The organism is Azospira restricta (genome assembly GCF_016858125.1).
GTDB lineage: Bacteria > Pseudomonadota > Gammaproteobacteria > Burkholderiales > Rhodocyclaceae > Proximibacter > Proximibacter restrictus.
Map to the genome: position 1 here is coordinate 57,672 of NZ_CP064781.1, position 112,657 is coordinate 170,328.

100 protein-coding genes and 1 tRNA gene (2 of these 101 only partly in view) are annotated in these 112,657 nt (G+C 70.2%); 54 read left to right on the forward strand and 47 right to left on the reverse strand.

Annotation, left to right across the window (positions count from 1 at the left end; genetic code table 11):
- Together IWH25_RS00245 and IWH25_RS00250 are read left to right on the forward strand one after the other, a co-directional pair.
- Positions 1–288, forward strand: the 3' portion of a protein-coding gene (locus IWH25_RS00245) for a type I glyceraldehyde-3-phosphate dehydrogenase (protein ID WP_203387359.1). The gene continues 744 nt to the left of window position 1, outside the view; 288 of the gene's 1,032 nt are visible here — the last part of the coding sequence; its start codon lies beyond the left edge, outside the window; its stop codon occupies positions 286–288.
- Positions 289–322: 34 nt separating this feature from the next.
- A complete protein-coding gene (locus IWH25_RS00250; protein ID WP_203387360.1) occupies positions 323–1,507 on the forward strand; it encodes a phosphoglycerate kinase in 1,185 nt (394 codons plus the stop codon).
- A 146-nt stretch (positions 1,508–1,653) separates the two neighbouring features.
- Here the strand turns inward: IWH25_RS00250 and IWH25_RS00255 are convergent, their stop codons facing one another.
- On the reverse strand, positions 1,654–1,968 hold the full coding sequence (locus tag IWH25_RS00255; RefSeq protein ID WP_203387361.1) for a DUF2917 domain-containing protein: 315 nt from the start codon (positions 1,966–1,968) through the stop codon (positions 1,654–1,656).
- A 92-nt stretch (positions 1,969–2,060) separates the two neighbouring features.
- Between IWH25_RS00255 and IWH25_RS00260 the strand changes: the two genes are divergently transcribed.
- Positions 2,061–3,140 carry a GlxA family transcriptional regulator gene (locus IWH25_RS00260; RefSeq protein WP_203387362.1) on the forward strand — a complete coding sequence of 360 codons (1,080 nt, stop codon included), beginning with the start codon at positions 2,061–2,063 and terminating at the stop codon, positions 3,138–3,140.
- Positions 3,141–3,375: 235 nt separating this feature from the next.
- Here IWH25_RS00260 and IWH25_RS00265 read toward each other — a convergent pair whose 3' ends face one another.
- Entirely contained in the window at positions 3,376–3,990 is a 615-nt protein-coding gene (locus IWH25_RS00265; RefSeq protein ID WP_203387363.1) for a methyltransferase domain-containing protein, read from the reverse strand.
- Positions 3,991–4,284: 294 nt separating this feature from the next.
- Here IWH25_RS00265 and IWH25_RS00270 point away from each other — a divergent pair, with 294 nt between their 5' ends.
- The 15 genes from IWH25_RS00270 to IWH25_RS00340 all read left to right on the forward strand — a co-directional run bounded on the left by IWH25_RS00270 (position 4,285) and on the right by IWH25_RS00340 (position 20,374).
- Positions 4,285–4,881 carry a TetR/AcrR family transcriptional regulator gene (locus IWH25_RS00270; RefSeq protein ID WP_203387364.1) on the forward strand — a complete coding sequence of 199 codons (597 nt, stop codon included), beginning with the start codon at positions 4,285–4,287 and terminating at the stop codon, positions 4,879–4,881.
- A 17-nt stretch (positions 4,882–4,898) separates the two neighbouring features.
- Entirely contained in the window at positions 4,899–5,834 is a 936-nt protein-coding gene (locus IWH25_RS00275; RefSeq protein ID WP_203387365.1) for an alpha/beta fold hydrolase, read from the forward strand.
- A 146-nt stretch (positions 5,835–5,980) separates the two neighbouring features.
- On the forward strand, positions 5,981–7,135 hold the full coding sequence (locus IWH25_RS00280) for a GGDEF domain-containing response regulator (RefSeq protein WP_203387366.1): 1,155 nt from the start codon (positions 5,981–5,983) through the stop codon (positions 7,133–7,135).
- 59 nt (positions 7,136–7,194) lie between these two features.
- Positions 7,195–8,637 (forward strand): pyruvate kinase, encoded by a 1,443-nt coding sequence (gene pyk / locus IWH25_RS00285; protein ID WP_203387367.1) that lies wholly within the window; start codon positions 7,195–7,197, stop codon positions 8,635–8,637.
- A gap of 4 nt (positions 8,638–8,641) precedes the next feature.
- Entirely contained in the window at positions 8,642–10,855 is a 2,214-nt protein-coding gene (locus tag IWH25_RS00290) for a bifunctional diguanylate cyclase/phosphodiesterase (protein ID WP_203387368.1), read from the forward strand.
- Entirely contained in the window at positions 10,852–11,643 is a 792-nt protein-coding gene (gene bluB, locus IWH25_RS00295; RefSeq protein WP_203387369.1) for a 5,6-dimethylbenzimidazole synthase, read from the forward strand. The genes IWH25_RS00290 and bluB overlap by 4 nt, the downstream gene beginning before the upstream one ends.
- Positions 11,644–11,715: 72 nt before the next feature.
- Positions 11,716–12,780: a class II fructose-bisphosphate aldolase gene (fba, locus tag IWH25_RS00300; RefSeq protein ID WP_203387370.1), complete on the forward strand. Its 1,065-nt coding sequence runs from the start codon at positions 11,716–11,718 to the stop codon at positions 12,778–12,780.
- A gap of 63 nt (positions 12,781–12,843) precedes the next feature.
- Complete coding sequence (locus IWH25_RS00305; protein ID WP_203387371.1) at positions 12,844–14,142, forward strand: DUF3422 family protein; 1,299 nt, start codon at positions 12,844–12,846, stop codon at positions 14,140–14,142.
- A 45-nt stretch (positions 14,143–14,187) separates the two neighbouring features.
- Complete coding sequence (locus IWH25_RS00310) at positions 14,188–15,123, forward strand: phosphoribosylaminoimidazolesuccinocarboxamide synthase (RefSeq protein ID WP_203387372.1); 936 nt, start codon at positions 14,188–14,190, stop codon at positions 15,121–15,123.
- A gap of 122 nt (positions 15,124–15,245) precedes the next feature.
- Positions 15,246–16,022 carry a DUF2189 domain-containing protein gene (locus tag IWH25_RS00315; RefSeq protein WP_203387373.1) on the forward strand — a complete coding sequence of 259 codons (777 nt, stop codon included), beginning with the start codon at positions 15,246–15,248 and terminating at the stop codon, positions 16,020–16,022.
- Between the two features lie 57 nt (positions 16,023–16,079).
- On the forward strand, positions 16,080–18,119 hold the full coding sequence (locus IWH25_RS00320; protein WP_203387374.1) for a M3 family metallopeptidase: 2,040 nt from the start codon (positions 16,080–16,082) through the stop codon (positions 18,117–18,119).
- 23 nt (positions 18,120–18,142) lie between these two features.
- The gene (locus IWH25_RS00325; protein ID WP_203387375.1) at positions 18,143–18,652 is read left to right on the forward strand and encodes a glutaredoxin family protein; all 510 of its coding nucleotides are present in this window, start codon (positions 18,143–18,145) and stop codon (positions 18,650–18,652) included.
- On the forward strand, positions 18,649–19,410 hold the full coding sequence (gene xth / locus IWH25_RS00330; protein WP_203387376.1) for an exodeoxyribonuclease III: 762 nt from the start codon (positions 18,649–18,651) through the stop codon (positions 19,408–19,410). Before IWH25_RS00325 ends, xth begins: the two co-directional genes overlap by 4 nt.
- A gap of 10 nt (positions 19,411–19,420) precedes the next feature.
- Entirely contained in the window at positions 19,421–20,092 is a 672-nt protein-coding gene (locus IWH25_RS00335) for a Crp/Fnr family transcriptional regulator (RefSeq protein ID WP_203387377.1), read from the forward strand.
- Between the two features lie 90 nt (positions 20,093–20,182).
- Positions 20,183–20,374: a YgaP family membrane protein gene (locus tag IWH25_RS00340; RefSeq protein ID WP_203387378.1), complete on the forward strand. Its 192-nt coding sequence runs from the start codon at positions 20,183–20,185 to the stop codon at positions 20,372–20,374.
- Between the two features lie 70 nt (positions 20,375–20,444).
- Here the strand turns inward: IWH25_RS00340 and rsmA are convergent, their stop codons facing one another.
- The 4 genes from rsmA to IWH25_RS00360 form a co-directional block, all read right to left on the reverse strand.
- On the reverse strand, positions 20,445–21,215 hold the full coding sequence (gene rsmA / locus IWH25_RS00345; protein ID WP_203387379.1) for a 16S rRNA (adenine(1518)-N(6)/adenine(1519)-N(6))-dimethyltransferase RsmA: 771 nt from the start codon (positions 21,213–21,215) through the stop codon (positions 20,445–20,447).
- Positions 21,216–21,333: 118 nt separating this feature from the next.
- Positions 21,334–22,344 (reverse strand): 4-hydroxythreonine-4-phosphate dehydrogenase PdxA, encoded by a 1,011-nt coding sequence (gene pdxA / locus IWH25_RS00350; protein ID WP_203387380.1) that lies wholly within the window; start codon positions 22,342–22,344, stop codon positions 21,334–21,336.
- A 1-nt stretch (position 22,345) separates the two neighbouring features.
- Positions 22,346–23,650, reverse strand: a complete 1,305-nt coding sequence (locus IWH25_RS00355) for a peptidylprolyl isomerase (RefSeq protein ID WP_203387381.1) — start codon at positions 23,648–23,650, stop codon at positions 22,346–22,348.
- Between the two features lie 12 nt (positions 23,651–23,662).
- Positions 23,663–26,959, reverse strand: coding sequence for an LPS-assembly protein LptD (locus tag IWH25_RS00360; protein ID WP_238998965.1), 3,297 nt, complete (start codon positions 26,957–26,959; stop codon positions 23,663–23,665).
- A 92-nt stretch (positions 26,960–27,051) separates the two neighbouring features.
- Between IWH25_RS00360 and IWH25_RS00365 the strand changes: the two genes are divergently transcribed.
- Genes IWH25_RS00365 through IWH25_RS00380 form a run of 4 tightly spaced genes read left to right on the forward strand, consistent with a single transcriptional unit; the run spans position 27,052 to position 31,219 of the window.
- A complete protein-coding gene (locus IWH25_RS00365; RefSeq protein WP_203387382.1) occupies positions 27,052–28,053 on the forward strand; it encodes an aminoglycoside phosphotransferase family protein in 1,002 nt (333 codons plus the stop codon).
- Positions 28,054–28,078: 25 nt separating this feature from the next.
- On the forward strand, positions 28,079–28,756 hold the full coding sequence (gene murU / locus IWH25_RS00370; protein WP_203389112.1) for an N-acetylmuramate alpha-1-phosphate uridylyltransferase MurU: 678 nt from the start codon (positions 28,079–28,081) through the stop codon (positions 28,754–28,756).
- Entirely contained in the window at positions 28,753–30,078 is a 1,326-nt protein-coding gene (locus IWH25_RS00375) for an aminopeptidase P N-terminal domain-containing protein (protein ID WP_203387383.1), read from the forward strand. The genes murU and IWH25_RS00375 overlap by 4 nt, the downstream gene beginning before the upstream one ends.
- A complete protein-coding gene (locus tag IWH25_RS00380) occupies positions 30,071–31,219 on the forward strand; it encodes an FAD-dependent monooxygenase (protein WP_203387384.1) in 1,149 nt (382 codons plus the stop codon). Before IWH25_RS00375 ends, IWH25_RS00380 begins: the two co-directional genes overlap by 8 nt.
- A 7-nt stretch (positions 31,220–31,226) precedes the next feature.
- On the opposite strand, the gene IWH25_RS00385 is transcribed toward IWH25_RS00380, so the two are convergent.
- The 7 genes from IWH25_RS00385 to apbC form a co-directional block, all read right to left on the reverse strand.
- Positions 31,227–33,389, reverse strand: coding sequence for an O-linked N-acetylglucosamine transferase, SPINDLY family protein (locus IWH25_RS00385; RefSeq protein WP_203387385.1), 2,163 nt, complete (start codon positions 33,387–33,389; stop codon positions 31,227–31,229).
- Positions 33,390–33,397: 8 nt separating this feature from the next.
- A complete protein-coding gene (locus IWH25_RS00390) occupies positions 33,398–34,444 on the reverse strand; it encodes a FecR family protein (RefSeq protein ID WP_203387386.1) in 1,047 nt (348 codons plus the stop codon).
- 23 nt (positions 34,445–34,467) lie between these two features.
- Positions 34,468–35,790 (reverse strand): tetratricopeptide repeat protein, encoded by a 1,323-nt coding sequence (locus IWH25_RS00395; protein ID WP_203387387.1) that lies wholly within the window; start codon positions 35,788–35,790, stop codon positions 34,468–34,470.
- A gap of 17 nt (positions 35,791–35,807) precedes the next feature.
- The gene (locus IWH25_RS00400) at positions 35,808–36,560 is read right to left on the reverse strand and encodes a FecR family protein (RefSeq protein WP_203387388.1); all 753 of its coding nucleotides are present in this window, start codon (positions 36,558–36,560) and stop codon (positions 35,808–35,810) included.
- 42 nt (positions 36,561–36,602) lie between these two features.
- Complete coding sequence (locus IWH25_RS00405; protein ID WP_203387389.1) at positions 36,603–38,828, reverse strand: arginine/lysine/ornithine decarboxylase; 2,226 nt, start codon at positions 38,826–38,828, stop codon at positions 36,603–36,605.
- Positions 38,829–38,917: 89 nt separating this feature from the next.
- Positions 38,918–39,487 carry a dCTP deaminase gene (gene dcd / locus IWH25_RS00410; protein WP_203387390.1) on the reverse strand — a complete coding sequence of 190 codons (570 nt, stop codon included), beginning with the start codon at positions 39,485–39,487 and terminating at the stop codon, positions 38,918–38,920.
- Between the two features lie 157 nt (positions 39,488–39,644).
- The gene (apbC, locus tag IWH25_RS00415) at positions 39,645–40,736 is read right to left on the reverse strand and encodes an iron-sulfur cluster carrier protein ApbC (RefSeq protein WP_203387391.1); all 1,092 of its coding nucleotides are present in this window, start codon (positions 40,734–40,736) and stop codon (positions 39,645–39,647) included.
- A 136-nt stretch (positions 40,737–40,872) separates the two neighbouring features.
- On the opposite strand from apbC, the gene metG reads away from it, so the two are divergent.
- From metG to IWH25_RS00430, 3 genes are read left to right on the forward strand one after another with little or no spacing between them, the layout of a single operon-like run.
- Positions 40,873–42,972, forward strand: a complete 2,100-nt coding sequence (gene metG / locus IWH25_RS00420; RefSeq protein WP_203387392.1) for a methionine--tRNA ligase — start codon at positions 40,873–40,875, stop codon at positions 42,970–42,972.
- Entirely contained in the window at positions 42,969–43,250 is a 282-nt protein-coding gene (locus tag IWH25_RS00425; RefSeq protein ID WP_203387393.1) for a hypothetical protein, read from the forward strand. The genes metG and IWH25_RS00425 overlap by 4 nt, the downstream gene beginning before the upstream one ends.
- A 35-nt stretch (positions 43,251–43,285) precedes the next feature.
- Positions 43,286–44,347, forward strand: coding sequence for a carboxysome shell carbonic anhydrase domain-containg protein (locus IWH25_RS00430; RefSeq protein ID WP_203387394.1), 1,062 nt, complete (start codon positions 43,286–43,288; stop codon positions 44,345–44,347).
- 6 nt (positions 44,348–44,353) lie between these two features.
- On the opposite strand, the gene IWH25_RS19170 is transcribed toward IWH25_RS00430, so the two are convergent.
- Positions 44,354–44,476 carry a hypothetical protein gene (locus tag IWH25_RS19170; RefSeq protein WP_275403828.1) on the reverse strand — a complete coding sequence of 41 codons (123 nt, stop codon included), beginning with the start codon at positions 44,474–44,476 and terminating at the stop codon, positions 44,354–44,356.
- A 260-nt stretch (positions 44,477–44,736) separates the two neighbouring features.
- Here IWH25_RS19170 and IWH25_RS00435 point away from each other — a divergent pair, with 260 nt between their 5' ends.
- Positions 44,737–44,946: a CopG family transcriptional regulator gene (locus tag IWH25_RS00435; RefSeq protein ID WP_203387395.1), complete on the forward strand. Its 210-nt coding sequence runs from the start codon at positions 44,737–44,739 to the stop codon at positions 44,944–44,946.
- 12 nt (positions 44,947–44,958) lie between these two features.
- Here IWH25_RS00435 and IWH25_RS00440 read toward each other — a convergent pair whose 3' ends face one another.
- The 5 genes from IWH25_RS00440 to IWH25_RS00460 are packed head-to-tail and all read right to left on the reverse strand — an operon-like array spanning position 44,959 to position 54,080.
- Positions 44,959–46,431, reverse strand: a complete 1,473-nt coding sequence (locus tag IWH25_RS00440) for a complex I subunit 4 family protein (RefSeq protein ID WP_203387396.1) — start codon at positions 46,429–46,431, stop codon at positions 44,959–44,961.
- 1 nt (position 46,432) lies between these two features.
- Positions 46,433–47,947 carry a complex I subunit 4 family protein gene (locus IWH25_RS00445; protein WP_203387397.1) on the reverse strand — a complete coding sequence of 505 codons (1,515 nt, stop codon included), beginning with the start codon at positions 47,945–47,947 and terminating at the stop codon, positions 46,433–46,435.
- Positions 47,944–49,446 (reverse strand): proton-conducting transporter transmembrane domain-containing protein, encoded by a 1,503-nt coding sequence (locus IWH25_RS00450; RefSeq protein WP_203387398.1) that lies wholly within the window; start codon positions 49,444–49,446, stop codon positions 47,944–47,946. The genes IWH25_RS00445 and IWH25_RS00450 overlap by 4 nt, the downstream gene beginning before the upstream one ends.
- Complete coding sequence (locus IWH25_RS00455; protein WP_203387399.1) at positions 49,443–52,577, reverse strand: DUF2309 domain-containing protein; 3,135 nt, start codon at positions 52,575–52,577, stop codon at positions 49,443–49,445. Before IWH25_RS00455 ends, IWH25_RS00450 begins: the two co-directional genes overlap by 4 nt.
- Before the next feature lie 51 nt (positions 52,578–52,628).
- Complete coding sequence (locus IWH25_RS00460; protein WP_203387400.1) at positions 52,629–54,080, reverse strand: complex I subunit 4 family protein; 1,452 nt, start codon at positions 54,078–54,080, stop codon at positions 52,629–52,631.
- A gap of 105 nt (positions 54,081–54,185) precedes the next feature.
- Between IWH25_RS00460 and IWH25_RS00465 the strand changes: the two genes are divergently transcribed.
- From IWH25_RS00465 to IWH25_RS00485, 5 genes are all read left to right on the forward strand, one after another.
- Entirely contained in the window at positions 54,186–54,494 is a 309-nt protein-coding gene (locus tag IWH25_RS00465; RefSeq protein ID WP_203387401.1) for an acylphosphatase, read from the forward strand.
- Positions 54,495–54,567: 73 nt separating this feature from the next.
- Entirely contained in the window at positions 54,568–55,167 is a 600-nt protein-coding gene (locus tag IWH25_RS00470) for a peroxiredoxin (protein WP_203387402.1), read from the forward strand.
- Between the two features lie 144 nt (positions 55,168–55,311).
- Entirely contained in the window at positions 55,312–56,148 is an 837-nt protein-coding gene (locus tag IWH25_RS00475; RefSeq protein WP_203387403.1) for a substrate-binding domain-containing protein, read from the forward strand.
- Positions 56,145–59,465: an EAL domain-containing protein gene (locus IWH25_RS00480; RefSeq protein ID WP_203387404.1), complete on the forward strand. Its 3,321-nt coding sequence runs from the start codon at positions 56,145–56,147 to the stop codon at positions 59,463–59,465. Before IWH25_RS00475 ends, IWH25_RS00480 begins: the two co-directional genes overlap by 4 nt.
- A gap of 251 nt (positions 59,466–59,716) precedes the next feature.
- Positions 59,717–60,367, forward strand: coding sequence for an OmpW/AlkL family protein (locus tag IWH25_RS00485; protein WP_203387405.1), 651 nt, complete (start codon positions 59,717–59,719; stop codon positions 60,365–60,367).
- A gap of 193 nt (positions 60,368–60,560) precedes the next feature.
- Here the strand turns inward: IWH25_RS00485 and IWH25_RS00490 are convergent, their stop codons facing one another.
- The 5 genes from IWH25_RS00490 to IWH25_RS00510 form a co-directional block, all read right to left on the reverse strand.
- The gene (locus tag IWH25_RS00490; RefSeq protein WP_238998967.1) at positions 60,561–61,058 is read right to left on the reverse strand and encodes a WbuC family cupin fold metalloprotein; all 498 of its coding nucleotides are present in this window, start codon (positions 61,056–61,058) and stop codon (positions 60,561–60,563) included.
- Positions 61,055–61,306, reverse strand: coding sequence for a hypothetical protein (locus IWH25_RS00495; RefSeq protein ID WP_203387406.1), 252 nt, complete (start codon positions 61,304–61,306; stop codon positions 61,055–61,057). Before IWH25_RS00495 ends, IWH25_RS00490 begins: the two co-directional genes overlap by 4 nt.
- 19 nt (positions 61,307–61,325) lie before the next feature.
- Positions 61,326–64,799 carry a DNA polymerase III subunit alpha gene (gene dnaE, locus IWH25_RS00500; RefSeq protein ID WP_203387407.1) on the reverse strand — a complete coding sequence of 1,158 codons (3,474 nt, stop codon included), beginning with the start codon at positions 64,797–64,799 and terminating at the stop codon, positions 61,326–61,328.
- 125 nt (positions 64,800–64,924) lie between these two features.
- Complete coding sequence (locus IWH25_RS00505; RefSeq protein ID WP_203387408.1) at positions 64,925–65,728, reverse strand: response regulator; 804 nt, start codon at positions 65,726–65,728, stop codon at positions 64,925–64,927.
- A gap of 125 nt (positions 65,729–65,853) precedes the next feature.
- On the reverse strand, positions 65,854–66,429 hold the full coding sequence (locus IWH25_RS00510) for a flavodoxin family protein (RefSeq protein ID WP_203387409.1): 576 nt from the start codon (positions 66,427–66,429) through the stop codon (positions 65,854–65,856).
- 150 nt (positions 66,430–66,579) lie between these two features.
- Here IWH25_RS00510 and IWH25_RS00515 point away from each other — a divergent pair, with 150 nt between their 5' ends.
- Both IWH25_RS00515 and IWH25_RS00520 read left to right on the forward strand, forming a co-directional pair.
- Complete coding sequence (locus tag IWH25_RS00515) at positions 66,580–67,497, forward strand: LysR family transcriptional regulator (protein ID WP_203387410.1); 918 nt, start codon at positions 66,580–66,582, stop codon at positions 67,495–67,497.
- 108 nt (positions 67,498–67,605) lie between these two features.
- A complete protein-coding gene (locus IWH25_RS00520; protein ID WP_203387411.1) occupies positions 67,606–68,640 on the forward strand; it encodes an amidohydrolase family protein in 1,035 nt (344 codons plus the stop codon).
- A 108-nt stretch (positions 68,641–68,748) separates the two neighbouring features.
- Here the strand turns inward: IWH25_RS00520 and IWH25_RS00525 are convergent, their stop codons facing one another.
- The 5 genes from IWH25_RS00525 to IWH25_RS00545 form a co-directional block, all read right to left on the reverse strand.
- Positions 68,749–69,579, reverse strand: a complete 831-nt coding sequence (locus IWH25_RS00525; RefSeq protein WP_203387412.1) for a hypothetical protein — start codon at positions 69,577–69,579, stop codon at positions 68,749–68,751.
- Positions 69,580–69,917: 338 nt separating this feature from the next.
- Positions 69,918–70,544, reverse strand: a complete 627-nt coding sequence (locus tag IWH25_RS00530; RefSeq protein ID WP_203387413.1) for a ParA family protein — start codon at positions 70,542–70,544, stop codon at positions 69,918–69,920.
- Positions 70,541–71,887: a TAXI family TRAP transporter solute-binding subunit gene (locus IWH25_RS00535; protein ID WP_203387414.1), complete on the reverse strand. Its 1,347-nt coding sequence runs from the start codon at positions 71,885–71,887 to the stop codon at positions 70,541–70,543. The genes IWH25_RS00530 and IWH25_RS00535 overlap by 4 nt, the downstream gene beginning before the upstream one ends.
- A gap of 5 nt (positions 71,888–71,892) precedes the next feature.
- Entirely contained in the window at positions 71,893–72,867 is a 975-nt protein-coding gene (locus IWH25_RS00540) for a quinone oxidoreductase family protein (RefSeq protein WP_203387415.1), read from the reverse strand.
- A gap of 200 nt (positions 72,868–73,067) precedes the next feature.
- Positions 73,068–75,266, reverse strand: coding sequence for a UvrD-helicase domain-containing protein (locus IWH25_RS00545; protein ID WP_203387416.1), 2,199 nt, complete (start codon positions 75,264–75,266; stop codon positions 73,068–73,070).
- A 230-nt stretch (positions 75,267–75,496) separates the two neighbouring features.
- Between IWH25_RS00545 and IWH25_RS00550 the strand changes: the two genes are divergently transcribed.
- A complete protein-coding gene (locus tag IWH25_RS00550; RefSeq protein ID WP_203387417.1) occupies positions 75,497–75,829 on the forward strand; it encodes a hypothetical protein in 333 nt (110 codons plus the stop codon).
- Between the two features lie 68 nt (positions 75,830–75,897).
- On the opposite strand, the gene IWH25_RS00555 is transcribed toward IWH25_RS00550, so the two are convergent.
- Positions 75,898–76,785 (reverse strand): FecR domain-containing protein, encoded by an 888-nt coding sequence (locus IWH25_RS00555; protein WP_203387418.1) that lies wholly within the window; start codon positions 76,783–76,785, stop codon positions 75,898–75,900.
- 157 nt (positions 76,786–76,942) lie between these two features.
- On the opposite strand from IWH25_RS00555, the gene leuS reads away from it, so the two are divergent.
- From leuS to holA, 3 genes are read left to right on the forward strand one after another with little or no spacing between them, the layout of a single operon-like run.
- On the forward strand, positions 76,943–79,633 hold the full coding sequence (leuS, locus tag IWH25_RS00560; RefSeq protein WP_203387419.1) for a leucine--tRNA ligase: 2,691 nt from the start codon (positions 76,943–76,945) through the stop codon (positions 79,631–79,633).
- Positions 79,634–79,643: 10 nt separating this feature from the next.
- Positions 79,644–80,153 carry an LPS-assembly lipoprotein LptE gene (locus IWH25_RS00565; protein WP_203387420.1) on the forward strand — a complete coding sequence of 170 codons (510 nt, stop codon included), beginning with the start codon at positions 79,644–79,646 and terminating at the stop codon, positions 80,151–80,153.
- A gap of 1 nt (position 80,154) precedes the next feature.
- Positions 80,155–81,165: a DNA polymerase III subunit delta gene (gene holA, locus IWH25_RS00570; RefSeq protein ID WP_203387421.1), complete on the forward strand. Its 1,011-nt coding sequence runs from the start codon at positions 80,155–80,157 to the stop codon at positions 81,163–81,165.
- A 21-nt stretch (positions 81,166–81,186) separates the two neighbouring features.
- On the opposite strand, the gene IWH25_RS00575 is transcribed toward holA, so the two are convergent.
- Positions 81,187–81,438 (reverse strand): hypothetical protein, encoded by a 252-nt coding sequence (locus tag IWH25_RS00575; RefSeq protein WP_203387422.1) that lies wholly within the window; start codon positions 81,436–81,438, stop codon positions 81,187–81,189.
- A 115-nt stretch (positions 81,439–81,553) separates the two neighbouring features.
- On the opposite strand from IWH25_RS00575, the gene IWH25_RS00580 reads away from it, so the two are divergent.
- Positions 81,554–82,810 carry a glutamate-5-semialdehyde dehydrogenase gene (locus IWH25_RS00580; RefSeq protein ID WP_203387423.1) on the forward strand — a complete coding sequence of 419 codons (1,257 nt, stop codon included), beginning with the start codon at positions 81,554–81,556 and terminating at the stop codon, positions 82,808–82,810.
- A 64-nt stretch (positions 82,811–82,874) separates the two neighbouring features.
- Here IWH25_RS00580 and IWH25_RS00585 read toward each other — a convergent pair whose 3' ends face one another.
- Positions 82,875–84,566 carry a hypothetical protein gene (locus IWH25_RS00585; protein WP_203387424.1) on the reverse strand — a complete coding sequence of 564 codons (1,692 nt, stop codon included), beginning with the start codon at positions 84,564–84,566 and terminating at the stop codon, positions 82,875–82,877.
- A gap of 159 nt (positions 84,567–84,725) precedes the next feature.
- Here IWH25_RS00585 and IWH25_RS00590 point away from each other — a divergent pair, with 159 nt between their 5' ends.
- The 8 genes from IWH25_RS00590 to ybaK all read left to right on the forward strand — a co-directional run bounded on the left by IWH25_RS00590 (position 84,726) and on the right by ybaK (position 92,883).
- The gene (locus IWH25_RS00590; RefSeq protein ID WP_203387425.1) at positions 84,726–85,304 is read left to right on the forward strand and encodes a chalcone isomerase family protein; all 579 of its coding nucleotides are present in this window, start codon (positions 84,726–84,728) and stop codon (positions 85,302–85,304) included.
- 99 nt (positions 85,305–85,403) lie between these two features.
- Positions 85,404–86,354, forward strand: coding sequence for a TAXI family TRAP transporter solute-binding subunit (locus IWH25_RS00595; protein ID WP_203387426.1), 951 nt, complete (start codon positions 85,404–85,406; stop codon positions 86,352–86,354).
- Positions 86,355–86,366: 12 nt separating this feature from the next.
- A complete protein-coding gene (locus IWH25_RS00600) occupies positions 86,367–88,424 on the forward strand; it encodes a TRAP transporter permease (protein WP_203387427.1) in 2,058 nt (685 codons plus the stop codon).
- The gene (locus tag IWH25_RS00605; protein ID WP_203387428.1) at positions 88,421–88,801 is read left to right on the forward strand and encodes a DUF1850 domain-containing protein; all 381 of its coding nucleotides are present in this window, start codon (positions 88,421–88,423) and stop codon (positions 88,799–88,801) included. The genes IWH25_RS00600 and IWH25_RS00605 overlap by 4 nt, the downstream gene beginning before the upstream one ends.
- 12 nt (positions 88,802–88,813) lie before the next feature.
- Positions 88,814–89,287, forward strand: coding sequence for a methylated-DNA--[protein]-cysteine S-methyltransferase (locus IWH25_RS00610; RefSeq protein ID WP_203387429.1), 474 nt, complete (start codon positions 88,814–88,816; stop codon positions 89,285–89,287).
- Positions 89,284–90,237, forward strand: a complete 954-nt coding sequence (xerD, locus tag IWH25_RS00615) for a site-specific tyrosine recombinase XerD (RefSeq protein ID WP_203387430.1) — start codon at positions 89,284–89,286, stop codon at positions 90,235–90,237. The genes IWH25_RS00610 and xerD overlap by 4 nt, the downstream gene beginning before the upstream one ends.
- 71 nt (positions 90,238–90,308) lie before the next feature.
- Positions 90,309–92,378 (forward strand): sensor histidine kinase, encoded by a 2,070-nt coding sequence (locus IWH25_RS00620; RefSeq protein ID WP_203387431.1) that lies wholly within the window; start codon positions 90,309–90,311, stop codon positions 92,376–92,378.
- Positions 92,379–92,394: 16 nt separating this feature from the next.
- Positions 92,395–92,883 carry a Cys-tRNA(Pro) deacylase gene (ybaK, locus tag IWH25_RS00625; protein ID WP_203387432.1) on the forward strand — a complete coding sequence of 163 codons (489 nt, stop codon included), beginning with the start codon at positions 92,395–92,397 and terminating at the stop codon, positions 92,881–92,883.
- Between the two features lie 11 nt (positions 92,884–92,894).
- Here ybaK and IWH25_RS00630 read toward each other — a convergent pair whose 3' ends face one another.
- Positions 92,895–93,248, reverse strand: a complete 354-nt coding sequence (locus IWH25_RS00630) for a dihydroneopterin aldolase (protein ID WP_203387433.1) — start codon at positions 93,246–93,248, stop codon at positions 92,895–92,897.
- A gap of 41 nt (positions 93,249–93,289) precedes the next feature.
- Here IWH25_RS00630 and plsY point away from each other — a divergent pair, with 41 nt between their 5' ends.
- Complete coding sequence (gene plsY, locus IWH25_RS00635) at positions 93,290–93,901, forward strand: glycerol-3-phosphate 1-O-acyltransferase PlsY (protein WP_203387434.1); 612 nt, start codon at positions 93,290–93,292, stop codon at positions 93,899–93,901.
- Here the strand turns inward: plsY and tsaD are convergent.
- Positions 93,898–94,914, reverse strand: a complete 1,017-nt coding sequence (gene tsaD, locus IWH25_RS00640) for a tRNA (adenosine(37)-N6)-threonylcarbamoyltransferase complex transferase subunit TsaD (protein WP_203387435.1) — start codon at positions 94,912–94,914, stop codon at positions 93,898–93,900. The two genes, plsY and tsaD, sit on opposite strands and share 4 nt — an antisense overlap.
- Positions 94,915–95,035: 121 nt before the next feature.
- Between tsaD and rpsU the strand changes: the two genes are divergently transcribed.
- The 5 genes from rpsU (at position 95,036) to IWH25_RS00665 (ending at position 99,737) form a co-directional block, all read left to right on the forward strand.
- Positions 95,036–95,248 carry a 30S ribosomal protein S21 gene (gene rpsU, locus IWH25_RS00645; RefSeq protein ID WP_203387436.1) on the forward strand — a complete coding sequence of 71 codons (213 nt, stop codon included), beginning with the start codon at positions 95,036–95,038 and terminating at the stop codon, positions 95,246–95,248.
- 150 nt (positions 95,249–95,398) lie between these two features.
- A complete protein-coding gene (locus IWH25_RS00650; protein WP_203387437.1) occupies positions 95,399–95,845 on the forward strand; it encodes a GatB/YqeY domain-containing protein in 447 nt (148 codons plus the stop codon).
- An 18-nt stretch (positions 95,846–95,863) separates the two neighbouring features.
- Positions 95,864–97,621, forward strand: a complete 1,758-nt coding sequence (gene dnaG / locus IWH25_RS00655; protein WP_203387438.1) for a DNA primase — start codon at positions 95,864–95,866, stop codon at positions 97,619–97,621.
- Positions 97,622–97,670: 49 nt separating this feature from the next.
- Entirely contained in the window at positions 97,671–99,644 is a 1,974-nt protein-coding gene (gene rpoD / locus IWH25_RS00660; protein WP_203387439.1) for an RNA polymerase sigma factor RpoD, read from the forward strand.
- A 16-nt stretch (positions 99,645–99,660) separates the two neighbouring features.
- Positions 99,661–99,737, forward strand: a tRNA-Ile gene (locus IWH25_RS00665).
- A 46-nt stretch (positions 99,738–99,783) separates the two neighbouring features.
- Here IWH25_RS00665 and IWH25_RS00670 read toward each other — a convergent pair.
- Positions 99,784–100,386 (reverse strand): cysteine hydrolase family protein, encoded by a 603-nt coding sequence (locus IWH25_RS00670; protein ID WP_203387440.1) that lies wholly within the window; start codon positions 100,384–100,386, stop codon positions 99,784–99,786.
- An 83-nt stretch (positions 100,387–100,469) separates the two neighbouring features.
- On the opposite strand from IWH25_RS00670, the gene IWH25_RS00675 reads away from it, so the two are divergent.
- The gene (locus IWH25_RS00675; RefSeq protein ID WP_203387441.1) at positions 100,470–101,372 is read left to right on the forward strand and encodes a LysR family transcriptional regulator; all 903 of its coding nucleotides are present in this window, start codon (positions 100,470–100,472) and stop codon (positions 101,370–101,372) included.
- A 117-nt stretch (positions 101,373–101,489) separates the two neighbouring features.
- On the opposite strand, the gene IWH25_RS00680 is transcribed toward IWH25_RS00675, so the two are convergent.
- From IWH25_RS00680 to glyQ, 7 genes are all read right to left on the reverse strand, one after another.
- Positions 101,490–102,092 (reverse strand): hypothetical protein, encoded by a 603-nt coding sequence (locus tag IWH25_RS00680; RefSeq protein WP_203387442.1) that lies wholly within the window; start codon positions 102,090–102,092, stop codon positions 101,490–101,492.
- A 1-nt stretch (position 102,093) separates the two neighbouring features.
- Positions 102,094–102,480 (reverse strand): lactoylglutathione lyase, encoded by a 387-nt coding sequence (gene gloA / locus IWH25_RS00685; RefSeq protein ID WP_203387443.1) that lies wholly within the window; start codon positions 102,478–102,480, stop codon positions 102,094–102,096.
- Between the two features lie 13 nt (positions 102,481–102,493).
- A complete protein-coding gene (locus tag IWH25_RS00690) occupies positions 102,494–103,234 on the reverse strand; it encodes a M48 family metallopeptidase (RefSeq protein ID WP_238998968.1) in 741 nt (246 codons plus the stop codon).
- Positions 103,224–103,961, reverse strand: a complete 738-nt coding sequence (locus IWH25_RS00695) for a lysophospholipid acyltransferase family protein (RefSeq protein ID WP_203387444.1) — start codon at positions 103,959–103,961, stop codon at positions 103,224–103,226. The genes IWH25_RS00690 and IWH25_RS00695 overlap by 11 nt, the downstream gene beginning before the upstream one ends.
- Complete coding sequence (gene gmhB / locus IWH25_RS00700) at positions 103,958–104,497, reverse strand: D-glycero-beta-D-manno-heptose 1,7-bisphosphate 7-phosphatase (RefSeq protein ID WP_203387445.1); 540 nt, start codon at positions 104,495–104,497, stop codon at positions 103,958–103,960. The genes IWH25_RS00695 and gmhB overlap by 4 nt, the downstream gene beginning before the upstream one ends.
- 81 nt (positions 104,498–104,578) lie before the next feature.
- Complete coding sequence (gene glyS, locus IWH25_RS00705) at positions 104,579–106,663, reverse strand: glycine--tRNA ligase subunit beta (protein WP_376990128.1); 2,085 nt, start codon at positions 106,661–106,663, stop codon at positions 104,579–104,581.
- 16 nt (positions 106,664–106,679) lie between these two features.
- The gene (gene glyQ, locus IWH25_RS00710; RefSeq protein WP_203387446.1) at positions 106,680–107,561 is read right to left on the reverse strand and encodes a glycine--tRNA ligase subunit alpha; all 882 of its coding nucleotides are present in this window, start codon (positions 107,559–107,561) and stop codon (positions 106,680–106,682) included.
- 324 nt (positions 107,562–107,885) lie between these two features.
- Between glyQ and IWH25_RS00715 the strand changes: the two genes are divergently transcribed.
- Positions 107,886–108,113, forward strand: coding sequence for a glycine zipper 2TM domain-containing protein (locus IWH25_RS00715; RefSeq protein WP_203387447.1), 228 nt, complete (start codon positions 107,886–107,888; stop codon positions 108,111–108,113).
- 8 nt (positions 108,114–108,121) lie between these two features.
- On the opposite strand, the gene lnt is transcribed toward IWH25_RS00715, so the two are convergent.
- The 5 genes in view from lnt to miaB are tightly spaced (at most 40 nt apart) and all read right to left on the reverse strand, a layout consistent with a single transcriptional unit that may run on beyond the window.
- Positions 108,122–109,633 (reverse strand): apolipoprotein N-acyltransferase, encoded by a 1,512-nt coding sequence (gene lnt, locus IWH25_RS00720; RefSeq protein WP_203387448.1) that lies wholly within the window; start codon positions 109,631–109,633, stop codon positions 108,122–108,124.
- The gene (locus IWH25_RS00725; protein WP_203387449.1) at positions 109,630–110,478 is read right to left on the reverse strand and encodes an HlyC/CorC family transporter; all 849 of its coding nucleotides are present in this window, start codon (positions 110,476–110,478) and stop codon (positions 109,630–109,632) included. The genes lnt and IWH25_RS00725 overlap by 4 nt, the downstream gene beginning before the upstream one ends.
- A 40-nt stretch (positions 110,479–110,518) precedes the next feature.
- Positions 110,519–110,974: an rRNA maturation RNase YbeY gene (gene ybeY / locus IWH25_RS00730; protein ID WP_203387450.1), complete on the reverse strand. Its 456-nt coding sequence runs from the start codon at positions 110,972–110,974 to the stop codon at positions 110,519–110,521.
- Positions 110,971–111,963, reverse strand: a complete 993-nt coding sequence (locus IWH25_RS00735; protein ID WP_203387451.1) for a PhoH family protein — start codon at positions 111,961–111,963, stop codon at positions 110,971–110,973. Before IWH25_RS00735 ends, ybeY begins: the two co-directional genes overlap by 4 nt.
- Positions 111,953–112,657, reverse strand: the 3' portion of a protein-coding gene (gene miaB, locus IWH25_RS00740) for a tRNA (N6-isopentenyl adenosine(37)-C2)-methylthiotransferase MiaB (RefSeq protein WP_203387452.1). Its footprint extends 633 nt past the window's final position; 705 of the gene's 1,338 nt are visible here — the last part of the coding sequence; the start codon falls outside the window, past its right edge — the gene reads right to left on this strand; its stop codon occupies positions 111,953–111,955. The genes IWH25_RS00735 and miaB overlap by 11 nt, the downstream gene beginning before the upstream one ends.

Consider the following 112,657-nt stretch of genomic DNA (forward strand, 5'->3'; position numbering starts at 1 on the left):
GCGATCGACATGGTCATCGACGCCGGCCGGCCGGTCACCGCCGACGCGGTCAACGCGCTGCTGGCGGCGGCCACCGCCGGCCCGTGGCGCAAGCTGCTGGCCTACACCGCCGCGCCGCACGCCTCGGTCGACTTCAACCACGACCCGCACTCGGCGATCATCGACGGCAGCCAGACGCGGCTCGCCGGCCAGCACATGCTCAACCTGCTCTTGTGGTTCGACAACGAATGGGGCTTCGCCAACCGCATGCTCGACGTCGCCTGCCACTGGCGGCAGAAGATTTCCTGAACCCTACCTTCCGACCTTCACCAGGAGTTTTCCAATGAACGTTCTCAAGCTCGCCGACCTCGACGTCAAGGGCAAGCGCGTCTTCATCCGCGCCGACTTCAACGTGCCGCAGGACGACGCCGGCAACATCACCGAAGACACGCGCATCCGCGCCGCGCTGCCGACGCTGAAGTACTGCCTGGAGAACGGCGCCGCGGTGATGGTCACCTCGCACCTCGGCCGCCCGAGCGAAGGCGAGCTGAAGCCCGAGGACACGCTGATGCCGGTCGCCGTGCGCCTCGGCCAGCTGCTGAACAAGCCGGTGCGTCTCGTCGCCGACTGGGTCGACGGCGGCTTCAAGGTTGAACCGGGCGAGATCGTGCTGCTCGAGAACTGCCGCTGCAACAAGGGCGAGAAGAAGAACAGCGACGAGCTGGCGCAGAAGATGGCCAAGCTGTGCGACATCTACGTGAACGACGCCTTCGGCACCGCCCACCGCGCCGAGGCGACGACGCACGGCATCGCCAAGTTCGCGCCGGTGGCCTGCGCCGGCTTCCTGATGGGCGCCGAGATCGACGCGCTGTCGCGCGCGCTGGAGAACCCGAAGCGGCCGCTGGTCGCCATCGTCGCCGGCGCCAAGGTGTCGACCAAGCTGACCATCCTCAAGTCGCTGGCCGAGAAGGTCGACCAGCTGATCGTCGGCGGCGGCATCGCCAACACCTTCCTGCTCGCCAACGGCAAGCGCATCGGCGACTCGCTGGCCGAGCCGAACCTGGTCAGCGAGGCGCACGCGATCATGGACATCATGAAGGAGCGCGGCGCCGACGTGCCGCTGCCGGTCGACGTCGTCGTCGCCGACGAGGTGTCGGCGATGGCGCGCGGCGCCAAGGTGTCGGTCGACGAGGTCGGCGCGCACGACCGCATCCTCGACGTCGGCCCGAAGACGGCGGCCAAGCTCGCCGACATCATCGCCCACGCCGGCACCATCGTCTGGAACGGCCCGGTCGGCGTCTTCGAGCTCGACCAGTTCGCCGGCGGCACCAAGATGCTGGCCTCGGCGATCGCCCACTCCGACGGCTTCTCGCTCGCCGGCGGCGGCGACACGCTGGCGGCGATCGCCAAGTTCCACATCGCCGACGACGTCGACTACATCTCGACCGGCGGCGGCGCCTTCCTCGAATTCCTCGAAGGCAAGAAGCTGCCGGCGATCGAGGTGCTGGAAAGCCGCGCCCGGGGCTGAACCGACGGGCTCACCGACGAGGCCGCCTGCGGGCGGCCTTTTCATTGCCCTCCGGCAACCCGTTTCCCCCGGATCGTCGCGGCACGACGCAGCGCGGCGGCCCATTGTCGGCGCGGGCGGGGCTGGCGGGTCGCCGCGTCCCCCGCTCAGGCGGCGAACTCGCCGTCGCGAGCGCGCGCGAACCACTGGTGCGCGAGGTTCGCGACGAACCCGGCGCTCCGCGTTTTCGCGCAACGGATCAGGCGCAGGCTGGAAATCCCCAGCCCCTGCACGACAAGACACCCCGGCCGCTCCGCGGAAAACGATTGCCCGGGCATCAATACGATGTCTTCGTTGCTGTCGGTAAAGGTTCCCCACAGGCAGCCGCTGACGCATAGAATCGAGTCGCCGCCGGCGATCTCGAACTCGATGACCTGACGACGCTGGAGCGTGACGGGGCAGGATTCGGACGAGGCATTCATGATTTCCTCCTCTCGGGGTTGTGCATCGACTGCACGGATCCGCTACGGTGAAATCATTCTGCGTTTCCCGCCCCCGCTGCGAAAGGTCGCAAATGACGATTACGAAGCCGAATGCGACAACCGGACCCCGAACGCTGGCGCTGCTGGCGTACGACGACTGTCAGGGCTCGGCGATCAGCTCGATGGTCGAGGTGCTCGATATCGCCAACCTCTATGCAACCCGCGGCGACGAGCAGGTGCCGGCGCCCTTCCGGTGGCAGGTAGTCTCTCCCGACGGCCGGGCGCCAAGGAGCATGGGCGGCCTCGACATCGCCGTCACCGGCTCCCCGGCAAGCAGTCCGGCCCCCGACCTGATCTACATTCCCGGACTCCACTTCACCGGCGACACGACGAGGTTTTCGCGGCAGATCGGCGCGCTCGCCGCCCGGTGCGGCGACTGGCTGCGGGCTCAGCACGAACAGGGCCGGCTGCTCGCAGCCAGTTGCGCAGGAACCTTCGTACTCGCGGAGGCCGGCTTGCTCGACGGCAAGCGGGTGACGACCAGCTGGTGGCTGGGCAAGCTGTTCCGGGCGAACTACCCGCGCGCATCGCTCTGCGAGGGCGAGCTGGTGACCCGTGACGACCGCATTTTCACGTCGGGAGCCTTCACCGCCGGCCTCGACCTTTGCCTGCGCATCGTCGAGCACTTCGCCGGTCCGCCCCTCGCCCTCTCCTGCGCCAAGGTCATGCTGGTAAATGCGAAGCGCGAATCGCAGTTTCCCTACATGACGCTCCAGGCGCGCATGCAGCATCGGGACGAACTCGTGATGCGGGCACAGAGCCACATCCGCTCGCACATCCGCCAGCCGCTGTCGGTGGCGGGCCTCGCCGACGCACTGAATACCACGTCGCGCACGCTCATCCGGAGGTTTCACGAAGCGCTGGGATGTTCGCCGCGGCAGTACATCCAGGAGCTTCGCGTCGAGGGCGCGAAGCGGCTGCTGGAATCCACCGACCTCAACTTCGAGGAAATCGTCGACCGCGTCGGTTACGGGGATCCCAGTTCCTTCCGCCGTCTGTTCGAGCGCACGACCACGGTCTCCCCGAGCCGGTACCGGCAGATGTTTTCGATGCAGCACGGCGAGCCGCGGTCAGCCGGCGGCGGCGACGCGGAAGCGGACGCCGGCGGCTGACGGGAGGCGCGGGCGACGGCCCCGCCCCTGCATCGCCGGTGCGTGCCGCCGCCAGCGGCAAACCGTCTCAGTCCTTGAAGGCGACGAAATTCGCGCCTCTCACCCCGTACTTGCGCGCGATCCCCTCCTTGCTCGTCCCGGCGAAGGAATCGAAATACTCGACCACCGCCACACGTTCGAATCCGGCGTTTGCAAACGCCGCAAGATAGCCTGCAGACTGCAGAGCTCCCGCGATTCAACCAACCCACAGTTCGATGTCGTTGCGCGCGGCGGCGGACAGTTCGGCATCGATCACGATATCGGCCAGCTGCAGGCGCCCGCCGGGGCGCAGCACACGGTAGAGCTCGGCGATCACCCGGGCCTTGTCGGGACTCAGATTCAGGACGCCGTTGGAAATCGCCACGTCGACGGAAGCGTCATCGAGCGGTAGGCGGTTGATTTCCGCCTTCTCGAATCGCACCTGCGGCAGGGCGGCGCCTTCCGCGCCGCGGGCAGCCATGTCGAGCATCGCATCGGTCATGTCGAACCCGATGACCCGGCCGTCGGGGCCGACGCGACGCCCGGCAAGGAGACAGTCCATCCCGCTGCCGGAACCGAGATCGATCACGGTCGCCCCCGGCGCCGGGTCCGCCACCTTCAAGGGATTGCCGACCCCGGCGAACGACGCGGTCACGAATGGCGGCAGTTCGTCCAGTTCGCCGCGGTCATAGCGCAGCAGCGATACCGCGTAGGCCGGGCCGCGATGAAAATGGAAATCGCCATCGGGCTCGGTGGCGACCCTGCCGTAGGTCGACCGGATGGCTTCCTTCAATCGTTCGCGATCGAAGGTAATGTCGCAGAATTCCGCCATATCGCCTCCTCCATAGCAAAAGGGATAGTGACCGCGTGCCGCAGCCCGCGGCGCGGCACGCCGCAGTCGGGCCTGCCGGAGAACCAAGCTGCGCGCACACGGCCACGGGAATTGGGCTGGCGGCAGGCAGTGCAGGTTCCCCGGCCGGCCGCCCCATCGCCCCGACACACGCCGTCGCACGGAATCTGCCCCAGTCGCCGCCGGTCCGGAGCATTTTCCGGCCGGGAAGCACGCCGGATCGGGCAGCCCGACGAGGTACTTGACAAAAAGAACGATCGTTCGTAAAGTAACTCCATGGGAAAAGGCGAAAACACCCGTTCGATGATCCTCGACGCCGCACTGGCGCAAGCCAGTGAAGGCGGCTTCGAGTCGCTGACGATCGGCACGCTGGCGGCACGCACCGGGCTTTCGAAGAGCGGGCTGTTCGCGCATTTCGGCTCGCGCGAGGAGTTGCAGATCGCCGCCATCGACCGCGCCGCCGAGCGCTTCGCGGAGACCGTGTTTGCGCCGGCGCTGCAGGCGCCGCGCGGGCTGCCGCGGGTACGCGCGATCTTCGAGCACTGGCTGCAATGGACCGACGACAGCGGCCTCGCCTACGGCTGCCCGCTGCATGCGGCGGCGATCGAGTTCGACGACCGGCCGGGGCCGGTGCGCGAGCGCCTCGTCGCCCACTTCGACCGCCTGCAGCGCAACCTCGAGCGCGCGCTCGACCTCGCCGTCGCCGAAGGCCAGCTGCCGGCCGGCAGCGACGTCGCGCAGCTCGCTTTCGAGGCGCTCGGCATCGTCTTCGCCTACTACCATGGCGCGCGCCTGCTGCGCCGCCCGGAGGCCGCGGTACGCGCCCGCGCCGCCTTCGACCGCCTGCTTTCGGCCGCCACCGCGGCCGCCTGACCCCCGAGGAGATCTCCATGACGACCTACGCCCCGACGCTTTCGCAGCTCAATAGCACGATCGTTCGATCCTTTTCAATGGCCGCCCAGACGGCGACGCGCGGCTACTTCGGCCTGCTCTCGCGCCTGCGTCCGGAACTCGCCCGCCGCCAGGCCGAACGCCTGTTCACGACGCCGCCGCGCCATCCCGCGGCCTACCCGGCGCCGGCCGCGGCGCGCCGCGAGACGGTGCTCGCCGACGCCGGCCACGTCGTCCTCTGGCAGGCCGGCCCGGCCGCGGCGCCGGCGGTGCTGCTGGTACACGGCTGGGGCGGCGTCGGCGCGCAGCTCGGCGGCTTCGTCGCGCCGCTGCTGGCGCGCGGCTTCCGCGTCGTCTGGTTCGACCACCCCGGCCACGGCGAAAGCGAGGGGCGGCGCACCGCGCTGCCCAACCTGGCGCGCGCGATCACCGCCATCGACCAGGCCTGCGGCCCGTTCCACGCGGCGATCGGCCACTCGCTCGGCGCCGCGGCGATCGGCCTCGCGCTGCGCGACGGCCTCGTCCTCGAACGCGCCGTCCTGCTCGGCACGCCGGCGTCGATCGCCGGCTACATGCACCGCTTCGCACGCCAGCTGGGCCTCAGCGCCGCCGTCCGCGAGCGCCTGCGCCAACGCATCGAGCACCGCTACGGCAAGCGCTTCGACGACATCGACCGCATCGAGGACCTCGGCCGGCTGTCGCTGCCGGCGCTGCTGGTGCACGACAGCGGCGACCGCCACGTGCCGTTCGCGCATTCGCAGCGGATCGCCGCCTGCCTGCCCGGCGCGCAGCTGATCCGCACGCACGGTCTCGGCCATTTCCGGCTGCTGCGCGACCCGGCGGTGCTGCGCGCGGCGACCGCCTTCGTCGCCGGCGAAGCCGGCACGCTGCCCGCCGAACTGCCCGAGCTACCGCTGCCGGCCGCGCTCTACTGAGCCTGCCCGCACGCGCCGGGGCGACCGTCCCCGGCGCACCTTCCCCGCCCCGCCCATTGCCTCGCGCCATGACATAGGCGAAAATCTGCCGCTTGCCATCGAAGCAAGCCCTTGAAACTCTTCGACAACGAGCGGAGGGAGGAGACATGGAGGAGGTATTGCGCCGGGTGCTGGTCGTCGACCACTCCCGCGTCGTGCGGTCGGCGCTCGCCAAGCATCTGCGCGAGCATTTCGAGGTGCGCGAGGAGGCGGACGGCGAGTCCGCGTGGCAAACCCTCGTCCTCGACTCGACGATCATCGCCGTCGTCTCCGGCGCCCAGCTGCCCCGCCTCAACGGCTACGACCTCCTGGCCCGGCTGCGCGTAAACAAGCTGCGCCGCCTGTGCGACATCCCGTTCCTGCTGGTGATCTCCGGCCACGAGAGCGACAGCGACCGGCAGCGCGCGCGCGAGCACGGCGTCACCGACTTCATCACGCGCGGCATGCCGCGCCAGGAGATCGTGGCGCGCATCGGCCGCCTCGTGAACTGGGAGCTGGCGACCCACTTCCCCGGGCTGACGGAAATGCCGCCGCGCGACAAGGCGGGCGAGGCGCCGGCGCGGCGCGCGCCCGACGTGCTCGCCGCCGACGCCGTCGCCGGACGGCTGGCGCAGGCCATCGCACAAACGCCCGCCGCCGCGGACATGATCGGCGTGCTCGCCTTCGGCCTCGACCTGCACGGCGGTCTCGTCGCCCGCTTCGGCAACGAGACCGCCGACGCCGTCGCCACCCACGTCGCGCGCGTGCTGCAGACGAAGATCGGCCACGGGGACTGCATCGGCCACGGCGACGCCGGCGACTGCCTGATCGTTTCGCCCGGCACCAGCCTCGCCGGCTGCACGGCGTTCGCCCAGCGCGTCTGCCGCGGCCTCGCCAACAGCCAGGTGAACATCGCCGGCGAAGCCTTCCCGCTGCAGGTGAGCGCCGGCATCGCCAGCCTTTCGGCCGACGCCGGGCTGGATGCGCCGGCGCTGATCGCGCGCGCGACGCTGCGGCTGCGGATGGCGCAATCGGCCGGCGGCAACCGCGTGCATGCCAACGATCCGGCGGCGGCGCCCGGCGGCTTCGGGCCGGAATACTTCGAGGAACTGTTCAATCTCTACGACCCACAGGCGGCAGCGCGCCAGTTCGGCTCGCTCGGCCTGCACCTGATGCCGCTGCTGCGCACGCTCGACCGCGAATTCCGCTTCGGGCTGCCGCTCTCGGAAATCGAGCGCAGCTTCGCCGTGCGCGCGAGCGAGGAGCGCGACCGCCGGCCGTGACGCCGGTTTTGCGAAAGCCCGGCGGCGGCTAGAATGGGCGAATTCGCAAAGGACCCGCCATGACCCGCCATACCAAGATCGTCGCCACCCTCGGCCCCGCCTCGAACAACCCCGAAGTCCTCGAAAAACTGATCCGCGCCGGCGTCGACGTCGTCCGCCTGAACTTCTCGCACGGCAGCGCCGAGGACCACGTCGCCCGCGCGACGATGGTGCGCGACGCGGCGAAGCGCGTCGGCCGCCCGGTCGGCATCCTCGCCGACCTGCAGGGACCGAAGATCCGCGTCGGCAAGTTCGCCGACGGCAAGGTCACGCTGGAGGCCGGCGCCCGCTTCATCCTCGACGCCGCCTGCGCGATGGGCACCCTCGAGCGCGTCGGCCTCGACTACAAGGACCTGCCCCGCGACGTCCGCGGCGGCGACGTGCTGCTGCTCGACGACGGCCGCATCGTGCTCGACGTCGAGCTGGTGCGCGGCAGCGAGATCCACACCGTGGTCCGCCACGGCGGCGAGCTGTCGAACAACAAGGGCATCAACCGCCAGGGCGGCGGCCTCTCCGCGCCGGCACTGACGGCGAAGGACATGGACGACATCAAGACCGCCGCCGACATCGGCGTCGATTACGTCGCCATCTCGTTCCCGAAGAGCGCCGCCGACATGTACATGGCGCGCCAGCTGATGCGCGCCGCCGGCGGCAAGGCGCTGACCATCGCCAAGATCGAGCGGGTCGAGGCGGTGGCGGCGCTCGACGAGATCCTCGACGCCTCCGACGGCGTCATGGTCGCCCGCGGTGACCTCGCGGTCGAGGTCGGCGACGCGGCGGTGCCGGCGCTGCAGAAGAAGATGATCCGCATGGCGCGCGAGCGCAACAAGCTCGCCATCACCGCGACGCAGATGATGGAGTCGATGATCCTGTCGCCGGTGCCGACCCGCGCCGAAGTGTCGGACGTCGCCAACGCCGTGCTCGACGGCACCGACGCGGTGATGCTGTCGGCCGAGACGGCAAGCGGCAAGTACCCGGTGCAGACGGTCGAGGCGATGGCCCGCGTCTGCCTCGAAGCCGAGAAGTCGGCCGAGGTCACGCTCGATCGCGAATTCCTCGACCGCGTGTTCACGCGCATCGACCAGTCGATCGCGATGGCCGCGATCTGGACCGCGCACCACCTGAAGGTGAAGGCGATCGCCGCACTCACCGAATCGGGCTCGACCGCGCTGTGGATGAGCCGGCTGAACTGCGGCGTGCCGGTCTATGCGCTGACCCCGTCGGCGGCGGCACAGACCAAGATGTGCCTGTACCGCGAGGTCTATCCGCTCTTGATGAAGCAGACGCACACCGAGCGCGAGGAGCTGCTCTACGACGCCGAGCAGCTGCTGATCGAGGCCGGCGTCGTCGACAAGGGCGACCTGATCGTGCTCACCATCGGCGAGCCGATCGGCACGCCGGGCGGCACCAACACACTGAAAATCGTCCGCGTCGGCGAGCACACGCAACCCGCCGGCCGCTGAGCCGATGCAGCTCGAGTCGCCGCGGAATGCGTGGAAGCTTTTCCTGCTGCTCGCGGCGGCGGTGCTGGCGCTCGCCTGGTCGGTCGCCGTCATCCATGTCCGCAACGTCAACGAGAACACTCTCGAGGCGGCGCAGCTGCGGGTCCAGACGCTCGCGCGCGTGCACGCCGAACATGCCGAGCTGACGCTGACCGTCGCCGACGAGGCGCTGCGGCACCTGCGCGACATCGCCCAGCAGGACAAGCTCGCCGCCTTCCGCGACGAGGCGCGGCGCATCTCCGGCGCGCACGGCGGCGGCCCGATCAACCGGGCGACGCTGATCGGCCCCGACGGCTGGGCGCACGTTAACTTCATCGACGGCCAGGAGCGCCCCCCGGTCTTCCTCGGCGACCGCGAGCACTTCCTCGCCGCGCAGCGCAGCAGCGAGGACCGCATCGTCGTCAGCGAGCCGATCGTCGGCAAGACCACCGGCGAGTGGATCCTCCTCTTCGCGCGCCCGATCCTGCAGCGCGGGAAGTTCGCCGGGGCCGTCGTCGTCGGCTTTCCGGTCGCGCGCCTGGGCGAATTCTTCGACACGCTGGACCACGATCGGGAGCTGCTGACGCTGCTCTCGCCGACCGGCCGCGTAATCCTCCGTTCGCACGACCAGGGCCGCCATGTCGGCAAGCCGGTCACTGTCCCGGCGCCGGCGGAGACCTTCCCGCTGACCAGCCCGCTCGACGGCGTCACCCGCCTCAGCGCGGTACGCGAGCTCGCGAGCTGGGGACTGCGCGTCGTCGCCGGCATCGACCAGCGGTGGCTGGACCGGGAAAACGCCGAGCACGCCCGCGTCGCCTACCTGCCGGCGATCCTGCTCAGCCTGCTGCTGCTGCCGGCGAGCTGGCTCGTCTATCGCGCCGGGCGCAAGCTGCAGGCGGCCCACGACGCGCTGCAGTACGAGACGACCCGCTCGCGCACGGTCTTCGAGACGATGAGCGAGGGGCTTCTCCTCCTCGACCCCCGCGGCGTCGTCACTTTCACCAATCCGCGCGCGGCGCAGTGGTTCCCGCAGGCCGCCGGCCGGCGCCTCGCCGACCTGCTCCGCGATGCCGGCTTCGCGCTGGTGACACAGGACGGCGCGCCGTTCGCCAGCGACGACCCGATCGCGCACCTCTGCCTGGACGCCGGCGAAAACGTCGACGACGCCTGGCTGAAGCGCGGCGGCGACGACGCACTGTGGCTCTCGCTCAGCGCGCGCGCCTGCCGCGACGCCGACGGCGCCGTCAGCGGCGCGACGCTGACCCTCGTCGACCGCAGCGACGAACATGCACGACTGACCGAGTCGGCGCTCGCCGCGGGCATCATCGACGGCATGCACGATGCGGTGATGATCACCGACGCCAAGGGGCAGATTCTGCGCACCAACCCGGCCTTCGTCTGGCTGACCGGGTATCACGACGACGAGGTGATCGGCAAGACGCCGACGGTGCTCAGCTCCGGGCGTCACGACGACGCCTACTTCCGCGAAATGTGGGAGACGCTCAACCGGCAGGGCTACTGGTCGGGCCGGGTCTGGAACCGCCGTCCGTCGGGTGAGGAGTACTGCGTCTGGCACAACATCACCTCGGTGCGCGACGTGCACGGCCGGATCGCGCGCTTCATCACCGTCAGCCGCGACATCACCGAGCAGGAAACGCGCGAGGGCGAACTGTGGCAGCGCGCCAACTTCGACCCGCTGACCGGTCTGGCGAACCGCACCCGCTTCGACGACCGCCTCGCGCAGACCGTCGCCGGCGCGCAGCGCGACGGCCACGCGTTCGCGGTCCTCTACCTCGACCTCGACCGCTTCAAGCCGGTCAACGACACGCTCGGGCACGCCGCCGGAGACGCCCTGCTGCGCCAGGCGTCGCAGCGGATGCGCTCGATACTGCGCAGCGAGGACACGCTGGCGCGCATCGGCGGCGACGAGTTCGCGCTGATCCTGCCGCGCATCAGCGGCGCCGGCGACACCGCGCGCGTCGCCGCCAAGATCATCGACCTGATCGATGCCCCCTTCGACCTCGCCGAAGGCACCGTCAGCATCGGCATCAGCATCGGCATCGCCGTTTATCCGGACGACGGCCGCGACGCGACCGCGCTCGGCCACAGCGCGGACCTCGCGCTCTATGCGGCGAAGGCCGGCGGCCGCAACTGCTGGCGCTTCGCCGAACACGCAACCCAGGAACAGGAATCCGAATGAGCCACTCCACCGACAGCGGCGACGGCCGCCAGCCCGAACATTTCTTCGCCGACGCCGCCCGCGATGCGGTGTACCGGGCGATCTTCTCGCGCCGCGACGTGCGCGGCCAGTTCCTGCCCGACCCGATCCCGGACGACATGCTGGCGCGCATCCTCACTGCCGCACACTTCGCCCCCTCGGTCGGCTACATGCAGCCGTGGAGCTTCGTGCTGATCCGCGAGCAGGCGGTGAAGCAGCGCATCCACGCCGCCTTCGCCGAGGCCAACGCCGAGGCGGCGGCGATGTTCGAGGGACAGAAGCAGGAGATCTACCGCGAGCTGAAGCTCGAAGGCATCCTCGAGTCGCCGGTGAACATCCTGATCACCTGCGACCGCGACCGCGCCGGCCCGGTAGTCATCGGCCGCACGCACATCAAGGCGATGGACATCTACAGCTCGGTCTGCGCGGTGCAGAACCTGTGGCTCGCCGCGCGCGCCGAAGGCCTCGGCGTCGGCTGGGTGAGCATCTTCCACCAGTCGGCGCTGAAGGAGATCCTCGGCCTGCCGGAACGGATCATCCCGATCGCCTACCTGTGCCTCGGCCAGGTCAGCTACTTCCACGACAAGCCGGAGCTGGAGAAGGCCGGCTGGCGGCCGCGCCTGGCGCTCGACGAGCTGGTCTATTTCGAGCAGTGGGGGCAGACCGACGCGGCCGGCGCCGCGGCGTTGAAGACCGCGCTGCGCGAGGCGCAGGAAACCGCCGCCGGGCAGCGCCGCTTTTCGGCCGATATCGCCGCCGAATCGCGATAAAATAACGTTTTTCCCCGCAACGTCGGCGCCGCCGCCCTGCCGCGGCGCCGCGCCCTGATTTCCGGAGTCATCATGCCGCTCGTATCCATGCGCCAGCTTCTCGACCACGCCGCCGAAAACGGCTACGGCCTGCCCGCCTTCAACGTGAACAACATGGAGCAGGTGTGGGCCATCATGGAGGCCGCCAACCAGCTCGACGCGCCGGTGATCATGCAGGCCTCGGCCGGCGCCCGCAAGTACGCCGGCGAGCCCTTCCTGCGCCACCAGATCCTGGCCGCGCTGGAAGCCTACCCGCACATCCCGATCGTCATGCACCAGGACCACGGCCAGTCGCCGGCGGTGTGCATGGCGGCGATCCGTTCCGGCTTCTCGTCGGTGATGATGGACGGCTCGCTCGAAGCCGACGGCAAGACCACCGCCTCGTACGAGTACAACGTCGCGGTGTCGAAGGAAGTGGTCAAGTTCGCGCACGCAATCGGCGTCTCGGTCGAGGCCGAGCTGGGCGTGCTCGGCTCGCTGGAGACGATGCGCGGCGACAAGGAGGACGGCCACGGCGCCGAGGGCCACATGACCCGCGAGCAACTGCTGACCGACCCGGACCAGGCCGCCGACTTCGTCAGAGAGACCAACTGCGACGCGCTGGCGATCGCCATCGGCACCAGCCACGGCGCCTACAAGTTCACCAAGAAGCCGACCGGCGACATCCTGGCGATCGACCGCATCAAGGAAATCCACGCCCGCATCCCGAACACGCACCTGGTGATGCACGGCTCCTCGTCGGTGCCGCAGGAGCTGCTGGCCGAGATCCGCGAGTTCGGCGGCGACATGAAGGAAACCTACGGCGTGCCGGTCGAGGAGATCGTCAACGGCATCAGGCACGGCGTGCGCAAGGTCAACATCGATACCGACATCCGCCTGGCGATGACCGGCGCGGTGCGCCGCTACCTGGCCGAGAACCCGTCGAAGTTCGACCCGCGCGACTACCTGAAGCCGGCGCGCGAAGCGGCGAAGAAGATCTGCCTCGCCCGCTACGAGGCCTTCGGCTGCGCCGGCCAGGCGAGCAGGATCAAGCCGATCCCGCTGGACAAGATGGCGGAGCGCTACGCCAAGGGCGAGTTGAACCAAATCGTAAACTAATCAACACGCTGCAAACGGCACCGGGTGCTACACTCGGTGCCGTTTTCTTTTCATGCCGCGCCCATGCTGCCGATCGCCGAACACCCGCTGCGCCGTCGCCTGAACGCCGAGATCCACTCGCGGCCGCCGGTCGCCATTCCCGGCCCGGAATGGATCAGCTACCTCGCGGTGACGCACGCCGGCGGCAGCGCCGACGACGAACGCAAGCACCTCGCGGCGCTGTGCACGACGCTCGGCACCGAGGTCTGCCCGCTGGTCGACGGCGACCACTGGGTGCTCGACGCCGGCCCGCTGCGCCTGAAGTGGGAACGGCACACCGAGTTCTCCGGCTATACCTTCTTCCGCCGCCGCATCGCCGGCGACGGCGCCGAAACCACCGCGCTCGCCGCCTTCCCGGCGGAATGGGTGCGGGGCATCCCCGGCACGGTGATCGCGGCCAGCCACATCGAGCTATGTGCCGCCGCGCAGAACCCGCCCGAGGAGGTCCTCGACGGCATTGCCCGCGCCGGCGCCGCGGTCGTCGCGACGCGCGTCGCCGAAGGGGCGGCCTGGGTCGTCTCCGACTTCGAGCTGCACGCCGGCTTCTCGCACTTCACGATCATCGACGAGCACCTGCGCCACCGCCAGGCCGGCCGCACCGTGCAACGCCTGCTCGAGATCGAGACCTACTGCATGATGGCGCTGCTCGCCTTTCCGGTGGCCAAGGAGACCGGACGCTTCCTCGGCGAGCGCGAACGCGAGCTGGCCGAGCTGATGGACGAGATGCGCGTCGCCGGCACGCCCGAGGACGAACGCCGCCTGCTCGCGCGCCTGACCAAGCTCGCCGCCGAGGTCGAGCAGTCGGTGACGCGCACCGCCTACCGCTTCGGCGCCGCCGCCGCCTACTACCGGCTGGTGCAGCAGCGCGTCGAGGACCTGCGCGAGCAGCGGCTGGCCGGCTTCCCGCCGATCCGCGAATTCATGGAGCGCCGCCTGGCGCCGGCGATGGCCACCTGCCAGTCGGTCGCCGCGCGCCAGACCGACCTGTCGACGCGCATCGCCAGGAAGAGCGCGCTGCTGCGCACGCGCGTCGACATCGAACTGGAACGCCAGAACCAGGAGCTGCTGGCGCAGATGAACCGCCGCGCGCGGCTGCAGCTGCGGCTGCAGGAGACGGTCGAGGGCCTCTCCGTGGTGGCGATCACCTACTACGGCTCGCAGCTCGTGCAGTACGTCGCCAAGGGGCTGCAGAAGTCGTTCGCGCCGGCGCTCTCCGCGGAAATCGCCGCCGCCGTGTCGATCCCGGTCATCGCCGGGGTCGTCGCCCTCGGCATCCGCCGCATGCGGCGGGTGCTGGCGGCCGAAGAGAACGGCGCCCACTAGCCTATAATCACGCTTTTCCGAATCCCCGCCTCCAGGAAGCCCGCCGTGACCGCTCCCCTTTTCGAATCGACCATCAAGAGCCTGCCGCTGATCTCGCGCGGCAAGGTGCGCGACATCTACGCCGTGAACGACGAACAGCTGCTGATCGTCACCAGCGACCGCCTGTCGGCCTTCGACGTCATCCTGCCGAACCCGATCCCGGACAAGGGCAAGGTGCTGACGCAGATCGCCAACTTCTGGTTCGCCAAGCTCGCGCACATCGTCCCCGGCCAGCTCACCGGCGTCGATCCGGAAGCGGTCGTCGCGCCGGACGAACGCGAGCAGGTGCGCGGCCGCGCGGTGGTGGTCAAGCGCCTGCGTCCGCTGCCGATCGAGGCGGTGGTGCGCGGCTACCTGATCGGCTCCGGCTGGAAGGACTACCAGGCCACCGGCGCCGTCTGCGGCATCGCGCTGCCGCCGGGCCTGAAGATGGCGCAGAAGCTGCCGCAACCGATCTTCACGCCGGCGACCAAGGCCGACATCGGCGAGCACGACGAGAACATCAGCTTCGAACAGGCGCAGGCGCACTGCGCCAAGGTGCTGGCCGACGCGCTCTACGGCACCGGCAAGAACGGCGCCGAGCTCGCCGCGCAGGCCAAGTCGGTGGCGCTGCAGATCTACGAGGAAGCCTCGCGCTACGCGGCGACCAAGGGCATCATCATCGCCGACACCAAGTTCGAGTTCGGCATCGACAAGGCCGGCACGCTGCACCTGATCGACGAGGCACTGACCCCCGATTCCTCGCGCTTCTGGCCGGCCGACCAGTACGCCGAGGGCAGCAACCCGCCGTCCTTCGACAAGCAGTTCGTGCGCGACTACCTGGAAACGCTCGACTGGAACAAGACCGCCCCCGGGCCGAACCTGCCGGCGGAGATTGTCGACAAGACCGCCGCCAAGTACCGCGAGGCCTACGAGCGGCTGACCGGCCAGCCGCTGGCCTGACCCGGCCCGGAAGCGGCAGCGCTGCCGCCTTCCCCCGGCGCCCTGCCCCGCGCCGCCAGAACTTTCGCCGGCCGCGCGCTGTCCATCCCGGAACGGAGAACCGTCTCGCCCGGGAGGACAGCATGGCGCACCCCTTCGATTCCCTCGACCGGAACTTCCCGCTGCCGCGCGTGCGGCAGGTGTCCGTCGCCCGCATCGCCGACTGGCTCGCCGCCGGGTGGGCCGACCTGCGCGCGACGCCGATCGCCAGCCTCGCCTACGGCCTGCTCTTCGCGATCGCCGGCGACCTGCTGCTGGTCTCGTTGTGGCGCAGCCCGTTGCACTTCCTGGTCGCCGTCTCCGGCTTCTTCATCGTCGCCCCGCTGCTCTGCGCCGGCCTCTACGAACTGAGCCGGCGCAGCGAGCGCGGCCTGGCCTCGGTCTTCGCCGATTCGCTCGCCGGCATCAAGCGCGGCCGCGACGGGCTGACGCGCTTCGGCCTGCTGCTGGTGCTGCTGTGGCTGGCCTGGGAGGTCTTCTCGGCGGTGCTCTTCGCCGGCATCGCGGCCGGCCGGCCCGGCGCCAACGTCGTCGAGTTCGCCGCCTTCGTCATCGCCGCCGGCGGCCACGCCGGACTGGCGCTCGCCTGGCTGCTCGCCGGCGCCGTCGTCGCGCTGCTCGTGTTCATGCTCAGCGTCGTCTCGGCGCCGCTGCTGCTCGACCGCGGCGGCGACTTCGTCAGCGCGGCGATGACCAGCCTGCGCGCCTTCGCCGCCAACCCCGGCCCGCTGCTGGCGTGGGCGGCGACGATCGTCGCGCTGACGCTGCTCGGTTTCGCGACGCTGCTGTTCGGGCTCGTCGTGCTGATGCCGCTGCTCGGCCACGCGTCGTGGCACGCCTACCGCGACCTTGTAGAATAGGGCGCACGATCCCTTCGCGGGCGGCCCGACCGCCCGCTTCCTTTTTCGACGACTGACATGACCGACAACCCACTGCTCGACTTCTCCGGCCTGCCCCGCTTCGACCTGATCCGCCCCGAGCACGTACGCCCGGCGCTCACCCGCCTGCTCGACGACGGCCGGGCGCTGGTCGAGCGCCTCACCGGCGCCGACGTGCCGGCGACCTGGCACGACTTCGCCGAGCCGCTCGCCGACGGCATCGAACAGCTGTCGCGCGCCTGGGGCGTGGTCGGCCACCTGCACTCGGTGAACGACGTGCCGCCGTGGCGCGAGGCCTACAACGACCTGCTGCCCGAGGTCACGCGCTTCTACTCCGAGCTCGGCCAGAACCTCGCGCTGTTCTCGAAGTACAAGGCACTCGCCGCCAGCACCGAGTACGCGACGCTGTCGCCGGCCAGAAAGCGCATCGTCGACAACGAGATCCGCGACTTCCGCCTGTCCGGCGCCGAGCTGCCGGACGAACAGAAGCCGCGCTTCCAGGCACTGCAGGAGGAGGCGGCCGCGCTCGCCGCGAAGTTCTCGGAGAACCTGCTCGACGCGACCAACGCGCACGCCGAAGTAATCGCCGACGAAAAGCACCTCGCCGGGCTGCCGGACGACGTGATCGAGGTCGCCCGCGCCAGCGCCGAGAAGGCCAGCGTCGCCGGCTGGCGCTTCACGCTGCACGCCCCCTCGTACGGCCCGGTGATGCAGTACGCCGACCAGCGCGGCCTGCGCGCGCGGATGTACCGCGCCTACGCGACGCGCGCCTCCGAGTTCGGCAAGCCCGAGCTCGACAACGCACCGCTGATCCACCAGCTGCTGAAGCTGCGCGCCGAGGAGGCGAAGCTGCTCGGCTACCGCAACTTCGCCGAGGTCTCGCTGGTGCCGAAGATGGCCGAGTCGCCGCAACAGGTGCTCGACTTCCTGCGCGAGCTGGCCAGGAAGGCGAAGCCCTTCGCCGAGAAGGACGTCGCCGAGCTGCGCGCCTTCGCCCGCGACACGTACAAGCTCGATCCGCTCGAACCCTGGGACATGGCCTGGGTCTCGGAGAAGCTGCTGCAGCAGCGCTATGCCTTCTCCGAGCAGGAGGTGAAGCAGTACTTCACCGAACCGACGGTGCTCGCCGGGCTGTTCCGCGTCGTCGAGACGCTGTTCTCGGTGAAGGTGAAGCCGGACACCGCGCCGGTGTGGCACGAGGACGTGCGCTTCTTCCGCATCGAGAACCGCAACGGCGAACTGGTCGGCCAGTTCTACCTCGACCTCTACGCGCGCGAGGAGAAGAAGGGCGGCGCCTGGATGAACGACGCGCGCAGCCGCCGCGCGATGGCGACGGGGGTGCAGACGCCGGTCGCCTACCTCGTCTGCAACTTCTCGCGGCCGGTCGGCGGCAAGCCGGCCACCTTCACCCACGACGAGGTGACGACGCTGTTCCACGAAACCGGCCACGGCCTGCACCACATGCTGACGCGCGTCGGCGAGCCGGGCGTCTCCGGCATCGAAGGCGTCGAGTGGGATGCGGTCGAGCTGCCCTCGCAGTTCATGGAGAACTACTGCTGGGAATGGGCCGTGCTGAAGGACATGACGGCGCACGTCGACACCGGCGAGGCGCTGCCGCGCGAACTGTTTGACAAGATGCTGGCCGCGCGCAACTTCCTGTCCGGGATGCAGACCGTGCGCCAGATCGAGTTCTCGCTGTTCGACCTCTTGCTGCACAACGACTTCGACCCCGACGGCGACCGCGACGCGCTGCAGCTGCTCGAGGAGGTGCGCAACGAGGTGGCGGTGGTCTTCCCGCCGGACTGGCACCGCTTCCCGAACAGCTTCTCGCACATCTTCGCCGGCGGCTATGCGGCCGGCTACTACAGCTACAAGTGGGCCGAGGTGCTTTCCGCCGACTGCTACGCCGCCTTCGAGGAAGCCGGCAATCCGTTCGACCCGGAGACCGGCCGCCGCTTCCTCGACGAGATCCTGTCGGTCGGCGGCGTGCGCTCGGCACTCGACTCGTTCCGCGCCTTCCGCGGCCGCGACCCGAGCCCGGACGCCCTGCTCCGCCACAGTGGTATGATCGCCGCATGACAGCCCCGCGGGGAGCCGCCGACATGAAGACCATGCTGACCGTTGCCGTCGCCGCACTGCTGCTACCGCTGGCGGTGCAGGCGCAGACCACCTACCGCTGGGTCGACCCGGCGACCGGCCGCACGGTGTTCTCCGACCAGCCGCCGCCGGCCGGCGCGAGAAAGGCGACCCGGCAGAATGCGGCGGAGGCCGGCGACGAGCGCCAGCCGTCATACGCCGCCCGCGCCGCCGCCGAGAAGTTCCCGGTCGTGCTGTACACCTCGCCCGATTGCACCGACCACTGCGCCAAGGCGCGCGACCTGCTCAACGGCCGCGGCGTCCCCTTCGCGGAAAAGATGGTGCAGAGCGGCATGCCGGAACTGGAAGACCTGAAGAAGCTGACCGGCGGCGAGCCCTTCGTGCCGGTCGTCGTCGTCGGCAAGCAGCACGTCAAGGGCTTCGAGGCCGCCGGCTGGAACAACCTGCTCGACCTCGCCGGCTACCCGAAGGCGGCACCGTTCGGCAGCAAGCCGGCCAACCCGCTCGCGCAGTGAAGCTCGCCACCTGGAACGTCAATTCGCTGAAGGTGCGCCTGCCGCAGGTGCTCGACTGGCTCGCCGCCGAGCAGCCGGACGTGCTCTGCCTGCAGGAGCTGAAGCTCGAGGACAAGGCCTTCCCGCTCGCCGAGATCGAGGCCGCGGGCTATCGGGCCGCGTTCAGCGGACAGAAGACCTACAACGGCGTCGCCATCCTCGCGCGCGCGCCGCTCGCCGACGTCGGCTGCGGCATCCCCGGCTTCGCCGACGAGCAGAAGCGGGTGATCGCCGCCACCGTCGGCGACCTCCGCGTCGTCTGCGCCTACTTTCCGAACGGGCAGGCGGTCGGCTCGGAGAAGTTCGCCTACAAGCTCGACTGGCTGCGCGCGCTGACCGCCTGGCTCGGCGACGAGCTCACCCGCCATCCGCGGCTGGCCCTGCTCGGCGACTACAACATCGCCCCCGACGAGCGCGACGCGCATCCGGACTGGCAGGAGGAAATCCACGTCTCGCCGCCGGAACGCGACGCCTTCCGCGCGCTGACCGCGCTCGGCCTGGCCGACGCCTTCCGGCTGTTCGAGCAGCCGGAGAAGAGCTTCTCGTGGTGGGACTACCGGATGATGGCCTTCCGCCGCAACTTCGGCCTGCGCATCGACCACATCCTGCTGTCGCCGCCGCTCGCCGCGGCCTGCACCGGCTGCCACGTCGACAAGGCGCCGCGCAAGCTGGAACGCCCCTCCGACCACGCGCCGGTGGTCGCCGAGATCGGGCACTGAACGCCGCGGCATGGGCACCGTCACGCGCGAACGGCTGCTGACGCTCTACCCGGCGCTCGCCGACCTGCCCGCCGCCGACCTCGACCGCCTGCTGCAACCCGCAGCGCTGCTGCACCTCCCCGCGGGCACCCGCATCTTCGCCGAGCGGGAGCCCTGCCGCGGCTTTCCGCTGGTCGTCGACGGCTCGATCAAGGTCGTCAAGACGGCGCCGTCCGGGCGCGAGATGCTGCTCTACCGCGTCGCGCCCGGCGACTCGTGCATCATCAGTTCGAGCTGCCTGCTCGGCCGCACGCCCTATACCGCGCGCGGCGAAAGCGAGAGCGCGGTGACGCTGGCAGTACTGCCGGAGGCGCTGTTCGAGCGGCTGCTCGCGGAGCACCGGGCTTTCCGCGACTTCGTTTTCCACCTGCTCGCCGAGCGCATCGCCGACCTGATGCAGCGGGTCGAGGAAGTCGCCTTCCACCGTCTCGACCAGCGGCTGGCACGCCTGCTGCTGGCGCGCGGCGACGACATCCACGCCACCCACCAGGCGCTCGCCGACGAGCTCGGCAGCGTGCGCGAGATCGTCAGCCGGCTGCTCAAGGGATTCGCCGCCGAAGGGCTGGTCGAACTGGGCCGCGAGCGCATCCTGCTGCGCGACCGCGACGGGCTGCGCCGCGTCGCCGACAGCGCGGCGGGCTGATCGACGCCGGCTGTGTGACCCAGGTTACAGACACCGCATCGGCAGACGCTTATTCTCCGTTCCGTCATCCCAACCGCAACGGAGAAAACCATGAATGCAAACGTCGGCGGCATCGACAAGATCGCCCGCATTCTCGCCGGCGCCGCGCTCGTCGGCCTGGCCGCGACCGGCACGGTCGGCGCCTGGGGCTGGATCGGCGTCGTCCCGCTGGCCACCGGCCTGCTCGGCTGGTGCCCGGCCTATACGCTGTTCGGCCTGAATACCTGCCCGCTGAAGAAATAGGCGTCCCGGGCGGCGGTTCCCCTCCTCGCCCCGCCCGTTTCCGGTACGGCGGCACCCGGCACAGGTGCCGCTATTTTTTTGCCAGGAAGTTGGCGATGCGCACGTAGTCGTCGACCGTGAGGTCTTCGGCGCGGCGCGTCGGATCGATCGCCAGCGCCGCATAATCGGCGTCGCCGAGCAGCCCCTTGAGGTTGTTGCGCAGCATCTTGCGCCGCTGCGCGAAGGCGGCGGCGACGACCCGGCCGAGCAGCGCCTCGTCGACCGCGGCGAGCTCCGCCGGATCGCGCGGGATCATGCGCACCACCGCCGAATCGACTTTCGGCGGCGGGTCGAAGGCGGTCGGCGGCACGTCGATCAGCCATTCCAGCCAGAAGCGGTACTGGAGCATCACCGACAACCGGCCGCGCTCGCTGTCGCCGGGTTCGGCGACCATGCGCTCGACCACTTCCTTCTGCAGCATGAAGTGCATGTCGCGGACGCGATCTGCATAAGTCGCGAGATGGAACAGCAGCGGCGTCGAGATGTTGTACGGCAGGTTGCCGACGATGCGCAGGTCGCCGCCGAGGCTGCCGAAATCGAAGGCCAGCGCGTCACCCTCGTGGATCGTCAGCCGCGCCGGCGGGTGGCGCTTCTTCAGCCGGGCGACGATGTCGCGGTCGATCTCGACGACGTGCAGCCGGTCGACGCGTTCGAGCAGCGGCTCGGTCAGCGCGCCGAGGCCAGGGCCGATCTCGACGACGCAATCGCCGCGGGCCGGCGCCACGGCGCCGACGATGTCGGCGACGATCTGCGCGTCGACGAGGAAATTCTGGCCGAAACGCTTGCGCGGGATGTGTTTCATGTCGTCTCCGCCGGGCCGCCCCAAGGAGGCGACGCGTCTAGACCCGGCGGCGGCTTCCGCGGCCGAACCGTCGTCCCCCCCTTCCGCAGGAAGGGGGATGGGGGGAAGGCAGTCACGTTCATCCTCGGCAGGCGGCCATGCGCGCCGCCTCGCGTACCGCCTCGAACAGGCTGCCGGGGTCGGCCTGGCCGCTGCCGGCGAGCGCCAGCGCGGTGCCGTGGTCGACCGAGGTGCGGATCACCGGCAGGCCGAGGGTGACGTTGATGCCGCGGCCGAAGGTCGCGTACTTGAGCGCGGTCAGTCCCTGGTCGTGGTACATCGCCAGCACGCAGTCGCCCTGCGCCAGCAGCGGCGGCGTAAACATCGTGTCGGCCGGCAGCGGGCCGGTCAGCTGCATGCCCTCGCCGCGCAGGCGGTCGAGCAGCGGCGCGATGACCTCGATCTCCTCGCGGCCGAGATGGCCGTCCTCGCCGGCGTGCGGATTGAGACCGGCGACCAGGATGCGCGGCACATGGATACCGTACTTGGCGCGCAGGTCGGCGTGCACGATGCGCAAGGTCGCTTCGAGCAACGCCGGCGTGATCGCGTCGGGCACCGCGCGCAGCGGCAGGTGGGTGGTGGCCAGGGCCACGCGCAGCGGGCCGTGCGCCGTGTCGCCGGCGAGCATCATCACCACGCGCGGCGTACCGGTGCGCTCGGCGAGGTATTCGGTGTGACCGGAAAAAAATGTCCCCGGCGTGCCGGCGTCGTTGATGACGCCCTTGTGCACCGGTGCGGTGACCATCGCCGCGAACTCGCCGGAACGGCAGCCGGCCAGCGCGCGGTCGAGCATGCCGAGCACCGCCGGGGCGTTGGCCGGGTCGAGGCGGCCGGCGGCCGACGGCACCGCGAGCGGGCAGTGCAGCACGTCGAGGCACGGGCCGTCGGCGGTGGCCGGCACGGCGTCGGCAACGTAGTCGCGCAGCGTGCCGCGCCAGCCGGTGGCGGCGGCACGCGCCGCGAGCAGGTCGCGGTCGGCGAGGACGACGAGGCGCGCCGGGAAGCTTTCGCCGGCCAGCCGCAGGCAGAGCTCGGGACCGATGCCGGCCGGCTCGCCGGAGGTGACGGCGATCACCGGACGGTCGGTCACCTCAGCGCTCCTCCAGGCGGTACTCGACGTAGGCGCGGTCGCGCAGCTGGCGCAGCCAGTCCTGGTAGGCCTCGTCGAGCTTGCGCTCGCGCAGCACCTGGCGGGCCGACTGACGCTGGCGCTCCTCGGAGACGTCCTGGACGCGGCGCTCGAGCACCTGAATCAGGTGGAAGCCGAACGGCGACTTGGTCGGCTGGCTGATTTCCTTCGGCTGCAGCGCATCCATCGCCCGCTCGAACTCGGGCACGGTGTCGCCCGGGTACAGCCAGCCGAGGTCGCCGCCCTTGGCGGCGGAGCCGTCCTGCGAATAGAGGCGCGCCAGTTCGGCGAAGTCGCCGCCGTGCGCCAGGCGGTCGCGCAGGCCGGTCAGCTTGTGCAGCGCCTCCGACTCGGACACCAGCTCGTTCACACGGATCAGGATGTGCCGCGCATGCGTCTGCTGCACCGGCGGCAGCGCAATGCCGCCCTTCTTGGCGACCAGCTTGACGATGTGGAAACCGTTCGGGCTGCGCAGGATCGGCGACACCTCGCCCGGCTTCAGCTTGCCCACCGCCTCGGCGAACAGGCCGGGCAGGCGGTCGAGCGGGCGCGGGCTCATGTTGCCGCCCTGCAGCGCGTCGGGCGCATCGGAGAAGGAGGCGGCGAGCTGCGAGAAGTCGTCGCCGCGGGCAATCCGCTGCAGGATGTCGTCGGCCTTCGCCTTCAGCTTCTGCAGCTGCTCCGGCGACGCCGACTCCGGCGCGCGCAGCAGGATATGGGCGATCTGCACCTCCTCGCCGCCGCCGCCCTTCGCCGTCTCGGCGGCGATGAAGTTGTCGACCTCGGCGTCGCCGATCACCAGGCGGTTGTCGACCTCGCGCTCGCGCAGGCGGGCGACCGTCATCTCCTCGCGGATTTCCTCGCGGAATTTGGCGAAGCGGATACCGTCCTTTTCCAGCGCCTGGCGGAACTGAGGAACGGTCATCTTGTTGCCGGCGGCGATGCGGTTGATCGCCTGGTCGAGCTGCGTGTCGTCGACGCGCAGCCCGGTGTCGCGCGCGGTCTGCAGCTGGATGCGGTCGACGATCAGACGCTCGAGCATCTGCCGCTCGAGGACTTCGCGCGGCGGCAGCGGCGTTCCCTGCCGCTTCAGCTGCGCCAGCGCCGAGTCGAGCCGGCCGCGCAGTTCGCCGAGGGTGATCACCTCGTCGTTCACGACGGCGACGATGCGGTCGACCTCGACCGCCGAATTGGCCTGCGCCTGCGCCGCACCGGAAAAGGCGACGGAGAACGCGAGCGGAAGCAGGATGCGGAACAGCGATTTCATGAGCGAAAACCCTTACTCGCCGAACACCGGGTCGGCAACCGGCTGGTTGGCAAGGCCGTAGCCCTGGATGTTGCGTCTCAGCATGTCGATCGGATTGGAACCGATGCGGGCGAAGTCGTTCAGCTCGAGCTGGACGAAGAACGAGGTGTTGACCCGCCCGGACAGCGTCGCCACCTGGTGGCTGACCAGGCGCACAGCCCAGCAGCCAGCGTTGTACTCGAGGCCCGCGACCGTCTCGACCGGCTTGTGGTCGAGGATCGAGTAGTTGTAGCGGCCGACCGCCGACCAGCCGCCCCAGATCGGCCACTGCCCGGAGATGTCGACGTTCTTCAGCGCGCCGCTGGAAATCTGGTTGCTTGCGTAGCGATAGTTGAAATTGAGCGTCTTGCCCAGTTCCGGCTGGTAGCGTACGCCGACCGACGAGCGCTCCATCTGCGTGTCGGACGGGTTGTACTGCAGCGCCGCGTCGAGCCAGGTCTTCGGCAGCACGCGGCCGCTGAAGGCGGCGAGGAAGTCCGAGCGGTTCCACTTGTCGCGCGTCGATCCCGGGATCGTCTGCCCTTGCAGGTCGACGCGCTGCTGCTGGAAGTAGTAGCGCTGGCCGAACATCGCGCGCATCGCCTCGGCGCCGCTGGTCGGGTCGATCAGGCGGGAGACGACGGCGGCGGTCAGCTGGTTGGCGTCGCTGACACGGTCGTAGCCGAGGAACTGGTTCTCGCTGAAGATCTGCGCGAAATTGAAGTCGGCGATCGAGGTATCGAAGTTCGGGATCAGGCTCTGGTTCTTGTACGGCACGTTCAGGTAGTACAGCCGCGGCTCCAGCGTCTGCGTCGCCGGCGCGCCGAACCAGCTGGTCTCGCGCTCGAGGGTCATGCCGGCATCGACGCTGACGATCGGCAGCGAGCGCGAGACCGACTCGGAGCCTACCGAATTCGGCGCCCGGCGATCGAGCGAATACTTGGTCAGGTGCATGCCGACCTTCGGCGTCACGTACCAGCCCGGCTGCACGATCGGCAGCGCCAGCTGCGGATAGGCGACCAGCCGCCGGCCCTCGTCCTTGCGTTGCGCCGGATCCCGGTGGTTCGCGTCGGGGTGCGTGAACACCGTGTATTGGCCGGTGAAGGCGAGGTCCGAATAGAAAAAGTCCGGGCGGCGGGCGGTCAGGTTGAACTGCGGCGCCAGCGAATAGACGTTGGCGATACGCTGCGCCGGGTCCGGATCGGGATTCAGCGTCTGGTACGACTGGCCGATCACGTTGGCGCTCCACGACTCGCCGCCGTAGCCGAGCACGCCCTGGCGCAGCAGCTGGCGCTGCGAGGACAGCACCGAGCGCGACGAGAGGTCGGTGAAGTACTTGTCGTCGGAAACGCCCGAAACGTTCAGCGTCCCGGCAAAGCCGCGGCCGAGGTTCTGCTGGTGGCGCAGCGAATAGCCCCAGCGGTCGTCGCCGTCGGCCTGCCGGTCGTTGGGCAGGTATTCGCCACGGACGTTGCTGGCGAAGTTGTAGTCGAGATAGCGGAACTCCCCGCCGAGCTGCAGGCCGCGCTTCGAGTAGAGCCGCGGCGCGATCGTCGCATCCATGTGCGGCGCGATGTTCCAGTAGTACGGCGTCGACAGCGACAGGCCGCTGGCCGTGCTCGAGCCGACGGTCGGCGCGAGAAAGCCCGACTTGCGCTGGTTGTTCAGCGAGAACGACATCCACGGCGTCCAGAAGATCGGCACGTTCTGGAAATAGACCGTGCTGTTGCGGCCTTCGCCGACCTCGCGGTCGTAGTCGAGCGCCAGTTCGTCGGAACGCACGTACCAGCCCGGATCGTCCGGCTGGCAGGTGGTGTAGTTGCCGTTGAAGATGCGCATCTTGTTCTCGCCCTCGAAGTCGATGCGCTCGGCGCTGCCGGTCGCCGTCGTCTTCGGGATCTCGTCCGGCGCCTCCGACGGCACGCCGAGGACGTTCATCAGCGAGCCCGGCTCCGGGCGGCTCATGCGGAAATTCGTGGCCTGCTGGAACGCAGCGACGTCGCCGCCCGTCCCGCCGACGACGGCGCTGCCCTTGGCTCCCTTCTCCTGCCGCTCCCGCTCCTTCGCCGCCCATTTCGCCTCGCGCTTGAACGAGTACGTCGGCGCGTCGAAGACGCCGGTCTGCGACGCGAGCTTCATCCGCATGCGCGGGCCGGTCACCACATCCTCGGCCTGCGTCATGCGCACGTTGCCGGCGGCTTCCAGCTCATCCTCGACCGGCCAGTAGGTCAGGCGGTCGGCGTTGACCACTGCGCCCGCCTGACGCGCCTCGGCGTTGCCGGACGCCACCGTCTCGTGGTCGGCGACGCCGGCGAGCTCGTCGGCGGTGAGGAACATCGGCCGCGGCAGGCCGCCCGACGACAGCGGCGCCAGCGTCTTCGCCGTCCGCAGCGCCGGCACGCCGACCGCGCCATCGGGCAAGTCGATCGTTTCGCGCGGGAAGTTGAGCACCGGCGGCCGGCCGGCGCGCCAGGCAGCCTGCTCGTCCTGCGCGATGCCGGCCAGCGTCGCCGGCACCGACGCCGTCGCGACGCCGGCAACGGCCGTGCCGGGCGCGCCGGCAACGGCCGGCGCACCGAGCAGGCCGGGATGCACGCGCAGCGGCGACAGCGTCGTCACCTTGCTCGCTCCTGGCGGCAGCCCCGGGGCGGCGGTGACGCGGCCTTCCGTCTTGCCGGCGGGCGCACTGCCGGCGATCTGCGGCGCCGGCGCGCGGGACGCCGCCGACGGATCGAGCAAGCCGGGATGCACCTGCAGCGGCGCCAGCGTCGTCACCTTGCCGCCGGCGGATTCGGGCCGCGCCGGCGCGGCCGGCTGGGTCGCCGCCGGCGCACCGCCTGCCGTCCGGGTGCCTTCCTGCGTGCGCGGCCGCGGCGGCGGCGTCACCGGCTGCGGCGAGCCGGTGGACTGCACCGGCGCCGACGGCGCCGGTGCCACTGCGGCGGGCGCCGGTTCGGGCGCCACCGCGCGGGCGGGGATTCGCTCCGGCGAGGCGGCCTTGGCCGGCGGCGCCTTGGCCTTTTCCGGTGCCGGCTCGGCCTCGCCCGCCAGCGGCTTGCTTTCGACGGCCTGCGGATCGACCGGCTTGACGTCGGCGCGCGCCTTTTCCGCGGGCGCCTCGACCGGCTTCTCCGGCACCGGCGCCGGCTTCTTTTCGGCCGGCGGCAGGCCCAGCAGCGTCGGATCCACGCGCAGCGGCGTCATGCTCTGGGCAGCCGCATTGCCGGCGGCCAGGCTGGCCAGGCCGCAGCAAACGAACAGCGCCAGCGGTTTCTTGCGCGCGCGGAACATAGGGGGAGCGAGGGCTTTCGTTATCGGCCGCCGACGGAAGGCCGGCGGGCCGGGTGTTAAAATCGCGCCATTTTAGCATCAAGGAGCCCGGGATGCCCCGAACTCAGGCGCTGCAGGACTGGCTCGCAAAGCAGCTCCCCGAGCAGCCGTTCACCCTCGCGCCGGCCTCGGCCGACGCCAGTTTCCGCCGCTATTTCCGCGTCACGCTGGCCGACGGCGTGACGCGCATCGTCATGGACGCGCCGCCCGAGCACGAGGACTGCCGCCCTTACCTGAAGGTCGCGCAGCTGTTCGCCGATGCCGGCGTGCACGTGCCGACGGTCTACGCCGAGGACCTGGCGCAGGGTTTCCTGCTCCTCTCCGACCTCGGCAACACCACCTACCTGACGGCGCTCGAAGCGCACCCGGAAGGCGCTTCGGCGCTCTATCGCGAGGCCAACGCGGCGCTGGTGAAGATGCAGGCGGCGAGCCGCCCCGGCGTGCTGCCGGAGTACGACCGCGTACTGCTGACGCGCGAGCTGCAGCTGTTCCCCGACTGGTACGTGGCGAAGCACCTCGGCGTCACGCTCAGCGAGGCGCAGCGGCAGACGCTCGACGCTGCCTTCGAGAAAATCCTCGCCAGCAACCTCGCACAGCCGCAGGTCTTCGTGCACCGCGACTACCACTCGCGCAACCTGATGATCAGCGCGCCGAACCCGGGCGTGCTCGACTTCCAGGACGCCGTCTACGGCCCGATCAGCTACGACCTCGTGTCGCTCTACCGCGACGCCTACATCGGCTGGGAAGAGGAGCAGGAGCTCGACTGGACGATCCGCTACTGGGAGGCGGCGCGCAAGGAGAAGCTGCCGGTGGCGGCCGACTTCTACGACTTCTGGCGCGACTACGAATGGATGGGCGTGCAGCGCCAGCTGAAGGTGCTCGGCATCTTCGCGCGACTGAACTACCGCGACGGCAAGGCGCAGTACCTCGCCGACATGCCGCGCGTGATGGCCTACCTGCGCCGCGCCTGCGGGCGCTACATCGACCTCAAGCCCCTGCTGCTGCTGCTCGACGAACTGGAGAACCGGCAGGTGCAGACCGGCTACACCTTCTGACGATGCGGGCGCCGCAATGAAAGCGATGATCCTCGCCGCCGGCCGCGGCGAACGCATGCGGCCGCTGACCGACCGCACGCCGAAGCCGCTGCTGGTCGCCGGCGGCAAGCCGCTGATCGTCTGGCACATCGAGCGGCTGGCCGCCGCCGGTTTCACGGAACTGGTGATCAACCACGCCCATCTCGGCGAACAGCTCGCAGCCGCGCTCGGCGACGGCCGCCGCTGGGGCGTGCGCATCGCCTGGTCGGCCGAGCCGCCGGGGGCGCTGGAGACCGCCGGCGGCATCGCACAGGCGCTGCCGCTCTTGGGCGACGCACCCTTCCTGGTGGTCAACGGCGACATCTGGTGCGACTGGGATTTCCGCCGCGCCCGCGACATCGCGCTGTCGCCGCAGCATCTCGCCCACCTGGTGATGATGGCCAACCCGGCGCACCACGCCGGCGGCGACTTCGCCCTCGACGAGACGCGTGCGCCGGCGCAACTGATGCTCGCCGACGGCGGTCCAACGCTCACGTATTGCGGCATCGGCGTCTTCCACCCCGACTTCTTCGCCGGCGTCCCGCGCGGCAGCGTGATGAAGCTGCGCCCGCTGCTCGACGCGGCGATCCCGCGCGGCCTCGTCAGCGGCGAGCGCCACGCCGGACGCTGGGTCGACGTCGGCACCCCCGAACGCCTCGCCGCCCTCGACCGGGAGCTGTCATGAACAAACCGCACCACGCCCCTTTTTCCGCCCGCCGCGCGCGCCTCGCCGCGCAGCTCGGCGATGGCGTCGCCGTCGTGCCGACCGCCCCCGAGCGCGTGCGCAACCGCGACACGCATCATCCCTACCGCTTCGACAGCTACTTCTGGTACCTGACCGGCTTTCCCGAACCGGAGGCGGTGGTCGTGATCTGCGGCGGCGAGCGTCCGCAGACCATCCTCTTCTGCCGCGAGAAGAACGAGGAGCGCGAGATCTGGGACGGCTACCGCTACGGCCCGGCCGCCGCCTGCGAAACCTTCGGCTTCGACGCCGCGTATCCGATCGGCGAGCTGGACGCGCGCCTGCCCGAGCTGATCGCCGACCGCGCGACGCTGTGGCACTCGCTCGGCCACGACGCCGACTGGGACGCGCGCATCGCCGCCGCGCTCAACGCGGTGCGGGCGCAGGCGCGCGCCGGCAAGCGGGCGCCGCGCGAGATCCGCGACCTGCGCGCGGCACTCGACGAGATGCGCCTGATCAAGGACGACAGCGAGCTCGACACCATGCGCCGCGCTGCCGCCATCAGCGCCGCCGGCCACGCGCGGGCGATGCGCCACTGCCGGCCGGACATCGCCGAGTACGAGCTGGAGGCCGAGCTGACGCACGAATTCCGCCGCCGCGGCGCCGGCGGCCACGCCTACACGCCAATCGTCGCCGGCGGCGCCAACGCCTGCGTGCTGCACTACGTGGACAACGACCGCCTGCTGCCCGACGGCGGGCTGGTGCTGATCGACGCCGGCTGCGAGCTCGACGGCTACGCCGCCGACATCACGCGCAGCTTCCCGGTGAACGGCCGCTTCTCGCCGGCGCAGCGGGATGCCTACGAGATCGTCCTCGCCGCGCAGGCGGCGGCGATCGCCGCGATCCGTCCCGGCGCCTCGTTCATGGCCTACCACGACGCCGCGGTGCGCGTGCTGGCGCAGGGCATGATCGACCTCGGGCTGCTCGCCGGCAGCGTCGACGGCGTGATCGAGAGCGAGGCCTACAAGCGCTTCTACATGCACCGCACCGGCCACTGGCTCGGCCTCGACGTGCATGACGCCGGCGAGTACAAGGCGCACCGGCCGGACGCGAGCGGCGACGACTGGATCAGGCTCGCCCCCGGCATGACGCTGACCGTCGAGCCCGGCCTCTACATCCGCCCGGCCGCCGACATCCCCGAGGCCCTGCACGGCATCGGCATCCGCATCGAGGACGACGCGATCGTCACCGGCGGCGGTTGCGAGGTCTACACCGACGCACCGAAGACGGTCGCCGAGATCGAGGAAGTGATGCGCCGTGACTGACGCGGCGCCCGACTGCGAGGTCCTGATCGTCGGCGCCGGTCCGGTCGGCATGACGCTGGCGCTGTCGCTCGCCGCCGGCGGCCGGAAAGCGCTGCTGCTCGACCGCCGCGCGCGCGGCGCCTGGCGCGACGACCCGCGTGCGCTGGCGCTCGCGCACGGCACGCGGCAGCTGCTGGCAATCCTCGGCGCCTGGAACGCCGCCGCCGGAACCGCGATCCACGACATCCACGTCTCGCAGCGCGGCGGCTTCGGCCGCACACAGATCACGCGCGAGGAATTGGCGGTCGAGGCGCTCGGCTACGTCATGCGCTACCGCGACCTCGCCGCCGCGCTCGACGCGCGCCTGCCCGCCGCCGCGCTGCTTGACGGCGCCGAACTCACGGCGCTGCAGGTCGGCAACGATGCCGCCGTCGCCACGATCCGCCGCGATGGTGGGGAAACGACGATCCGCGCCCGCCTCGTCGTGCATGCCGAAGGCACGCCGGCCGAAGACGCCGGCGTCGCCGTCAGCGACTACCGCCAGCACGCGGTGCTCGCCGAAGTGCGGCCGCAGCCGGCGCACGGCCACCGTGCCTGGGAACGCTTCACGCCCGACGGCCCGCTGGCGCTGCTGCCGCTCGGCGACGACTACTCGGTGGTGTTCACGGTACCGCCGACGAAGGCCGACGCCTTGCTGGCGATGGACGACGACGCCTTCCTCGCCGCGCTGCAGCAGCAATTCGGCCCGCGCGTGCGCTTCGCCGCGACCTCGCCACGCGCCCGCTATCCGCTCGCGCTGCGCCTGCGCCGGCAGCTCGTCGCGGCGCGCCAGGTGTGGATCGGCAACGCCGCGCAGACGCTGCACCCGGTCTCCGGCCAGGGCTTCAACCTCGGCATCCGCGACGCCTGCGAGCTGGCGCAGGCCGTGCTCGCCGCCGGCGATGCCGGCGACGCGGCGATGCTCGCCGGCTACGCGCGCGGCCGCAGGCTCGACCGCCGCGGCAGCGTCGCCTTCACCGACGGCATAGTGCGCGCCTTTTCCAACGATTTCGCGCCGCTGCGTCTCGCCCGCGGCCTCGGCCTGCTCGCGCTCGACCTCTGCCCGCCGGCACGCCGCTTCGTCGCCGACCGCATGATCTGGGGCGCCCGCGCCTGGCCGTAGGCGCCGCCTACGCCGGCACGTCGATCGCCGCCGGCGTCAGCCCGGCGCCGTGCCGCTGCCAGGCCAGCACCAGCCCCCGCTCGTAGTCGCGCAGCCAGCGCCGCGGCGCAAAGAACGGCGCGCTCGCGCGCGCCTCGGCGATGCTGCGGTGGGCCGCAGCCAGCCGCGCCGGCGACTGCAGCAAGGCCAGCGCCAGCGCCTCGTAGGCCGCCAGATCGGCAACCGCCAGCGATGCCTGCCCGGCCGCGTGCAGCAGGCCGGCCGCCATGCGCTGCCCGAGCGTCGCGCCGGCACAGCTCAGCACCGGCACGCCGGCGACGAGCGCGTCGGCGGTCGTCGCGCCGCCGTTGTACTGCGGCGTATCGAGGAACAGGTCGGCCTGCTGCAGCCGGCACAGGTGCTCGGCCAGCGGCAGCCGCGGCGCGAAGCGCAGGCGCTGCGGGTCGACGCCGTGCGCCGCTGCCGCGCCGCGCAGGTTCGCCGTCGCCGTCGCCGTCGCCGCCGCGCCGGCGTCGGCGAGCCAGAGGACGGCGGCGGGCACCCGCTGCAGCAGGCGCATCCATAGCGCGAACGCCGCCGGGTCGATCTTGTACGGATGATGCATCGCGGCGAGGACGGGCGCGTCGGCCGGCAGTTCGAGCGCCTCGCGCGCCGGCGGCGACGGCAGCGGCTGCGCCGCGTAGGCGCACGGATAGGGCGCCGCCGGCAGACGGATCAGGGCCTCGCTGAAGCCCGCGTCGCAGCCGGCCGGCAGGCTGACGCGGTCACCGACGAAGTAGTCGAGCCACGGCGCCCCGCTCGTCGCCATGTAGGCGAGGAAGGCGAGCTGCAGCGGCGCCGGCCGGCGCGCGAGGATGCCGGGGCGCGAGCGGTCGGCGTAGCCGGCGAGGTCGACCGCGATGTCGGGCGCGTCGGCGGCGATGCGGGCGGCGGCGGTCGCGTCGTCGAGCCCGCCGAGGTCGACGAAGCGGTCGCAGCCCTCGGCGATGCGCCGGCGGACATCGCTGCCGTCGTCGCCGCCGAGCGCGTAGGCGAAGACCTCGAAGCGCTCGCGGTCGTGCAGTTCGTAGAGGCCGGCGGTGAGCAGCCCGGTCGGGTGGATGCGGAAGTCCTGCGACACGTAGGCCAGCCGGATGCGGGACCGGCCGGCGGCGCGCGGGGGCCGGGCGACGGGTGCCGCGGCCGCCGCCGCGGCGATGTTGCGCGCCAGCCGCAGCTGGTCTGCGGCGGGCAGGCCCATCGCCATCGCGCGGAAGCCGAGCGCCTTCTCGGCGAGCGGCGGCGCCGCATCATCGCGGACCAGTGCCGCGAAGCGGTCGACGAACTGCGCGCGCGCGCGCCAGTCGCAACGCTCGATCGCGTCGTAGTGGCGGAGCAGGAACAGCACGCGGGCGTCGAGCGCATCGCCGGCGTCGCCCTCGCCGAAAATGCCGCGCCGGTAGGCGCGGACAGCCTCGGCGTCGAGCGCCCGCGCCCGGTCGAGCAGGCGCTGCGCGTCGGCGAAGCGCTCGCCCTGCGCCAGCGCGAAGCCGGCGTGCAGCAGCGCCTTGGCGTTGCCCGGCGCCAGCTGCGCGGCGCGGCCGAACGCCGCCGCCGCGTCGGCATGGTTTCCCGCGCGCAGCAGCGCGTCGCCGAGGTTGAACTGCGCGGCGAAGGCGTACGGGCGCAGGCCGGCGAGCCGCCGGTTGTTGGCCACCGCCGCGTCGACCCGCCCCAGCGCCAGCAGCAACGCGCCGCGGTTGGTCAGCGCGTCGGCGTGCTGCGGCTGCAGCGCGAGCACCCGCTCGTAGCCCGCCAGCGCCTCGTCATGGCAAGCGGCAGCCTCGGCGGCGACGGCCAGGCTGAACCAGGCCTTGGCTTCACCGGGCGCAAGCTGCACCGCCTCCCGGCAGGCGTCGAGCGCGCGGCCAGGGTCGCCGAGTTCGAGGGACACGGCCGCCAGCGCGTAGCGGCATTCGAGATGGCCGGGATCGGCCTCGGCCGCCCGCCGGAAGGCATCGCGCGCCGCCGCCGCGTCGCGCAGGCGGTGGCGCGCGGCGCCGAGCAGGAACCAGGCCTCGCCGTCCGCTGGCCGCTCGCGCAGGCAGGCCTCGAGCGCGGCCGCGGCGCCGGCGGCGTCGCCCGCCTGCAGCAGGGCCCGGGCGTCCGCCGGCGAGGCAGCCTCGGCCACGCGCGGCGTCAGCGGGCGAGCACCGCCGAGCCGCTGGCCGTCGCCGTCGGACTGGCGGTGGCGTTGTCGACCGAGTACGAGAGGCCGACCCGCTCCGCCGCGGCGCCGTAGAAGGTGCCGGAAACGCTGCCGCCGCAGGTGCAGGAGCAGAACGAGCCGCTGCCGGAGAGGCTGGTGTCCGGGATCGTGTTGCCGGCGATCGAGCCGGAGCCGGAGACGTTGAAGGTCTGCGTGCCGACGCTGCCGCTGAGGCTGGTACTGAACGCCAGCGAGCCGAAGTTCACCGCCAGCGAGGCCGCGTTGAGCTGGCTGGCACCGCTCGCCTGCGAGACGATCGTCGCGTAGGTCGCCGAGCCGGTGGTCGGCATCGGCGAGGTCGGCACGAAGTCGCCGGCGAAGACGTCGGTCGTCGCGAACACCGGCTGCACGGCCAGGGTCGGCTGCGGCGGGTCCATGCGCGGCTTGACGTCGCTGCGCTTCACCTCCGCGTTCGGACCGCTGACGATGGCCGAACTGCCGGCCGGCACCGTCGCGCAGCCGGCGTTGTTGCAGACCTCGATCGCGCCCTCGCCGGTCCACACCGCGACGCTGTCGGCGCCGGTGTAGGCGAGCGTGAACTCGGTGCCGCGGATGCCGATCGTCGCCACCGAGGTCGTCACCTTGTAGGCGTTCCGGTTGCCCTTGCCGACGAGGCCGGTAATCGTGCGCAGGCCGCCCCTGAGCAGGCTGAAGAAGCCCTTCTCTTCGCCGGCGGCCGAGCCCGAGAAGCGGTAGTCGTCGACCTTGAACTCGGAGCCGGGCTGCAGCGAAACCATGCCGCCGTCGGTGAAGCGCAGCTGCGCACGACCGCCGTCGCCGGTGACGACCGCCTCGCCGCTGGCGATCTCGCCGCCCTTCTGCAGCGGTCGCGCGCCGGCGGCGCCGACCGCGGTGACGCTGCCGTGCGCGAAATTGACCTTCGCCGCGCCGGCCGCGTGCGCGGCGAGCGGATAGACAGCGGCCAGCGCGATCAGCAGCGCGGGGTTCTTCGGGCGGAACAGGATGGGCATCGGCATGATTCGCACCTCGGGTCAGAGCGTCAGAACTCGCGACGGACCGTGACCGAGAGCGTCTCCCGGTGGTAGTCGGTGAGCTTGGTGTTCGAGTCGTTGTAGGTCAGCGACAGCTGCGGCGTGACGCTCCACTCCCTGGTCAGGTAGCGGGTCGCGCCGACGCTGACGCCGAACTGGTTGTCGCGGCGCTTCTTCAGGAACAGCGGATCGTCCTCCCTGTAGCCGCGGTACTCCCAGCTGACGGCGCCGAAGAGCACGGTCTGCGCGTCGAAGTTCATGCGTGCGCCGGCGCGCAGGCCGCCGCCGTCGAAACCGAGCCAGTCGGCACGGTCATGCCGTTGCGGCCGCTCGCTGACGCCGTAGGCGCTGGCGAAGGCGACCAGCCCGTCGCGGTAGAGATGCGCGAAGCTGGCGCCGGCCACCCAGCGCCGGGCGTCGCGCGCCTCCTGGTCCGGATAATCGAGTTCCGCATACTGCGCGAAGAGGCCGACCTGGTTGCGCGCGTCGAGGTTGCGCTGCCACTGCCCGGTCAGGCTGACGTGGTCGCGGAAACGGCCGTGGTCGAGGTAGAAGGTGCCGCCCTGCGCCATCAGCGTATAGACGTCGCGGTCGGCGCTGCGCGTGACGCCGAGGCTGGCGTCGGCGTTCTGCGTGTCGAACTGCTGCTTGCCGAAGTTGTTGCGCGTCGCGCCGGCGAGACCGGCGAGCAGCGTGTAGCCGCCGCCGAGCGGCGCCCGCAGGTTCACGCCGCCGCCGAGCGAGCCGTAGCCGTCGGCATTGGCCTTGGTGTCGCTATCCAGTTCGAAGGGCAGGTTGCCGAAGCCGGGAATCGCGATCGTCGACCGGTTCGGGCCGACGTTGACGTTGCTGTCGTAGCCGACCGTCGCCTCGACGTAGCCGGTCAGCGCCGCCGGCTCCTCCGCCCGCCGCATCGCCGCGATGTAGCGGTCGACCGTCATCGACACGTCGGCCGGCACGCCCTGCCGCTTGACCGTCGCGAACTCCTGCTCGGCGGTCTGCGTCTCGCCCAACGCGAGGTAGGCACGGGCGATCTCGGCACGGGCGCGGACGTTGTTCGGCTCGACCGCCAGCACGCGCTCGAGCGCGAAGACGGCACGGGTGTTCTGGCCGGCTTCCAGCGCCGCCCGCCCGAGCAGGAAATCGAACAGCGGCTCGCCGGCGCGCGTCGATTCCTGCGGCTCGAGCAGCTGATAAGCCTCGACGCCCTTGCCGGCATCGAGCAGCGCACCGGCGCGATCGGTCAGCGCGTCCGCGAACGCCATCGGCGCATGCAGCGCGAAGGCCGCCAGCAGCGCGGCGCACAGGGTCCTGGTCTTGTTCGTTTGCACGTTCCCCCCTCGAATCATCAGTAGAGCCGTCCGCTGTCCTGCGGCACATACGGCGACGGCGACTGCGGCGGCGGCATCACCGGTTGCGGCGGTGGCGCCGGCAGCTGTGGCGAAACCTGCGCCGGCGGCAGCTCCGGCACCGCCGCGCCCGGCGCCGTCGGCGCCTGGCCGCCGCCCTGCAGGCGCGGCCGGGTGTTGCCGTCCGCCACCAGCAGCGTCTGCCCCGGCCCGGCCAGCGCGCAGCCGGCGGCATTGCAGACCTCGACCAGGCCGGCGTAGGTCGTCACCGACAGGCCGCCGCCGGCCAGCGTGGCGCCGTATTCGGTGCCGCGGATGCCGATCGTGCCGACCGGCGTGTCCATCCGGTACTGCTCGTTCCTCTGCTTGCCGATCAGGCCGCTGACTGCGCGCAGTGCCCCCTTCAGGAAGCGCATCACGACGCGGTCCTCGGCGGCGGCGCGGCCGCCCTGGTCGGCGAAGCGGAACTGCTCGACGCGGAACTGCGTTCCCGGCTGCAGCGAGATCGTTGCGCCGTCGAGGAAGCGCAGTTGCGCGCGGCCGTCCGCGGTATGGACGGTGTCGCCGACGGCCACCGCCGCGCCGCGCTCGGCCCGGCGCGCGGCGCCGTCGGCGGCGAGCACGCTGGCGTTGCCGGTGGCGAAGACGATCGTCGCCGCCGGCTGCGCGGCAGCAATGGCCGCGACGCCGGCGAGCAGCAGGCCGAGCAGCAGGCGGAGCCCGGCGAAATGCCGGTCGAATCGGAAAATCATCGGCAAATCATGCACGTGATGCCGATCCGGCACAAGCGCCGCTTACTTCACGCAGTCGACGTAGTAGCGCCCGTCGTCGCCCTTGACGAGGCCGTGGATGTCGGTCTCGAAGCCCGGGAAGCGGGCGTTGAAGTCGCGCGCGAAGCGCAGGTAGTTGACGATGGTCGCGTTGAAGCGCTCGCCCGGGATCAGCAGCGGGATGCCCGGCGGGTACGGCGTCAGCAGCACGCTGGTGACGCGCCCCTCGAGCTGGTCGATGGCGACGCGCTCGATCTCGCGGTGCGCCATCTTGGCGAAGGCATCCGCCGGGCGCATCGCCGGCACCATGTCGGAGAGGTACATCTCGGTGGTCAGGCGGGCGACGTCGTTGGCCTTGTACACGTCGTGGATCTGCTGGCACAGGTCGCGCAGGCCGACGCGCTCGTAGCGCGGGTGCTTCTGGCAGAACTCGGGCAGCACCTTCCACAGCGGCTGGTTCTTGTCGTAGTCGTCCTTGAACTGCTGCAGCTCGGTGACCATCGTGTTCCAGCGGCCCTTGGTGATGCCGATCGTGAACATGATGAAGAACGAGTACAGGCCGCACTTCTCGACGATGACGCCGTGCTCGGCGAGGTACTTGGTGACGATCGCCGCCGGGATGCCCCAGTCGGCGAAGTCGCCGTCGACGTCGAGGCCCGGCGTGACGATGGTGGCCTTGATCGGGTCCAGCATGTTGAAGCTGTCCTCGAGCTGGCCGAAGCCGTGCCAGCGCTCGCCCGGCTTCAGCATCCACGCGTCGCGCTCCTCGATGCCCTCCTCGGACAGGTCGTCCGGCCCCCACACCTTGAACCACCAGTCGGCGCCCCACTCCTCGTCGACCTTGCGCATCGCGCGGCGGAAGTCGAGCGCCTCGGCGATCGACTCCTCGACCAGCGCCGTGCCGCCCGGCTCCTCCATCATCGCCGCGGCGACGTCGCACGAGGCGATGATCGCGTACTGCGGCGAGGTCGAGGTGTGCATCAGGTAGGCCTCGTTGAACACGTCGCGGTCGAGCTTGCGCCCCTCCGAGTCCTGCACCAGGATCTGCGAGGCCTGCGACAGGCCGGCCAGCAGCTTGTGCGTCGACTGCGTCGCGAACACCATCGACTCCTTGCAGCGCGGCCGGTCGGCGCCGATCGCGTGGTAGTCGCCGTAGAAGTCGTGGAACGCGGCGTGCGGCAGCCAGGCTTCGTCGAAGTGCAGCGTGTCGATCTTGCCGTCGAGCATCTCCTTGATGTCCTCGACGTTGTAGAGGATGCCGTCGTAGGTCGACTGCGTGATCGTCAGCACGCGCGGCTTGGCGTTCTTGTCGGTGGCGAACGGGTTGGCGGCGATCTTCCTCTGGATGCTCTCCCACGAGAACTCGCTCTTCGGGATCGGGCCGATGATGCCGAAGTTGTTGCGCGTCGGCATCAGGAACACCGGGATCGCGCCGGTCATGATGATCGAGTGCAGCACCGACTTGTGGCAGTTGCGGTCGACGACGACGATGTCGCCCGGCGCCACCGTCGAGTGCCAGACGATCTTGTTCGAGGTCGAGGTGCCGTTGGTGACGAAGTACAGGTGGTCGCAGTTGAAGATGCGCGCGGCGTTGCGCTCGGAGGCGGCGACCGGGCCGGTGTGGTCCAGGAGCTGGCCGAGTTCCTCGACCGCGTTGCAGACGTCGGCGCGCAGCATGTTCTCGCCGAAGAACTGGTGGAACATCTGGCCGACCGGGCTCTTCAGGAAGGCGACGCCGCCGGAGTGGCCGGGGCAGTGCCACGAGTACGAGCCGTCGGCGGCGTAGTGCGTCAGCGCGCGGAAGAACGGCGGCGGCAGCGAGTCGAGGTAGGACTTCGCCTCGCGCACGACGTTCCTGGCGATGAACTCCGGCGTGTCCTCGAACATGTGGATGAAGCCGTGCAGCTCGCGCAGGATGTCGTTCGGGATGTGGCGCGAGGTGCGCGTCTCGCCGTGCAGGAAGATCGGGATCTCGGCGTTCTTGTAGCGGATCTCCTCGACGAAGGCACGCAGCTCGGCGAGCGTCTCCTCCGGCTCGTTGGCGAGCTCCTCGTCGTCGATCGACAGGATGAAGCACGAGGCGCGCGACTGCTGCTGCGCGAACGAGGTCAGGTCGCCGTAGCTGGTGACGCCGAGCACCTCCATGCCCTCCTGCTCGATGGCCTCGGCCAGCGCGCGGATGCCGAGGCCGGAGGCGTTTTCCGAACGGAAGTCCTCGTCGATGATGATGACCGGGAAGTGGAAGCGCATGGCTGTTCCTCAAAAGACGGCGACCCGCCGGAGCGGGTCACAGATTAAGACAAAGTTGTTACGCGAAGGCGATTGTTTCGGCGGCGCCGTCAGATCTTCGGCAGCGTGACGCCGACCTGACCCTGGTACTTGCCGCCGCGGTCCTTGTACGAGGTCTCGCAGATCTCGTCGGACTCGAAGAACAGCACCTGCGCGCAGCCCTCGCCGGCGTAGATCTTGGCCGGCAGCGGCGTCGTGTTCGAGAACTCGAGCGTCACGTAGCCTTCCCACTCGGGCTCGAACGGCGTCACGTTCACGATGATGCCGCAGCGCGCATAGGTGCTCTTGCCGAGGCACACGGTCAGCACCGAGCGCGGGATGCGGAAGTACTCGACGGTGCGCGCCAGCGCGAAGGAGTTCGGCGGGATCACGCAGTAGCCCTTGCCGGAGACCTCGACGAAGGAGTTCGGATCGAAGGCCTTCGGATCGACGATGGTCGAGTTGATGTTCGTGAACACCCGGAATTCGTCGGCGCAGCGGATGTCGTAACCGTAGCTCGACGTGCCGTAGGAGACGATCTTCTGCCCGTTCACCTCGCGCACCAGCTCGGGCGCGAAGGGCGAGATCATCTTGTGCTCTTCCGCCATGCGGCGGATCCACTTGTCGGATTTGATGGCCATGGGGCGGGTTCCGTGTGCCGGGAAAATAAAGGCGGCTATTTTATCGGCAGAACCCCCCCGGCGGGGAGATTTTTACGCCAGGGAAATCAGTGGCTTAGCGCAGCAGCGCGCGGGACTGCGGCCCCCGCCGGCGGGCGGGCGCCGCAACGCGGAGCGCTCAGGTGTTCTGCACGACGATGGTCGGGAACTTGGCCGACATGTCCTTGGCCGTCTCGCCGACCTTGACCGCGACGCGGCGGGCGATCGTCCGGTAGATGTCGGCGGCCTTCGAGTCCGGCGCGCCGACCACCGTCGGCTTGCCCGAATCGGCCATCTCGCGGATGTTCAGCTCGAGCGGCAGCGCGCCGAGGAACTCGACGTTGTAGTCCTTGCACATCGCCTCGCCGCCGCCGGTGCCGAAGATGTGCTCGGCGTGGCCGCAGTTCGAGCAGACGTGGATGCTCATGTTCTCGACCAGGCCGATGATCGGCACGCTCACCTTCTCGAACATCTTCAGGCCCTTGCGCGCGTCGATCAGCGCGATGTCCTGCGGCGTGGTGACGATCACCGCGCCGGTCACCGGCACCTTCTGCGCCAGCGTCAGCTGCGTGTCGCCGGTGCCCGGCGGCATGTCGACGACGAGGTAGTCGAGGTCCTGCCAGTTGGTGTCGTTGAGCATCTGCTCCAGCGCCTGCACGACCATCGGGCCGCGCCAGACCATCGGCATCTCGACGTCGATCAGGAAGCCGATCGACATCGCCTGCACGCCGTAGGCCACGAGCGGCTCCATCGACTTGCCGTCGCGCGACTCCGGCTGCTGGCCGGCGAGCCCCAGCATCTGCGGCTGCGACGGACCGTAGATGTCGGCGTCCAGGATGCCGACGCGCGCGCCTTCCTGGGCCAGCGCCAGCGCCAGGTTCACCGCGGTCGTGCTCTTGCCGACGCCGCCCTTGCCCGAGGCCACGGCGATGATGTTCTTCACCCCCGGCAGCGGCTTCAGGCCGCGCTGCACCGCGTGCGAGACGATCTTCACATAGACGTTGGCGCTGACGTTGCCGACGCCCGGAAGCGCCTTGACCGCGCCGATCACCTGCTTGCGGATGCCGTCGATCTGCGAGTTGGCCGGATAGCCCAGCTCGATGTCGAACGACACGTCGTCGCCATCGACCTTGATGTTCTTCGCCGACTTGCCGGCGACATAGTCCTTCTGCGTATTGGGATCGATGAGGCCCTGCAGGGCGGCCTTGACGGCCTCGACGGTGACTGCCATTTATTCTCGCTCCAGGAAATACTTGAGTAATTTTGTACAGTATCGGGTGATTCTAACCGAAATGTCGGTGATTGGGTCAGGGCGTCCGATGGCCTTTGCTAGAATTGCGCCTTTCCCCACTCCGGCAGCACCTCCCATGCCCCGCAAGATCCTCGTCACCTCCGCCCTGCCCTACGCCAACGGCGCCATCCACCTCGGCCACCTCGTCGAGTACATCCAGACCGACGTCTGGGTGCGCTTCCAGAAGATGCGCGGCAACGAGTGCTGGTACGTCTGCGCCGACGACACGCACGGCACGCCGATCATGCTGCGCGCGGAGAAGGAGGGGATCACGCCGGAGGCGCTGATCGAGCGCGTGCATGGCGAGCATTCGCGCGATTTCGCCGGCTTCCACGTCGGCTTCGACAACTACTATTCGACGCACTCGCCGGAGACGCGCGCCTGCGCCGAGGACATCTACGGCAAGCTGAAGGCGGCCGGGCTGATCGAGGTGCGCACGATCGAGCAGTACTACGACCCGGTCAAGCAGATGTTCCTGCCCGACCGCTTCATCAAGGGCGAGTGCCCGAAGTGCTCGGCCAAGGACCAGTACGGCGACAACTGCGAGGTATGCGGCGCCGCCTACACGCCGAACGAGCTGAAGAACCCGTACTCGGCGGTGTCCGGCGCCAAGCCGGAGCTGCGCAACTCGGACCACTACTTCTTCAAGCTCTCCGACGCCAAATGCCAGGCCTTCCTGCGCCGGTGGACGCGCGAGGCCGGCCGCCTGCAGGCGGAAGCCTCGAACAAGATGCAGGAATGGCTCGGCGCCGAGGGCGAGAACAAGCTGACCGACTGGGACATCTCGCGCGACGCGCCGTACTTCGGCTTCGAGATCCCGGAGGCGCCGGGCAAGTACTTCTACGTCTGGATGGACGCGCCGATCGGCTACATGGGTTCGTTCAAGAACCTGTGCGAAAAACGTGGCCTCGACTTCAACGAGTACTTCAAGCCCGATTCGTCGACCGAGCTGTACCACTTCATCGGCAAGGACATCCTCTACTTCCACGCGCTGTTCTGGCCGGCCGAGCTGGAGCACGCCGGCTACCGCACGCCGACCAAGATCTTCGCGCACGGCTTCCTGACCGTGGACGGCGCCAAGATGTCGAAGTCGCGCGGCACCTTCATCACCGCCGAGAGCTACCTGAAGACCGGGCTCAACCCGGAATGGCTGCGCTACTACTACGCGGCCAAGCTGAACGGCACGATGGAGGACATCGACCTCAACCTCGACGACTTCGTCGCGCGCGTCAATTCCGACCTGGTCGGCAAGTACGTGAACATCGCCAGCCGTTGCGCCGGCTTCATCAGCAAGAAGTTCGACGGCAGGCTCGGCCACACCGACGCCGCCTGGCTGCAGCCGCTGCGCGAGGCCGCCGACAGCATCGCCGCCGCCTACGAGGACCGCGACTTCGGCCGCGCGCTGCGCGAAGTGATGGCGCTGGCCGATGCCGCCAACGTGGTGGTCAATGACCGCAAGCCGTGGGAGCTGGCCAAGCAGGACGGCAAGGAGGCCGAGCTGCACGCCGCCTGCTCGGAGGCGATCGAGGCCTTCCGCCTGCTCACGCTGTACCTGAAGCCGGTGCTGCCGAAGGTCGCCGAGGCGGTCGAGGGCTTCCTCGGCATCCAGCCGCTGACCTGGACCGACGCCATCGCCGCGCTGCCCGCCGGCCACGCGATCAACGCCTACAGCCACCTGATGACGCGCATCGACCCGAAGCAGGTCGTCGCGCTGGTCGAGGCCAACAAGGAATCGCTGGGAGCGGTGGCAAATGCGACGCCCGCCCCCGCCCCGCAGAAACACGCCGAGAAACAGGAGAACGCCGTGGCCGCTGCCGCCGCTGCCGCTGAAAGCGGCCCGCACATCACCATCGACGATTTCATGAAGGTCGACCTGCGCGTCGCGAAGATCGTCGACGCCGGCCACGTCGAAGGAGCCGAGAAGCTGATCCGCCTGTCGCTCGACATCGGCGAGGAGAAACCGCGCCAGGTCTTCGCCGGCATCAAGTCGGCCTACGATCCGGCGGCGCTGGTCGGGCGGCTGACGGTGATGGTCGCCAACCTGGCACCGCGCAAGATGAAGTTCGGCATGAGCGAGGGCATGGTGCTCGCCGCGTCGAACGCCGACGACAAGAACGGCGGCCTCTACATCCTGTCGCCGGATTCCGGCGCGCAGCCGGGGATGCGCGTCAAATGAGCGTGTTCGGCAAGAAGAAGCCGCGCATCAAGCCGCAGCTGACGCTGCGCATCTTTCTCTGGGCGCTGGTCGACGTGGTCGGCATGCTGCTGCTGTCGCTCGGCCTGATCCATTTCATCTACGGGCCGGGCCGGATGTTCAAGAGCTTCCCCGGCACCGGCGGCGAAGCCGCGGTCGTGCTGGCGGCCGGCGCCGCGATCATGATCTGGGCCGCCGGCAACATCCTGCGCGAGATGCTGAAGCAGCCGCACCTGACCGGCGACGACGAGGCGAGCTAGAATCGCCGGGAACCGCCCCGGGGAAGGAACGCCGCATGGACATCCACGCCAAGCCGATCGGCGAACGCATCGACTGGCTCCTCGAGCGCGCCGGCGACTACTCGGAACGCTTCTGCAGCCCGGAGAACTGGCTGGCGCGCGAGCGCTACCTGGCGCAGCACCCGACCGCGATCGCCGTGCTCAAGTGCATGGACGGCCGCATCAACATCCCGGTCGCGACGCAGACCCCGCTCGGCATCATCCAGCCCTTCCGCAACCTCGGCGGCATCTTCGACCTCGGCTGGCCGCACCTCGGCGAGGTACTCGCCGGCTACGTGCAGCGCCGCATCCGCGAAGGCCGCCGGGTGCTGCTGGTCGTCACCTACCACTTCTCGCGCGGCAGCAAGGCGCGCGGCTGCGCCGGCTTCGACTACGACACCGACGCCGCGCGGGCGCATACCCGCCGCATCCGGCAGCAGGTGGCGACGGTGTTCGGGCAGGCGCACGGCACGGTCTATCCGCTGGTCTGCGGCTTCGAGACCGACGAGGATGCGCTGCTGGTGCACGGCGACGGCGAGGCCGTGCTCGACCTGGCGACGCTCGGCGCCGACGAGGAGGCCGCGCTCGCGCCGCGGCTGGCGGCGCTGCTGCCGGACATGCCGGAGCAAGTGCGCGCCGACCTGCTGCCGCTGCTCGCCGGCAACCTGCGCCACGTCGCCGAGGTCCGGCGCACGCCGCGCGCGGCCGAAACCGAGCACCGCGAGTGGATGATCTGCGTCGGCCGCGGCTTCGACTTCCTGCACATGCCGAACCTGGCGCTGATCGTCGGCCCCTACAGCCCGGAGCTGGCCGAGCCGGTGGCGACGGCCGCCGGCATCATCGCCGGCAACATGCGCGACCGGCGCATTCCCGGCGACGGCTTCCTGCTGCTCGCGTCGGTGCCGTACGAGGAAGTCGGCGTCGATCGTGCGCGCGCCGAGCTGAAGTCGCGCTTTCTCGCCGAGTTCTCGGCCGGCGTGATCGCCGCCCGCCACCCGGCGCTGGCGCGCGGCATGCACCTGCGCACCGCGGTCCTCGACTGGCGCTCGCGCCGGCTGGAGCAGCTCGACGCCGGCTGAGCGGCGTCAGTGCAGTCGGTCGGACGGATCGTCGTCCTCGTGTTCGTCGCGGCGACGGCGCGAAAGGATGGCGACGATGACGATCACCGCCGGAATGATCGTCGCCAGGAGCATCAGGTCGAGACCCACCGGGACCTCCGCCGCGCAGCGCGGACAATGCGGACAAAAAAAACCGCCCCGCGGGGCGGGGCGCGAAGACCTGTCGCCGGGGCTGCCGCGCAAGGCGTGCGGCAGGCGGAAAACAGACCGGGCTAGTACGCAACACACTAAACCGACTGCTATTCTATTTAAAACGCGTTTGCCTGCAATTTGAATTTGATTCAAATTCAATTACAATGCGGCCACGCGCGCGCCCTCCGCGTCCGCGCGCCGCAACACGGAGCACATGCATGGAAAACCGGACTGCCAGACTGACCATCCTGATCGACCCGCGCAAGAAGAAGATCTTCGAGGAGATCTGCGCGGCGCACGACCTGACGCCGTCGCAGGTGGTGCGCAAGCTGATCCGCCAGTACATCATCGACAACGCCGAAGGCCGCGAGCTGCCGGACTGGCTGACCGGCCCGGCGCGCACGCGCGGCGACGGCGACGCCGGCTGAGCTGCCCGCCGCTCAGGACAGGCGCGCCACCCACAGCTCCGCCGCCGGGCGGATCGCTTCGAGCAACCACGACGGCCACAGGCCGAAGCCGACCAGCAGCAGCGCGAACAGCAGCGCGACGGCGAACTCGCGCCGCGTCAGATCGTCGGCCTCGTCCGCCGGCCCCGGCCGCAGCGGCCCGAAGAAGGCGCTGCGGTACGGCGCCAGGAAGGCGGCGGCGGCCACCACCAGGCCGAACAGCGCGGCCAGCGCGGCGCCGCTGTGCGCCGGCAGCGCCGCGACGAGAATCAGGAATTCCGCCGGGAAGCCGCTGGTCCCCGGCATCCCCATCCCCGCCAGCCCGAACAGCAGCAGCAGCCCGGCCAGCCGCGGCATGCGCCGGCGCAGCCCGGACAGCCGCGCCAGGTCGCTGCCGCCGAGCCGCCGCTGCAGCGCGGCGAGCAGCAGGAAGCTGCCGCCGGTGGCGAGCGCGAAGCCGAGCAGCAGCAGCACCGTGCCCTGCACGCCGGCGACCGAGAACGAGGCCAGCCCGAGCACCGCCAGCCCGACGTGCGAAACGCTGCCGTAGGCCAGCGCGCCGCGCAGGTTGCTCTGCGCCAGCGCCGCCACCGCGCCGTAGAGGATCGCCAGCGTGCCCAGCCCGGCAAGCAGCCAGTGCAGCTCGCGCGCGACCAGCGGCGACAGCGGCAGCGCCAGCCGCAGCAGGCCGTAGGCGCCGAGCTTGAGGCCGACCAGCAGCGCCGTCACCGTCGCCGGGGCGCCCAGCGCCAGCGACGGCAGCCAGGTGTGCAGCGGCACGAACGGCACCTTGACGCCGAGGCCGATCAGCAGCAGCAGGAACACCGCCAACTGCACGCCGCGCGGCAGCGCGTCGGGGGCGAGCGCGAGCAGCGCCGGCAGGTCGAAGCCGAGGCCGCTGGCGGCGGCGAGCAGCAGCAGCGCGAAGAGCAACGGCACGCCGCCGGCAAGCATGATCAGGAAGTAGCGTGCCGCCGCCGCACGACCGGCGGCGCCCAGCCCCCACAGCCCGATCAGGAAGTACAGCGGCAGCAGCGCGAACTCCCAGAAGACGAAGAAGAGCAGCGTGTCGAGCGCGCAGAAGACGCCCAGCGTGGCGCCCTCCAGCAGCAACAGCAGCGCGTAGTGGAAGCCCGGCGCCGGGCGCGGCGCGCGCGCGCCGGCGACGATCGCGGCGGCGAAGAGCAGCGCCGTCGTCGGCAGGAAGAACAGCGACAGGCCGTCGACGCCGACCCGGTAATGCACGCCGATGCCCGGGATCCACAGCCGCTCCTCGAGCAGCTGGAAATCGCCGCGAGCCGGATCGAACAGGCCGACCGCGGCGAGCGCCGCGAGCAGCGTCGCGCCGGCGGCGGCGATCGCCAGCGCGCGCGCGCCGCCGCCGCGGGCGAGCAGCAGGCAGCCGGCGGCGCCGGCGAAGGGCAGCGCCAGTAGCAGGCTGAGGATCGGGAAGGCGCCCGCCGCCATCTCAGCCGCCTCCGAAGCGCGCGGCGGCCGCCTGCGTCGCCGCCTCGGTCAGCTGCAGCCAGGGCTCGGGCAGGAAACCCGCGGCCAGCAGCACGAACAGCGTCAGCCCGCCGAGCAGGTACTCCATCGGCCGCACGCGCTCCGCCGCGGTGCGCTCGCCGCCGTCCGGCGCCGGCGCCAGGAAGGCGCGCTGGAAGGCCCACAGCAGGAAGCCGGCGGCGGCGACGTTGCCGAGCGCGGTGGCCACCGTCGGCAGCGCGCCGAAGCGCTCGATCGCCGCCTCCAGCACCAGGTGCGCGGCGTCGAAGCCGGGCGTGCCAGGCATGCCGACGATCGAGAAGCCGCCGATCAGGAAGGCGATGGCGATGAACGGAATGCGCTCGAACAGCCCGCCCAGCTCGGCCAGCTCGGCGGTATGGGTGCGCTTGAAGACGAAGGCGACCATCAAGAGCAGCACGGTCACCGCGAAGCCGAAGTTAACGGCGAGCAGCAGCGCGCCCTGCACGCCGAGCGGATGCAGCGTGAACAGGCCGATCACGATCAGGCTGGTGTGGCTGACCACGGCGAAGCCGAGCAGGCGGCGCAGGTTGGTCTGCAAGAGCGCCAGCGCCGCGGTGAAGAAGACGCCGGCACCGGCGAAGGCGACCACGTAGGGCTGCCAGGCGAGCACCGCGTCCGGCGTCAGCGGCAGCACGTAACGCAGCATGCCGTAGATGCCGACCTTGATCCCGAGCATCAGCGTCGGCGCGATCGCGATCGTGCCGTGCTGCGCCATGTCCGGCAGCCAGCCGTGCAGCGGGAACAGCGGCGTGCGCACGGCGAGCCCGTAGAAGAGCAGGAAGAAGGCGGCCGACTGGAACCTGCCGAGCGGCGGCGTCAGCGCCAGGTCGAACAGGTCGAAGCTCCACAGGCCGCCGGTGGCGTCGGCGTGCCCCCAGCCGAGCACCAGCACGCCGCCGGCGAAGAGCAGCCAGCCGAAGCCCTGGTACTGCAGGAAACGCGAGAAGGCGAGGTCGCCGGCGTCGCCGGCCGCCCACACGCGCAGCAGGTAGGCGACCAGCGCCAGCTCGAAGGCCGAGGCGGCGGCGAACCACAGCAGGTTCACGGTGACCAGCATGGTCATCAGCGCCGCCTGCGCGAGCAGGATCACGACCAGCAGCGAGGCATGCGGCATCCTCTCGCGCGCCGGCTCGTAGAGCGACAGCAGCAGGCCGATCAGCGCTGCGACCAGCACGAACAGCGCGGTGACGCCGTCGGCGCCGGCGTGATAGGCCAGCCAGTCGGCGCGCTCGGCGAACTGCAGCGCCGCCGAGCTCGCGTCGAGGCCGCGGTAGAGCAGCACCGCGAGCAGCAGCTCGCCGAGGAAGACGCCGCGCGCCAGCGCCACCGCCCACGGCCGGCGGCGCAGCGCGTGCAGCACGACGGCGCCGGCCAGCGGCAGCAGCTGCAGCAGCGCCAGCAGCGGCAGGCCGGCATGCCGGGTCCAGTGCAGTTCTTCGAGCAGGACGGGGGTCATAGGATCACCGCGAAGGTCGCCATCACCATCAGCATCAGGTAGCGCGGCTGCTCGAGCAGCCCCTCGAGCGCCTTCAGCACCTCGCCGGCGCGCTGCAGATGGCGCAGCGCGTCGCCGCCGCCGTGCAGCACCAGCCGCGTCTCGAAGCGCTGCAGCAGGTTGGAGAGTTGCGTCAGCGCACGCCCGGCGAGGCCGGCGGCCGGCCCGTGCGCCTCGTCCGGCGTACCGAGCAGGCGCTCGATGACGCGCACGTCGAGCGCGCGCACGTCGCGCCCGAGCGCCAGCGTCGGCCGCTGCAGCAGCGTGCGCGCCAGCGCGTCGAGCCAGAAACGCTGCAGCGCCGCGGTGTAGAGCGGCATGCTGGCGGCCAGCGGCGCCGGCAGCGCCGCCGGCCGCGGCGCCAGCTGCAGGTAGGACGGCGCGAGCAGGAACTGGTAGGCGCGCCACAGCGCGTGCAGCGCCAGGTGCCAGGCGGCGAGCGTGGTCCAGCCGAGGCCGCAGGCGAGCACCATCAGCCCGACCTGGGTCACCGTCGCGAAGGCCAGCGCCGTCTTCACGTCGCTCGCGGCGCGTCCGCACAGCCAGCCGTAGAGGGCGCTCGCCGCGCCGGCCAGCGCCACTGCCGCCGCCATGTCCGGCACCTGCTGCAGCAGCGGGTTGCAGCGGATCAGCAGGAAGACGCCGGCATGCACCAGCAGCGCGCCGTAGAACACCGCCGACGACGGCGTCGGCCCCTCCAGCGCGCGCGCCAGCCACGGCGTGAACGGCAGCTGCGCCGACTTCGCCAGCGCGGCGACGACCAGGCCGAGCGCCAGCATGCGCGCCTTCACCGTCTCCGGCAGCGCGCCGCCGGCCAGTGCCGGCCATTCGACCGAGCCGAGCCACCAGTAGGCGAGGCCGATCGACAGCAGGAAGCCGGCGTCGCCGATGCGGTTGGCGACGAAGGCGAACAGCGCGTTGCCGGTGGCCTGCGGCCGCTCGTCGGCGAAGCCGATCAGCAGCCACGAGGCGAAGCCGCACAGCTCCCAGCCGACGAAGGCGAGCACCGCGTTGCCGGCGAGCACGATCAGCAGCATGCCACCGAGGAACAGCTCGAGGCCGAGGAAGAAGCGGTGGAAGCCGGGCTCGCGGTGCAGGTAGTTGATCGAGAAGGCGACCGTCGCCCAACCGACGAAGGCGACCAGCAGGCCGCTGCCGAGCGCCGGCGCGTCGAGCGTGAAGGAGATCGGCACGGCGATGCCGGGAGCGCCGAACCAGTCGCCGAGCACGACCTGCCCCGGCGCACCGGCCACCAGCGCGACGGTGCCGAGCGCGGCGAGCAGCAGCAGCGCGCCGAGCGCGGCACCGCGGGCGAGCGCGGCGGTCGGTCCCTCGCCGGCATCGCCGGCGACACCCTGCAGCTGGCGCAGCGCGATCAGCAGCGCCGCCGCCAGCGGCAGCGCCGGCGCCAGCCAGACGAGGCCGGCCCATTGCGCGAGCAGTTCGACGGCGACGCTCATGGCGCCGGCTCCAGCAGCGCCGGCGGCAGCGGCTCGCGGTGGTCGCCCAGCCAGGCCGCCGACGAGGGCGCGCGCGGCACCGGCGCGCCGTCGCCGTGCCACGGCAGCCAGCCGCGCACCGGGTCGAACGAGAACAGCGCACCGCTCGCCGGCTCCTGCACCGCGACGTTGATCCAGCCGTTGCCGATCAGCTCGGCGAGCGGCGGCTGCCGCGCGTAGATCGCGGCGACCGTCTCGCGCGTCTGCTCGAGGACGACCAGCAGGCGCATCGGCTCGTGGATCTCGATCATCTGCCGCGGCAGCCCGGTGCGCAGGTCGGAGGCGGTGCCGTCCATGACGCCGACGAGGCCGGCGAGGTTGTGCGCGATCTTGCTGCCGCAGCCGAAGCGCAGGTTGTCGACGGTCGAGAAGTAGTACTCGAGCGCAATGCCGGCGCCGACCGGGCCGGCGGCGAGCAGGATCGCCTCGAGCACGGCGCCGTCGGCGTCGCCGTCCGGGTCGTAGGAAATCAGGAAGACGCGGCGGTCGAAGAAGGCGCCGCGGCTCATCGCACGGCGGCCGATGAAGGCGGCGGCGACGGTGGCGTGGCCGAGTTCGGGGCGCGCCTGCGACCAGTCGTGGCGGCGGCCGGCGAGGTGCGCGAGCGCCTGCGCCGGCGCCGGTGCCGGCGGCGCCGAGGCGAAGCGCCGGCAGCGCTCGACCGCGTGCCGCGCGAGCGCCTCGGCGAGATCGCCGCAGAGCGCGGCGAAGCGCTCGCGGTGGCGCTCCGGCAGCAGGTCGGCGTCGAACCAGGCGAGCGTCTCGTCGCCGGTGTTGTGCTCGGCGCCGAGGAAATGGCAGTCGTCGGGGATACGGAGGCCGCGCGCAGCGAGGCCGGCGCGCACTTCCGGCCGGTTGGCCATCGCCGCCAAGGCGCGCGCGTTCGGCCCGCCGTGGCGGCCGGAGCAGGCGCCGCAGTCGTAGGCGGCGAGGTGCGGGTTGTTGGCGCTGTTCGAGCCGTGGCCGACGATGACGACCAGCGGCGCGAAGTCCCGGGTCAGCCCGATGCTGACCAGGAAGCCGGCGACGCGCGCGACCTGCTCTTCGTCGGTGAAGCCGGCGCGCGGCGGCGCGGCGGCCGCGTCGGCGGCCGTCAGCGCCAGCCGCGTCGGCACCGTGCCGTCGAAGCCCTCGCGCCAGCGCTGCTGCCAACGCCCCAGCGTCGTCGGCGCCAGCGCCTGCAGCGCCAGCGCACCGGCCGCCAGCGGCGCCGCCAGCGCGGTCAGCAGCGGCGCGGCGAACAGGCCGTCGCGCGTCGCCCCGTGCAGGCGCTGCTGCCATTCGAGGCGCAGCGAACGGCGCCGCGCGTGCGCGTCGGCGAGCGCTTCGGCCCCGGCGCGCGGCAACTCGCGCACTTCGTTCGCCGGCGTCACCACCACCGGGCACAGTGCCGTCGGCGCCGCGTCGTCGAGCCCGCGCCACCACATCGGCACGCCGAAGAAGCCGGCGGCGCCGAAGGTCTGCAGCGCCGGATTGACCTCCTCCAGATGCCGCCGCGTCCCCTCCTCGCGGTCGTCCATGCAGAACACCAGCTGCGCCGCGGCGCGCCCGCCGCCGGCCGTGCGGCGCCCGTGGTTGGCGGCGAGCGCGGCGTAGATCTGCCGCCGGTAGTTTTCCTCGTAGGCGAGCAGCCAGACGTAGCCGCGGCGGTCGGGGTCGAGGTCGGCGGCGGCCAGCAGCGCCTCGGCGCCGGCGCGGCCGGCGGCGGCCAGCGCCGCGGCGTCGATGCCGAGGCGCTGGGCGAGGACGAACAGCGGCCAGCGCCGGTCGGACGCGGCGGCCGCCGCCGGCGCCGCGCTGGCGCGCTCGGCCAGCTGCTCCCAGTCGTGTGCCGATGCCGCCTCGCCGTCGATCAGCCGCTGCGCAGCCTGCGCGTCGGCCTCGCTCAAGCCGCCGGAAAAGCGCGCGTGGCGCACCCACAGCTCGGCCGGGTGGGTCAGGAAATGATCGCCGAGCTCGGAGAGGAACAGCGGCAGCCCCCAGGTGCGGCGCACCAGGTCCTCGCAGCACAGGCGCTCGAGCACGAGGCGGACGGCGAGGTAGTCGGCCATCGCCACCGGCGCCGGCTCGCCGGCGCCGCCGTGCCGGTCGCGCCACAGGAACATGCCGGACCAGCCGGGCAGGTCGAGCGCCAGCCGCTGCAGGTAGTCGCCCCAGTGGGTCTCGTTCGGGCCGAGGTGGATCAGTTCGCGGGCGATGACGTCCACCGGGTCGTCCGGCAGCGCCGCGATCTCGTCGCGCGCGGCGACCAGTTCGGCCAGCTCCCAGCCCCAGTCGACGCCGGCGCTGGCGCGCCACGCGGCGTAGAAGCCGCCGGCGCGCGCCGGGTTGCGCCAGCCGGCGACGCCGAGGTCGAGGTGCGCGGCGAGCTGGCGGATCAGCAGCGGCCGCACCGTCTCCAGCACGTCCTCGCCGGTCAGCCGGGCGAGCAGCGCCGCCAGCGTCCACTCGCGGCCGACCCGCGACGCGAGTTCGTGCCACAGCCCGCGCACCGCCTGCCGCCATTCGGCCGGGACCGCCGGCGGCGGGAAGAAGGCGGCGAAGCGGACGTCGTCGCCGGCTGGCGCCGGCGTCGCGGTGCCGAGCAGCGCATCGGCCGCCGCCCACAGCGCGCGCAGCGCCGCCGTCTCGTCGCCGGCGGCACGCAGCCGCGCGGCCGCTGCCGGCGACAGGTGCGGGCGGCGGCGCAGCAGCGCGCCCTCGTCCTGCAGCCAGGCGATGCGTGCCGCCGACGGCGGCGACAGGTCGTCGCGGAAGGCTTCGTGCAGCACCGCCCGCCGCGTCAGCGCCGGCCAGCCCGGCACCGGCGCGTCGGGCGCCGGCAGCGCCGCGGCGAAGGCGGCGTCGAGGTCGGCCGGCGCGATGCGGCCGGCGGCCAGCCAGGCGCGGCACTGCGCCGCCTCGGCCCACGGCCGGGCGCCGGTGAGGCGTGCCGCCTCCGCCAGCGCCTCCGGGAACGGCAGGTGCTGCAGCCCGTGCAGCGTGTTGTGGTGCACGAAGTTGCGGATCGGCGCCTGCGCCGGCAGCACGTGCTCGAGGTGCTCGATCCAGCCGGCGAGGCGCTCGCGCAGCGCGTGCCCGCTGCCGCTCATCGCGCACCTCCCGGGAGCGGCGGCGGCAGGCTGGGCGCAGTCCGTGCCATGTCAGCCGCCGAACAGGCGCGCGAGCTCGCGCAGCGAGGCCGCCGAAACGGCCAGCAGCGGCGCCGGCCACAGGCCGGCGACAAGGATGCCCGCGGCCAGCGTGCCGGCGGCCAGCCCTTCGCCGGGACCGAGGTCGGCGAGCGTCGCCGCGTGCGGGCGGCCGCCCAGGCACAGGCGGCCGACGACGCGCAGCGCGTAGGCGGCGCTGATCAGCACGGCCAGCGACAGCAGCGCGACCCAGCCCTGCCAGCGGCCGAAGGCGCCGATCAGCACGTGCAGTTCGGCGACGAAGCCGGCGCCGGCCGGCAGCCCGGCGCCGGCGAGGAAGGCGAAGGCGAGCAGCGCCGCCAGCCGCGGCGCCTGCGCCGGCAGCGCGCCGATCTCGTCGAGCTGGCGCGTCTGCGTGCGCTGGTAGAGGATGCCGACGAGCAGGAACAGCAGCGCCGCGGCAAGGCCGTGCGCGGTCATCTGGTAGACGGCGCCGGCCAGCCCGGTGACGTTGAGCGCGGCGATGCCGAGCAGCACGACGCCCATGTGCGCGACCGACGAGTAGGCGACCAGCCGCTTCAGGTCGCTCTGCCGCCAGGCGAGCACGCTGCCGTAGATGAGCGAGACCAGCGCCAGCGCGGCGAGCGCGTCCTGCAGCGCCAGCACCGCCGCCGGCAGCGTCCCGGCGGCGCGGATCAGCCCGTAGCTGCCCATCTTCAGCAGCACGCCGGAGAGCAGGATGGAGACCGGGCTCGGCGCCTCGACGTGCGCCAGCGGCAGCCAGCCGTGCAGCGGGAAGACCGGCATCTTGACGCCGAAGCCGATGAACAGGCCGGCGAAGATCAACAGCTGCGTCGCCGGCGGCAGGCTGCGCCCGCCCTCGGCCATGTCGGCCATCGCGAAGCTGTGGCCGGGCGCGGCGTCGTAGAGCAGCAGCAGCGCGACCAGCATGAACACCGAGCCGCCCAGCGTATACAGCACGAAGTTGAGCGCCGCGCGGTGGCGCTGGGCGCCGCCCATGCGGTCGATCAGGAAGAACAGCGGGATCAGCGTCAGTTCCCAGAAGACGTAGAACAGCGACCAGTCGCGCGCCAGGAAGACGCCGAGCATCGCCGATTCGAGCACCAGCAGCAGCGAGAAGTAGAGGCGGGCGCCCTTCCTGAGCGCCCCCGAGGCGAGGACGGCGACGACGCAGAGCAGCGTCGCCAGCAGCAGCATCGGCAGCGAGATGCCGTCGACGCCCAGGGCGAAGCTGGAGCCGACGCGCGGGTTCCACGGCCGCGTCTCGAAGAACTGCTGGCCGGCGTTGCCGCTGTCGAAGCCGGCGGCGACCCACAGCGCACAGGCCAGGGTGAACAGGGCGGCGGCCAGGGCGACGCCGCGGATCAGCGCCGGGCGGCGCGCCGGCAGCAGGGCGACCAGCAGGGCACCGGACAGGGGCAGCAGTAACAGGGTTTTCAGCACCGACGCTACCCGAGCCCTCGCATGCCGTGTCTCCTCCTTGCGGTTATCCTTTTGATGTCCGACGATTATGCCAGCACCCGGCCCCCCGGCGAAGGAACCCCCGATATGAGCACGCAGCCGCCCCCCGCCCCCGCCCGCGAAACGCGCCGGCTGCGCGTCTATGGCGTCGTCCAGGGCGTCGGCTTCCGCTGGTCGCTGTGCGCCGAGGCGCAGGCGCTGGGGCTCGTCGGCTGGGTGCGCAACCGCCGCGACGGCAGCGTCGAGGCGCTGGCGCAGGGCGAGGCGGCGGCGGTTGCGGCGCTCGTCGCCTGGGCACACCGCGGTCCGCCGGCGGCGCGGGTCAGCGCCGTCGAGACGGAGGCGACTGCCGCCGACCCGGCGCTGACCGATTTCGTACAGTTGCCCACGGCATAGCCGGCGCTTTCCCGGCGACGGGAATTCGCAGTATGCTGGCGCCCCCGCAACAACCCCAATCAAGGAGAAAAGAATGGCCGTCCTGGTCGGAAAACAAGCCCCCGATTTCACCGCTACCGCGGTCTTCGGCAACAACGAGATGAAGCCCCTGAAGCTGTCGGACTATCAGGGCAAGTACGTGGCGATGTTCTTCTACCCGCTCGACTTCACCTTCGTCTGCCCGTCCGAGCTGATCGCCTTCGACCATCGCCTCGACGAGTTCAAGAAGCGCGGCGTCGAAGTCATCGGCGTCTCGATCGACTCCGAATTCACCCACCTCGCCTGGAAGAACACCCCGGTCGACAAGGGCGGCATCGGCCAGGTCCGCTACCCGCTGGTCGCCGACATCAAGCACGAGATCTGCCGCGCCTACGACGTCGAGTTCGCCGCGGCCGGCGTCGCCTTCCGCGGCTCCTTCCTGATCGACCGGAATGGCGTCGTCCGCCACCAGGTGGTCAACGACCTGCCGCTCGGCCGCAACGTCGACGAGATGCTGCGCATGGTCGACGCGCTGCAGTTCACCGAGGAGCACGGCGAGGTCTGCCCGGCCGGCTGGCAGAAGGGCAAGAAGGGGATGACCGCCTCCCCCGACGGCGTCGCCCGCTACCTGGCGGAGAACGCCGAGGCGCTCTGATCGGTCCCCGGCGCTCCGGACAAGCCGCCTGCGGGCGGCTTTTTTGCGCGCCGGATTTGCCATCCGGGGAACCGGATTGACCGAAATCAAAGCCCACCGATTGGCGCAATTACACAATGCGGAAACATTTTCTCCGCATATGCCATGGCGCTTCGCCCCCTCCGCTGGCTCGCCCTGCTCCTCCTGTCGGCGCTGACGGCGGCGACCGCCACCGCGCCGGCGGAGGAGCGCGGCGGGCTGCGCCTGGCCGCCTCGCCGACGCTGGCGTCGCTCGCCGCCGAGGTCGTCGAGACGGTGCACCGCCAGGGCGGCCGGCTGGCGCTCGGCATCGCCGGCAGCGAAGTCGCGCTGGAGCAGCTGACCGCCGGCCGGGTCGACGCGGCGCTGGTCGCGCGGCCGCTCAGCGAAGCCGAGTCGCGCCTGCTCGACGGCCGCGTCGTCGGCCATGACAGCCTGCTGCTGGTCGTCCACGAGCGCAACCCGCTGGACAAGATCGACGCGGCGACGGTGCGGGCGATCTTCGCGCGCGAGGTGACCGACTGGAACCAGATCGGCGCCGGCAACGGCGGCGCCATCGTGCCGGTCACGCGCGGCCCCGGCAACGGCACGCGCACGGTGCTCGACTCCGCCTTCGGCGTCGGCCGCGCGGTCAGCGCCGGCATCGTCGAACTCAACTCCAACCTGGCGGTGGTGCTCTACGTCACCGCCGACCCGCAGGCGATCGGCTACGTCTCGGCCGGCGCCTACGAACGCGCGCGGCAGCGCGGCCTCGGCATCAAGGCGGTGCGCCTCGGCGGCTTCACGCCGAGCGCGCAGTTCTGCGTCGGCAGCCATTACCCGCTGTGCCGCCCGCTGCTGCTGGTGAAGCGGCGCAGTACGGCGCCGACGCGGACGCAGGCGCTGCTCGAAGGCGCGCTCGGCGGACCGCTCGGCGACGACCTGTTCGTCCGCCACGGCTTCGCACCGGCGGCCGCGCCATGAGCGCCACCGCCCGCTCCCGCGCGCAGTCGCTGCGCACCCGCCTGTGGGCGTTCTTCTCGGCGCTGTGCCTGTTCATCGCCGTCGGCGCGCTGCTCAACCTGCACAACCTGCGCGCCGACCAGCAGTTCCTCGAGAAGAGCCTGATCCCCAACCTGCTCGCCGAACAGCGTGCCGAGAAGCTGCGCCAGATCGTCGTCGACATGATGCGCATGGTGTACCAGGCGAGCTTCGAGCGCGACGAGGCCTTGCTCTACGAGGCCGGCGCGCAGGCGGCCGCGTTCTTCGACGCGCACGAGGCGCTCGGCATGCAGCTGCGCGCGCTGCCGGCCGACGGCCCGAACTACGCGCAGACGCTGGCGCACCACGGGCGCATCGGCAACAGCTTCCGCCACGTCACCAGTTCGGCGCTGTCGCTGCTCGCCGACAGCCCGCGCAGCGGGCGGGCGACCGAGGCCGACCTCGCCAACCTGCGCTTCTCGACGGCAGCGCTGACCGACGAGCTGAGCCGCTTCGTCGGCATCCTCGCCAGCGACATCGACGAGGTCGTCGCGGCGACGCAGCGGCGCATCGCCCAGGCGCGGCAGCAGCAGCTGGCGTCGATCGCCGTCGCACTGCTGGCGATGGGCGCGTTCTTCGTCTTCCTGTCGTCGCGGCTGGTCGGCCCGACGCGCGCGCTGTTCGACTTCGTCATGCGCGCCAAGCACGCGCCGCTGGACGTCGCCGAGCGCTACCAGGGCAGGCACGACGACGAGATCGCCGCGCTCGGCACCGGCATCAACACGTTGCTCGACCGGCTGCAGGAAGTCGGCGTTTCGCGCGACTTCGTCGACCGCGTTTTCGACACGGCGCCGCTGGCACTGCTGATCGTCGGCCCCGACCAGCGCATCCGGCGCAGCAACCTGAGCGCGCGCGAGCTGCACGGCGCCAACCCGGACGGCGAACGCATCGAGCAGCTGCTGGTGCACGGCGAAGGCAGCGAGGAGAACGAGGGCCTGTGGCGCAGCGCCGACGGCCGCGGCGTACCGGTGCTGGTGTCCACCGCCGACATCTTCGACCGGCAGATCGGCGGCGCCGGGCTGGTCATCGGGCTCGCCGACCTGTCGCTGCGCAAGCACACCGAGAATGCGCTGCGCCGGCGCGAGCGGCTGCTGCAGGCGGTCGCCGCCGCCGGCAGCCTGCTGCTGACGCGGCGCGACGACAACCCGATCCCGGAGACGCTGCGCCTGGTCGGCACGGCGATCGGCGCCGACCGCGGCAACCTCATCGAGGTGCATGCCGGCGGCGACGGCGGCCCGTCGCTCGCCAGCCTGCGCCATGAATGGTGCGCCGACGGCATCGAGTCCTTTCTCGGCCGCCAGGAAACGCTGAACATCGACTGGCAGCGCACGCTGCCGCGCTGGCACGCGGCGCTGACCGCCGGCCGGCCGTTCACCACCACCTTCGACGAAGCCGGCGATAGCGAACGGGAGTGGCTGGCCGTGCGCAACATCGCCTCGGTGATCGCGCTGCCGATCCGCCTCGACGGCGCGCTGTGGGGGCTGATCGCGTTCTGCGACACGCACCAGCCGCGGCGCTGGGAGGAAGGCGAGAGCGAGGTGCTGCAGACCGTCGCCGCCGACATCGGCCACCTCATCCTGCAGGAGCAGGCGCTGTCGCAGCTGCGGCTGTCGGCCCGGGTCTTCGCCGAGAGCGGCGAGGCGATCGCGGTGACCGACGCGCGCGGCAACTTCGTCTCGGTGAACCGCGCCTTCAGTGAAGTCACCGGCTACGCACCGGCCGAGGTGCTCGGCAAGAACCCGCGCCTGCTGCAGTCGGGCCGCCACGACCGCGCCTTCTACGCGGCGATGTGGCAGCAGATGGCGGCGACCGGCGGCTGGCAGGGCGAGGTCTGGAACCGGCGCAAGTCGGGCGAGATCTACCCGGAGTGGCTCAACATCTCGGCGGTGCGCAGCCCGGCCGGCGAGATCACGCACTACGTCGCGATCTTCTCCGACATCACCGAGCGCAAGGCGGCGCAGGCGCGCATCGAATACCTGGCGCACCACGACCCGCTGACCGGGCTGCCCAACCGCTCGCTGCTGCGCGAGCGGCTGGAGCAGGAAATCGGCCGCGCGCGCCGCAACGAGAACAAGGTCGGCGTGCTGTTCCTCGACCTCGACCGCTTCAAGACGGTCAACGACTCGCTCGGCCACGCGGTCGGCGACCGCCTGCTGCGCGAGGTCGCCAACCGGCTGCGCGGCTGCCTGCGCGAATCCGACGTCGTCTGCCGCCAGGGCGGCGACGAGTTCATCGTGCTGCTGCCCGAGCTGAAGACGACCACCGACGCCGCGCACGCGGCGAAGAAGATCATGGAGGCGCTCGCGCACCCGATCGACGTCGGCGAGCAGCTGGTGCACACCTCGTTCAGCATCGGCATCGCGCTCTTCCCCGAGGACGGCCACACCACCTCGGCGCTGCTGAAGGCGGCCGACCTCGCGATGTACCACGCCAAGGAGAGCGAGCGCGGCAGCTACCGATTCTTCACCGCCGAGCTGAACGCGCGCGCGGTCGAGCGCCTGGAGCTCGACGGCAAGCTGCGCGACGCGCTGCGCCTCGGCGAATTCGAGCTCTTCTTCCAGCCGCAATGGTCGCTCGCCGACGGGCGGCTGACCGGGGTCGAGGCGCTGGTGCGCTGGCGCAACGGCGGCGGACTGATCTCGCCGGCGCGCTTCATCCCGGTCGCCGAGGACAACGGCCTGATCATCCCGCTCGGCGCCTGGATCCTCGAGGAGGCCTGCCGCACCGCGGCGCGCTGGCGGCGCCAGGGACACGACCTGACAGTGGCGGTGAACGTCTCGCCGGTGCAGCTGCGCCGCGACGACATGGTCGCCCGCGTGCGCGACGTACTGGCGCGCAGCGGGCTGCCGGCGCACGCGCTGGAGCTGGAGATCACCGAGTCGCTGATGATGGGCGACGACCTGCCGGTGCTCGACATGCTGGCGGCGCTGAAGGAACTCGGCATCAAGCTGGCGATCGACGACTTCGGTACCGGCTATTCCAACCTCGCCTACCTGAAGCGTTTCAACGTCGACCGGCTGAAGATCGACCAGTCCTTCGTCCGCGACATCGACCGCAAGCCGGACGCCGCAGTGATCGTCAGCGCGGTGATCGGCATGGGCCGCCGTCTCGGGCTCAACACGCTGGCCGAGGGGGTCGAGACCGAGGCCGAGCGCACGGCGCTGCTGCACGCCGGCTGCGACGACGTGCAGGGCTACCTGCTCGGCCGCCCGATGCCGGGCAAGGACCTCGACGCGCTGCTCACCCGCCAGCTCGCCTGAGCGCGGCCGGCCCCGCTTCCCTTCCCGTTTCCCCGCCGCGCGCCGACCTTCCGGCGACGGATGGTGCAGCACAACATCTGCAACACCCTTTCCCGATCAACACGTTGTGATAGATCGCCACCTCTCAAAAATCAAAAAATGTTGCCGCACATCAAAATCCGTTGACTTAGATCAAAACCTTACGGAGCGTAGGGCTATACCCTCCCTAGCAATCAAAATTACTTATTAACCAACCGATCAGGGAGATCACCATGCATTCCAGCCTGAAGCTTCTCGCCCTCTCGGCGGCGCTTGCCGCCGCCCTGCCCGCCGCCGCGCAGCAAAGCGCGGAAGGCAACTGGCTCGTCCGCGTGCGCGCCGTGCACGTCGACACCGCCAACAAGTCGTCGGCGATTCCGCTGCTCGCCGTGCCGTCGAACGCGATCCACGTCGAGAACAAGACCATTCCCGAGCTCGACATCAGCTACTTCTTCACCAAGAACATCGCCGCCGAACTGATCCTGACCGTGCCGCAGAAGCACGACGTCAAGGTCACGGGCAGCGCCCTCGGCGCCTTCAAGGCGGGCAGCTTCTACCTGCTGCCGCCGACGCTGACCGCGCAGTGGCACTTCAACCCGGACGGCGACTTCCGCCCGTACGTCGGCGCCGGCATCACCTACTCCGACTACTCGGCTGTCAAGCTGAGCGTTCCCGGCGTCGCCAAGCTGAAGCTCGACAACGACTACTTCGGCCCGGCGGTGCAGGTCGGTTTCGACTACAAGCTGACGAAGAACCTGTTCCTCAACCTCGACGTGAAGAAGGCCTACGTGCGCAGCGACCTCGAAGCGGAAGGCCTGGGCAAGGTTTCCCGCGTCAAGGTCGACCCGCTGCTGATCGGCGTCGGCCTCGGCTGGCGCTTCTAAGCGCAGTACGCGCAGCCCCGGCAAGCTGCCGGGGCGATCGGGTGCCGCGCCGGCGCCGGGGGGTTGCCGGCGGCAAGCACAAGGGTCGGGCCGCAAGGCCCGGCCCTTTTTTCATGCGCGACAGGGGAGGAAGGGAAGGCCGGGGTCAGCCGCCGCCGAAGGGGATTTCTTCGCGATGTGCAATGCACATCGCTCAGGCAGCGGGAAACAGCGCCTGCAGCTGCCGCCAGTAGCCGACGGCCGCGGGTTCGCCCTCGGCCGGCGCCCACGGCGCCTTCTCGGCCGAGGCGAGCGGCCGGTAGGGGCCGGACTTGGCCTCGAAGATGATCGTCCCCGGCGCCAGCGCGACGACCGTGTGCCAGGTGCCGTGCGCGATGTCGATGCCGAGCCGGTCGCCGCCGGCAGCCAGCCGCCAGGTCTCGGCGACCGCACCGGCGTCGTCGAAGCGGATCACGCCCAGCTCGCCGCGCAGGACGAGGATGGTCTCGTCCTTCAGCGGATCGACGTGGCGGTGCGGCGGCAGGTAGGAATCCGGCTCGATCGCGTTGAGCAGCCGGTGCGCCGGAAAATCGTCGGCCGGGTGGAAGTTGTGGTTGGCGCGCCGGCGCGGCCGCGCCGCGGCGTCGGCGGCGACCGCGTCGAGCAGGTCCCGGTCGATCAGGCGCACTTGCACGACACCTCCGGCGCTCACTTCAGGTTGTTCGCCGCCATCGACAGCGCGGTGTTGCCGACGAAGCCGACCCGGATGTTGCGCTGCTCGTCGCCCCAGACGCACTGGCGGACGCCGATCACCTCGTCGCAGCGGCTCGGCTGGCCGAGGATGGCGACGATCTCGTCGTAGCTCTGGCCGGTTTTCAGGCGGTTGTAGTTGTCCATGTTCACCTTGCTGCACGCGGCGAGCAGGAGCGAACAGAGCAGGAGGATCAGCGAACGGCGCATCGGCGGTCTCCGAAAGGGGTTATTGGTAACGGATTTCGACCGCTTCCGCGCTCAGCCATTCGCCGAGCGCGTTGAGCAGTTCGTCCTCGAGGCGGACGCGGGCGCCGTCGCCGAGCGCCAGTTCGCACTGCGCCTCGCCGTTGCGGTAGGCGAGCCGCACCGGACAGACGCCCGGCGTGTAGGCGGCGAGCAGCGTCTTCAGCCGCTGCGCGGCGGCGCGATCGTTGCTGACCTGGCCGTTGAGCGACAGGCGCAGCTCGCGCGCGAAGCGGCCGCGGGCGTCGGCCAGCGTCATGATGCGCTCGGCGGTGACGCGCACCTTGCCCTCGCCGGCGAAATCGTCCTTCGACACCTTGCCCTCGACGACCAGCACCTCGTCCTCGCGGATCTTGCCGCGCTCGGCGTCTAGCACCTCGTTGTAGACGGCGACCTCCTGCGGCGCAGTCCCGTCGTCGAGCGTGACGAAGGCCATCTTGCCACGCGTGGTGAGCTTGGTGCGCGTCGCCGTCACCAGCCCGGCCATCAGCTGCAGGTCGCGCGACGGCTCGAGCTTGTCCAGCGTGCGCCGCACGAAACGGCGGACCTCGGTCTTCACCGCGTTGAACGGGTGGCCGGAGAAGAAGAAGCCGAGCGCGATCTTCTCTTCCATCAGCCGCTGCTTCTCGTTCCAGCGCGCCACCTCGACGTACTGCGGCGCGTGTTCCTCGGCCGCTGCCCCGATGTCGAAGAGGCCGGCCTGCATCGCGTTGCGCTCGGCCTGCTCGGCCCATTCCATGGCGATGCCGACCGAGGCCAGCAGCCGCGCACGGTGCGCCTCACCGCCGTCCCTGGCGTCGATCGCGTCGAAGGCGCCGGCACGGATCAGCGCCTCGATCGTGCGCCGGTTCACCAGCCGCTTGTCGACGCGCTTGCAGAAATCGAAGAGGTCGACGAACGGCCCGCCGCTCCTGCGCGCCTCGAGGATGCAGTCGACCGCCTGCTGGCCGGTGCCCTTGACCGCGCCGAGGCCGTAGCGGATGGTCCTGGCGTCGACCGGAACGAAGCGGTAGTCGGATTCGTTGACGTCCGGGCCGAGGACGGTGATGCCGTTCTTCACGGTGTCTTCGTAGAAGATCTTCACCGTGTCGGTGTTGTCCATGTCCGAGGACATCGTCGCCGCCATGAAGGCCGCGCAATGGTGCGCCTTCAGCCACGCGGTGTGGTAGGTGACGACGGCGTAGGCGGCGGTGTGCGACTTGTTGAAGCCGTACTCCGCGAACTTGGTCATCAGGTCGAACAGCTGCTCGGCCAGCGCCGGATCGTAGCCCTTCTTCCTCGCGCCCTCGGCGATGGTCTCGCGGTGCTTGGCCATCTCCTCGGGCTTCTTCTTGCCCATCGCCCGGCGCAGCATGTCGGCGCCGCCCAGCGTGTAGCCGCCGATGATCTGCGAGATCTGCATCACCTGTTCCTGGTACACGATGACCCCGTAGGTCGGTTCCAGGCAGGCCTGCAGATCCGGATGGAAATAATCGATCTTCTGCTGGCCCTTCTTGCGCAGGATGAAGTCGTCCACCATCCCCGAGCCGAGCGGGCCGGGACGGTAGAGCGCGAGCACGGCGATGATGTCCTCGAAGCGGTCGGGCGCCAGCTTCTTGAGGAGCTTCTTCATGCCTTCCGATTCGACCTGGAAGATCGCCGTCGTATTGGCGTCCTTCAGGATCTGGTAGGCGGCCGGGTCGGTGAAGGGCAGCGCGTTGAGGTCGGGCTTCGTGCCGGTGAGCTGCTCGACGTAGCGCACGGCGAGGTCGATGATGGTCAGGTTGCGCAGGCCGAGGAAGTCGAACTTGACCAGGCCGACCTTCTCGACGTCGTCCTTGTCGTACTGCGAGACCACCGAGGCGCCGCCGTCGGCCGAGTAGAGCGGGCAGAAGTCGGTCAGCTTGCCTGGCGCGATGAGCACGCCGCCGGCGTGCATGCCGACGTTGCGGGTCAGGTCCTCGAGCTTGCCGGCGAGCTCGAACAGTTCCTTGACCTCTTCCTCGGCCTCCATCTTCTCGCGCAGCTGCGGCTCGACCTCGAGCGCCTTCGACAACGACAGCGGCTTGTTCTGCTCGACCGGGATCAGCTTCGAGAGCGAGTCGCAGAAGTTGTACGGCATGTCGAGCACGCGGCCGACGTCGCGGATCACCGCCTTCGACGACATCGTGCCGAAGGTGGCGATCTGCGACACCGCGTCCTTGCCGTAGGCCTCGCGCACGTACTCGATGACGCGCCAGCGGTTGTCCTGGCAGAAGTCGATGTCGAAGTCGGGCATCGACACCCGTTCCGGGTTGAGGAAGCGCTCGAACAGCAGCGCGTACTGCAGCGGGTCGAGGTCGGTGATGCCGAGCGAGTAGGCGACCAGCGAGCCGGCGCCGGAACCCCGGCCGGGACCGACCGGGACGCCGTTGTTCTTGCCCCACATGATGAAGTCGGCAACGATCAGGAAGTAGCCGGGGAAGCCCATCTGCACGATGGTGTCGGTCTCGATCTTCAGCCGCGCGTCGTAGGCCGGGCGCTCGCGCTGGCGCACCTCGGGGTCGGGGAAGAGCTGCGCGAGGCGCACTTCCAGCCCCTTCGCCGCCTCGTTGCGGAGGTGGTCGTCGAGGGTGACGCCCGCGGGGGTCGGGAACAGCGGCAGGTAGTTCTTGCCGAGCGTGATCTCGAGGTTGCAGCGGCGCGCGATCTCGACCGAGTTCTCGAGCGCCTCGGGCAGGTCGGCGAAGAGCTCGGCCATCTCCGCCGAACTCTTGAAGTACTGCTCCTCGGTGAACAGCTTCGGCCGGCGCGTGTCGCCGAGCACGTAGCCCTCGGCGATGCAGACGCGCGCCTCGTGCGCCTTGAAGTCGTCGCGGTCGAGGAACTGGATCGGGTGCGTCGCCACCAGCGGCAGGCCGAGGTCGGCGGCGAGGTCGGCGGTGGCGGCGACCAGCGCCTCCTGCTGCGCATGGCCGGCGCGCTGCACCTCAAGGTAGTAGGCGTTCGGGAACATCTCCGCCCAGGCCCTGGCGCGGCCCTCGGCGAGCGGCCGGTTGCCGCCGAGCAGCGCCTCGCCGACGTCGCCCAGCGCCGCGCCGGAGAGCGCGATCAGGCCGTCGACGCCGACTTCCTGCAGCATCAGCCGCGACACTTCGGCACGGCCGCGGGTACGCGGCGCCAGTTGTGCACGGGTGAGAATCTCGCACAGCTGCAGGTAGCCGCTGCGGTTCTTGCACAGCAGCAAGAGGCGCGACGGGCGGTCGGGGTCGGCCTCGTGCGTCAGCCAGACGTCGGCGCCAAGCACCGGCTTGACGCCCTTGCCGCGCGCCGCGGTGTAGAACTTGACCAGGCCGAAGAAATTGTTGAGGTCGGTCAGCGCCAGCGCCGGCATGCCGTCGGCGACGGCGCGGGCGACCGCGTCATCGATGCGGACGATGCCGTCGGTGACGGAGTACTCGCTGTGCAGGCGGAGGTGGACGAAGCGCGGGTCGGACATAGACCGCGAATTTTACCCCTTCGCGTCGCCTCGCCGACGGCCAAGTTGACGCCGCGGCGGCAAGCCCCTGAAAACAAAAACGAAGATATTTCCGGCCGCAAGCGGGTGGCGGCGGCAGCGCCGGCTCAGCTCTCGCGGCCGGCCAGCGCCCGCTCGATCAGGCGCTTGATCGTCTGCGGCTCGAAGGGCTTGTCGCAGATCGCCGAGACGCCGGCCTGCTCGACCGCCGCCAGCCGGCTCATGTTCGACTCGCTGGTCACCATCAGGATCGGTACCGAGCTCTGCCAGCTCTGCTGGCGGATGTACTCGACCAGCGCGCGGCCGTCCATCTCCGGCATGTTGTAGTCGGTGATCACCAGGTCGACCATCGTGTCGGCGAGGATCGCCACCGCCTGCTTGCCGTCCGCCGCCTCGATGAACTCCTCGATGCCGAGGTTGCCGAGCACGTGGCGGATGAAGTGGCGGGAGTTGGCGCTGTCGTCGACCAGCAGCACGCGCAGGCGCTCGAGGTCGGCATCGACCTCCAGCATCTCGTGCGGCTCGATGAGGTCCGTCGCCGCGCGCAGCGCCTTTTCCAGCTGTGCCGGCGAAAACGGCTTCGGCAGCAGCGCGCAGGCGCCGGACTGGCGGATCGGGTTGAGCACCTGCGGCCGCGTCTCGCTGGAGATCAGCACGAAGGGCTGGTCGGCCAGCGCCGGTTCGGCACGCAGCGCATGGATCAGGTCGACGCCGGTCATGTCCGGCAGGTAGAAGGCGCTGACGGTCAGCGACGGCGGCCGCTCGCGCAACCGCGCCAGCGCCGCCGCGCCGCTGTCGACGACCTCGACGCGCGTGACGTCGAGGCCGGCGAGCTGGTCGCGGATGATGCGCGCCTGCACCGGCGAGGGTTCGACGAGCAGGACGCTGAGATCGTGGTACGAAGCGGACATGAGAAGGCTCCCGGCAGGCCCGGCGCGGGCCGCGATGCCGGAACTATACCGCGAGCGGCGGGCACCGAGGCCCGCCGCCGGTCCGCCCGCCGCTTCCGCAGGGCGGCGAGGCGAGCCCGCGGCGCTCAGTTGCGCCCGCGCCGCAGCGCCGCCGCCGTCTCGGCGACGCGCGCGCCGAGGTGCGTGGCGGTCTTCAGGTCGCTCTCCAGCATCGCCTCGGCGCCCTGGTCGGCATTGGCCTGCGCCATCGCGCCTATGAAGCCGCCGAGCCGGTTGAGGTCGTGCACCGAGCCCTGCGAGTTGTTGTTGCCGGGCATCAGGCCGAGGCCGGCCCACAGCATGCCGTGCTGGTTGGCGAAGACCATCATCTGCAGCAACGTCGCCAGCTTGTCGCCGGACTGCGACGCCGAGGTGGTGAAGCCGGCGGCGAGCTTGTCCTTCCACGCCTGCGTGAACCAGCGCTTCGAGCTCGCGTCCATGAACTCCTTGAACTTCGCCGAGGCACTGCCCATGTAAGTCGGCGCACCGAAGACGATGGCGTCGGCGGCGTCGAGTTCGGCCCATTGCGCATCGTCGAGCGCGTCGACGGCGTAGAGCTTGGCGCTGGCGCCGGCCACCGCGGCGGCGCCGGCATGGACGGCTTCGGCCTGGCGCTGGGTGTGGCCGTAGCCGCTGTGATAGGCAATGGCGATCTTGGTCATGAGGGAGGTCTCCAGGGGGTCGTGATGGGGAACGCGCGCGATGCCGGCCATGAAAGGATGCCGATTCAACTTCGCTCACGCTTCGCGCCAGCTTAAACAGGAGACAAACCACCTTCCAGCGATATAAATTAACGAAAAAGGTGAATTGAATTGAACATATCCCTGGACCTCCTCCAGTTGCTCGACGCGATCGAGCGCCGCGGCAGCTTCGCCGCGGCGGCGCAGGCGCTGCACCGCGTGCCGTCGGCGGTGACGCACGCCGTCGGCAAGGCCGAGGAACAGCTCGGCTATCCGCTGTTCGAGCGCGTCGGCCGCCGCGCCGTGCTCACCGAAGCGGGCCGCAGCCTGCTCGACGGCGGCCGGCCGCTGCTCGAGGCGGCGACCTTCCTCGAACGCCGCGCCCGGCAGGTGGCGAGCGGCTGGGAGGCCGAGCTGCGCATCGCCGTCGACGCGCTGATCCCGGCGAAGCGTCTCTACCCGCTGATCGAGGCCTTCTACGCCGCAGGCCACGGCACCGAGATCCGCCTGTCCAGCGAAGTCCTCGCCGGCTGCTGGGACGCGCTGCTCGGCGGCCGCGCCGACCTCGCCGTCGGCGCACCCGGCGACCAGCCGCCGGGCGGCGGGCTGACGACGGCGCCGCTCGGCGAGGTCGACTTCGTCTTCGCGATCGCGCCGACGCACCCGCTCGCCGCCGAACCCGAGCCGATCCCCGCCGAGCAGATCCGCCGCCACCGCGCGGTGGTCCTCGCCGACACCACGCGCGGCCTCGCCGCGCGCAGCGCCGGCCTGCTCTCCGGCCAGCGCGCGCTGGTCGTTCCCGACTTCGACGCGAAGGTCGCCGCGCACGCCGCCGGCCTCGGCGTCGGCCACCTGCCGCGCGCGCTCGCCGAACGCGAAGCCGCCGCCGGCCGCCTGGTCCTCCGCGCAACGGCCGAGCCGCGGCCGCCGATCGGATTGCATCTGGCGTGGTGCAGCAGCCACCGTGGCCAAGCCTTGCAGTGGTTCCGGGAGCGGCTGTGCCGGCCGGAAACGCGGGCGGCGCTGCTTGCCGAGGCGCTGGTGGCCTGAGCCGCAGCATCCCTTGACCCTATAATTTCCGGCACGCAACACCGCAGCGCCCCACGTTCCCGAACTGACACGCCCGGCCGGCCGCCGGCGGCGAAAGGAATCCCGATCGTGAATCGACGCAGATTTATTGGCCATGCCGCCGGCTTCGCGCTGGCGCTATCGTTCCCCGCCACGATGTTCGGGCAGACCGACGGCGCCGCCGCCAGGCAGCGCACCCTCGCCGCCTGGCAACGCCGCCTCCGCGCGATACTGGCGCGCGGGCGGCTGCCGATCATCGACATCGAAGCGACCTACGTTGCCGGCAAGACCAACGTCGCGCTGATGATCGACAGGATGGACGAACTCGACGTCGCGCAGATCGCGTTCGCCCCGGCCTTCGCCGCAACCGGCCAGCCGGCGCTGGACCTGCATCGCGACCACCCCGAGTACTTCATCCCGACGACCAGCAGCGGCGAATTCCCGCGCTGGTGGACCGATCCGCTCGCCTTCGTCAGCGGGGTCCGGGAGGACCTGCAGACGGGCGGCTACTTCATGATGGGCGAGCACGAGTTCCGCCACTATCCGTCGCCGGAGCAGGTCGCGGCGGGACAGTCGTTCCGCGACATCTCGATACCGCTCGACGGGCCGGCCGGGCAGGCGCTGTTCCGGCTGAGCGAGGAAACCGGCGTGGCCTTCCAGCTGCACTACGAAATCGAAGACCGGCTGATGCCGGCGCTGGAGGCGATGCTCGCGCGCCACCCGCAAGCGAAAGTCATCTGGTGCCATCTCGCGATGATCCGCTACCCGGACCGCGCGACGGCCTTCGGCCCGGAACGCGTCGACGCGCTGATCGAGCGTTTTCCGGGGCTGCACTTCGACCTCGCGGTTCCCGACCCGGCGCACGTCTACCGCCCCTCCGGCGAGCGCGATGCGCGGCTGTTCACGGATGGACAGCTGGACGCGCGCTGGCGCGCCCTGATCGAAAAGCACCCGGAGCGCTTTCTCGCGGCGAGCGACTACCGTCCGCCGGTCGAGCAGCACTACCGGAACAGCATTCTCCGCCAGCGGACGCTGATCCTCGATGTGTTGAGCGAACGCGCCCGCCACCTGGTCGCCTACGGCAATGCATGGCGACTGGTCGCGGGAATGCCGTGGGTTGCCTGAGCGGCAGCGGCCGACAAGGCAATCAACGCGGGCAGCGCGTCGCCCAGGCGCACCCCAAGAGTACTTCTTCGTAATGCGCTGAGCGCATTACTCAGGCGGACGGCCCCGCTACTCCCCCGGGCCGGCCTTGCGCAACAACTCGTTCGGCCGCATGGGGTTCCGATAGCCGCCCGCAGCCGCGTCGTAGGCCTCGTAGGGCATGTTGTAATTGCGCCCCGTCTGCGAATCGTGCATGCGTTCATACCCCATCGTCGCCTCCTGCCGCGCCTGCGAGATGCGATCTTCCGACAGCCCCTTCTGACGCCACGACTCGATCAGGCCCGAGTTGTCGAGCGGGTTGTTGCGCGGGAGCATGACGCGGTCAGCCCCGGCGACCTGACGCGGGTTGGTGACGACGATGCTGTGCGCCACCGCCGGCAGCCAGGTCCTGACCTGCTCCCAGGTGCTGGCGGGCGACTGGTAAAGGGTCATCGTCGCGTAATAGCGGCCATAGGCCGAGCTGACGCCGACCGTGGCATTCATGCGTACCGGGATGCCCTGATAGGTCGCGGCGATCTCATACTCTTCGACACGCCACGGGGCGAGGATTCCGGGCTGATCCCTGAGCCGCCGCGCCTGCGTCACGCGTGCCGACGGATTCACCTGGCGCAGGGTCATCGCCAGGAACTGCGGCGGCGACATGTCGCCGAAACCGCCCGCCAGGAGCGCACTCGAAACGAAGGTCGCGCGGCCCGGCGCGAAAAGGTCCACGCCGTTGGTCGTCTCGTTCATGCCCCAGCCCCGGGGCGCGGACCACCGGAAATACTGCCCCTGGTGGAACTCGAGGACCGGCCGGTCCAATGCCCTGGCCTTCGAGGCGCCTGGCTCGCCGGAAAACGCGAGCGAAGCGAATACGACGGCGCAGCATCCGAGGGCAATGCGGATCAACGATAGCGTCATTTGCCTTTTCCGAATGGGTGACATCCACGGCATGAGCATACACTTGGCACCCTTGCGCGTATGCTTTCAACGCCCTCTGTCAGTCGCTGCTTCCGGCCGGCACCAGCCCTCACCCACCAGCCCCCGTCGTTTCCCCTGAAAATACAGGCACGGCCGCCCGGACGACTCCTGCACGTCCAGCATCGGCAAGCGCCGGCTCTTGAAGTCCATCGCGCGGCAGCCGTGGGGGAAACCCGTGTCGTGCGTGACGAAGTAATGGGCGCAGGCGGTGCAGCGCACCGGCCGCAATCGATCTATCACGCTCATCGGTCGATCATCGCCGCGGCCACGCCCGGCGACTACGCCCCGTCCGCCCAGTCGATGATCGGCCGCCACTGCTCGAGGTCCTGCGCGACGCGCGACGGCGTCAGGTCGAACAGGGTCATGCCGTGCGCGGCGACCTGCACGTAGCGCTGCGTATCGCGCAGGTAGGCGAGCACCGGCAGTTCGTACTGGGCGAGGAAGCGCTCGAGCTCGGCGGCGGCGCGGGTGCGCGCATCGACGCGCATGCCGACGACGGCGACGAAGGTGTGCTGCTTGCGGATCGCCTTTTCCTCCAGCAGCTTTTCGAGGAAGCTGCGCGTGGCCAGGATGTCGAACAGCGACGGCTGCACCGGCACGATCACGCGATGGACGACCTTGAGCACGCGCTCCAGCTGCTTGCCGTGCAGGCCGGCCGGGGTGTCGAGCACGGCGTGCGTGGTGCCGGCGGGCGGCCGCGCCGGCCGTTCGCGGTCGACCTCCCAGGTGGCGATCGGCGGCAGCAGCCGCGAGCGCAGGCCGAGCCAGTCGCGCGCGGACTGCTGGCGGTCGGTGTCGCCGAGCATCACGCGCTGGCCGGCGGCGGCGAAATAGCCGGCGAGGTTGGTGGCGAGCGTCGATTTGCCGGAACCGCCCTTGGGGTTGGCGACGAGGATCGTCTTCATGGTTTCGCTTGTTCTCCCTGTTGCCGCTCGAAGCGCAGCAACTGCTTGCGCACGAGGTTGACGTGTTCGCGCAGCGTATAGACGAGGTCGGTGAAGCCCAGCGGCACGTTGCGGTTGCTCGCTTCCTCCTCGATCCGGTCGAGGCGCGCGAAGAACTCGCCGTGGCGTTCCGCCGCGTAGTGGTGGCGCACCTCGTTCTCGAGGAACTTGAGCTCGCCGTAGAGGCGGAAGATCTTCGAGCGCACGCGCCAGGTGTAGATCGCCGGCGCCACGCGCAACAGCGGCAGCAGCAGCGCCAGGAGCGGCAGCAGCATGACCACCATGCGGTCGACGAAGACCGCCGCCCAGAACGGCAGGTAGCGCTGCAGGAAGGGCGGGCCGGACTTGTAGTAGCGCGCGGCGTCGTCCGAGAGTTCGAAGCTGGTGTCGAGGTAGGACGGGAATTCGCCGCCCTTCTGGAAGAAGCCGCTCTTGCCGTGAACCTCGCTCGCCGCCTGCAGGAGCAGCGCCACCAGCGCCGGGTGGGTATCCTCGTTCACCACCAGGTTGGCGGTCGCGGCGAGCAGCGTCGTGCTGCGTGGCGGCAGGTCGCGGACCAGATCGACGACGCCGCGCGGCAATGTGACGCGGGTCAGGAAGGGGAAGCGCCGCGTATAGGCGTCGGCCTGCGCGAAGCTCATCACGCGGACGCCGGGCGAGCGCAGCAGCACCTGCACCACCGGCGCCTCCGGCGCGGCGATGACGAAGGCGGCGTCGACCCATCCCTGCTGCAGCGCCTCGGCGGCCTCGAGCCCGGCCAGCGGCTTCAGGTTCCGGTCGAGCAGGATCTCGTTGGCTTCCAGCAGCTGCGTCGCCAGTCCGCGCACGCCGCTGCCCTCGGCGCCGACGGCGATCCGCTTGCCGGCCAGGTCGTGCAGTCGGCCGAGCGGCTGCTCGCCGCGGTAGAACACCCACACCGGCTCGTAGTACATGCTGCCGAGCGAAGCCAGGCGCAAACCGTCGTCTGCCGCGTCGCCCTCGGCCGGCGCCGGCAGCACGCCGCCCTGGACGAAGGCGACATCGACCTCGCCTTTTTTCAGCCGCTCGATGCTCTCCAGCGAACCGGCGGACGGTTTCAGCTCGAGCGTGACGCCGCTCCGGGCGAGGATCGTCGCGTAACGCTGCGCGAAGGCATGGTAGGCGCCGGACTCGCTGCCGGTGGCGATGGCCAGCCGGCTCGGCGGCGCCGGCTTGACGAACTGGTAGGCGACGACGAAGCCGATCGTGACGACGAGGACGATCGGCCACGCCGTCGCCAGCAGGTCGCGGACCGACAGCAGGCGGCTGCGCAACGTGGCGCCCACGGCGGTCACGGCAGCAGGATGGTGCTGCCCGTCGTCTTGCGCGCCTCGAGGTCGATGTGCGCCTGCGCCGCGTCCCTGAGCGGGTAGGTCTGGTTCACCTCGATCCTCACCTTGCCGGCGGTGACCACGTCGAACAGTTCGCCGCCGAGCGCCTCGAGGTCGGCGCGCTTGGCCGTGTAGTGCATCAGCGTCGGCCGGGTGATGAAGATCGAGCCCTTCTGCGACAGCAACAGCGGATCGAACGGCGCCACCGGGCCGGAGGCGTTGCCGAAGCTGACCATCATGCCGCAGGTGCGCAGGCTGTCGAGCGAGCCCATGAAGGTGTCCTTGCCGACGCCGTCGTAGACCACGGCAACGCCCTCGCCGCCGGTGATCTCGCGCACGCGCTTGGCGACGTCCTCGCGGTTGTAGAAGATCACGTGATCGGCGCCGTGCGCCCGGGCAAGCTCGGCCTTGGCCTCGGTCGAGGTGGTGCCGATCACCAATGCGCCGAGCGCCTTCGCCCACTGGCAGGCGATCAGGCCGACGCCGCCGGCGGCGGCGTGGATCAGCACCGCGTCGCCCGGCTGCACGCGGTAGGTGCGGCGCAGCAGGTAGGCCGAGGTGAGGCCCTGCAGCATCATCGCCGCGCCGGTGCGGAAGTCGATCGCGTCGGGCAGCACCAGCAGGCGGTCGGCCGGCATGCAGCGCGCCTCGCTGTAAGCGCCGACCGGGCCACCGGCATAGGCGACGCGGTCGCCCGGCTTGACGTTGGCGACGCCCTCGCCGACCGCCTCGACGACGCCGGCGCCCTCGAGGCCGATGCCGGACGGCAGCGGCAGCGGGTAGAGGCCGGTGCGGTGGTAGGTGTCGATGAAGTTGAGGCCGACTGCGGCGTGGCGCACGCGCGCCTGGCCGGGGCCGGGCTCGCCGACGTCGACGGTTTCCCAGCGCAGCACTTCGGGGCCGCCGGTCTGATGGAATCGGATGGCGTGGGTCATGATTGTTCTCCGTTGTCTTCTCTCGGGGGGATCGCCGGCCGCTCGCGACCGGCACGGGGTAAAGCGAAAAGCCTAGCCGCTGCCCGCTTTTTGGGCAAGGCCGGAAAATCCTGTCGCGACAACCCGTTGCGGCATCGGCCCACAGCTTTTCCACAGGCTTGTCCAGCGCTTCCGTGGACAAGCGGGAAAACGCCCGATGCTCAGGCCGGCGTCAGCTTGGCGTACTCCAGCGCCAGCCACTTCATGCCGGCGCCGCCGAAATTGACCTGCACGCGCGCGTCGGCGCCGCGGCCCTCGGCGGCGACGATGACGCCGAAGCCGAACTTGGCGTGCTGCACGTTCATGCCGATGCGCAGGCCATCGGGCAGGCCGGCCGCGGCCGGCGCTGCCGCCGGCCGGCCGCCGCCCATGCCGCCGCCCCAGCCGCCGCTGGCGCGCGGCGCCTCGTAGGCCGACTTGCTGACCGGATTGATCCGGCGCAGCAGACCCTCGGGAATCTCGTCGAAGAACGACGACGCCACGCAGTAGCGCGTCTGCCCGTGCAGCATCCGCGTCTGCGCCCAGGAGAGGTAGAGACGCTTCCGCGCGCGCGTCACCGCGACGTACATCAGCCGGCGCTCCTCCTCCAGCCCCTCGCGCTCCTGCGCCGCGTTCTCGTGCGGGAAGAGCCCCTGCTCGAGGCCGGACAGGAAGACGATGTCGAACTCGAGGCCCTTCGCCGCATGCACGGTCATCAACTGGAGGGCCTCGTCGCCTTCCAGCGCCTGGTGCTCGCCGGCTTCGAGCGAGGCGTGGGTCAGGAAGGCAGCGAGGTCGCCGGCCTCCTCGCGCGCGGCGAGGTCGCCGCCGCTCTCCTCCTGCACGAAGTTCACCGCGGCGTTGACCAGTTCGTCGAGGTTGTCGAGGCGCTCCTGCCCTTCCTTCTCGCCGAGGTAGTGCTGGCGCAGGCCGGACTTGTCGATGACGTGCTCGACCATCTCGGAGAGCGGCAGGCTGGCGGTGTCGCGGCGCAACTCCTCGATCAGCCGGACGAAGGCGCCGACCGAGGCGCCGGCCTTGCCGGTCAGCGACGCGGCAGCGTTGTAGAGTGAGGAATTGGCCTGGTGCGCCGCCGCCTGCAGGTTCTCCTGCGAGCGGGCGCCGATGCCGCGCGCCGGAAAATTGACGACGCGGGCGAAGGCCGTGTCGTCGTCCGGGTTGGCGATCAGGCGCAGGTAGGCGAGCGCGTGCTTGATTTCCTGGCGCTCGAAGAAGCGCAGGCCGCCATAGACGCGGTACGGGATGCCGGCGGTGAACAGCTGGTGTTCGAGCACGCGCGACTGCGCGTTCGAGCGGTAGAGCAGCGCGATCTGGTTGCGCGAGATGCCGTCGCGGATCAGCTCGCGGCATTCGTCGACGATGAAGCGCGCCTCGTCGAGGTCGGAGAAGCCCTCGAAGACGCGGATCGGCTCGCCGGCGCCGGCGTCGGTCCACAGGTTCTTGCCGAGCCGGCCGCGGTTGTGCTTGATGATCGCGTTCGCCGCTTCGAGGATGTTGCCGTGCGAGCGGTAGTTCTGCTCGAGACGGATCACGCTCTGCACGCGGAACTCGCGCTCGAAGTCGCGCATGTTGCCGACCTCGGCGCCGCGGAAGGCGTAGATCGACTGGTCGTCGTCGCCGACCGCGAAGAGCTTGGCGCCGTCGTCGGCGCCGTAGTTGGCCAGGAGCTTCAGCCACTTGTACTGCAGCACGTTGGTGTCCTGGAACTCGTCGACCAGAATGTGGCGGAAGCGCTGCTGGTAGTGCTGGCGCAGCGGCTCGTTGCGCGTGAGCAGCTCGTAGGTGCGCAGGAGCAGCTCGGCGAAGTCGACCACCCCCTCGCGCTGGCACTGCGCCTCGTACTCGGCGTAGAGCTCGACGCGGCGACGCGTGTAGTCGTCGTAGACCTCGGCCTGCGCGGCGCGGATGCCCTGCTCCTTGTGCGCGTTGATGAAGTGGCACAGCTCGCGCGGCGGGAACTTCTCGTCGTCGACGTTCAGGTTCTTCAGCAGCCGCTTGACCGCCGACTGCTGGTCGCCGGAATCGAGGATCTGGAACAGCGCCGGCAGCCCGGCCTCCTTGTGGTGCGCGCGCAGCAGCCGGTTGCACAGGCCGTGGAAGGTGCCGATCCACATCGCGCGGGTATTCACCGGCAGCATCGCCGACAGCCGCGCCTGCATCTCCTTCGCCGCCTTGTTCGTGAAGGTCACCGCCAGGATGCCCTGCGGCCCGACCTGCCCGGTCGACAGCAGCCAGGCGATACGCGTAGTAAGCACTCGCGTCTTGCCGCTGCCGGCGCCGGCGAGGATCAGCGCATGCTGCGGCGGCAGCGTGACGGCGGACAGCTGCGGCGGATTGAGATTCGCGAGTAAATCAGACATGGATCAAGGTTTCCGGTGGGGGCGGCGCGGATTATAGCCGGCAGTCAACCCGAACCCCGGTCGGCACGTTTTATTCGGCAATGCACAAAAACATGTCGACAAGCAATTGTGGAACTTTCAGAATGCTTGTCAGACAAACTAGCGTACAATTACGCTGCATTGCACAAAACCTCGCCCACAAGGCGCGGCAGTAACGCTTGGCTAACCGCCAACTGAAAGGAGAACCGTAAATGAAAGCACCCAAGATGCTGCCGTGGATCGCCAAGCGCGCCGGAATCGGCGAGGACCTGGCGCTCAAGCTGTGGCGCCGCGCCGCCGGGGAAGCCGCCCTGATCGTCGGCAACCATGACAGCTCCGACTTCTTCCGCCTCTCGGTCGAGCGCTTCGTCAGCCTGGTCGAGGAAGAAGCCGGCCGTTGCCCGCTGACCGGCGCAACGGTCACCTGGATGTGGCGCCATCAGGCGCGCATGGCCAGCCTCAGCCTGATCGCCGCCGAAAGCACCTATCGCCTGTGGCGGCAGAACTGGGAAAACTTCGTCAATACCCAGAAGAAAGCGGCCTGACCGCGGCGGCGGCGGACGTCCCGCCGCACCGCCCGCAGGCCGGCCGCTCCGCCGGCCCGCCCCCTGCCTCAGCGGCCGGCCCGCGCCGCTGCCAACCCCAACTCCTGCCGCAGACGGGTAGCCAACGCCTCGGCGTCGCCACGCGACGCGAGCTGCGGCACCGACACCGCGTAGCGGTACCCCCCCTGACCGTCCGGCTGCGGCCGGATGCGCACCGGGTAGCCAGCGTCGCGCAAGCGGTCGTAGAGCGCGAGCGCCTCGCCCTCGCCCGCGGCGACATCGGCGAGCACTTGCCAGCGCCCGGCCTTGCGGAAGAGCGGCGCCGCCTGACGCAGTTCGGTTTCCAGCGCCCACTGCGCCAGCTGGCGGCGGTCGACCGCCGCCACCGGCTGCGGCGCCTGCCCCTTCGGCACGACATAGAAGCTCATCGGTTCGCTCATCGCTACCGCCTCGGCGTCCGGATGACTGACCGTGATCCGCCCCTCGATCAGGCAGACCAGATCGCGCTCGGCGTCGGAACTCCCCCACAGGTCGGTGCCGCGGATGCCGGCGGTGACCGTGGCGACGCGGACATTGACCGCGCGCCGGTCCTGGTAGCGGCTGAAGAGGCCGGTCGTGAAGCGGAAGGCGCCCTTGGCGACGTCGAAGGCGGCGGTGAACACCCCGGGCTCGCGTTCGCCGAGCGCATCGAGACGCAGACTGGCATCGGCACCGAGCTTGACCGCGCTGCCTTCCGACAGGCGCAGCAGGACGCGTGCATCGCCGCCGGTGACGATGCGGTCGCGGTTGTGCAGGCGCTGGCCGGCGGCCAGCGGCAGGCGCCGCTCGCCGCGCTCGACCCACGCCGGCGGCTGCACCGCCTCGACCTCGACGAAGGCCGCCGCCTGCGCGCCGCCCATTGTCGCCAGCAGCGCCCACGCTGCCAGTCCACGAACCACCCGATTCCCGAGACGCATCGCCACCCTCGCCGATAAAGTAGGCACGGATTCTAACAGCACCTCCGGACGCGGCCGGGTCCGCCGGAAAGGCCGCCCCGGCGGGCGCCGGCGGCACCGGAGCGGGGTGCAAATGCGCGTATAATCGGCGGTTTTCCAGAATTCCGCCGACCCCGTCATGCAGGACAAATACAGCCCCGCCGAAGTAGAACGCGCCGCCCAGTCGCACTGGGAGAAGACCGCCGCCGCGAAGGCCGTCGAGGATCTCTCCAAGCCCAAGTACTACTGCCTGTCGATGTTCCCCTACCCGTCGGGCAAGCTGCACATGGGCCACGTGCGCAACTACACGATCGGCGACGTGCTGTCGCGCTTCCACACGATGCAGGGCTACAACGTGCTGCAGCCGATGGGCTGGGACGCCTTCGGCATGCCGGCCGAGAACGCGGCGATGCAGCACAACGTGCCGCCGGCGAAGTGGACCTACGCCAACATCGAGTACATGAAGACCCAGCTGAAGTCGCTCGGTTTCGCCATCGATTGGGAGCGCGAACTCGCCACCTGCACGCCGCAGTACTACCGCTGGGAGCAGTGGCTGTTCACCCGCCTCTACGAGAAGGGCCTGATCTACAAGAAGCTCGGCACCGTGAACTGGGACCCGGTCGACCACACCGTGCTCGCCAACGAGCAGGTCATCGACGGCCGCGGCTGGCGCTCGGGCGCACTGGTCGAGAAGCGCGAGATCCCCATGTACTACATGAAGATCACCGCCTACGCCGAGGAGTTGCTCGCCGATCTCGACCAGCTGCCGGGCTGGCCCGAGCAGGTGCGGCTGATGCAGAAGAACTGGATCGGCAAGAGCACCGGCGTACGCTTCGCCTTCCCCGTTCAACTTTCCGGCGCAGCCGCACAAACCTCCCCGCCCCTTCAAGGGGAGGGGCCGGGGGCGGGGATGGGGGACGCCCCCCTGCCCGACAAGCTGTGGGTGTTCACCACCCGCGCCGACACCATCATGGGCGTCACCTTCTGTGCGGTGGCCGCCGAGCACCCGCTGGCGACGCACGCGGCGAAGAACAATCCCGAACTGGCTGCCTTCATCGACGAATGCAAGCAGGGCGGCGTCGCCGAGGCCGATCTGGCGACGATGGAAAAGAAGGGCATGCCGACCGGCATCTTCGTGCAGCACCCGCTGACCGGCGAGAAAGTCGAAGTCTGGGTCGGCAACTACGTGCTGATGGGCTACGGCGAAGGCGCGGTGATGGCCGTACCGGCGCACGACGAGCGCGACTTCGCGTTCGCCAAGAAATACAAGCTGGCGATCAAGCAGGTCATCGCCGCCGACGGCGAGACCTTCAGCCTCGACGGCTGGCAGGAGTGGTACGGCGACAAGACGAAGGGCAAGTGCGTCAATTCCGGCAAGTACGACGGCCTGTCGTACGAGGCCGCGGTCGACGCGATCGCCGCCGACCTCGCCGCCAAGGGCCTGGGCGAGAAGAAGGTGCAGTTCCGCCTGCGCGACTGGGGCATCTCGCGCCAGCGCTACTGGGGCTGCCCGGTGCCGATCATCCACTGCCCGAGCTGCGGCGACGTGCCGGTGCCCGACGACCAGCTGCCGGTCGTGCTGCCGGAGAACGTCGAGATCACCGGCGCCGGTTCGCCGCTGGCCAGGATGCCCGAGTTCTACGAATGCAGCTGCCCGAAGTGCGGCGGCGCCGCGAAGCGCGAGACCGACACGATGGACACCTTCGTCGAGTCGTCCTGGTATTTCCTGCGCTACGCCTGCCCGGACAACGACCAGGCGATGGTCGACGAGCGCCTCGCCTACTGGTGCCAGGGCGGCATCGACCAGTACATCGGCGGCATCGAGCACGCGATCCTGCACCTGCTCTACTCGCGCTTCTGGACCAAGCTGATGCGCGACGTCGGCCTGTTCAGGTTCCCGTCGGGCGAGCTGAAGCTCGACGAACCCTTCGCCAACCTGCTGACGCAGGGCATGGTCGTCGCCCCGACCTTCTACCGCGACGCCGGCGACGGCAAGAAGCGGTGGATCAATCCGGCCGACGTCGACGTCGCCACCGACGAGCGCGGCCGCCCGACCGGCGCCACGCTGAAGGCCGACGGCCAGCCGGTGATCATCGGCGGCACCGAGAAGATGTCGAAGTCGAAGAACAACGGCGTCGACCCGCAGGCGCTGATCGACCAGTACGGCGCCGACACCGCCCGCCTGTTCATCATGTTCGCCTCGCCCCCGGACCAGTCGCTGGAATGGTCGGACGCCGGCGTCGAGGGCGCCTTCCGCTTCCTGAAGCGCCTGTGGAAGCTGACCCACGACCACGTCGCGCAGGGCCTCGTTCCCGCTTTCTCGGGGGGCGAACTGCCGGCCGCGCTGAAGGACTTCCGCCGCCAGCTGCACCAGACCATCGGCAAGGTGGCCGACGACTACGGCCGGCGCAAGCAATTCAACACCGCGATTGCCGCGGTCATGGAACTGCTCAACGCCTTCGCCAGGTTGCCGGACGACGCCACCGCGCGCGCGGTCAAGCAGGAGGCGCTGGAAGCGGCGACGCTGATGCTCTTCCCGATCGTGCCGCACCTCTGTCACACGCTCTACACCGAACTGCGCCCGGGCCTCGACGCCGGCACGCAGGCCTTCCCGAAGGCCGATGCCGCGGCGCTGACCCAGGACGAGATCGAGCTGATGCTGCAGGTGAACGGCAAGCTGCGCGGCAGCCTGAAGGTGGCCGCCACTGCCGACAAGGCGGCGATCGAGGCGCTGGCATTGGCATCGGAGGCCGCGCAGAAGTTCATGGAAGGCAAGCCGGCGAAGAAGGTCGTCGTCGTGCCGGGCCGCCTGGTCAATATCGTCGCCTGAGGAAACCCGCATGCGCGCCGTACTCGCCTGTCTGACGCTGGCCCTTTCGCTGCAGCTCTCGGCCTGCGGCTTCCAGCTGCGCGGCGCCTACCAGCTGCCGTACGAGAGCCTGCACATCGCGCTGCCCGACGCCTCGGTGATCGGCGCCGGGCTGAAGCGGCAGATCCGCGCCGGCGGCGGCACGCGCCTGGTCGACACGCGCGACGAGGCGCAGGGTAGCTTCATGCAGACCGCCGACCTGCGCGAGCGGCAGATCCTGTCGCTGAACACCGCCGGCCGCGTGCGCGAAGTGCGCCTGCGCTATCGTTTCGCCTACCGCGTCGTCGACCCGAAGGGCCGCGAGCTGGTGCCGACCACCGGCATCGAACTGACCCGCGACCTGACTTACGACGACTCGGCGGTGCTGGCCAAGGAGCAGGAAGAACTGATCCTCTGGCGCGACATGGAGAACGACCTGGTGCAGCAGGTGCTGCGCCGGCTGGCCGCCGTCAAGCCGGTCGTCCCGCAGGAAATCCGCTGACATGCTGCTCAAGGGCGAGCAGCTCGACGCCCACCTCGCCGGCGCGCTGAAGCCGGTCTACGTCGCCTGGGGCGACGAACCGCTGCTGGTCATCGAAGCCGCCGACGCGATCCGCGCCGCCGCGCGCCGGCAGGGATTCGACGAGCGCGAGGTGCTCACCGCGCTCGCCGGATTCGACTGGAACCAGCTGCTGCAGTCCGCCGGCAACCTGTCGCTGTTCGGCGGCAGGAAGCTGATCGACCTGCGCATCCCGACCGGCAAGCCCGGCCGCGACGGCAGCGCCGCGCTGCAGGACTACTGCGCGCGCTGCGGCCCGGACACGGTGCTGCTGGTGACGCTGCCGGCGCTCGACTGGAAGGAGGAGAAGGCCGCGTGGCTGACCGCGCTCGGCAACGCCGGCGTTGCGGTAAAGCTCGTTGCGCCGACGCTGGCCGAGCTGCCGGGCTGGATCGCCAACCGCCTGCGCCGCCAGGAACAGAGCGCCGAGCGCGAGGCGCTGGCCTTCATCGCCGAACGCGTCGAGGGCAACCTGCTCGCCGCGCAGCAGGAAATCCGCAAGCTCGGCCTGCTTTATCCGAAAGGCCAGCTGACGCTGGCGCAGGTCAGCGAGGCGGTGCTCAACGTCGCCCGCTTCGACCTCGACGGCCTGCGCGAAGCGCTGCTCGCCGGCGACGTCGCGCGCCTCGCGCGCACGCTGGACGGGCTGAAACAGGAAGGCGAGGCGCCGCCGCTGGTACTGTGGGCGATCACCGAGGAAGTGCGGGCGCTGGCGCAGATCCGCAGCGGCCTGGCCGAAGGACAGCCGCTCGACGGCCTGCTGCGCGACGCGCGGGTCTGGGGATTACGTCAGGGCTTGATGAAAAAGGCGGTCGGCCGGACCAGCCTGGAGCAGGCGCGCGATGCGCTGGCGCAGGCCGGACGGCTGGACCGCATGATCAAGGGCTTGGCCGGCGGCGACGTCTGGAACGAATTCCTCCGCCTCGGCCTGAAGCTGTCCGCTCCGGCCCGCTGAGCCCAAGCCCGCGACGGTATTTCAGGTTCCGGTACGCGCCGCGTCCGAGTCGCCCACCGGCTCGTCGTTTTCCAGGGATTCCCAGGCGCAGTTGCGCAGCGCCCGGACGTCGTGCAAGGCATCGCACTGCGTCTCGCGCACCAGGCATTCGCCCTGGCATTCCTCGGCAACGACCACCAGACTGAGTTCCTCGTCCACGTGGCGTTCCCCGTCCCAGAAGCTACAGGTCGCGCAGACCTTCACTTCGGTGGGGAGAATGAGTTTCTTTTCCATCTTCGATACTCTCCGACTTTCGCGTGAGAGTTTAATCCCGGCAAAGAGTTCCCGTTGCGATTCTAACAGGGGCGGCGGCTATAATCCCCGTCTTACCTTGAAAATACGCAAGACCATGGACATCCAGCAGTACATGCAGACCGTCGGCCGCCAGGCGCGCGCCGCTTCGCGCGCCGCCGCCCGCGCCGACACCAACCAGAAGAACCGCGCCCTCGTGGCGATCGCCGCCGCCATCCGCCGTGATGCGGCGGCGCTGCTCGCCGCCAACGGCGAGGACCTCACCGCCGCCCGCGCGGCCGGGCTCGAGCCGGCGCTGCTCGACCGCCTGACGCTCACCGAGAAGGGGGTCGCCGCGATGGCCGAGGGCGTCGAGCAGGTCGCCGCGCTGCCCGACCCGGTCGGCGAGATTGCCGACGTCAAGTTCCGCCCGTCCGGCATCCAGGTCGGCAAGATGCGCGTGCCGCTCGGCGTCATCGGCATCATCTACGAGGCACGGCCGAACGTGACGGCGGATGCCGCGGCGCTGTGCCTGAAGTCGGGCAACGCGGCGATCCTGCGCGGCGGCTCGGAGGCGATCCGCAGCAACCGCGCGATCGCCGCCTGCGTGCGCGAGGGGCTCGCTGCGGCCGGGCTCCCGGACACCGTCGTGCAGGTGATCGACACCACCGACCGTGCCGCGGTCGGCGAGCTGATCACGATGCGCGAATTCGTCGACGTGATCGTGCCGCGCGGCGGCAAGGGACTGATCTCGCGCCTGCTCGCCGAATCGCGGGTGCCGATGATCCAGCACCTCGACGGCAACTGCCACGTCTACCTCGACGACGCCGCCGATGCGGCAAAGGCCCTGAAGATCGTCGAAAACGCCAAGACGCAGCGCTACGGCACCTGCAACACCGCCGAATCGCTGCTCGTCGCGCGTTCGCGCGCCGCCGAACTGCTGCCGCCGGTCGCCGCGATGCTGACGGCGAAGGGGGTCGAGATCCGCGGCTGCGCCGAAACGCAGGCGCTGGTGAAGGAAGCGAAGGCGGCGACGGAAGAGGACTACTACACCGAATTCCTCGCGCCGATCATCTCGGTGAAGGTGGTCGGCGGACTCGACGAGGCGATCGCGCACATCAACCAGTACTCGTCGCACCATACCGACGCCATCGTCAGCGAGAACTACACGGCGGCGATGCGCTTCCTGCGCGAGGTCGATTCGTCGTCGGTGATGATCAACGCCTCGACGCGCTTCGCCGACGGTTTCGAGTACGGGCTGGGCGCCGAGATCGGCATCTCGACCGACAAGATTCACGCGCGCGGCCCGGTCGGCCTGGAAGGACTGACCAGCCAGAAATGGATCGTGCTCGGCGACGGCAACGTGCGCGGCTGAGGCCGCCGGCTTCGCTCAGGCGCCCCAAGGGCACGCCCCCTTCGCCTCGCGATGCGTGCGTCGGTTACTCCGGCGTCGCGATCTCCTCGAAGGTGACACGCTCGTAGTCGTCCCCCTCGCCGAGCAGCGTGGCCAGCCGCACGTTGCGCGACTGCCCTTCGACGACCAGGCGGTAGCAGGCGTCCTCGGCGTAGGTGCTTTTCGGCAGCAGCAATTCCTGCTGCGCGCCGGACAGCAGGACGGCATCGATGAAGCCGTGCCCGGTCAGCTCGCGCATTCCTGACCACGGCCCGCGGTCTATCTTCTGCAGCGGCTTCACCTGCGCGCAGACCGGCACTCCCGGCAGCTTCTCGACCCCCGCCAGCAGACGCCCCGAGGTGTCGCGCCGGAGCCGGCGGATGATCCCCGCCCGCCAGTCCACCTCGCCGGCCAGACGGTAGCCGACCAGCCGCCCGACGGCGTGCTTGGCCAGCAGGTGCGGCAGCTGCACGCCGATGCCGCCGTCGCTGACATCGCGCAACTGCCAGGTCTCGATCTGCTGCCCGGCTGGCTCCAGCCGCGCCAGCAGGTCGAGCGGATCGGCGGGAATTTCCGGCTCGGGCGCAACCTCTTCGACATTGGCGACCCCCTCCGCAGTACCGAAGCGGTTGCGCCGCATGATGTCGAGATAGGTGTCGTAGTCGATCCGCCGCCCCGAGCGCGCCAGCGCCGAACATGCCGCCATCCGCCGCAGCAGGCCGAAGCCGAACACCGCCCGCGCCTCGCCGCGGGTGTTGCTGCGTTGCTGGCGGCGTTGCGGCGCGTGTGCCGACCAGGCCATCGCCAGCAGGTGCAGTGCGTCCCGCAGCGACAGCGGCGGCAGGTGCGCATAGGCCAGCCAGTCGGGCACGCTGCTGTCGCGGTTGGCGCGCAGCACCGAGACGACGCGGACGATCTGCGCGCGCAGGCTGTCGAAGCCGACGTAGCCGACCGACGGCGGGTAGGTCTGCGCCGGATCCCGGCGGAACGGCCCCTGTGGCGACATCGGGTCGAGGCAGTAGAGCTCGCCGCCAAGCGGCTGCGCGCGCACCACGAGCGCCCCGGAATGTCGGCGCAGCAGCGCGTCGGCAACCTCGATGTGGGGCTGCGGCATACCGTCCAGCGGCGCCAGCTCGAGATAGACGCCGACCAAGTACTCGCGCCAGACGCTGCTCGGCTCCTCGCCCGGATAGACCGGGACCTGCGCCTGGCTGGCACCGCGTTCGCGCGCCCAGGCCAGCAGCCGGCCGGCCTTGTCCCACCACGCCCCATCCGGCGCGCGATAGCGCAGCCGCTGCATCTTCTTTTCCAGCACCAGCGCCCGCATCGCGCGCGCAGCGAGGCGCGGCAGCAAGGTCTTGTCCTCGTCCGCGGCGAGCTGCGGGTCGGCCAGGCACAGCGCATAGGCCTGCGCCGCGGCCGCGTAGTGCTCGACCAGGGTCTGCCAGACCTTGGCGCTCAGGTGCAGGCGCTGCTTCGGATCGAGCCAGGTCGACCAGGTCGCCAGCAACGGCGCCTGGACGAACTCGTCGAGGCGGACCACGGCGCGGCGGAAGGCCGGCGCGTCGAGCAGCGCCGCCAGATCCTCGGCGCCGGACAGCCAATGGTCGACATCGAGGACCGCCCCCTCGCCTTCTTCGACGCGGATTTCGGCCAGCGTCGCGGCGATGCGTTTCTCGGAAGCAAGAGGATGGTCGTCCTCTTCCTTGCGGAAACGGGAAATCAACTTCTCTAGCATGACCCCTCGAAGTCATTCGTTATAACTTTAATCATACCCCTCCTCGCCGCGGCAAATCCCCCTACCGTACGGTATGGTCGATATGGCAAACTTGCCGAATCTGCCTTCACTATCGGCAGATAACACAAAAATTCAAGACATCAAACTTCAGGAGACAGCATGAAACGTACCACCCTGGCGGCCCTTGCCGCCATCGCCACCCTCCAGATCAGCACCGCCGGCGCCGTCGAGATCGAGGGCTTCCGCTTCGACGACGCGCTCAGGCTCGGCAACGCCGAGCTGGTGGTCAATGGTACCGGCGTCCGCTCCAAATTCGGCAAGCGCTACGCGATGGCGCTCTACCTGCCGGCGAAGTCCGCCGATCCGAAGGCGATCCTCGCCGCCAAAGGGCCGAAGCGGATCGCCATCAGCCTGATCAAGGACGTCGACGGCGACACCTTCGCCGGCGCCGTCAGCAAGGGCATCAACAACAACAGCAGCGATGCCGAGAAGGCGGTGCTGAAGGAGCGCGTCAAGCAGCTCGCCGACACCGTCGTCGCGCTCGGCGAGATCAAGGCCGGCTCCAGCATCGTCTTCGACTGGCTGCCGGAGAAGGGGACCGTGCTGACGATCAACGGCCAGCCCAGGGGCCGCGAGATCGCCGGCGAGGACTTCTACGCGGCGCTGCTCAAGGTCTGGCTGGGCGACGATCCGGTGCAGAACGACCTGAAGCAGGGCTTGCTTGGCAAAGCCAGCTGACCTAACGATAATCGGCATCAACAACAACAAACAACGGGGCCCGTCGCGAACGGGCCTCGTCGCATACGAAGCACCACCACCAGAGGAAAGGAGTCCCCGATGTCCCGACTGCTGCGTCAACTGCTGCTCGTCGTATCCCTCGCCGCCGGCGCCACCGCCGGCCACGCGGCGGAATTCATCAACGTCCTCACCGGCGGCACCAGCGGCGTCTATTACCCGCTCGGCGTCGCGCTGTCGCAGATCTACGGCAAGGCCATTCCCGGCGCGAAGACCTCGGTGCAGGCGACCAAGGCCTCGGCGGAGAACCTCAACCTGCTGCAGGCCGGCCGCGGCGAGATCGCCTTCACGCTCGGCGACTCGCTGTCGGACGCCTGGAAGGGCGACGCCGAGGCCGGCTTCAAGGCACCGCTGAACAAGCTGCGCGGCGTCGCCGGCGTCTACCCGAACTACATCCAGATCGTCGCCGCCGCCGATTCCGGCATCAAGTCGCTCGCCGACCTCAAGGGCAAGCGCATCTCGGTCGGCGCGCCGAAGTCCGGCACCGAGCTCAACGCCCGCGCCGTGCTCAAGGCGGCCGGCCTCAGCTACAAGGACTTCGCCAAGGTCGAGTACCTGCCCTTCGGCGAGTCGGTCGAGCTGATGAAGAACCGCCAGCTCGACGTCACGCTGCAGTCGGCCGGCCTCGGCGTCGCCTCGCTGCGCGACCTCGCCACCGCGGTCAAGATCGTCGTCGTGCCGGTGCCGGCTGACGTCGTCGCCAAGGTCGGCGACCCGGCCTACCAGCCGGGGACGATCCCGGCGAAGACCTATGAAGGGCAGAACGAGGAGGTGCCGACCGTCGCCATCCAGAATTTCCTGGTGACGCACGAGGGCGTGCCGGCGGAAACGGTGTACGCGATGACCCGGTCGCTGTTCGACAACCTCGACCAGATGGTCGCCGCGCACGCCGCGGCAAAGGCGATCAGGAAGGAGAACGCAGCGAAGAACATGCCGCTGCCGCTGCACCCCGGCGCCGAGAAGTACTATCGCGAAGCCGGCCTGCTCAGGTAAGGCGCGCCGCCCATGAGCCACGCCCAGCCCCACGGCGCGGCGGAGGAGTTCAGCGAGCACGGCCTGGCCCGGCCCCTGTCGGGGTTCGGGCTCAAGGCCGTGGTCGCCGTCGCCCTCTGCTTCTCCACCTACCAGCTCGTCGTCGCCGCCTTCCACCCGCTGTCGTCGCTGGTGATGCGCTCGCTGCACGTCGGTTTCCTGCTGCTGCTCACCTTCCTGCTTTATCCAGCGACGAAACGCGGCGCGCGCCACGGCGGCATCGCCTGGCACGACTGGGGATTCGCCGCCGCCGCCTTCGCCCTCGCGTGCTACCAGTGGGTGTTCGAGGCCGACCTGATCCAGCGCGCCGGCGACCCGACGACGACCGACATCGCCGTCGGCTGCGTCGTCGTGCTGCTGTTGTTCGAGGCGGCGCGGCGCATCCTCGGCCTCGCGCTGCCGCTGGTCTGCCTCGCCTTCCTCGCCTACGGCCTGTTCGGCCAGCACCTGCCGGGCGACCTCGCGCACCGCGGCTATGCCTTCGCGCAGATCGTCGACCAGCTCGCCTTCGGTACCGAAGGCATCTACGGCATCCCGACGCTGGTCTCGGCGACCTACATCTTCCTGTTCATCCTGTTCGGCGCCTTCCTCGAACACGCCGGCATGATCCACCTGTTCAACAGCCTCGCGCTCGGCCTGGTCGGCCACACCAAGGGCGGCCCGGCGAAGGTGGCGGTGCTCTCGTCCGGGCTGATGGGCACGATCTCCGGCTCCGGCGTCGCCAACGTGCTGACCACCGGCCAGTTCACGATCCCGCTGATGAAGCGCTTCGGCTACTCCGGCGTCTTCGCCGGCGCGGTCGAGGCAACCGCGTCGATGGGCGGCCAGATCATGCCGCCGGTGATGGGCGCGGTCGCCTTCATCATGGCCGAGAACCTGAACGTACCCTACGCCGAGATCGTCAAGGCGGCGGCGATCCCGGCGATCCTCTACTACGTCACCGCCTTCTGGATGACGCACCTCGAAGCCGGCCGCAAGAGCCTGCTCGGCCTGCCCAAGGAGCAGTGCCCGAATCCGTGGCGCGCGCTGAAGGAAAGTTGGTACCTGATCCTGCCGCTCGCGGCCTTGGTCGCGATGCTCTTCTCCGGTTTCACGCCGATGTTCTCGGGCATGGTCGGGCTGTCGCTGACGGCGATCCTGATCCTCGGCGCGGCGATCGCCGCACGCCTCTCGTCGACCGCCTTCCGCTATGTCTTCTGGCTCGCCGTCGGGCTGGCGGCCGCGCTGTTCACGCAGGGCGGCATCCTCGTCATCATCGCGCTGATCGGCGCGCTGGCCGCCGTCTGCCTGTCGGTCAGGGGCGGCCGGCAGACGCTGCACACGATGAAGCAGAGCCTGGTCGACGGCGCGAAGCAGGCGCTGCCGGTCGGCGTCGCCTGTGCCATCGTCGGCATCATCATCGGCATCCTGACGCTGACCGGCGCCGCCTCGTCGTTCGCCGGCTACATCCTGCAGGTCGGCGAGAACAGCCTGTTCCTGTCGCTGCTGCTGACGATGCTGGTCTGCCTGATCCTCGGCATGGGCATCCCGACCATCCCGAACTACATCATCACCAGTTCGATCGCCGCGCCGGCGCTGCTCAAGCTCGGGGTACCGCTGATCGTCAGCCACATGTTCGTCTTCTACTTCGGCATCATGGCCGACCTGACGCCGCCGGTAGCGCTCGCCGCCTTCGCAGCGAGTTCGATCGCCAAGGAGTCGGCGATGAAGATCGGCGTCAAGGCGGTGCAGATCGCGATCGCCGGCTTCGTCGTGCCATACATGGCGGTCTATGACCCGCAGCTGATGCTGCAGGGCAATGTGACCGTTCTCGGCGTTGCCTACGTCGTTGCCAAGGCGCTGATCGCGATCGCGCTGTGGGGCGGCGCGGCGATCGGCTACCTGCGCACGCCGCTGAATCCGTTCGAGCGGGCCTTCGCGGCAGCGGCCGCCTTCATGCTCGTCGCCGCGATCCCGCTCACCGACGAGATCGGCTTCGCGATGAGCGCCGCCTTCGTCGGCTGGCACCTGTTCCGCTCGCGGCGGGCATGAGCGGGCTGTGCCTCGCCGCCGCCGGCCTCGTCGCGGCGCTGCCGCTGACCGGCTTCACGCTGTCCTGGACGCACTCGATCGAGAAAACGCGCTGGGAAGAGGACTGGCGCGTCGCCGGCGCGGCGCTCGAACTGCGCGAAGCGCGCATCCGCGGCAGCGGCGCCGGCATGGAGCCGCCCGCCGGTGCCCGCCACGAAGACGGCGTCTGGCGCTACGTCCCGTCCCACCCGACGCACGCGCGCGTCCGGCTGACGCACTCGCCGCACGCCGCCGGCTACGAGTTGTGCGCCGACGGCCGCTGCCGGCCGCTGGCTGACCTGCTGCCCGGGATCGGCGACAATGCGGTGATCGAACTGAGTGCCTGCCCCGTGCGCTGATCCGGAGCCCCCATGACTACGCAAGACTACGCCGCCATCGTCGCCGCCCCCGGCTTCGCCCTCGGCATCCGCTGCGCCGGCGCCGACTGGATCGAGGCGATCGAATTCCTGCCGCCGCAGGCGGCGCGGGCGGCGCGTACCCCGCTCGCCGGCGAAGCGGCACGCCAGCTGGCGGCCTGGCTGGACGATCCCGACTTCGCCTTCGGCCTGCCACTGAAGCCGTCCGGCACGGCCTTCCAGCGCCGCGTCTGGGCGCAGATCGCGACCATCCCGTGCGGCGAGACGCGTACCTACGGCGACGTCGCCCGCGCCCTGCACAACGCCCCGCGCGCCGTCGGCCAGGCCTGCGGCGCCAACCCGTTCCCGCTGGTGGTGCCCTGCCACCGCGTCGTCGCCGCCAACGGCGGCCTCGGCGGCTTCGACCGCCACGGCCGCGGCTTCCTGCTCGACATCAAGCGCTGGCTGCTGGCGCACGAACAGCGATGAGCGCGCCGCGCGGCCGCCCGCCGGCAGCGGCCGCCTTGCCGCTACCCCCGCTGGCGGCGGCCGATGCCGCCGAGATCGACGCCTTCTGCGACGCCGTCTGGCTGGAGGACGGTCTCGCCCGGACCTCGCTCGCCAGCTACCGCAGCGACCTCGCCCAGTTCGCCCGCTGGCTGGCAGCGGCCGGCCAACCGGGAGTGGCCGTCGCCGACGAAGCGGCGGTGACGCGCTACATCGCCGAACTGTCGCGCACGCTGCGCACCACCTCGCAGATGCGCCACCTGTCGACACTGCGCCGCTACTACCGCTGGCTGCTCGTCGAACGGCGCGTCGGCGAGGACCCGACGCGGCGCATCGCCAACCCGGCGCGGCCGGCGCGGCTGCCGAAGCCGATCAGCGAGGCGCAGGTCGAGACGCTGCTCGCCGCCCCGCCGGTCGGCACGCCGCTCGGCCAGCGCGACCGGGCGATGCTGGAGACCCTCTACGCCACCGGCCTGCGTGTCTCCGAGCTGGTTGGATTGAAGCTGCACGAGCTGAGCCTCGACATGGGACTCGTCCGCGTCTTCGGCAAGGGCGGCAAGGAGCGGCTGGTGCCGCTCGGCGAGGAGGCGGTGGCCTGGCTGAAGCGCTACCTCGCCGACGGCCGCCCGGCGCTGCTCGGCAAACGGCAGAGCGACGCGGTCTTCGTCACTGCGCGGGCGGCGGCGATGACGCGGCAGATGTTCTGGCATCTGATCAAGGGCTACGCCGCGGCGGCCGGCCTCGACGCCGGGCAGATCTCGCCGCACACGCTGCGCCACGCCTTCGCCACCCACCTGATCAACCACGGCGCCGACCTGCGCGTCGTGCAGCTGCTGCTCGGCCACGCCGACATCACGACCACGCAGATCTACACGCACGTCGCGCGCGAGCGGCTGAAGGCGCTGCACGCGGCGCACCACCCGCGCGGCTGAAGCGCGCTGCGCGGGCAGCGGCGAGCGGCCGGCGATGCTATCCTGTCGACCGATCCTCCCGTCATGACACGATGCGGCCGACCGCCTTTGCCCCCCCTCCCGTACTGACGCTCGGCGCCATCGCTGCCTTCCTGATCGCGGCGACGTTGGTGCTCGACCTGGTCGACAGCCGCCGCACCGAGCTCGACTATGCGATCCGCCAGATCGAGCAGCACGACCGGATGCTGGCCGAGCACGTCGCGCGCTCGTTCGACAGCATCGAGGTGCTGCTCGACGAGATGCGGCTGACGCTGCAGGACAACGGCCGCTGGCAGCACTGGAGCAGCGCCGCCGGCCACCAGTACCTGAAGGAGCGACTGACCCGCTCGCTGCCGCAGATCCGCCACCTGATCATCTTCGACGCCGGCGGCAACCAGCGCCACACCAGCTTCGCCGAGGCGCCGCCGCCGATCAACGTCGCCGACCGGCCATACTTCCGGCAGCTCGCCGACGGCGCCGAGCGGGCGCGCTACGGCCCCTACATCGGGCGCAACTCGAACCGCCCGACCTACGCCGTCGCCCGCCGCCTGACGCAGGGCCGGGACCGTTTCGCCGGTGCGCTGATGATCGCGATCGAACCGGAATACTTCGAGCAGTTCTGCCACACGACGCGCCCGTACGAGGAATTCGAGGCCGCCATCGTCAACGGCGAGGGCCGCATCATCGCCTTCTGCCGCTCGCTGGCCAGCGCCGCGAACCGCCCGGCCGGCGGCGCCGGCACCGACTTCCGGCAGGTGCTGGCCGGCGGCGAATTCAGCGGCCGCGCGATTCCGGGCAAGCGCAGCGTCGTCACCGGCGACGGCTTCGTCCTGGCGAGCGAGCCGGTGCCCGGCTACGCCGACCTGCGCGTGGTCAGCAGCACGCCGAAGGACATCCTGGTGCAGGGCTGGCGCAAGCATGCGCTGCGCACGCTGGGGCTGTCGCTGCTCGGGCTGGCGGCACTGCTCGGCGCCGCGTTGCTGATCCGGCGCCAGTTCCGGCAGCTGTCCGCGCTCGCCGGCGAACTGCGGAAGAGCCACGAGACGCTGGAAGCGCGGGTGCACGAGGCGACGCACGAGCTGCAGATTCGCCGCGCCGAGGCCGAGCGGCTGGCCGAATCGAAGTCGCGCTTCTTCGCCGCCGCCAGCCACGACCTGCGCCAGCCGCTGCACGCGCTGCAGCTTTTCCTCGGCGACCTCGCGCGGCTGGCCGAGACGCCCGAGCAGAAAGTCCTGGTGCAGCGCATCGACACCGCGACCCGGGCGATGACCAGCCAGCTGCGCAGCCTGCTCGACATCTCCCGGCTGGACATGGCCAACATCGTCCCGGAGCGCGTCGCGCTGGAGATCGCCGCGCTCTTCGAGCAGCTGGCCACGACCTACCAGCCGAGCGCCGAGACGGCCGGCGTGCGCCTGCTGTTCCGGCCGCGGGCGGCGACCGTCGACACCGACCCGGCGCTGCTCGCGCGCCTGCTCGGCAACCTGATCGACAACGCGATCAAGTTCTCGCCGGGCGGCCGCGTGCTGGTCTGCGCACGCTGGCGGGCGAACGCCGTGCGCATCGAGGTTCGCGACAACGGCCGCGGCATTCCGCGCGACCAGCAGCAGGCGATCTACGACGAGTTCTACCAGATCGGCAACAGCGCCCGCGACCCCGGCGCCGGCCTCGGCCTCGGGCTGGCGATCGCCCACCGCATCGCCCGCCTGCTCGGCGCCAACCTCAGCCTGCGCTCCGACACCGGCGCCGGCACCAGCTTTGCGGTCACGCTGCCCAGCCGCAGCGGCACGCGCCAGGCGCCGGCGGCGCCGCCGGCCGAACCTCGCCTGGTGCTGATCGGGGAGCCCGGCGATTTCGCCGCGCGCGCGCGGCGCTGGGGCTACGGCATCGCGATCGCCGACACCGTCGCCGCCGCCTGGCGGCTGCTCGACGGCGGGCAGGGCATCCCGGTCATCGTCTGCGGCGCGGCCTGCCGGCTGCCGGCCGACGCGCTCGCGCTGCTGCGCCAGCACCCGGGCGTGGTGATCTCGCCAGCGGACTGCGACATGCCGGACCTCGGCGCGTATCATCTGCGTGAACCAGTGAAACCGGCGCGCCTGCGCGCACTGCTGCGCAGCCTGCATTGATTCCTAGCCTTGCCCGATGAAGAACGACCACGCCCCGGAAACCCCCGCCACGCGCTACCTGCGCAGCCACCGCGTCGCCTATTCGAACCACCTCTACGCGTACGAGGAGCACGGCGGCACGCGCGTCTCGGCGCGCGAGCTGAACGTCGACGAGCACGCCGTGGTGAAGACGCTGGTGATGGAGAACGAGGCGGCGAAGCCGCTGATCGTGCTGATGCACGGCGACCGCAAGGTATCGACCAAGGAACTGGCGCGGCAGATCGGCTGCAAGAAGGTCGAGCCGTGCAAGCCGGAGGTCGCCAACCGCCACACCGGCTTCCTGGTCGGCGGCACCAGCCCGTTCGGCACGAAGAAGCCGATGCCGGTGTATATCGAGAAGACCATCCTCGACCTGCCGCTGGTCTATATCAACGGCGGCCGCCGCGGCTACCTGGTCGGCGTGCACCCGCACGACATCCTGCGCGTGCTGCAGCCGACGGTGGTCGAAGTCGCGCTCAGGGACTGAGCGCCGCCGGCTCAGGCCGCACCGCGCTCGATGACGACGCCGACGCGGCGCACGCCGCGCATCATGCCGAGCTTGGCCACCGAGACCTGCACCCACTGCGCGCCGAAATCCTCGAGCAGCAGCGTCGCCACGTACTCGGCCAGCTTCTCCAGCAGGTTGAAGTGGCGCGCGCCGAGTTCGGCGCGCAGCCGCTCGGCGACCACCGCGTAGTCGATGGTGTCGCGGATGTCGTCGGAGGCGCCGGCCGACGCGGTCGACGCGCCGATGCGCAGGCTGATCTCGATCGTCTGCGGCACGGCCTTCTCGCGCGGGTAGATTCCGATCAGCGTGTCGACGCGAAGGTCGTCGATGAAAATGATGTCCATGGCGCGGTGTAGAATTCGGCATCGCATTCTACCCCAGCCCCATGGATAGCTCCCTGATCGTTCCCGCCGCCGTCGTCAGCGCCTACCTGCTCGGTTCCATCCCCTTCGCCGTCGTCGTCAGCCGTCTGTTCGGCCTCGCCGACCCGCGCAGCTACGGTTCGGGCAACCCCGGCGCGACCAACGTGCTGCGCAGCGGCAACAAGGCCGCGGCAATCCTGACGCTGCTCGGCGACGCCGCCAAGGGCTGGCTCGCGGTCTTCCTCGCCGCGCGCTACGGGCTGTCCGGCGCCGCCGTCGCGCTGGTCGCGCTGGCCGTCTTCTTCGGCCACCTGTTCCCGGTATTCCTGAAGTTCAAGGGCGGCAAGGGCGTCGCCACCGCCGCCGGCGTGCTGCTCGCGCTCGACTGGGTGCTCGGCCTCGCGGTGCTCGCGGTGTGGCTGCTGACCGCGCTCTTCTCGCGCTACTCGTCGCTCGGCGCGCTGCTCGCGGCCGCCAGCGCACCGATGCTGGCGGCGATGATGTGGGGCGCCAGCGGGCAGATGCTGGCCGTCGGGGTGATGGCGGCGGCGCTGATCGGCAAGCACTGGGGAAACCTGCAGCGCCTGCTGGCCGGCACCGAGCCGAAGATCGGCGCGAAGAAGAAGGCGGCCTAGCCGGAAATCTCGGCGAGCGGCCAGCGCGGGCGAACGGCGAAGCCGCCGGCGGTTTTCGGCACGGCGCCGGCGGCGAGGCGCAGCGCCCCGGCGAGCGCGATCATCGCGCCGTTGTCGGTGCAGAATTCGAGCTCCGGGTAATAGACCGCGATGCCGCGCCGCGCCGCCCGTGCGTCGAGCTGGCGGCGCAGTTCGCGGTTGGCGCCGACGCCGCCGGCGACCACCAGCTGCTTCAGCCCGCAATCCTTCACCGCCTGCAGCGACTTCTTCACCAGCACCTCGACGATCGCATCCTGGAAACCGCGCGCGACGTCGGCCCGCTCCTGCTCGCTCAGCGAGCGCTCGCGCACCTGCGTCAGCACCGCGGTCTTCAGCCCGGAGAAGCTGAACATCAGGTCGCCGGAGTTCAACATCGGCCGCGGCAGCTTGACCGCCCCCGCCGTACCGCGCTCGGCCAGAGCCGCCAGCGCCGGGCCGCCGGGATAGCCCAGCCCGAGCAGCTTAGCGGTCTTGTCGAAGGCTTCGCCGGCGGCATCGTCGAGCGTCTCGCCGAGCAATTCGTAGTCGCCGACGCCGGCGACGCGCATCAGCTGCGTGTGGCCGCCGGAGACGAGCAGCGCGACGAAGGGGAAACGCGGCGGCCGCGCCGACAGCAGCGGCGACAGCAGGTGGCCTTCGAGGTGATGCACCGGCACCGTCGGCACGCCGAGCGAGGTCGCCAGCGCCTCGGCGAAGGCGGCACCGACCAGCAGTGCGCCGGCCAGCCCCGGCCCCTGCGTGTAGGCGATCGCGCCGACCTCGTCGAGCGAGTGCCCGCTCTCTTCAAGAACCTTGCGCAGCAAGGGAACGGTGCGCCGGATGTGGTCGCGCGAGGCGAGCTCGGGAACGACGCCGCCGTAGTCGCGGTGCATCGCCACCTGCGAATGCAGCGCGTGCGCCAGCAGGCCGCGCGCCGGGTCGTAGAGCGCGACGCCGGTTTCGTCGCAGGAGGATTCGAAGCCGAGGATCAGCATGGGCGGCGATTTTACCCGAGCCGGAAAGCGAAATCGCCGGTGGACTTGGAAAAAGCTTGACGGTCTGTTTATAATCGCGGTCTTTCCCATTTTTCCAACCTAACTGATTGGACTGATTTCAATGCCGAGCATTCGCGTCAAGGAAAACGAGCCGTTCGAAGTTGCCATCCGCCGCTTCAAGCGCACTGTCGAAAAAACCGGTCTGCTGACCGAGCTGCGCGCCCGCGAGTTCTACGAGAAGCCCACCGCCGAGCGCAAGCGCAAGCTGGCCGCCGCCGTCAAGCGCCACCACAAGCGCATCCGCAGCCAGACCCTGCCGCCGAAGATGTACTAAGCGGCTTCGGCCGCAGCAGTCGTCGCACCAGCAACACTGCTTCAAACCGCGCCAGTCCCAATCCTGGCGCAACGCAGTTTTCCGACGCAGCGAAAGCCAGAGCCGTCCATCCTGAGGTGGACGGCTTTTGACGTTTGTGGGGATCAAGACATGACGCTCAAGGAACGCATCACCGAGGACATGAAGGCCGCCATGCGCGCCAAGGAAGCGGCGAAGCTCGGCGCCATCCGCCTGCTGCTCGCGGCGATCAAGCAGAAGGAAGTCGACGAGCGCATCGAACTCGACGACGCCGGCGTGCTCGCGGTCGTCGAGAAGCTGCTCAAGCAGCGCAAGGACAGCATCGCCCAGTACGAGGCGGCGAAACGCGACGACCTCGCCGCCGCCGAGCGCGCTGAGGCCGAGCTGCTCGCCTCGTACATGCCGGTGCAGCTGTCGATCGCGGAAATCGCCGCCGAAGTCGCCGCCGCCGTTGCCGCCACCGGCGCCGCCGGCCCGGCCGACATGGGCAAGGTGATGGGCGCGGTCAAGGCGAAGCTCGCCGGCCGCGCCGACATGGGCGAAGTCTCGAAGCAGGTCAAGGCCGCGCTGACCCGCTGAGCACCGACCGGCGGCGCGATGATTCCTGAATCCTTCATTCAGGACCTGCTGCATCGGGTCGACATCGTCGACCTGATCGACGCGCACGTGCCGCTGAAGAAGGCGGGCGCCAACTACGCCGCCTGCTGCCCGTTCCACAACGAGAAGACCCCGTCCTTCACCGTCAGCCCGCAGAAGCAGTTCTACCACTGCTTCGGCTGCGGCGCGCACGGCACCGCGATCGGCTTCATGATGGAATATTCCGGCATGGGCTTCGTCGACGCGGTGAAGGACCTCGCCGGCCGCGTCGGCATGCAGGTGCCGGAACAGGAAGGGCGCCGCCGCGAGCCGCACGACGGCCCGCGCACGACCGACCTCGCCGAGGTCATGGCCCGGGCCGCCGCCTGGTACCGCGAACAGCTCAAGCTGTCGCCGAAGGCGATCGACTACCTGAAGCGCCGCGGCCTGACCGGCGAGATCGCCGCCAAGTTCGGCATCGGCTACGCCCCCGACGGCTGGCAGGGCCTGCAGGCGGTCTTTCCGCGCTACGACGCCCCCGAGCTGCTCGCCGCCGGCCTCGTCATCGAGAACGAGCAGGGCCGCCGCTACGACCGCTTCCGCGACCGCGTGATGTTCCCGATCATCAACCCCAAGGGTGAGGTGATCGCCTTCGGCGGCCGCGTGCTCGACGGCGGCGAGCCGAAGTACCTGAATTCGCCGGAGACGCCGCTGTTCGAGAAGGGGCGCGAGCTGTTCGGCCTGCCGCAGGCGCGCGCCGCGCTGCGCGAGACCGACACGGCGATCGTCGTCGAGGGCTACATGGACGTCGTCGCGCTGGCGCAGCACGGCGTCGGCAACGCGCTGGCGACGCTCGGCACGGCGACGACCGCGACGCACGTGCAGAAGCTGCTGCGCCAGGTCGACCGCATCGTCTTCTGCTTCGACGGCGACAACGCCGGCCGCAAGGCCGCCTGGCGCGCGCTGGAGAACTCGCTGGAGGCGCTGCCCGACCAGAAGACGATCGGCTTCGTCTTCCTGCCCGAGGAGCACGACCCCGACAGCTACGTGCGCGAGTTCGGCAAGGACGCCTTCAACCGCCTGGTGGCGCAGGCCACCCCGCTGTCCGACTTCCTGCTGCGCGAGCTCGGCCGCCAGTGCGATCTGACCAGCGCCGAGGGCAAGGCCAAGCTGGTCGCCGACGCCAAGCCGCTCCTGCAGAAGCTGCAGACGCCGCTCTTGCGCCTGCAGCTGGTGAAGCGGCTGGCCGAGGCGAGCGGCTTCTCGCAGCCGGAGGTCGAGCGCCTGTGCGAGCTGCGCACGATCGCGCCGCCGGCGCCGGCGCGCGCGCCGCGGCAGTCGCCGGCGGCGACCTTCATGAGGAAGCTGATCCGGCTGATCCTGCAGAAGCCGGAACTCGCGCTGCGCCTGCCGATCGAATCGCTGCCGGGCGACGTTGCCGAAACGCGCACGCTGCGCCGGCTGGTCGCGGTGGTCCGCGACGCCGGCGAGCCGGCGCCGGGCTACGCGGCGCTGCTCGAGCGCCTGCGCGGCGGCGACGACGACCAGCTGCTGAAACGGGCCGCCTCCGACCTGATGCACGAACCCTTCGCCGAGGACGAGATCGAGGCCGAATTCGCCGGCACGCTGGCGAAGTTCGCCCGCGACGCGCAAAAGGACGAAATCGACGCGCTCAAGGCCAAGGCGGCGGCGCTCGGCGTCGCCGGCCTGTCGGCCGAGGAAAAGGCCCGCTACGTGGCCCTGCTGACGGCCCGCGGCAAACCCGAAAATGCAAGCTAAGTTGTGATATAATTTGAAGTTTTTCCAACCCAAACACCGGGAAATGGACATGGCCACCGTAAAAGCCAAGACACCTGCCAAGGACACCAAGGTCAAGTCGGCGAAAGCCAAGGAGAAGGCCGCCGCCGAGCTGCTCGCGCAAGCCGGCAACGCGCCCTCGCCGGTCGACGCGGAAACGCGCAAGACGCGCCTGAAAAACCTGATCAAGCTCGGCAAGGAGCGTGGCTACCTGACCTACGCCGAGATCAACGACCACCTGCCGGACGACGTCGTCGACGCCGAGCAGATCGAGTCGATCATCTCCACCTTCAACGACATGAACATCCAGGTCTTCGACGAGGCGCCGGCCGCCGAGGACCTGCTGATGTCGGACGCGACGCCGACCGTCGCCGACGACGAGGAAGTCGAGGAAGAGGCCGAGCAGGCGCTGTCCACCGTCGATTCCGAGTTCGGCCGCACCACCGATCCGGTGCGCATGTACATGCGCGAGATGGGCTCGGTCGAGCTGCTCACGCGCGAGGGCGAGATCGAAATCGCCAAGCGCATCGAGGACGGCCTGAAGCACATGATCCAGGCGATCTCCGCCTGCCCGACGACGATCGCCGAGATCCTCGACGCCGTCGCCAAGATCGAGCGCGACGAGATGCGCATCGACGAGCTGATCGACGGCCTGATCGACCCGAACGCGGTCGCCGAAGAGGAGATGGCGGCGGCCGAGGAAGTCGCGCTCGAGGAGGAAGAGGAAGACGACGACGAGGAAGGCGGCGATGAAGGCGGCGCCGCGGCCTCCGCCTCGCTGCTGCAGCTCAAGGCCGACGCGCTCGAGCGCTTCGCGGTGATCAATGCGCTGCACGCCAAGGCACACAACGCGCTGGTCAAGAAGGGCTCGCAGGACAAGACCTACCTCAAGCTGCAGCAGCAGATCTCCGACGAGCTGATGTTCATCCGCTTCACGTCGCGCACCATCGAGCGCCTGTGCGACTCGGTGCGCGGCATGGTCGAGGAGGTCCGCGCCTGCGAACGCAAGATCCAGCAGATCTGCGTCGACAAGGTGCACATGCCGCGCCCGCACTTCATCAAGGTCTTCCCGGGCAACGAGATGAACCTCGACTGGGTCGACGGCGAGATCGCGTCCAACCCGCGCAGCTACGGCCCGGTGCTGACGCGCAACGCGCCGGCGATCAAGGAACAGCAGCAGAGACTGATCGACCTGCAGACCCGCATCGGCATCCCGCTGAAGGAACTGAAGGACATCAACAAGCAGATGTCGACCGGCGAAGCCAAGGCCCGCCGCGCCAAGCGCGAGATGACCGAAGCCAACCTCCGGCTGGTGATCTCGATCGCCAAGAAATACACCAACCGCGGCCTGCAGTTCCTCGACCTGATCCAGGAAGGCAATATCGGCCTGATGAAGGCAGTGGACAAGTTCGAATACCGCCGCGGCTACAAGTTCTCGACCTACGCCACGTGGTGGATTCGCCAGGCGATCACGCGCTCGATCGCCGACCAGGCGCGCACCATCCGCATCCCGGTGCACATGATCGAGACGATCAACAAGATGAACCGCATCTCGCGGCAGATCCTGCAGGAAACCGGTGCCGAGCCCGATCCGGCGACGCTGGCGAAGAAGATGGAAATGCCCGAGGAGAAGATCCGCAAGATCCTCAAGATCTCGAAGGAACCGATCTCGATGGAGACGCCGATCGGCGACGACGACGACTCGCACCTGGGCGACTTCATCGAGGACACCGCGACGCTGGCGCCGACCGACGCCGCACTGTTCTCCAGCCTGCGCGGGATCACCAAGGAAGTGCTCGACACGCTGACGCCGCGCGAGGCGAAGGTGCTGCGCATGCGCTTCGGCATCGAGATGAACACCGACCATACGCTGGAGGAAGTCGGCAAGCAGTTCGACGTCACCCGCGAGCGCATCCGCCAGATCGAAGCGAAGGCGCTCAGGAAACTGCGCCATCCGAGCCGCTCCGACAAGCTGAAGAGCTTCCTCGACAGCGGCAACAACTGAGCCGCCGACCACTTCGGGGACTGTAGCTCAGTCGGTTAGAGCAGAGGACTCATAATCCTTTGGTCCAGGGTTCGAGTCCCTGCGGTCCCACCAAACAAAACGGCTTCCCGCGGGAAGCCGTTTTCGTTTGCGCCCCTGCTCAGGCCGGCAGCGCCGCGCAATCGCGGAGCACCGTCGCGAAGGCATCATTCAGCTCGGCCAGCGCGGCGCGCTGCACGTCTGCCGCCGCCACCGTTTCGCCCCACGGCAACGGCAGGTCGCGCGTCGCGCAGGCGGCAGCAACCACCCAGTTGAGGTAGCCGAGCTCGGCCGCGGCGCGCGTCGTCGTGCTCACGCAGAGGTGGGTCATGAAGCCGGCGATGAGCAGCTGGCCGACGCCGGCGGCGGCAAGCTGTTGCTGCAGGTCGGTGCCGGCGAAGGCGTTCGGCCGCGTCTTGGCGACGACGTGCTCGCCGGCGCGCGGGGCGAGGTCGCCGATGAATTCGGCCAGCGGCCCGCCGTCGGCGAAGACCGGCGCCCCCGGCGGCAGCGCATGGCGGACATGGAAGACCGGCACGCCGCGCGCGCGGGCCCGCTGCAGCAGCGTCGCGCATTCGCCGACCGCCGCCGGCATGCCCGCCAGCGGCAGGCGGCCCTCGACGTATTCGCGTTGATGGTCGATCAGGACGAGCGCGGTGCGCGTCCAGTCGATCTCGGGACGGGAGCGGCCGGCGATTTCGGCGAGCGTTCGCGGAGGATTCATGGCAAGGCTCCTGATCGTGGATGACCCGGCCATCGTAGTCCGACGTAAGATGAACGTAAATTGCGAATCGATGCGAGGTTAGCGTGCAAAAACGTTCACTTGAATGGGATCACCTGCAGACGCTGGCGGCCGTCGTCCGCGCCGGCAACAAGTCGGCGGCGGCACGCGAGCTCGGGCTGACGCACGCTACCGTCGGCCGCCGGCTGCGCGACCTGGAAGCGGCGCTGGGCACCGCGCTGTTCGCGCGCAGCGAGGCGGGGCTGGAACTGACGGCGACCGGGCGCCAGGCGCTGGCGGCGGCGACGGCAATGGAGGGGGCGGCCGGCGCGCTCGCGCGGCAGCTGCAGGCCGGCGACGGCGAACTGCGCGGCCGCGTCCGCGTGACCTGCACCGAGGGTTTCGGCACCGACCTGCTGCCGCGACATCTGCCGGCGCTGCACGCCAGCCACCCCGGTCTCGAACTGGAAATCCTGATCGATTCGCGCACGCTATCGCTGACGCGGCGGCGCGCCGACCTGGCGATCCGCCTCGCCCGCCCGCAGGAGGAAGCCCTGGTCACGCGCCGCCTGGCCGAGCTTCCCTACGCGCTGTGCTGTGCGCCGGCACTGGCCGACGCCGCCGCCCGGGCGCTGGCCGCCGGTGCGCCACTGCCGCTGTGCCGCTTCGAGGCAAGCCTCGGCGAATTGCCCGAATCGCGCTGGCTCGACGAGCACCTGCCCCAGGGCCGCCCGGTGCTGCTGTCGAACAATGCGCTGACGCTGCTGCAGGCCTGCGCCGCCGGCGCCGGCGTCGCGCTGCTGCCGGTCTATCTCGCGCGTCGACACGGACTGGCGCTGCTGGAGACGCCAGCGGCGCCGCGTCGCTCGGCCTGGCTCGCCTATCCGGAGGAATACCGCGAGGTGCCGCGCTTCCGCGCCGTCGCCGACTGGCTGATCGCAACCTTCGCCGCCGAGCGGGCGGCGCTGGCCGGCGCCGCCGGGCCGTAGCCCGCCAGCGCCGGCTCAGCCGCCTCTCCAGGGGAGATCTTCGCAGTGCGCGCTACGCACAGCGCAGGCGCAGGCGCAGCCGGAGAGTACTTCCTCGCGGCGCGCAAAGCGCGCCGCTCAGGCGAAGCGGACCAGCGCCGGATCGTCGTGGTGGTCGATCAGGATGCGCCGCACGCGCTCCTGCCACAACGTGCCGAACAGCGTCGCCTGCTCGGTGCTGGCGCTGCCCTGTAGCAGCAGCGGCAGCAGTTCGCCCATGCGCGGATCGGCCGGCACCGGCGACAGGTCGAGCGTACAGCGCAGCGCGCCGGCGCCATCGAGCCGCGCGAAGCGGAGCTCGCCCGCCTCCGGCACGTCGAACTGCAGCAGGTCGCGGCGCGAGAAGCGTCCGGCCAGCCCCTTGAAGCCGCCGCTGCCGGCGGCGCCGGTGAGCAAGCCGGCGATGCCGGCGATGACGCCGGCGACGCCGCTCTTCTGGCTCTCGCCGAAGTCGACGCGCACCGCCCCGCGCTCGGGACACGCGTCGCCGTAGAGCATGCGCAGCGCCCGCGTCGTCATCAGCCAGGCGCCGGCCACGGTCGGGCACGAATGCCCGGCGAGGCGCACGGCGTCGGCATAGCGGTACTCGATCAGCCCGCCCTCGGCGGCACCGAGGAACTCGGCCAGCGGGTCGCGCACGACGAAACCGGGAATGTCGTCGAAGAAGGCGGGAAAGCCCATCTCAGTCCTTTCGCTGGATCAGTTCGATCTTGTAGCCGTCGGGGTCCTCGACGAAGGCGATCACGGTCGTGCCGTGCTTCATCGGCCCGGCCTCGCGCACCACCTTGCCGCCGCGCGCGCGGATCGCCTCGCAGGCGGCGTAGGCGTCGGGCACGGCGATCGCGATATGGCCGAAGGCGTTGCCCGGCTCGTAGGCGGCGGTGTCCCAGTTGTGCGTCAGCTCGAGCACCGCCGTGTCGGCCTCGTCGCCGTAGCCGACGAAGGCCAGCGTGAAGCGGCCGTCCGGATAGTCCTGCCGGCGCAGCAGGCGCATGCCGAGGACTTCGGTGTAGAAGGCCAGCGAGCGTTCGAGCTCGCCGACGCGGAGCATGGTGTGCAGGATGCGCATGGTGGTGTTCTCTCTACCAGTGGGGGATGAAGGCGGCGAGGCGCTGCAGTTCGACGCGCGCGGCGCGATAGTCGGGACAGGCGGTCTCGACGAGAGACCAGAAGCGCGGACTGTGGTTCATCTGCCGCAGGTGCGCGAGCTCATGCACGACGACGTAGTCGACGATCGCCTCGGGGAAATGGATCAGCCGCCAGTTGAGGCGGATGCCGGTCCGGCGGCTGCAGCTCCCCCAGCGCGTGCGCGCCGACGACAGCGCCAGCGGCGGCACGTCGACGCCGAGCAGCGGCGCGTAATGCGCCAGGCGCGCGGCGAACAACTCGCGTGCGCGCTCGCGCAGCGCGCGCTCGAGCTGCGCCCCTGGCACCGCGCAGGCCTTCAGGTACAGCGTCAGCGCGTCGGCGCCCCACACCGGGCGGTTGGCGCCGAGCGCGAGGCGCACCGTCAGCTCGCCGCCGAGGTACGGGATGCGCACGCCGTCGACGATCGCCAGCGGCTCCGGCCGGCGGCGCGTGCGCCACTCGTCGAGCTTGTCGACCACCCAGTCGCCGTGGCGGCGGATCAGTGCCTCGACCTCGGCCAGCGAGGTCCGCCGCGGCGCGCCGACGCGCAGCCCGCGATGGTCGATGGAGAGGCCGATGGTGCGCCGCGTGCCGCGGCGCAGCAGGTAGGGAACGATGCGGTCGCCGAGCGTGATCCGGCGCATCTCCTCGCCGGCGGCGACGGCGACGCCGGTCAACGGCAGGTCAAGCTGCATCCGGGTAGCGGTGCGGCGACAGGCGCCGCATCTCGGCCTCGATCCAGGCCTCGGTGCGGGCATTGATCTCGTCCTGCGACAGGCCGGCGGTGTCGATCGCCGGGCCGATGCTGACGACGACGTGGCCCGGCCGCTTGAGGAAGGCGTTGCGCGGCCACACTTCGCCGGCGTTGTGCGCGACCGGCACCACGCGGGCGCCGGTGTGCGCCGCGAGGTAGGCGCCGCCCTGCTTGTAGCGCCGCGTCTCGCCGGGCGCGACGCGCGTGCCTTCGGGGAAGATGATGATCCAGAAGCCGCGCGCGAGGCGGTCGGCGCCCTGCTCGACGACGCGGTTGAGCGCCTCGCGGCCGGCGCTGCGGTCGATCGAGATCATCTGCAGCGCGGACAGCCCCCAGCCGAAGAAGGGCAGCTTCATCAGCTCCTTCTTCAGCACGAAGACGCAGTAGGTGCGTTCCGGCAGCAGGTCCTGCAATGCCACCGTCTCCCACGCCGACTGGTGCTTGGCGAGGATGATCGACGGTTCCGCCGGCAGGTTGTCGCGGCCGCGCACTTCCCAGGTGATGCCGAGCAGGCGGCGGAACATCCACATCAGCCCGCGCCGGTAGTACCAGACGGTGCGGAAGCGGGTCAGCAGCGGCACGGCGCCGGCGACCAGCAGCGCCGAGCCGAACAGCATCGTCCACAACGTCGAGACGAGCATGAACAGCGACGAGCGGAGAATCGTCATGCGGCGCGTAGGATGTAATCGACGGCGGCGGCGAGATCGGAAAAGACCAGCGTTCCTGCCGGCACGGCCGGGTCGTGCTGCGTCTTCACGCCCTTGCCGGTCAGCACCAGCATCGGCCTAGCGCCGGTGGCGGCCGCCGCCTGCAGGTCGCGCAGCGAATCGCCGACCGCCGGCACGCCGGCGAGGTCGGTGTTGTAGCAGGCGGCGATGCGCTCGAACATCCCCGGCTGCGGCTTGCGGCAGTCGCAGCCGGCGTCGGCCGCGTGCGGGCAGTAGAACACCGCGTCGATGCGGCCGCCGGCGGCGGCGACCGTCTTGTGCATCTTGTCGTGGATCGCGTTCAGCGTGTCCATCTCGAACAGGCCGCGGCCGACGCCGGACTGGTTGGTGGCGACGACGACGCGATAGCCGGCCTGGTTGAGGCGCGCGATCGCCTCCGGGCTGCCCGGGATCGGCTTCCATTCCGCCGGCGACTTGATGTACTGGTCGGAGTCGAAGTTGATGACGCCGTCGCGGTCGAGGATGACGAGTTTCATGGTCCAGTCGAGAGTCGTTGGTCGAGGGCCGCAGGCCGGATGGCAGGCGCCGCGCGGCGCCCTCCCGGCCCTCGCCTCAGATTACACCGCCAGCTTCGAAATATCCGCCACCGCGTTGAGCTGGTCGAACAGCGACTTCAGCAGGCCGAGGCGGTTGGCGCGCACCAGCGGCTCGTCGGTATTGACCATCACCTCGTCGAAGAAGCGGTCGACCTCGGCGCGCACGCCGGAGAGCGCGATCAGCGCATCGGCGTAGTCGCCGTTGGCGACATGCGACTTCACCAGCGGCGACAGCTGCACGACGCGCTCGAACAGCGCCTTCTCGGCGGCTTCCTGCAGCAGCGCGACGTCCGGCTCGGGAATCGCGCCGTCGGCCTTCTTCAGGATGTTGCCGATGCGCTTGTTGGCTGCGGCGAGCGCTTGCGCGGCATCGTGCGCGAGGAACTTCTGTACCGCGTCGAGCTTCGCCGGCACCAGGTCGATGCGCGTCGGGCGCTGCGCCAGTACCGCCTCGATCACGTCCTGGCCGTGCCCGGCGTCGCGCAGGTAGCCGCGCAGGCGGTCGAGCATGAAGTCGTGCAGCTGCGTCCGGCAGTCGGCGGCGGTCAGCACGCCGGCGGCGAAGCCGTTCGCCGCCTCGTCGATCAGTTCGCCGAGGTCGAGCGGCAGCGGCGACTCCATCAGGATCCGGAGGACGCCGAGCGCGGCGCGGCGCAGGCCGAACGGGTCCTTGTCGCCGGTCGGCACCTGGCCGATGCCGAAGAAGCCGACCAGTGCGTCGAGCTTGTCGGCGAGCGCGGCGGCGCAGGCGATGTTGCCGGCCGGCAGCGCGTCGCCGGCGAAGCGCGGCTGGTAATGCGCCTGGATGGCGTCGGCCACTTGGGTGTCTTCGCCGTCGTGCAGCGCGTAGTAGCGGCCCATGATGCCCTGCAGCTCGGGGAACTCGCCGACCATGTCGGTGACCAGGTCGGCCTTGGCCAGGCGTGCGGCGCGCGCGGCCAGCACCGTGTCGGCGTTGAGCTTGCCGGCGATCGTCCGCGCCAGCGACTCCATGCGCTCGACGCGCTGCAGCAGCGAGCCGAGCTTGTTGTGATAGACGACGCTGCCGAGCTTCTCCAGGCGCGAGGCGAGCGTCGCCTTGCGGTCCTGGTTGAAGAAGAAACGCGCATCCGACAGGCGCGGGCGGACGACGCGGGCGTTGCCGCCGACGATGTTCTTCGGATCGGCGACCGCCATGTTGGAGACGATCAGGAAGCGGTTCTGCAGCTTGCCGGCGGCGTCGAACAGCGGGAAGTACTTCTGGTTCGCCTGCATCGTCAGGATCAGGCATTCCTGCGGCACTTCGAGGTATTCCGACTCGAACTCGCTGACGTAGATCACCGGCCACTCGACCAGCGCCGTCACTTCGTCGAGCAGCGCGTCGAGCAGCTTGACCTGGGCGCCGAGCTCGTCGGCCTTCCGCTGCAGCGCCTGGGCGATGATCTCGCGGCGGCGCGCGAACGACGCGACGACCTTGCCGTCGGCTTCCAGCTTGGCTTCGTAGTCGTCGGCCGATGCGAGCGGCAGCGGGCCGGCGGCGAGGAAGCGGTGGCCCAGCGTCGCGTTGCCGCTCGTCAGACCGAGCGCCTCGCCCGCCACGACGTGCTCGCCGTGCAGCATGACCAGGCCATGCACCGGGCGCACGAACTGCACGTCGGAATCGCCCCAGCGCATCACCTTCGGGATCGGCAATTTTTTGAGCGCGTCGCCGACGATGCCGCCGAGCACCTCCGCCAGCTGCGCCCCCTTGACGGTGGCCTCGTAGAAGAAGGTCTCGGACTTGCCGTCCAGGCGCTTCTCGAACTTGCCGATCTCGCTCGTGGGAATGCCCTTGGCGTCCAGCTTCTTCAGCAGCGCCGGGGTCGGCTGGCCGTCCTTGTCGAGCGCGACGGCGACCGGCATCACCTTCTCGTGCACGGTGGCGTCCGGCGCCACCGCCAGCACCTGCGGAATCTGCACGGCCAGCCGCCGCGGCGTCGCGAACCAGCGGTAGGCACCGCCGGCCTGGACGAGGTTGCGGTCGGCGAGGCCGGCATGGACGCCGGCGGCAAAGACTTCACCGAGTTTCGCCAGCGCCTTCGGCGGCAGTTCCTCGGTACGGAGTTCGACGAGCAGGGTCTTGTTCATGATCTTTCGCTCCCCCTTATTTGCACATGGGGAAGCCGAGGGCTTCACGCGAGTTGTAGTAGGCCTGCGCGACTTCGCGCGCCAGCGCGCGGACGCGGCCGATGTAGGCGGCACGCTCGGTGACCGAGATGGCGCCGCGCGCGTCGAGCAGGTTGAAGGTGTGCGAGCACTTCATCACCTGCTCGAAGGCCGGCAGCGCGAGGTTGGCGGCCATCAGGCGCTTGGCTTCCGACTCGTGCTCGCCGAAGTGGCGGAACAGCAGGTCGACGTTCGAGTGCTCGAAGTTGTACTTCGACTGCTCGACCTCGTTCTGGTGATAGACGTCGCCGTAGGTGATGCGGTAGCCCGGGCCCTCGGCCCAGACCAGGTCGTAGACGTTCTCGACGCCCTGCAGGTACATCGCCAGCCGCTCGAGGCCGTAGGTGATCTCGCCGAGCACCGGCTTGCAGGTCAGCGAACCGACTTCCTGGAAGTAGGTGAACTGCGTCACTTCCATGCCGTCGAGCCAGACTTCCCAGCCGAGGCCCCAGGCGCCCAGCGTCGGCGATTCCCAGTCGTCCTCGACGAAGCGGATGTCGTGTTCCTTGAGGTTGATGCCGAGCGCTTCCAGCGACTGCAGGTACAGCTCCTGGATGTTCAGCGGCGACGGCTTCAGCACCACCTGGTACTGGTAGTAGTGCTGCAGGCGGTTGGGGTTCTCGCCGTAGCGGCCGTCCTTCGGCCGGCGCGAGGGCTGCACGTAGGCGGCATTCCACGGCTCGGGGCCGATCGCGCGCAGGAAGGTAGCGGTGTGGAAGGTACCGGCACCGACTTCGATGTCGTAGGGCTGCAAGAGCGCGCAGCCCTGCTTGTCCCAAAACTGCTGCAGACGCAGGATGACTTCCTGGAAAGTAGGCATGAAGAGCTTTTCGGAATGGCGAAAAACGCTGATTTTACTTGCTTTCGCGCCCGACAAGAACCGGCTCGTCAGCCCGGCGCCGAGCAGCGCGCGACGGTGACGATCGGTGACCGGTTGTAAAAAATTTCGACTGACGCCCGCCCGCCGGCCGGCCGGCATGCCCGGCCGGCCGGCGCGGAGGCGGCGCACGACCGGCGCCGCCGCGGTTACGAATCGACACAAGCGCGGGCGAACGACGGCCGGCGCACGGCTTCCAATCGAACAGGGACGCGCCGCGGACAACGCCGGCGCGCTTGTCGCAACCTCCGGGGAAAGGAGACCACCATGCGTCGAAACAGTATTTCAGCCACGCTGAGCGCCCTTGCCCTCGCCCTCTCGCTGGGCGGCTGCGCCACCTGGGACAGCATGTCGGCACGGCAGAAGAGCACCGCGGTCGGCGCCGCGGTCGGCGGCGTCACCGGCGCCGCGGTAACCCACGGCAACGTGCTCGGCACCGTCGGCGGCGCCGCCATCGGCGGCTTCATCGGCGACGAAATCGGCAAGCGCCGCTGAGCGGCCGGCTACTCCGGCCGGCGGCGGCCGCCGGCGAGCAGCAGCAACAACGCGGCGGCCACCGCCGGCACGTTGCCCCAGCGCACGAAGGGCGTCGTCCCGGCGTAGCCGCTCACCTCGGCGACCAGCGCGTCACGGGTGAACGGCGGCAGCGCCGCCTGCACGCGACCGTCGGCGCCGACGATCGCGGTCATCCCGGTGTTGGTCGCGCGCAGCATCGGCCGGCCGGTCTCGAGCGCACGCAGCTGCGCGATCTGCAGGTGCTGCGGCTGGGCCAGCGAATCGCCGAACCAGGCGGTGTTGGAGAGATTCACCAGCAGCGTCGCCTGCGGCAGCGCGCGGATGATTTCACTGCCGAAGACGTCCTCGTAGCAGATGTTCACCGCCACCTGCTGACCGGCGATCGCCAGCGGCGCCTGCCGGTCCGGCCCCGGCGTGAAGTTCGACATCGGGATGCGCATCAGGTCGAGGAACCATTGGAAACCCGGCGGCACGAACTCGCCGAAGGGCACCAGGTGCGACTTGCTGTAGAGCTGCGTCGGCGAGACGCCGATGCTCGCCGCGGCGTTGGCGTAGCGTTCGCCGTCGCCGACGGGAACGCCGAAGAGCAGGTCGCCCTGCTGCGCCAGCGCGTGTTCGAGCAGGCGCTCCAGGTAGGGCGGCGGCAGTTCGCCGAGGAAGGCGGGGATCGCCGTTTCCGGCAGCACGGAGAGCGTCGCCGGATGCTCGCGCAGCAGCCGGTCGTAGATGACGAGCGACTCGTTCAGCTTCTCGGGGCGCCATTTCAGGTCCTGCGGGACATTGCCCTGGAGCAGCGCGACCTTCACCGGCGCGCCGACCGGCGCCGTCCAGCGCAGGTCGCCGAGCAGGTCGCCGCCGGCGAGCACGGCGCCGATCGAGAGCAGCGGCAGCGCCGGACAGAACAGGCGGGTACGCGCGTCGGCGCAGGGAACGACGAACCAGCGCCGCAGCACTTCGGCGATCGCCGCGCCGAGCAGCGCGGCGAGCAACGACAGGCCGTAGACGCCGACGATCGGCGCGTAGCCGGCGAGCGGGCTCGGCGGCGCCTGCGAGTAGCCGAGCACGAGCCAGGGGAAGCCGGTGAACAGCCAGCTGCGCAGCCATTCGCCGAGCGTCCACAGCGCCGCGAAGAACAGCGCGTCGGCGACGAATCCGCCGCGCCGCCAGCGCGCGAAGGCGTAGCCGGCGAGCGCCGGGAACAGGGCGAGCACGGCGCAGAACAGCGCGGTGGCGATGCCGGCGAGTACCGGCGGCAGGCCGCCGAAGACCGACAGGCTGACATAGACCCAGGACGTGCCGACGCCGAACCAGCCGCAGCCGAAGGCGAAGCCGAGCCCGGCGCCGCCGCGGCCGCTGCCGGCCCGGCGCAGCAGCGCGAAGAGGCCGGCCGGCACCAGCCAGCCGAGCGCGAACCAGCCGAACGGCGCGAAGGCGAGGACGCCGGCGGCGCCGAGCAGCGCGGCCGCGAGCGGCGGCAGGAAGCGGGCGGCGCCGCTCACGCCGTCGGTACGGCGCGGTCGGCCGCCGGCAGCTGTTCTACGAGCAGGGTATAGACGCGGCGGCGGTCGGCGCGCAGCACGCGGAAACGGAAGCCGGCGAGTTCGATCGACTCGTTGCGCTTCGGCACGTGGCCGAGCTCGGCGAGGATCAGGCCGCCGACGGTGTCGATCCCGTCGCCGGCGAGCGCGCAGCCGAAGGCCTGGTTGAAGTCGTCGATCCGCGTGCGCGCCTTGACCCGGTAGCGACCCGACTGGTCGAGGCGGATCTGGTCGTCGGCCTCGTCGAAGTCGTATTCGTCCTCGATGTCGCCGACGATCTGCTCGAGCACGTCCTCGATCGTCACCAGCCCGGCGACGCCGCCGTACTCGTCGACGACGATCGCCATGTGGTTGCGCGAGACGCGGAATTCGCGCAGCAGCACGTTCAGTCGCTTCGACTCGGGGATGAAGACCACCGGCCGCAGCCAGTCGCGCAGGTCGCAGCTCGTCTCGCCGCCGAGGCGGAGCAGGTCCTTGGCGAGCAGGATGCCGACGACGTTGTCGCGGTCGCCGTCATGCACCGGGAAGCGCGAGTGCGCGGTGTCGATCACCGTGCGCCGGATCTCGTCGAGCGAGTCGTTGAGGTCGATGGTGTCCATCTGCGCGCGCGGCACCATCACGTCGCGCACCGCGGTCTCGGAGGCCGACAGCGCGCCCTCGGTGATCGACAGCGCGTCGGCGTCGAGCAGGTTGCGCTCGCAGGCGGAGTGCAGCAGCTGCATCAGCTGCTCGCGGTCTTCCGGCTCGCGCAGCAGCAGCGACGACAGTCGCTCGAAAAAGGTCGGTTTGCTGGTCGAACTGTCCATAGCGAAGTGGTGTGCCGCCGGCGGCGCGGGCGGCGTCCGGCTAGTAGGGATCCGGGTAGCCGAGTCCCGCCAGAATCTCCCGTTCCCTGTTTTCCATGACGCGCGCGTCTTCCTCGCCCGTCTCGTGATCGTAACCCTGCAGGTGCAGCATGCCATGCACGATCAGGTGCGCGTGGTGCGCCTCGACCGGCTTGCCCTGCTCCGCCGCCTCGCGGGCGACCACCGGCGCGCAGACGACGAGGTCGCCGACGGTCAGCGGCGCCTGCTCATAGACGAAGGAGAGCACGTTGGTCGCGTAGTCCTTGCCGCGGTAGTCGCGGTTGAGCGCCCCCCCCTCGTCGGCGTCGACGTAGCGGATCGTCACCTGGCCGCCGCCGGCGAGCGCGGCGCGTGCCCAGGCACGCAGCTGGGTGCGCGACGGCAGCCCGGCCGGGTCGCAGGCGTACTGCACCGACAGGTTGAGCCGGCCGCCGGCCTTCTTCGGCGCGGCGCTCATCGCGGCGCTTCCTGCGCCTTGCCGTGCGCCTCGTAGGCGGCGACGATGCGCGCCACCAACGGATGGCGGACGACGTCCTCGGCGCCGAATTCGGTGAAGGCGATGCCGCGCACCTCCTGCAGGATGCGGCGCGCCTCGATCAACCCGCTCTTGTGTCCCTTCGGCAGGTCGACCTGGGTCGCGTCGCCGGTGATCACCGCCTTGGCGCCGATGCCGATGCGGGTGAGGAACATCTTCATCTGCTCCGGCGTCGTGTTCTGCGCTTCATCGAGGATGATGAAGGCGTGGTTCAGCGTGCGCCCGCGCATGTAGGCGAGCGGCGCGATCTCGATCGCCTGCTTCTCCAGCATCTTCATCACGCGGTCGAAACCCATCAGGTCGTAGAGCGCGTCGTAGAGCGGGCGCAGGTAGGGGTCGACCTTCTGCGCCAGGTCGCCGGGCAGGAAGCCGAGGCGCTCGCCGGCCTCGACCGCCGGCCGCGTCAGCACGATGCGCGAGACCAGTTCGCGCTCGAAGGCGTCCACCGCGCAGGCGACCGCCAGATAGGTCTTGCCGGTGCCGGCCGGACCGATGCCGAAGGTGATGTCGTGCTCCTGGATGTGCTTCAGGTATTCGACCTGCCGCGGCGTGCGCCCGTGCAGCTCGGTCTTCTTCGTCACCAGCGCCGGCGACGGGCCGCCGGCGGCGGTCAGGCCGCGCACCGGGCGGTTGAGCAGTTCGATCAGGCCGAGCTGGATCTCGTCGACCGACAGCGGCTGCTTCGCCAGGCGGTAGAAGTGCTGCAGCGCCTCGGCGCAGCGCGCCGCCGGCTCGCCCTCGCCGTGGATCGTGAAGCGCTCGCCGCGGCGGGCGATGACGACGTCGAGCGCGGTCTCGATCTGGCGCAGGTTCTCGTCGAGGACGCCGCACAGGTTGGCGAGATGCGTGTTGTCGACCGGCGACAGCAGCAGCTCGACCGGGCGCTTGCGGGCGGCGGGCTTAGCTCTCACGGGTGACGATCTCGCCGCGCAGCGAATGCGGCAGCGCCGCGGTGATGCGCACGTCGACGAAGCGGTGGATCAGCCGGGGGTTGCCGACGAAATTGACGATGCGGTTGTTGTCGGTGCGCCCGGCGAGCTCGGCCTCGTTCTTCTTCGACACGCCCTCGACCAGCACGCGCTGCACGCTGCCGACCATCGACTCGCTGACCGCCGACGCCAGCGCGTCGATGCGCTTCTGCAGGCGCATCAGGCGGGCGGTCTTGAGCTCGGCCGGCGTGTCGTCGGGCAGCTCGGCGGCCGGCGTCCCCGGCCGCGTGCTGTAGATGAACGAGAACGAGGCGTCGAAGCCGACCTCGTCGATCAGCTTCATCGTCTTCTCGTAGTCGTCCTCGGTCTCGCCGGGGAAGCCGACGATGAAGTCGGTGGACAGCGACAGGTCCGGCCGCGCCGCACGCAGCTTGCGGACGATCGACTTGTACTCGAGCGCGGTGTAGTTGCGCTTCATCGCCGCCAGGATGCGGTCCGAGCCCGACTGCACCGGCAGGTGCAGGTGCGAGACCAGCTTCGGTACTTTCGCGTAGGTGTCGATCAGGCGCTGCGTCATCTCGCGCGGGTGCGAGGTCGTGTAGCGGATGCGTTCGATGCCGGGAATCTCGGCGATGTACTCGATCAGCATCGCCAGGTCGGCGATCTCGTCCGAACC

Excerpts from the sequence above, each read along its gene's own strand:
- plsY (WP_203387434.1), top strand. The coding sequence starts at position 93,290 with ATGGATAGCTCCCTGATCGTTCCCGCCGCCGTCGTCAGCGCCTACCTG.
- IWH25_RS00580 (WP_203387423.1), top strand. The coding sequence starts at position 81,554 with ATGGACATCCAGCAGTACATGCAGACCGTCGGCCGCCAGGCGCGCGCC.
- IWH25_RS00290 (WP_203387368.1), top strand. The coding sequence starts at position 8,642 with ATGCAGCTCGAGTCGCCGCGGAATGCGTGGAAGCTTTTCCTGCTGCTC.
- IWH25_RS00425 (WP_203387393.1), top strand. The coding sequence starts at position 42,969 with ATGAGCGTGTTCGGCAAGAAGAAGCCGCGCATCAAGCCGCAGCTGACG.
- IWH25_RS00480 (WP_203387404.1), top strand. The coding sequence starts at position 56,145 with ATGAGCGCCACCGCCCGCTCCCGCGCGCAGTCGCTGCGCACCCGCCTG.
- IWH25_RS00510 (WP_203387409.1), bottom strand. The coding sequence starts at position 66,429 with ATGACCAAGATCGCCATTGCCTATCACAGCGGCTACGGCCACACCCAG.
- IWH25_RS00250 (WP_203387360.1), top strand. The coding sequence starts at position 323 with ATGAACGTTCTCAAGCTCGCCGACCTCGACGTCAAGGGCAAGCGCGTC.
- IWH25_RS00495 (WP_203387406.1), bottom strand. The coding sequence starts at position 61,306 with ATGCGCCGTTCGCTGATCCTCCTGCTCTGTTCGCTCCTGCTCGCCGCG.
- IWH25_RS00335 (WP_203387377.1), top strand. The coding sequence starts at position 19,421 with ATGGGCACCGTCACGCGCGAACGGCTGCTGACGCTCTACCCGGCGCTC.
- leuS (WP_203387419.1), top strand. The coding sequence starts at position 76,943 with ATGCAGGACAAATACAGCCCCGCCGAAGTAGAACGCGCCGCCCAGTCG.
- IWH25_RS00505 (WP_203387408.1), bottom strand. The coding sequence starts at position 65,728 with ATGTCCGCTTCGTACCACGATCTCAGCGTCCTGCTCGTCGAACCCTCG.
- IWH25_RS00680 (WP_203387442.1), bottom strand. The coding sequence starts at position 102,092 with ATGGGCTTTCCCGCCTTCTTCGACGACATTCCCGGTTTCGTCGTGCGC.
- IWH25_RS00260 (WP_203387362.1), top strand. The coding sequence starts at position 2,061 with ATGACGATTACGAAGCCGAATGCGACAACCGGACCCCGAACGCTGGCG.
- IWH25_RS00315 (WP_203387373.1), top strand. The coding sequence starts at position 15,246 with ATGGCGCACCCCTTCGATTCCCTCGACCGGAACTTCCCGCTGCCGCGC.
- IWH25_RS00440 (WP_203387396.1), bottom strand. The coding sequence starts at position 46,431 with ATGGCGGCGGGCGCCTTCCCGATCCTCAGCCTGCTACTGGCGCTGCCC.
- IWH25_RS00475 (WP_203387403.1), top strand. The coding sequence starts at position 55,312 with ATGGCGCTTCGCCCCCTCCGCTGGCTCGCCCTGCTCCTCCTGTCGGCG.
- IWH25_RS00390 (WP_203387386.1), bottom strand. The coding sequence starts at position 34,444 with ATGCCGATGCCCATCCTGTTCCGCCCGAAGAACCCCGCGCTGCTGATC.
- IWH25_RS00360 (WP_238998965.1), bottom strand. The coding sequence starts at position 26,959 with ATGTTCCGCGCGCGCAAGAAACCGCTGGCGCTGTTCGTTTGCTGCGGC.
- fba (WP_203387370.1), top strand. The coding sequence starts at position 11,716 with ATGCCGCTCGTATCCATGCGCCAGCTTCTCGACCACGCCGCCGAAAAC.
- IWH25_RS00550 (WP_203387417.1), top strand. The coding sequence starts at position 75,497 with ATGAAAGCACCCAAGATGCTGCCGTGGATCGCCAAGCGCGCCGGAATC.
- IWH25_RS00255 (WP_203387361.1), bottom strand. The coding sequence starts at position 1,968 with ATGAATGCCTCGTCCGAATCCTGCCCCGTCACGCTCCAGCGTCGTCAG.
- rsmA (WP_203387379.1), bottom strand. The coding sequence starts at position 21,215 with ATGAAACACATCCCGCGCAAGCGTTTCGGCCAGAATTTCCTCGTCGAC.
- rpoD (WP_203387439.1), top strand. The coding sequence starts at position 97,671 with ATGGCCACCGTAAAAGCCAAGACACCTGCCAAGGACACCAAGGTCAAG.
- IWH25_RS00265 (WP_203387363.1), bottom strand. The coding sequence starts at position 3,990 with ATGGCGGAATTCTGCGACATTACCTTCGATCGCGAACGATTGAAGGAA.
- tsaD (WP_203387435.1), bottom strand. The coding sequence starts at position 94,914 with ATGCTGATCCTCGGCTTCGAATCCTCCTGCGACGAAACCGGCGTCGCG.
- IWH25_RS00340 (WP_203387378.1), top strand. The coding sequence starts at position 20,183 with ATGAATGCAAACGTCGGCGGCATCGACAAGATCGCCCGCATTCTCGCC.
- IWH25_RS00445 (WP_203387397.1), bottom strand. The coding sequence starts at position 47,947 with ATGACCCCCGTCCTGCTCGAAGAACTGCACTGGACCCGGCATGCCGGC.
- IWH25_RS00605 (WP_203387428.1), top strand. The coding sequence starts at position 88,421 with ATGAGCGGGCTGTGCCTCGCCGCCGCCGGCCTCGTCGCGGCGCTGCCG.
- IWH25_RS00575 (WP_203387422.1), bottom strand. The coding sequence starts at position 81,438 with ATGGAAAAGAAACTCATTCTCCCCACCGAAGTGAAGGTCTGCGCGACC.
- IWH25_RS00400 (WP_203387388.1), bottom strand. The coding sequence starts at position 36,560 with ATGATTTTCCGATTCGACCGGCATTTCGCCGGGCTCCGCCTGCTGCTC.
- IWH25_RS00530 (WP_203387413.1), bottom strand. The coding sequence starts at position 70,544 with ATGAAGACGATCCTCGTCGCCAACCCCAAGGGCGGTTCCGGCAAATCG.
- IWH25_RS00545 (WP_203387416.1), bottom strand. The coding sequence starts at position 75,266 with ATGTCTGATTTACTCGCGAATCTCAATCCGCCGCAGCTGTCCGCCGTC.
- IWH25_RS00670 (WP_203387440.1), bottom strand. The coding sequence starts at position 100,386 with ATGAATCCTCCGCGAACGCTCGCCGAAATCGCCGGCCGCTCCCGTCCC.
- IWH25_RS00620 (WP_203387431.1), top strand. The coding sequence starts at position 90,309 with ATGCGGCCGACCGCCTTTGCCCCCCCTCCCGTACTGACGCTCGGCGCC.
- IWH25_RS00305 (WP_203387371.1), top strand. The coding sequence starts at position 12,844 with ATGCTGCCGATCGCCGAACACCCGCTGCGCCGTCGCCTGAACGCCGAG.
- IWH25_RS00540 (WP_203387415.1), bottom strand. The coding sequence starts at position 72,867 with ATGACCCACGCCATCCGATTCCATCAGACCGGCGGCCCCGAAGTGCTG.
- IWH25_RS00365 (WP_203387382.1), top strand. The coding sequence starts at position 27,052 with ATGCCCCGAACTCAGGCGCTGCAGGACTGGCTCGCAAAGCAGCTCCCC.
- IWH25_RS00485 (WP_203387405.1), top strand. The coding sequence starts at position 59,717 with ATGCATTCCAGCCTGAAGCTTCTCGCCCTCTCGGCGGCGCTTGCCGCC.
- IWH25_RS00270 (WP_203387364.1), top strand. The coding sequence starts at position 4,285 with ATGGGAAAAGGCGAAAACACCCGTTCGATGATCCTCGACGCCGCACTG.
- glyQ (WP_203387446.1), bottom strand. The coding sequence starts at position 107,561 with ATGCCTACTTTCCAGGAAGTCATCCTGCGTCTGCAGCAGTTTTGGGAC.
- IWH25_RS00525 (WP_203387412.1), bottom strand. The coding sequence starts at position 69,579 with ATGACGCTATCGTTGATCCGCATTGCCCTCGGATGCTGCGCCGTCGTA.
- IWH25_RS00600 (WP_203387427.1), top strand. The coding sequence starts at position 86,367 with ATGAGCCACGCCCAGCCCCACGGCGCGGCGGAGGAGTTCAGCGAGCAC.
- IWH25_RS00585 (WP_203387424.1), bottom strand. The coding sequence starts at position 84,566 with ATGCTAGAGAAGTTGATTTCCCGTTTCCGCAAGGAAGAGGACGACCAT.
- pyk (WP_203387367.1), top strand. The coding sequence starts at position 7,195 with ATGACCCGCCATACCAAGATCGTCGCCACCCTCGGCCCCGCCTCGAAC.
- IWH25_RS00725 (WP_203387449.1), bottom strand. The coding sequence starts at position 110,478 with ATGGACAGTTCGACCAGCAAACCGACCTTTTTCGAGCGACTGTCGTCG.
- IWH25_RS00355 (WP_203387381.1), bottom strand. The coding sequence starts at position 23,650 with ATGAAATCGCTGTTCCGCATCCTGCTTCCGCTCGCGTTCTCCGTCGCC.
- IWH25_RS00630 (WP_203387433.1), bottom strand. The coding sequence starts at position 93,248 with ATGGACATCATTTTCATCGACGACCTTCGCGTCGACACGCTGATCGGA.
- glyS (WP_376990128.1), bottom strand. The coding sequence starts at position 106,663 with ATGAACAAGACCCTGCTCGTCGAACTCCGTACCGAGGAACTGCCGCCG.
- dnaE (WP_203387407.1), bottom strand. The coding sequence starts at position 64,799 with ATGTCCGACCCGCGCTTCGTCCACCTCCGCCTGCACAGCGAGTACTCC.
- metG (WP_203387392.1), top strand. The coding sequence starts at position 40,873 with ATGCCCCGCAAGATCCTCGTCACCTCCGCCCTGCCCTACGCCAACGGC.
- IWH25_RS00375 (WP_203387383.1), top strand. The coding sequence starts at position 28,753 with ATGAACAAACCGCACCACGCCCCTTTTTCCGCCCGCCGCGCGCGCCTC.
- IWH25_RS00715 (WP_203387447.1), top strand. The coding sequence starts at position 107,886 with ATGCGTCGAAACAGTATTTCAGCCACGCTGAGCGCCCTTGCCCTCGCC.
- ybeY (WP_203387450.1), bottom strand. The coding sequence starts at position 110,974 with ATGAGCGCCGCGCCGAAGAAGGCCGGCGGCCGGCTCAACCTGTCGGTG.
- ybaK (WP_203387432.1), top strand. The coding sequence starts at position 92,395 with ATGAAGAACGACCACGCCCCGGAAACCCCCGCCACGCGCTACCTGCGC.
- IWH25_RS00450 (WP_203387398.1), bottom strand. The coding sequence starts at position 49,446 with ATGAGCGTCGCCGTCGAACTGCTCGCGCAATGGGCCGGCCTCGTCTGG.
- IWH25_RS00430 (WP_203387394.1), top strand. The coding sequence starts at position 43,286 with ATGGACATCCACGCCAAGCCGATCGGCGAACGCATCGACTGGCTCCTC.
- IWH25_RS00610 (WP_203387429.1), top strand. The coding sequence starts at position 88,814 with ATGACTACGCAAGACTACGCCGCCATCGTCGCCGCCCCCGGCTTCGCC.
- gmhB (WP_203387445.1), bottom strand. The coding sequence starts at position 104,497 with ATGAAACTCGTCATCCTCGACCGCGACGGCGTCATCAACTTCGACTCC.
- dnaG (WP_203387438.1), top strand. The coding sequence starts at position 95,864 with ATGATTCCTGAATCCTTCATTCAGGACCTGCTGCATCGGGTCGACATC.
- dcd (WP_203387390.1), bottom strand. The coding sequence starts at position 39,487 with ATGGCCATCAAATCCGACAAGTGGATCCGCCGCATGGCGGAAGAGCAC.
- IWH25_RS00455 (WP_203387399.1), bottom strand. The coding sequence starts at position 52,577 with ATGAGCGGCAGCGGGCACGCGCTGCGCGAGCGCCTCGCCGGCTGGATC.
- IWH25_RS00280 (WP_203387366.1), top strand. The coding sequence starts at position 5,981 with ATGGAGGAGGTATTGCGCCGGGTGCTGGTCGTCGACCACTCCCGCGTC.
- holA (WP_203387421.1), top strand. The coding sequence starts at position 80,155 with ATGCTGCTCAAGGGCGAGCAGCTCGACGCCCACCTCGCCGGCGCGCTG.
- IWH25_RS00470 (WP_203387402.1), top strand. The coding sequence starts at position 54,568 with ATGGCCGTCCTGGTCGGAAAACAAGCCCCCGATTTCACCGCTACCGCG.
- IWH25_RS00590 (WP_203387425.1), top strand. The coding sequence starts at position 84,726 with ATGAAACGTACCACCCTGGCGGCCCTTGCCGCCATCGCCACCCTCCAG.
- IWH25_RS00555 (WP_203387418.1), bottom strand. The coding sequence starts at position 76,785 with ATGCGTCTCGGGAATCGGGTGGTTCGTGGACTGGCAGCGTGGGCGCTG.
- IWH25_RS00690 (WP_238998968.1), bottom strand. The coding sequence starts at position 103,234 with ATGCAGCTTGACCTGCCGTTGACCGGCGTCGCCGTCGCCGCCGGCGAG.
- bluB (WP_203387369.1), top strand. The coding sequence starts at position 10,852 with ATGAGCCACTCCACCGACAGCGGCGACGGCCGCCAGCCCGAACATTTC.
- apbC (WP_203387391.1), bottom strand. The coding sequence starts at position 40,736 with ATGGCAGTCACCGTCGAGGCCGTCAAGGCCGCCCTGCAGGGCCTCATC.
- IWH25_RS00435 (WP_203387395.1), top strand. The coding sequence starts at position 44,737 with ATGGAAAACCGGACTGCCAGACTGACCATCCTGATCGACCCGCGCAAG.
- rpsU (WP_203387436.1), top strand. The coding sequence starts at position 95,036 with ATGCCGAGCATTCGCGTCAAGGAAAACGAGCCGTTCGAAGTTGCCATC.
- IWH25_RS00595 (WP_203387426.1), top strand. The coding sequence starts at position 85,404 with ATGTCCCGACTGCTGCGTCAACTGCTGCTCGTCGTATCCCTCGCCGCC.
- IWH25_RS00565 (WP_203387420.1), top strand. The coding sequence starts at position 79,644 with ATGCGCGCCGTACTCGCCTGTCTGACGCTGGCCCTTTCGCTGCAGCTC.
- IWH25_RS00650 (WP_203387437.1), top strand. The coding sequence starts at position 95,399 with ATGACGCTCAAGGAACGCATCACCGAGGACATGAAGGCCGCCATGCGC.
- IWH25_RS00695 (WP_203387444.1), bottom strand. The coding sequence starts at position 103,961 with ATGACGATTCTCCGCTCGTCGCTGTTCATGCTCGTCTCGACGTTGTGG.
- xerD (WP_203387430.1), top strand. The coding sequence starts at position 89,284 with ATGAGCGCGCCGCGCGGCCGCCCGCCGGCAGCGGCCGCCTTGCCGCTA.
- IWH25_RS00325 (WP_203387375.1), top strand. The coding sequence starts at position 18,143 with ATGAAGACCATGCTGACCGTTGCCGTCGCCGCACTGCTGCTACCGCTG.
- gloA (WP_203387443.1), bottom strand. The coding sequence starts at position 102,480 with ATGCGCATCCTGCACACCATGCTCCGCGTCGGCGAGCTCGAACGCTCG.
- murU (WP_203389112.1), top strand. The coding sequence starts at position 28,079 with ATGATCCTCGCCGCCGGCCGCGGCGAACGCATGCGGCCGCTGACCGAC.
- IWH25_RS00275 (WP_203387365.1), top strand. The coding sequence starts at position 4,899 with ATGACGACCTACGCCCCGACGCTTTCGCAGCTCAATAGCACGATCGTT.
- IWH25_RS00465 (WP_203387401.1), top strand. The coding sequence starts at position 54,186 with ATGAGCACGCAGCCGCCCCCCGCCCCCGCCCGCGAAACGCGCCGGCTG.
- IWH25_RS00405 (WP_203387389.1), bottom strand. The coding sequence starts at position 38,828 with ATGCGCTTCCACTTCCCGGTCATCATCATCGACGAGGACTTCCGTTCG.
- IWH25_RS00320 (WP_203387374.1), top strand. The coding sequence starts at position 16,080 with ATGACCGACAACCCACTGCTCGACTTCTCCGGCCTGCCCCGCTTCGAC.